The 113,941-nt window shown below is 55.5% G+C and carries 107 protein-coding genes and 2 pseudogenes (1 of these 109 cut by a window edge); 59 read left to right on the top strand and 50 right to left on the bottom strand.

Translation table 11 applies throughout. The features are described 5' to 3' along the window. Positions 1–20: 20 nt before the first annotated feature. The 4 genes from lolB (at position 21) to K5Y33_RS04110 (ending at position 3,985) form a co-directional block, all read left to right on the top strand. Entirely contained in the window at positions 21–644 is a 624-nt protein-coding gene (gene lolB / locus K5Y33_RS04125) for a lipoprotein insertase outer membrane protein LolB (protein WP_101764109.1), read from the top strand. Beyond that, positions 641–1,510, top strand: coding sequence for a 4-(cytidine 5'-diphospho)-2-C-methyl-D-erythritol kinase (gene ispE / locus K5Y33_RS04120; RefSeq protein ID WP_222233306.1), 870 nt, complete (start codon positions 641–643; stop codon positions 1,508–1,510). Before lolB ends, ispE begins: the two co-directional genes overlap by 4 nt. A 124-nt stretch (positions 1,511–1,634) precedes the next feature. Beyond that, positions 1,635–2,582 carry a ribose-phosphate diphosphokinase gene (prs, locus tag K5Y33_RS04115; protein WP_006118899.1) on the top strand — a complete coding sequence of 316 codons (948 nt, stop codon included), beginning with the start codon at positions 1,635–1,637 and terminating at the stop codon, positions 2,580–2,582. A gap of 227 nt (positions 2,583–2,809) precedes the next feature. Beyond that, positions 2,810–3,985, top strand: a complete 1,176-nt coding sequence (locus tag K5Y33_RS04110) for a GGDEF domain-containing protein (RefSeq protein WP_222233305.1) — start codon at positions 2,810–2,812, stop codon at positions 3,983–3,985. Here the strand turns inward: K5Y33_RS04110 and ychH are convergent. Next, positions 3,982–4,257, bottom strand: a complete 276-nt coding sequence (gene ychH, locus K5Y33_RS04105) for a stress-induced protein YchH (protein ID WP_061723496.1) — start codon at positions 4,255–4,257, stop codon at positions 3,982–3,984. The genes K5Y33_RS04110 and ychH overlap by 4 nt on opposite strands. Positions 4,258–4,514: 257 nt before the next feature. Between ychH and pth the strand changes: the two genes are divergently transcribed. Both pth and ychF read left to right on the top strand, forming a co-directional pair. Next, a complete protein-coding gene (gene pth, locus K5Y33_RS04100; RefSeq protein ID WP_008107639.1) occupies positions 4,515–5,102 on the top strand; it encodes an aminoacyl-tRNA hydrolase in 588 nt (195 codons plus the stop codon). 111 nt (positions 5,103–5,213) lie between these two features. After that, a complete protein-coding gene (gene ychF / locus K5Y33_RS04095; RefSeq protein WP_008107633.1) occupies positions 5,214–6,305 on the top strand; it encodes a redox-regulated ATPase YchF in 1,092 nt (363 codons plus the stop codon). A gap of 68 nt (positions 6,306–6,373) precedes the next feature. On the opposite strand, the gene K5Y33_RS04090 is transcribed toward ychF, so the two are convergent. Further along, the gene (locus tag K5Y33_RS04090; protein WP_110866351.1) at positions 6,374–7,609 is read right to left on the bottom strand and encodes an MFS transporter; all 1,236 of its coding nucleotides are present in this window, start codon (positions 7,607–7,609) and stop codon (positions 6,374–6,376) included. A 62-nt stretch (positions 7,610–7,671) separates the two neighbouring features. Continuing rightward, positions 7,672–8,625 carry a sugar phosphate isomerase/epimerase gene (locus tag K5Y33_RS04085; protein ID WP_101764104.1) on the bottom strand — a complete coding sequence of 318 codons (954 nt, stop codon included), beginning with the start codon at positions 8,623–8,625 and terminating at the stop codon, positions 7,672–7,674. 323 nt (positions 8,626–8,948) lie between these two features. Here K5Y33_RS04085 and K5Y33_RS04080 point away from each other — a divergent pair, with 323 nt between their 5' ends. Together K5Y33_RS04080 and K5Y33_RS04075 are read left to right on the top strand one after the other, a co-directional pair. Then, a complete protein-coding gene (locus K5Y33_RS04080) occupies positions 8,949–9,830 on the top strand; it encodes an SIS domain-containing protein (protein ID WP_137385979.1) in 882 nt (293 codons plus the stop codon). A gap of 11 nt (positions 9,831–9,841) precedes the next feature. Further along, a complete protein-coding gene (locus K5Y33_RS04075; RefSeq protein WP_222233852.1) occupies positions 9,842–10,774 on the top strand; it encodes a ribokinase in 933 nt (310 codons plus the stop codon). A gap of 76 nt (positions 10,775–10,850) precedes the next feature. Here the strand turns inward: K5Y33_RS04075 and K5Y33_RS04070 are convergent, their stop codons facing one another. Genes K5Y33_RS04070 through K5Y33_RS04060 form a run of 3 tightly spaced genes read right to left on the bottom strand, consistent with a single transcriptional unit; the run spans position 10,851 to position 14,217 of the window. Next, a complete protein-coding gene (locus tag K5Y33_RS04070) occupies positions 10,851–11,831 on the bottom strand; it encodes a LacI family DNA-binding transcriptional regulator (protein ID WP_101764101.1) in 981 nt (326 codons plus the stop codon). 57 nt (positions 11,832–11,888) lie between these two features. Then, positions 11,889–12,962, bottom strand: a complete 1,074-nt coding sequence (locus K5Y33_RS04065) for a sugar phosphate isomerase/epimerase (RefSeq protein ID WP_222233304.1) — start codon at positions 12,960–12,962, stop codon at positions 11,889–11,891. Between the two features lie 16 nt (positions 12,963–12,978). Then, entirely contained in the window at positions 12,979–14,217 is a 1,239-nt protein-coding gene (locus K5Y33_RS04060; protein WP_222233303.1) for an MFS transporter, read from the bottom strand. A gap of 215 nt (positions 14,218–14,432) precedes the next feature. Between K5Y33_RS04060 and K5Y33_RS04055 the strand changes: the two genes are divergently transcribed. Then, a complete protein-coding gene (locus K5Y33_RS04055) occupies positions 14,433–14,819 on the top strand; it encodes a cupin domain-containing protein (RefSeq protein WP_222233851.1) in 387 nt (128 codons plus the stop codon). On the opposite strand, the gene K5Y33_RS04050 is transcribed toward K5Y33_RS04055, so the two are convergent. Continuing rightward, positions 14,816–15,490: a GntR family transcriptional regulator gene (locus K5Y33_RS04050; RefSeq protein ID WP_137385984.1), complete on the bottom strand. Its 675-nt coding sequence runs from the start codon at positions 15,488–15,490 to the stop codon at positions 14,816–14,818. The two genes, K5Y33_RS04055 and K5Y33_RS04050, sit on opposite strands and share 4 nt — an antisense overlap. Positions 15,491–15,605: 115 nt before the next feature. Between K5Y33_RS04050 and K5Y33_RS04045 the strand changes: the two genes are divergently transcribed. Genes K5Y33_RS04045 through K5Y33_RS04030 form a run of 4 tightly spaced genes read left to right on the top strand, consistent with a single transcriptional unit; the run spans position 15,606 to position 19,582 of the window. Next, the gene (locus K5Y33_RS04045) at positions 15,606–16,286 is read left to right on the top strand and encodes a DUF2848 domain-containing protein (protein WP_222233302.1); all 681 of its coding nucleotides are present in this window, start codon (positions 15,606–15,608) and stop codon (positions 16,284–16,286) included. An 8-nt stretch (positions 16,287–16,294) separates the two neighbouring features. Then, complete coding sequence (locus tag K5Y33_RS04040; RefSeq protein ID WP_222233301.1) at positions 16,295–17,638, top strand: amidase; 1,344 nt, start codon at positions 16,295–16,297, stop codon at positions 17,636–17,638. A 2-nt stretch (positions 17,639–17,640) separates the two neighbouring features. Continuing rightward, positions 17,641–18,276 carry a DUF4286 family protein gene (locus K5Y33_RS04035; protein WP_192411654.1) on the top strand — a complete coding sequence of 212 codons (636 nt, stop codon included), beginning with the start codon at positions 17,641–17,643 and terminating at the stop codon, positions 18,274–18,276. After that, positions 18,269–19,582, top strand: coding sequence for an MFS transporter (locus K5Y33_RS04030; RefSeq protein WP_222233300.1), 1,314 nt, complete (start codon positions 18,269–18,271; stop codon positions 19,580–19,582). The genes K5Y33_RS04035 and K5Y33_RS04030 overlap by 8 nt, the downstream gene beginning before the upstream one ends. A gap of 74 nt (positions 19,583–19,656) precedes the next feature. Here K5Y33_RS04030 and K5Y33_RS04025 read toward each other — a convergent pair whose 3' ends face one another. Both K5Y33_RS04025 and K5Y33_RS04020 read right to left on the bottom strand, forming a co-directional pair. Beyond that, a complete protein-coding gene (locus tag K5Y33_RS04025; RefSeq protein ID WP_101764092.1) occupies positions 19,657–19,860 on the bottom strand; it encodes a hypothetical protein in 204 nt (67 codons plus the stop codon). A 61-nt stretch (positions 19,861–19,921) separates the two neighbouring features. Beyond that, the gene (locus K5Y33_RS04020) at positions 19,922–20,539 is read right to left on the bottom strand and encodes a TetR/AcrR family transcriptional regulator (RefSeq protein ID WP_137385989.1); all 618 of its coding nucleotides are present in this window, start codon (positions 20,537–20,539) and stop codon (positions 19,922–19,924) included. Between the two features lie 308 nt (positions 20,540–20,847). On the opposite strand from K5Y33_RS04020, the gene K5Y33_RS04015 reads away from it, so the two are divergent. Next, positions 20,848–21,057 carry a CsbD family protein gene (locus K5Y33_RS04015; RefSeq protein WP_007892931.1) on the top strand — a complete coding sequence of 70 codons (210 nt, stop codon included), beginning with the start codon at positions 20,848–20,850 and terminating at the stop codon, positions 21,055–21,057. A gap of 43 nt (positions 21,058–21,100) precedes the next feature. On the opposite strand, the gene K5Y33_RS04010 is transcribed toward K5Y33_RS04015, so the two are convergent. From K5Y33_RS04010 to K5Y33_RS03985, 6 genes are all read right to left on the bottom strand, one after another. Further along, a complete protein-coding gene (locus tag K5Y33_RS04010) occupies positions 21,101–21,379 on the bottom strand; it encodes a hypothetical protein (RefSeq protein ID WP_101764090.1) in 279 nt (92 codons plus the stop codon). Positions 21,380–21,704: 325 nt separating this feature from the next. Further along, positions 21,705–23,084: an NtaA/DmoA family FMN-dependent monooxygenase gene (locus tag K5Y33_RS04005; protein WP_222233299.1), complete on the bottom strand. Its 1,380-nt coding sequence runs from the start codon at positions 23,082–23,084 to the stop codon at positions 21,705–21,707. A gap of 19 nt (positions 23,085–23,103) precedes the next feature. Then, positions 23,104–24,726 (bottom strand): ABC transporter ATP-binding protein, encoded by a 1,623-nt coding sequence (locus tag K5Y33_RS04000; protein ID WP_222233298.1) that lies wholly within the window; start codon positions 24,724–24,726, stop codon positions 23,104–23,106. Then, the gene (locus K5Y33_RS03995) at positions 24,726–25,583 is read right to left on the bottom strand and encodes an ABC transporter permease (protein WP_222233297.1); all 858 of its coding nucleotides are present in this window, start codon (positions 25,581–25,583) and stop codon (positions 24,726–24,728) included. Before K5Y33_RS03995 ends, K5Y33_RS04000 begins: the two co-directional genes overlap by 1 nt. Then, on the bottom strand, positions 25,580–26,602 hold the full coding sequence (locus tag K5Y33_RS03990) for an ABC transporter permease (protein ID WP_222233296.1): 1,023 nt from the start codon (positions 26,600–26,602) through the stop codon (positions 25,580–25,582). The genes K5Y33_RS03995 and K5Y33_RS03990 overlap by 4 nt, the downstream gene beginning before the upstream one ends. Then, complete coding sequence (locus K5Y33_RS03985) at positions 26,599–28,209, bottom strand: ABC transporter substrate-binding protein (protein WP_222233295.1); 1,611 nt, start codon at positions 28,207–28,209, stop codon at positions 26,599–26,601. The genes K5Y33_RS03990 and K5Y33_RS03985 overlap by 4 nt, the downstream gene beginning before the upstream one ends. Positions 28,210–28,508: 299 nt before the next feature. Here K5Y33_RS03985 and K5Y33_RS03980 point away from each other — a divergent pair, with 299 nt between their 5' ends. From K5Y33_RS03980 to gap, 3 genes are all read left to right on the top strand, one after another. Beyond that, complete coding sequence (locus tag K5Y33_RS03980) at positions 28,509–29,744, top strand: acyl-CoA dehydrogenase family protein (protein ID WP_222233294.1); 1,236 nt, start codon at positions 28,509–28,511, stop codon at positions 29,742–29,744. 132 nt (positions 29,745–29,876) lie between these two features. Next, the gene (locus K5Y33_RS03975) at positions 29,877–30,857 is read left to right on the top strand and encodes a GlxA family transcriptional regulator (RefSeq protein ID WP_222233293.1); all 981 of its coding nucleotides are present in this window, start codon (positions 29,877–29,879) and stop codon (positions 30,855–30,857) included. Positions 30,858–30,935: 78 nt separating this feature from the next. After that, positions 30,936–31,946 (top strand): type I glyceraldehyde-3-phosphate dehydrogenase, encoded by a 1,011-nt coding sequence (gene gap / locus K5Y33_RS03970; protein ID WP_210080819.1) that lies wholly within the window; start codon positions 30,936–30,938, stop codon positions 31,944–31,946. Positions 31,947–32,001: 55 nt separating this feature from the next. Here gap and K5Y33_RS03965 read toward each other — a convergent pair. After that, positions 32,002–33,137: pseudogene (locus K5Y33_RS03965) on the bottom strand (IS3 family transposase). A 371-nt stretch (positions 33,138–33,508) separates the two neighbouring features. Between K5Y33_RS03965 and K5Y33_RS03960 the strand changes: the two are divergent. Next, entirely contained in the window at positions 33,509–33,760 is a 252-nt protein-coding gene (locus K5Y33_RS03960; RefSeq protein ID WP_101760749.1) for a hypothetical protein, read from the top strand. 5 nt (positions 33,761–33,765) lie between these two features. Here K5Y33_RS03960 and K5Y33_RS03955 read toward each other — a convergent pair whose 3' ends face one another. From K5Y33_RS03955 to K5Y33_RS03945, 3 genes are all read right to left on the bottom strand, one after another. Then, positions 33,766–35,325 carry a sensor domain-containing diguanylate cyclase gene (locus tag K5Y33_RS03955; protein ID WP_222233292.1) on the bottom strand — a complete coding sequence of 520 codons (1,560 nt, stop codon included), beginning with the start codon at positions 35,323–35,325 and terminating at the stop codon, positions 33,766–33,768. Between the two features lie 270 nt (positions 35,326–35,595). Continuing rightward, positions 35,596–37,860 (bottom strand): catalase HPII, encoded by a 2,265-nt coding sequence (gene katE / locus K5Y33_RS03950; RefSeq protein WP_222233291.1) that lies wholly within the window; start codon positions 37,858–37,860, stop codon positions 35,596–35,598. Positions 37,861–38,129: 269 nt separating this feature from the next. Further along, a complete protein-coding gene (locus tag K5Y33_RS03945) occupies positions 38,130–39,263 on the bottom strand; it encodes a glutathione-independent formaldehyde dehydrogenase (RefSeq protein ID WP_101760752.1) in 1,134 nt (377 codons plus the stop codon). A gap of 222 nt (positions 39,264–39,485) precedes the next feature. Between K5Y33_RS03945 and K5Y33_RS03940 the strand changes: the two genes are divergently transcribed. Continuing rightward, entirely contained in the window at positions 39,486–39,878 is a 393-nt protein-coding gene (locus tag K5Y33_RS03940) for a YgiW/YdeI family stress tolerance OB fold protein (protein WP_101760753.1), read from the top strand. Positions 39,879–40,068: 190 nt separating this feature from the next. Continuing rightward, on the top strand, positions 40,069–40,683 hold the full coding sequence (locus K5Y33_RS03935) for a response regulator transcription factor (RefSeq protein ID WP_222233290.1): 615 nt from the start codon (positions 40,069–40,071) through the stop codon (positions 40,681–40,683). Between the two features lie 66 nt (positions 40,684–40,749). On the opposite strand, the gene K5Y33_RS03930 is transcribed toward K5Y33_RS03935, so the two are convergent. The 5 genes from K5Y33_RS03930 to K5Y33_RS03910 are packed head-to-tail and all read right to left on the bottom strand — an operon-like array spanning position 40,750 to position 47,980. Then, entirely contained in the window at positions 40,750–46,311 is a 5,562-nt protein-coding gene (locus tag K5Y33_RS03930; protein WP_222233289.1) for an ATP-binding sensor histidine kinase, read from the bottom strand. Next, positions 46,308–46,694 (bottom strand): response regulator, encoded by a 387-nt coding sequence (locus K5Y33_RS03925; RefSeq protein ID WP_101760756.1) that lies wholly within the window; start codon positions 46,692–46,694, stop codon positions 46,308–46,310. Before K5Y33_RS03925 ends, K5Y33_RS03930 begins: the two co-directional genes overlap by 4 nt. Positions 46,695–46,735: 41 nt before the next feature. After that, complete coding sequence (locus K5Y33_RS03920) at positions 46,736–46,987, bottom strand: XapX domain-containing protein (RefSeq protein ID WP_217546879.1); 252 nt, start codon at positions 46,985–46,987, stop codon at positions 46,736–46,738. Positions 46,988–46,989: 2 nt separating this feature from the next. Next, complete coding sequence (locus K5Y33_RS03915; RefSeq protein ID WP_101760758.1) at positions 46,990–47,232, bottom strand: DUF1427 family protein; 243 nt, start codon at positions 47,230–47,232, stop codon at positions 46,990–46,992. A gap of 55 nt (positions 47,233–47,287) precedes the next feature. Further along, positions 47,288–47,980, bottom strand: a complete 693-nt coding sequence (locus K5Y33_RS03910) for a hydrolase (protein ID WP_101760759.1) — start codon at positions 47,978–47,980, stop codon at positions 47,288–47,290. A 196-nt stretch (positions 47,981–48,176) separates the two neighbouring features. Between K5Y33_RS03910 and K5Y33_RS03905 the strand changes: the two genes are divergently transcribed. Genes K5Y33_RS03905 through K5Y33_RS03890 form a run of 4 tightly spaced genes read left to right on the top strand, consistent with a single transcriptional unit; the run spans position 48,177 to position 52,947 of the window. After that, positions 48,177–50,054 (top strand): amidohydrolase, encoded by a 1,878-nt coding sequence (locus K5Y33_RS03905; protein ID WP_222233288.1) that lies wholly within the window; start codon positions 48,177–48,179, stop codon positions 50,052–50,054. Between the two features lie 3 nt (positions 50,055–50,057). After that, complete coding sequence (locus K5Y33_RS03900; protein WP_110865976.1) at positions 50,058–50,477, top strand: DoxX family protein; 420 nt, start codon at positions 50,058–50,060, stop codon at positions 50,475–50,477. Beyond that, on the top strand, positions 50,464–52,089 hold the full coding sequence (locus K5Y33_RS03895) for an MFS transporter (RefSeq protein WP_192234211.1): 1,626 nt from the start codon (positions 50,464–50,466) through the stop codon (positions 52,087–52,089). The genes K5Y33_RS03900 and K5Y33_RS03895 overlap by 14 nt, the downstream gene beginning before the upstream one ends. A gap of 36 nt (positions 52,090–52,125) precedes the next feature. Continuing rightward, positions 52,126–52,947 carry an alpha/beta fold hydrolase gene (locus K5Y33_RS03890; RefSeq protein WP_101760762.1) on the top strand — a complete coding sequence of 274 codons (822 nt, stop codon included), beginning with the start codon at positions 52,126–52,128 and terminating at the stop codon, positions 52,945–52,947. A 390-nt stretch (positions 52,948–53,337) separates the two neighbouring features. Here K5Y33_RS03890 and K5Y33_RS03885 read toward each other — a convergent pair whose 3' ends face one another. Then, a complete protein-coding gene (locus tag K5Y33_RS03885) occupies positions 53,338–53,826 on the bottom strand; it encodes a GNAT family N-acetyltransferase (RefSeq protein ID WP_192234213.1) in 489 nt (162 codons plus the stop codon). A gap of 95 nt (positions 53,827–53,921) precedes the next feature. Here K5Y33_RS03885 and K5Y33_RS03880 point away from each other — a divergent pair, with 95 nt between their 5' ends. Continuing rightward, the gene (locus tag K5Y33_RS03880; RefSeq protein ID WP_222233287.1) at positions 53,922–54,848 is read left to right on the top strand and encodes a LysR family transcriptional regulator; all 927 of its coding nucleotides are present in this window, start codon (positions 53,922–53,924) and stop codon (positions 54,846–54,848) included. A gap of 10 nt (positions 54,849–54,858) precedes the next feature. Here K5Y33_RS03880 and K5Y33_RS03875 read toward each other — a convergent pair whose 3' ends face one another. Both K5Y33_RS03875 and K5Y33_RS03870 read right to left on the bottom strand, forming a co-directional pair. Beyond that, positions 54,859–55,284 (bottom strand): thiol-disulfide oxidoreductase DCC family protein, encoded by a 426-nt coding sequence (locus K5Y33_RS03875; protein WP_222233850.1) that lies wholly within the window; start codon positions 55,282–55,284, stop codon positions 54,859–54,861. Between the two features lie 45 nt (positions 55,285–55,329). Further along, on the bottom strand, positions 55,330–56,388 hold the full coding sequence (locus tag K5Y33_RS03870; protein ID WP_222233849.1) for a nitronate monooxygenase family protein: 1,059 nt from the start codon (positions 56,386–56,388) through the stop codon (positions 55,330–55,332). Positions 56,389–56,497: 109 nt separating this feature from the next. Between K5Y33_RS03870 and K5Y33_RS03865 the strand changes: the two genes are divergently transcribed. The 4 genes from K5Y33_RS03865 (at position 56,498) to dcuR (ending at position 60,103) form a co-directional block, all read left to right on the top strand. Then, positions 56,498–57,052 carry a flavin reductase family protein gene (locus K5Y33_RS03865; RefSeq protein WP_210080481.1) on the top strand — a complete coding sequence of 185 codons (555 nt, stop codon included), beginning with the start codon at positions 56,498–56,500 and terminating at the stop codon, positions 57,050–57,052. A gap of 63 nt (positions 57,053–57,115) precedes the next feature. Beyond that, the gene (gene msrA / locus K5Y33_RS03860; RefSeq protein WP_192413587.1) at positions 57,116–57,652 is read left to right on the top strand and encodes a peptide-methionine (S)-S-oxide reductase MsrA; all 537 of its coding nucleotides are present in this window, start codon (positions 57,116–57,118) and stop codon (positions 57,650–57,652) included. 109 nt (positions 57,653–57,761) lie between these two features. After that, on the top strand, positions 57,762–59,387 hold the full coding sequence (locus K5Y33_RS03855; RefSeq protein WP_222233286.1) for a sensor histidine kinase: 1,626 nt from the start codon (positions 57,762–57,764) through the stop codon (positions 59,385–59,387). Beyond that, positions 59,384–60,103: a two-component system response regulator DcuR gene (gene dcuR, locus K5Y33_RS03850; protein ID WP_222233285.1), complete on the top strand. Its 720-nt coding sequence runs from the start codon at positions 59,384–59,386 to the stop codon at positions 60,101–60,103. The genes K5Y33_RS03855 and dcuR overlap by 4 nt, the downstream gene beginning before the upstream one ends. Here the strand turns inward: dcuR and K5Y33_RS03845 are convergent. Next, complete coding sequence (locus K5Y33_RS03845; RefSeq protein ID WP_192413594.1) at positions 60,097–61,056, bottom strand: FAD:protein FMN transferase; 960 nt, start codon at positions 61,054–61,056, stop codon at positions 60,097–60,099. The genes dcuR and K5Y33_RS03845 overlap by 7 nt on opposite strands. Before the next feature lie 51 nt (positions 61,057–61,107). Then, complete coding sequence (locus tag K5Y33_RS03840) at positions 61,108–63,888, bottom strand: flavocytochrome c (protein ID WP_137385597.1); 2,781 nt, start codon at positions 63,886–63,888, stop codon at positions 61,108–61,110. A 605-nt stretch (positions 63,889–64,493) separates the two neighbouring features. On the opposite strand from K5Y33_RS03840, the gene K5Y33_RS03835 reads away from it, so the two are divergent. Both K5Y33_RS03835 and fumA read left to right on the top strand, forming a co-directional pair. Continuing rightward, positions 64,494–66,008, top strand: a complete 1,515-nt coding sequence (locus K5Y33_RS03835) for an anion permease (protein WP_101760771.1) — start codon at positions 64,494–64,496, stop codon at positions 66,006–66,008. 164 nt (positions 66,009–66,172) lie between these two features. Then, positions 66,173–67,816: a class I fumarate hydratase FumA gene (gene fumA / locus K5Y33_RS03830; RefSeq protein WP_222233284.1), complete on the top strand. Its 1,644-nt coding sequence runs from the start codon at positions 66,173–66,175 to the stop codon at positions 67,814–67,816. 101 nt (positions 67,817–67,917) lie between these two features. Here fumA and K5Y33_RS03825 read toward each other — a convergent pair whose 3' ends face one another. Both K5Y33_RS03825 and K5Y33_RS03820 read right to left on the bottom strand, forming a co-directional pair. Next, complete coding sequence (locus K5Y33_RS03825) at positions 67,918–68,130, bottom strand: hypothetical protein (protein WP_110865967.1); 213 nt, start codon at positions 68,128–68,130, stop codon at positions 67,918–67,920. 173 nt (positions 68,131–68,303) lie between these two features. Then, a complete protein-coding gene (locus K5Y33_RS03820) occupies positions 68,304–69,824 on the bottom strand; it encodes an aldehyde dehydrogenase family protein (RefSeq protein ID WP_222233283.1) in 1,521 nt (506 codons plus the stop codon). A 238-nt stretch (positions 69,825–70,062) separates the two neighbouring features. Between K5Y33_RS03820 and K5Y33_RS03815 the strand changes: the two genes are divergently transcribed. Then, positions 70,063–70,626 carry a class I SAM-dependent methyltransferase gene (locus K5Y33_RS03815; protein WP_110865965.1) on the top strand — a complete coding sequence of 188 codons (564 nt, stop codon included), beginning with the start codon at positions 70,063–70,065 and terminating at the stop codon, positions 70,624–70,626. On the opposite strand, the gene K5Y33_RS03810 is transcribed toward K5Y33_RS03815, so the two are convergent. Next, on the bottom strand, positions 70,614–71,339 hold the full coding sequence (locus K5Y33_RS03810) for a glutamine amidotransferase (RefSeq protein ID WP_222233282.1): 726 nt from the start codon (positions 71,337–71,339) through the stop codon (positions 70,614–70,616). The genes K5Y33_RS03815 and K5Y33_RS03810 overlap by 13 nt on opposite strands. 190 nt (positions 71,340–71,529) lie before the next feature. On the opposite strand from K5Y33_RS03810, the gene K5Y33_RS03805 reads away from it, so the two are divergent. Beyond that, positions 71,530–72,414 (top strand): DMT family transporter, encoded by an 885-nt coding sequence (locus K5Y33_RS03805; RefSeq protein WP_101760776.1) that lies wholly within the window; start codon positions 71,530–71,532, stop codon positions 72,412–72,414. Positions 72,415–72,460: 46 nt separating this feature from the next. Then, complete coding sequence (locus K5Y33_RS03800; RefSeq protein ID WP_222233281.1) at positions 72,461–73,822, top strand: CoA transferase; 1,362 nt, start codon at positions 72,461–72,463, stop codon at positions 73,820–73,822. A 3-nt stretch (positions 73,823–73,825) separates the two neighbouring features. On the opposite strand, the gene K5Y33_RS03795 is transcribed toward K5Y33_RS03800, so the two are convergent. Genes K5Y33_RS03795 through ghrA form a run of 3 tightly spaced genes read right to left on the bottom strand, consistent with a single transcriptional unit; the run spans position 73,826 to position 76,114 of the window. Beyond that, positions 73,826–74,386 (bottom strand): molecular chaperone, encoded by a 561-nt coding sequence (locus tag K5Y33_RS03795; RefSeq protein WP_192234231.1) that lies wholly within the window; start codon positions 74,384–74,386, stop codon positions 73,826–73,828. A 27-nt stretch (positions 74,387–74,413) separates the two neighbouring features. Next, complete coding sequence (locus tag K5Y33_RS03790) at positions 74,414–75,151, bottom strand: phosphatase (protein ID WP_137385589.1); 738 nt, start codon at positions 75,149–75,151, stop codon at positions 74,414–74,416. Between the two features lie 24 nt (positions 75,152–75,175). Next, positions 75,176–76,114 (bottom strand): glyoxylate/hydroxypyruvate reductase GhrA, encoded by a 939-nt coding sequence (ghrA, locus tag K5Y33_RS03785; RefSeq protein ID WP_222233280.1) that lies wholly within the window; start codon positions 76,112–76,114, stop codon positions 75,176–75,178. A gap of 207 nt (positions 76,115–76,321) precedes the next feature. Between ghrA and treA the strand changes: the two genes are divergently transcribed. Next, positions 76,322–78,001 (top strand): alpha,alpha-trehalase TreA, encoded by a 1,680-nt coding sequence (gene treA / locus K5Y33_RS03780; RefSeq protein ID WP_101760781.1) that lies wholly within the window; start codon positions 76,322–76,324, stop codon positions 77,999–78,001. A 262-nt stretch (positions 78,002–78,263) separates the two neighbouring features. Further along, entirely contained in the window at positions 78,264–80,363 is a 2,100-nt protein-coding gene (locus tag K5Y33_RS03775) for a TonB-dependent siderophore receptor (RefSeq protein ID WP_222233279.1), read from the top strand. Between the two features lie 63 nt (positions 80,364–80,426). Here K5Y33_RS03775 and K5Y33_RS03770 read toward each other — a convergent pair whose 3' ends face one another. Further along, positions 80,427–80,675 carry a GlsB/YeaQ/YmgE family stress response membrane protein gene (locus K5Y33_RS03770; RefSeq protein ID WP_008102737.1) on the bottom strand — a complete coding sequence of 83 codons (249 nt, stop codon included), beginning with the start codon at positions 80,673–80,675 and terminating at the stop codon, positions 80,427–80,429. A 186-nt stretch (positions 80,676–80,861) separates the two neighbouring features. Between K5Y33_RS03770 and K5Y33_RS03765 the strand changes: the two genes are divergently transcribed. After that, on the top strand, positions 80,862–81,596 hold the full coding sequence (locus tag K5Y33_RS03765; protein ID WP_222233278.1) for a flagellar brake protein: 735 nt from the start codon (positions 80,862–80,864) through the stop codon (positions 81,594–81,596). A gap of 128 nt (positions 81,597–81,724) precedes the next feature. Here the strand turns inward: K5Y33_RS03765 and K5Y33_RS03760 are convergent, their stop codons facing one another. The 7 genes from K5Y33_RS03760 to K5Y33_RS03730 form a co-directional block, all read right to left on the bottom strand. Continuing rightward, positions 81,725–83,212, bottom strand: a complete 1,488-nt coding sequence (locus K5Y33_RS03760; protein WP_222233277.1) for an FGGY family carbohydrate kinase — start codon at positions 83,210–83,212, stop codon at positions 81,725–81,727. 2 nt (positions 83,213–83,214) lie between these two features. Further along, positions 83,215–84,159 (bottom strand): transketolase family protein, encoded by a 945-nt coding sequence (locus tag K5Y33_RS03755; RefSeq protein ID WP_101760785.1) that lies wholly within the window; start codon positions 84,157–84,159, stop codon positions 83,215–83,217. After that, a complete protein-coding gene (locus K5Y33_RS03750; RefSeq protein WP_222233276.1) occupies positions 84,152–84,985 on the bottom strand; it encodes a transketolase in 834 nt (277 codons plus the stop codon). Before K5Y33_RS03750 ends, K5Y33_RS03755 begins: the two co-directional genes overlap by 8 nt. A gap of 88 nt (positions 84,986–85,073) precedes the next feature. After that, entirely contained in the window at positions 85,074–86,180 is a 1,107-nt protein-coding gene (locus tag K5Y33_RS03745) for an ABC transporter permease (protein ID WP_101760787.1), read from the bottom strand. Between the two features lies 1 nt (position 86,181). Further along, entirely contained in the window at positions 86,182–87,696 is a 1,515-nt protein-coding gene (locus tag K5Y33_RS03740) for a sugar ABC transporter ATP-binding protein (protein ID WP_222233275.1), read from the bottom strand. Next, complete coding sequence (locus tag K5Y33_RS03735; RefSeq protein WP_101761033.1) at positions 87,696–88,307, bottom strand: DUF2291 family protein; 612 nt, start codon at positions 88,305–88,307, stop codon at positions 87,696–87,698. Before K5Y33_RS03735 ends, K5Y33_RS03740 begins: the two co-directional genes overlap by 1 nt. A 13-nt stretch (positions 88,308–88,320) precedes the next feature. Beyond that, positions 88,321–89,262: a D-ribose ABC transporter substrate-binding protein gene (locus K5Y33_RS03730; protein ID WP_101760789.1), complete on the bottom strand. Its 942-nt coding sequence runs from the start codon at positions 89,260–89,262 to the stop codon at positions 88,321–88,323. A gap of 183 nt (positions 89,263–89,445) precedes the next feature. Between K5Y33_RS03730 and K5Y33_RS03725 the strand changes: the two genes are divergently transcribed. Further along, complete coding sequence (locus K5Y33_RS03725) at positions 89,446–90,390, top strand: sugar-binding transcriptional regulator (protein ID WP_110865952.1); 945 nt, start codon at positions 89,446–89,448, stop codon at positions 90,388–90,390. Positions 90,391–90,442: 52 nt separating this feature from the next. Here the strand turns inward: K5Y33_RS03725 and emtA are convergent, their stop codons facing one another. After that, entirely contained in the window at positions 90,443–91,072 is a 630-nt protein-coding gene (emtA, locus tag K5Y33_RS03720) for a membrane-bound lytic murein transglycosylase EmtA (RefSeq protein WP_101760791.1), read from the bottom strand. Between the two features lie 163 nt (positions 91,073–91,235). Between emtA and ldcA the strand changes: the two genes are divergently transcribed. Both ldcA and K5Y33_RS03710 read left to right on the top strand, forming a co-directional pair. Beyond that, positions 91,236–92,159 (top strand): muramoyltetrapeptide carboxypeptidase, encoded by a 924-nt coding sequence (gene ldcA, locus K5Y33_RS03715; RefSeq protein ID WP_222233274.1) that lies wholly within the window; start codon positions 91,236–91,238, stop codon positions 92,157–92,159. 23 nt (positions 92,160–92,182) lie between these two features. After that, the gene (locus K5Y33_RS03710; protein ID WP_101760794.1) at positions 92,183–92,857 is read left to right on the top strand and encodes an MBL fold metallo-hydrolase; all 675 of its coding nucleotides are present in this window, start codon (positions 92,183–92,185) and stop codon (positions 92,855–92,857) included. Position 92,858: 1 nt separating this feature from the next. Here the strand turns inward: K5Y33_RS03710 and K5Y33_RS03705 are convergent, their stop codons facing one another. Together K5Y33_RS03705 and K5Y33_RS03700 are read right to left on the bottom strand one after the other, a co-directional pair. Then, positions 92,859–93,242: a hypothetical protein gene (locus K5Y33_RS03705; RefSeq protein ID WP_101760796.1), complete on the bottom strand. Its 384-nt coding sequence runs from the start codon at positions 93,240–93,242 to the stop codon at positions 92,859–92,861. 129 nt (positions 93,243–93,371) lie between these two features. Beyond that, on the bottom strand, positions 93,372–93,551 hold the full coding sequence (locus tag K5Y33_RS03700) for a hypothetical protein (RefSeq protein WP_008108187.1): 180 nt from the start codon (positions 93,549–93,551) through the stop codon (positions 93,372–93,374). Between the two features lie 199 nt (positions 93,552–93,750). On the opposite strand from K5Y33_RS03700, the gene K5Y33_RS03695 reads away from it, so the two are divergent. The 3 genes from K5Y33_RS03695 to K5Y33_RS03685 all read left to right on the top strand — a co-directional run bounded on the left by K5Y33_RS03695 (position 93,751) and on the right by K5Y33_RS03685 (position 95,092). Continuing rightward, on the top strand, positions 93,751–94,080 hold the full coding sequence (locus tag K5Y33_RS03695; RefSeq protein WP_101761034.1) for a hypothetical protein: 330 nt from the start codon (positions 93,751–93,753) through the stop codon (positions 94,078–94,080). 61 nt (positions 94,081–94,141) lie between these two features. Next, positions 94,142–94,693 (top strand): hypothetical protein, encoded by a 552-nt coding sequence (locus K5Y33_RS03690; protein WP_101761035.1) that lies wholly within the window; start codon positions 94,142–94,144, stop codon positions 94,691–94,693. Between the two features lie 150 nt (positions 94,694–94,843). Then, positions 94,844–95,092, top strand: a complete 249-nt coding sequence (locus tag K5Y33_RS03685; RefSeq protein ID WP_101760797.1) for a DUF883 family protein — start codon at positions 94,844–94,846, stop codon at positions 95,090–95,092. Positions 95,093–95,123: 31 nt separating this feature from the next. Here the strand turns inward: K5Y33_RS03685 and K5Y33_RS03680 are convergent, their stop codons facing one another. Both K5Y33_RS03680 and K5Y33_RS03675 read right to left on the bottom strand, forming a co-directional pair. Then, positions 95,124–95,318, bottom strand: a complete 195-nt coding sequence (locus tag K5Y33_RS03680; protein ID WP_222233273.1) for a hypothetical protein — start codon at positions 95,316–95,318, stop codon at positions 95,124–95,126. 101 nt (positions 95,319–95,419) lie between these two features. After that, on the bottom strand, positions 95,420–95,617 hold the full coding sequence (locus tag K5Y33_RS03675) for a DUF6404 family protein (protein ID WP_007891509.1): 198 nt from the start codon (positions 95,615–95,617) through the stop codon (positions 95,420–95,422). A 204-nt stretch (positions 95,618–95,821) separates the two neighbouring features. Here K5Y33_RS03675 and K5Y33_RS03670 point away from each other — a divergent pair, with 204 nt between their 5' ends. The 4 genes and pseudogenes from K5Y33_RS03670 (at position 95,822) to K5Y33_RS03655 (ending at position 99,929) form a co-directional block, all read left to right on the top strand. Further along, the gene (locus tag K5Y33_RS03670) at positions 95,822–97,078 is read left to right on the top strand and encodes a mechanosensitive ion channel family protein (RefSeq protein ID WP_222233272.1); all 1,257 of its coding nucleotides are present in this window, start codon (positions 95,822–95,824) and stop codon (positions 97,076–97,078) included. 176 nt (positions 97,079–97,254) lie between these two features. Further along, the gene (locus K5Y33_RS03665) at positions 97,255–97,614 is read left to right on the top strand and encodes a GtrA family protein (RefSeq protein ID WP_101760800.1); all 360 of its coding nucleotides are present in this window, start codon (positions 97,255–97,257) and stop codon (positions 97,612–97,614) included. Continuing rightward, positions 97,611–98,536 (top strand): annotated as a pseudogene (locus K5Y33_RS03660) (glycosyltransferase family 2 protein). The gene K5Y33_RS03665 and the pseudogene K5Y33_RS03660 overlap by 4 nt, the downstream one beginning before the upstream one ends. Next, complete coding sequence (locus tag K5Y33_RS03655) at positions 98,517–99,929, top strand: glucosyltransferase domain-containing protein (RefSeq protein ID WP_222233271.1); 1,413 nt, start codon at positions 98,517–98,519, stop codon at positions 99,927–99,929. Before K5Y33_RS03660 ends, K5Y33_RS03655 begins: the two are co-directional and overlap by 20 nt. A gap of 76 nt (positions 99,930–100,005) precedes the next feature. On the opposite strand, the gene icd is transcribed toward K5Y33_RS03655, so the two are convergent. Next, positions 100,006–101,256: an NADP-dependent isocitrate dehydrogenase gene (gene icd / locus K5Y33_RS03650; RefSeq protein WP_222233270.1), complete on the bottom strand. Its 1,251-nt coding sequence runs from the start codon at positions 101,254–101,256 to the stop codon at positions 100,006–100,008. Positions 101,257–101,387: 131 nt separating this feature from the next. Between icd and rluE the strand changes: the two genes are divergently transcribed. The 8 genes from rluE to K5Y33_RS03610 all read left to right on the top strand — a co-directional run bounded on the left by rluE (position 101,388) and on the right by K5Y33_RS03610 (position 109,192). Next, the gene (gene rluE / locus K5Y33_RS03645; protein ID WP_370581444.1) at positions 101,388–102,026 is read left to right on the top strand and encodes a 23S rRNA pseudouridine(2457) synthase RluE; all 639 of its coding nucleotides are present in this window, start codon (positions 101,388–101,390) and stop codon (positions 102,024–102,026) included. A gap of 30 nt (positions 102,027–102,056) precedes the next feature. Beyond that, complete coding sequence (locus K5Y33_RS03640; RefSeq protein ID WP_101760804.1) at positions 102,057–102,530, top strand: NUDIX domain-containing protein; 474 nt, start codon at positions 102,057–102,059, stop codon at positions 102,528–102,530. A 42-nt stretch (positions 102,531–102,572) separates the two neighbouring features. After that, positions 102,573–103,685 (top strand): tRNA 2-thiouridine(34) synthase MnmA, encoded by a 1,113-nt coding sequence (gene mnmA / locus K5Y33_RS03635; protein WP_110865945.1) that lies wholly within the window; start codon positions 102,573–102,575, stop codon positions 103,683–103,685. Between the two features lie 36 nt (positions 103,686–103,721). After that, positions 103,722–104,363: a high frequency lysogenization protein HflD gene (gene hflD / locus K5Y33_RS03630; protein WP_222233269.1), complete on the top strand. Its 642-nt coding sequence runs from the start codon at positions 103,722–103,724 to the stop codon at positions 104,361–104,363. Positions 104,364–104,407: 44 nt separating this feature from the next. After that, the gene (gene purB / locus K5Y33_RS03625) at positions 104,408–105,778 is read left to right on the top strand and encodes an adenylosuccinate lyase (protein WP_222233268.1); all 1,371 of its coding nucleotides are present in this window, start codon (positions 104,408–104,410) and stop codon (positions 105,776–105,778) included. Between the two features lie 102 nt (positions 105,779–105,880). Next, complete coding sequence (gene phoP / locus K5Y33_RS03620) at positions 105,881–106,549, top strand: two-component system response regulator PhoP (protein WP_101760808.1); 669 nt, start codon at positions 105,881–105,883, stop codon at positions 106,547–106,549. 3 nt (positions 106,550–106,552) lie between these two features. Next, positions 106,553–108,013: a two-component system sensor histidine kinase PhoQ gene (gene phoQ / locus K5Y33_RS03615; protein ID WP_101760810.1), complete on the top strand. Its 1,461-nt coding sequence runs from the start codon at positions 106,553–106,555 to the stop codon at positions 108,011–108,013. Between the two features lie 57 nt (positions 108,014–108,070). After that, complete coding sequence (locus tag K5Y33_RS03610) at positions 108,071–109,192, top strand: cupin domain-containing protein (RefSeq protein WP_210080504.1); 1,122 nt, start codon at positions 108,071–108,073, stop codon at positions 109,190–109,192. 187 nt (positions 109,193–109,379) lie between these two features. Here the strand turns inward: K5Y33_RS03610 and pepT are convergent, their stop codons facing one another. Continuing rightward, positions 109,380–110,609, bottom strand: a complete 1,230-nt coding sequence (gene pepT / locus K5Y33_RS03605) for a peptidase T (RefSeq protein ID WP_101760812.1) — start codon at positions 110,607–110,609, stop codon at positions 109,380–109,382. 299 nt (positions 110,610–110,908) lie between these two features. Between pepT and potA the strand changes: the two genes are divergently transcribed. The 4 genes in view from potA to potD are tightly spaced (at most 10 nt apart) and all read left to right on the top strand, a layout consistent with a single transcriptional unit that may run on beyond the window. Further along, positions 110,909–112,021, top strand: coding sequence for a spermidine/putrescine ABC transporter ATP-binding protein PotA (gene potA, locus K5Y33_RS03600; protein WP_101760813.1), 1,113 nt, complete (start codon positions 110,909–110,911; stop codon positions 112,019–112,021). Next, positions 112,005–112,865: a spermidine/putrescine ABC transporter permease PotB gene (gene potB, locus K5Y33_RS03595; protein WP_101760814.1), complete on the top strand. Its 861-nt coding sequence runs from the start codon at positions 112,005–112,007 to the stop codon at positions 112,863–112,865. Before potA ends, potB begins: the two co-directional genes overlap by 17 nt. Beyond that, positions 112,862–113,635, top strand: a complete 774-nt coding sequence (gene potC, locus K5Y33_RS03590; protein ID WP_061716930.1) for a spermidine/putrescine ABC transporter permease PotC — start codon at positions 112,862–112,864, stop codon at positions 113,633–113,635. The genes potB and potC overlap by 4 nt, the downstream gene beginning before the upstream one ends. 10 nt (positions 113,636–113,645) lie before the next feature. Beyond that, positions 113,646–113,941, top strand: partial view of a spermidine/putrescine ABC transporter substrate-binding protein PotD gene (potD, locus tag K5Y33_RS03585; protein WP_192413637.1) — the beginning only. 748 nt of this gene lie beyond the right edge of the window; the window shows 296 of its 1,044 coding nt (coding positions 1–296); its start codon is at positions 113,646–113,648; the stop codon falls past the right edge of the window.

The raw sequence follows: 113,941 nt of genomic DNA, 5'->3' as shown, positions 1-113,941 counted from the left end.
TCTGAGGAGATGACCACGTGATGCATTTGCCCCCGCGCAAGTTACTGCGCCTTTTACCCCTTGCCAGCGTGTTACTGGCTGCATGTACCATTAACAAACCACAAGGTCCGGGCCCAAGCACCACATCACCGCAATGGCAGCAGCATCAGCAAGCCGTGGCGAAAATCAGCCAGTATCAGACGCGCGGTGCGTTCGCTTACCTGTCGGATAAGCAAAAAGTGTATGCACGCTTTAACTGGCAGCAAACCGCTGCGGATCGCTATCGCCTGCTGCTGACCAATCCGCTCGGCAGCACCGAATTGCAGTTGGATGCGCAAGGTTCCGTGGTGCAGATCGTGGATAACAAAGGCAAGCGCTACGTGAGTAACGATGCCGAGAAGATGATTTCACAGCTTACCGGCATGGATATCCCGCTCGCCAATCTGCGTCAGTGGATGATGGGCTTGCCGGGCGATGCCAGCGATTATCAGCTGAATAACAATTACCAGCTGCAAAGCCTTAACTACAGCCGCAACGGTCAGCAGTGGAAAGTGAACATTTCTGATTACGACAGCAAAGTGAATCCGCCGCTGCCAGCGAATCTGGAGCTGTCTGAAGGCGGTCAGCGCATCAAATTACGCATGGATAGCTGGACCACTCAATGATCACCACGTGGCCCGCGCCAGCAAAACTGAATCTGTTCCTGTATATCACTGGCCGTCGTGCTGACGGCTACCACAATCTGCAAACGCTGTTTCAGTTCCTCGATTACGGTGACACGCTGGAAATCACACCGGACAGCAGCGGCAAGATAACGCTGCTGACGCCGCTGACTGGCGTGCCGGATGACGAGAACCTGATTGTGCGTGCTGCGCAGGCGTTAAAAACCGTTGCCGCTGCGCGTGGCACCTTGCCCGCGCAGGCCGGTGCCAGCATCGCGCTGGAGAAGGTTTTGCCGATGGGCGGCGGGCTTGGCGGCGGTTCTTCAGATGCGGCAACGGTGTTAGTAGCGCTGAATCATCTGTGGCAAACCGGGTTAAGCGTTACTGAGCTGGCGACGATTGGCATCAAACTGGGCGCGGATGTGCCAGTATTTATTGGAGGTCACGCGGCCTTTGCAGAAGGCGTGGGCGAACTGTTGCAGCCGGCTGAACCGGCAGAAAAATGGTATCTGGTGGCGCATCCAGGCGTGAGCATCGCGACGCCAGATCTGTTCCGCGATCCCGAACTGACGCGCGATTCACCAATCCGCACATTAGATGAACTGTTACAGCGTCCTTTTCACAATGATTGTGAGGCTGTGGCAAGAAAACGTTTTCGTAAGGTTGATGAGCTGCTTTCCTGGCTGCTAGAATACGCGCCGTCGCGCCTGACTGGGACCGGAGCTTGTGTGTTTGCTGAATTTGACACCGAATCCGACGCACGTCAGGTGCTGGAGCTTGCCCCGAAATGGATTTGCGGATTTGTGGCGCGCGGGCTTAACCTCTCGCCGTTGCAGCGCACACTTTCTGGGCTAAAAGCGTCTACGTGACAGTGTCACCCGTTCCAGACACTGCATGTTGCGCATTAACACACCCGTATGAACATGCTCTTTGGTATTCGCCGGTTACTCTAGAGCCGTTCATTCTCTGGACGCCAAGCCTGAGGTTCTTCTCGTGCCTGATATGAAGCTATTTGCTGGTAACGCCACCCCGGAACTAGCACAACGTATTGCCAACCGCCTTTACACTAGCCTCGGAGACGCCGCTGTTGGCCGTTTCAGTGATGGTGAAGTAAGTGTACAGATTAACGAAAATGTACGCGGTGGTGATATTTTCATCATCCAGTCCACCTGTGCCCCCACCAACGATAATCTGATGGAGCTGGTTGTGATGGTCGACGCCTTGCGTCGGGCTTCTGCTGGTCGTATTACTGCTGTCATTCCTTACTTTGGCTATGCGCGTCAGGACCGCCGTGTGCGTTCTGCTCGTGTACCGATCACTGCCAAAGTGGTTGCCGATTTCCTTTCTAGCGTGGGCGTTGACCGTGTTCTCACCGTTGACCTGCATGCTGAACAGATTCAGGGCTTCTTTGATGTCCCGGTGGATAACGTCTTCGGCAGCCCAATCCTGCTGGAAGATATGCTGCAAATTGGCCTGGAAAATCCCATTGTAGTTTCCCCAGACATCGGTGGCGTAGTGCGTGCCCGCGCCATCGCCAAACTGCTCAACGATACCGATATGGCTATCATCGACAAACGCCGCCCGCGCGCGAACGTTTCGCAGGTGATGCACATTATTGGTGACGTTGCGGGTCGTGACTGTGTACTGGTCGACGATATGATCGACACCGGCGGTACGCTGTGCAAAGCGGCTGAAGCGTTGAAAGAGCGCGGCGCGAAACGTGTTTTCGCTTACGCTACTCACCCAATCTTCTCCGGCAATGCGGTGGAAAACCTGCGTAAGTCGGTGATTGACCAGGTGATTGTCTGCGATACCATTCCGCTGTCTGAAGAGATGAAATCTCTGCCAAACGTGCGTACTCTGACGCTGTCTGGCATGTTGGCCGAAGCGATTCGTCGTATCAGCAACGAAGAATCAATCTCCGCGATGTTTGAGCATTAATTCATCGCGTGAAACCGGGCCTCGTGCCCGGTTTTTCTTTGCACCCTGCCCTCAATCTGACTCACCGATTAAGCCACTTTCCCCATTGATATTTGCGCGATAAATTTCGTTAAATCTCGCTATTCTCGCTGCCATCCACTCTTTTCCATCAACTCGCATTGCCGCCCTTTAGCGCTCCAATAATTAATGGTATTTTCTTCCCCACTTTTTTAAGAGCTCCGACCACTATGACTCTCGACCTCTACACACTGTTTGTTTGCGAGCTCTTTGTGCTGGGGTTTTTGAGTATCATTTTGATTTTTGCCTGGGTCGGTGCGCAGTACGATCGCGTATTGGGCTGCACCACGCTGGCGCTGGTTTTAACCCTGGCGGCGGTGTTCCTTAGCAGCTTACGCAGTGCGGGATTCCATTTTTTACCGGTCGCGGTCGGCAACGTCATGCTGTTGCTGGCTTATGGCAATCTGCTCAATGCCTTCCGCATCTTCTGCGGTAACGCGATTGGCCTCAGCTGGTTAGGCGGCGGTTTGTTGTGGGCGATTCTGTGTCTGTTCCCCCAGTTTTATCACAGCCAGCCGAAGCGCGTGCTGGTGGTTTGCCTGCTGTGCATCATCTATACCGGCGCGCTAATCCGCTTGCTGTGGCGCGTGCGCGCGTCGTTGACCGTCACCTTCTGGCCGGCGCAAATCCTGCTATGGATCCATTTGCTGTTTCACGTGGCGCGTATCTTTCTGGACGATGCGGTGGCGACGCCGGTGCGCGGTGCGATTGGCGGTTCCAGCTTCTCGGTGTATGTGATTCTTGAATCGATCCTGTTTGTTATTGGCCTGAGTTTCACCATTCTGGCGATGGTCAACGAACGCACGCAAATCGCCCATAAACTGGCATCAATGCACGATCCGCTCACCAGCGTGTGGAATCGCCGCGCGCTGTTCGAGCAGGCCGATAAAATGATATTGCGCAGCGCGCGACAGTCACAACACTTTGTCTATAGCGCGGTGCTGTTCGATCTGGACCATTTTAAAAGCATCAATGACCGTTTCGGCCATCAGCAAGGCGATCAAGTGTTAATCGATTTTTGTCAGGTGGTGCAGGCGTTGATGCCAGAGAGTGGACATTTTGCCCGTTTGGGTGGCGAGGAGTTTGCTGCGATCATTCCCGGCGATGCCGAGCAGGCGCAGCGGGTATGTGAACGTATCCGTTTGGCGACACAGCTGTCGCAACCCAACGACGTGCGTTATACCGTCAGCATCGGTTATGCCACCGCGCTGCAGCCTGGCGAACCCTTCCCGCTGTTGCTGGCGCTGGCCGATGAAGCGTTGTACCGCGCAAAAGCCAGCGGCCGTAACCGCATCGAACGTTATCTCGCGCAGTTACAGCCGCTGCAGCAAACCGTACTCACTTAATGTGATGAGTGATTGCGACGGCAACGCTTATCGCCGTAATGACGTAACCAGTAATAACGATCTTCCACGCGCTCACGTCCGCTGACGCGCGCGCCCACCAGCCACAGTAAAGCGCCAACGAAGATGCTGAACATCGCACCGTGCGCGAGGAATTGCGGCAGGTTGAGTGAAGGAAGCTGGTTGATAATGGAATAGCCGACGCCTAATACCATCGTCAGTAAACCCAAACACATCAAACCGTTACCTACAAAGCGGCAATTTTGACGTTTCATGATCCACCTCCATCCTTTTAAAAGCAAAACAGCACGTATGGTTAATTAGCCATAAGCTTAGGCAATACCTGCCGCTTAAGTTGCGTACAGGATCACATATCCTTCACAACCTTTGACAAATCTTTACCGCCAGCGCCTTGATTTCGATAGAAAATGATTAGTCACGTAGAGACATTATCTGTGGCGCGTGGCCTTTGTCATCCGTGCCGCCAGGCAGTAAACTATCGCCCTTTCCGCAGCAAGACAGGATAAACATCGTGAGCAGCATTAAACTGATTGTGGGGCTGGCCAATCCCGGCGCTGAATACGCCGCAACCCGCCATAACGCTGGCGCCTGGTATGTCGATTTACTGGCGAGCCGCAACAATCAGTCCTTAAAAGACGAGCCAAAGTTTTATGGCTATACCGCGCGCCTGTCGCTGGCGGGAGAAGATGTGCGCCTGCTGGTGCCCACCACTTTTATGAATCTCAGCGGCAAAGCGGTGGCGGCGATGGCGACTTTTTATCGCATTGCGCCAGAAGAGATTTTGGTAGCGCACGATGAGCTGGATTTACCGCCGGGCGTGGCGAAATTCAAGCAAGGTGGCGGCCACGGCGGCCATAACGGCCTGAAAGACATCATCAGCAAGCTGGGCAACAACAATAATTTTCACCGTTTACGCGTGGGTATTGGTCATCCTGGCGACCGCAATAAAGTGACCGGTTTCGTGCTGGGTAAGCCGCCAGCCAGCGAACAAAAGCTGATTGATGATGCCGTAGACGAAGCGGTGCGCTGCACCGAACTGTGGCTGAAAGAAGACAAGATTAAGGCGATGAACCGCCTGCACGCGTTCAAGGCGGGCTAAGGCCAATTCCCGCGCCGCAGAAGGCAATTCTGTGTATAATGCGCGAAATTTTTTGAATCTGTCGGCGCTATTGAACAGCGCTGCGCACTCAGTGAGAAAGGTAATCAGACCATGGGATTTAAATGCGGTATTGTGGGCCTGCCGAACGTCGGTAAATCCACCCTGTTCAACGCGCTGACTAAAGCGGGTATCGAAGCAGCCAACTTTCCGTTCTGCACCATCGAGCCAAACACCGGTGTGGTGCCAATGCCCGATCTGCGCCTCGATCAGCTGAGCGAGATTGTTAAGCCACAGCGCGTCGTGCCCACCACCATGGAATTCGTCGATATCGCCGGTCTGGTGAAAGGCGCGTCCAAGGGTGAAGGCTTGGGCAACCAGTTCCTGACTAACATCCGTGAAACCGAAGCCATCGGTCACGTGGTGCGCTGCTTTGAAAACGACAACATCATCCACGTTGCCGGTAAAGTTAACCCGGCGGAAGATATTGACGTCATCAACACCGAGCTGGCGCTGTCGGATCTCGACACCTGCGAACGTGCGATTCAGCGTTGCCAGAAGAAAGCAAAAGGCGGCGACAAAGATGCCAAAGCCGAGCTGGCTGCGCTGGAGAAGTGCCTGCCGCATCTGTCAGAAGCGGGCATGCTGCGCGCACTGAATCTGGATGCTGACGAGAAAGCGGCCATCCGCTACCTCAGTTTCCTGACGCTGAAGCCAACCATGTACATCGCTAACGTCAACGAAGACGGTTTCGAAAACAATCCGTACCTCGATCAGGTGCGTGCGATTGCCGAAGCCGAAGGTTCGGTGGTGGTGCCAGTGTGTGCTGCCGTTGAGTCTGATATCGCTGAGCTGGAAGATGACGAACGCGACGAGTTCATGGCTGAACTGGGTCTGGAAGAGCCGGGCCTGAACCGCGTGATCCGCGCCGGTTATGCGCTGCTCAACCTGCAAACCTACTTCACCGCAGGCGTGAAAGAAGTGCGTGCATGGACCATTCCTGTTGGAGCCACCGCGCCACAGGCGGCGGGTAAAATCCATACCGACTTCGAGAAAGGCTTTATCCGCGCTCAGACCATCGCGTTTGAAGATTTCGTTGCCTTCAAAGGCGAACAAGGCGCGAAAGAAGCCGGTAAAATGCGCTCAGAAGGTAAAGAGTACATTGTAAAAGATGGCGATGTGATGAACTTCTTGTTCAACGTCTAATCTCTTAATCGCAATAAAAAGCCCAGTTAATTAACTGGGCTTTTTTTATAACCAAAATCTCACGTCTTTCAGGCCGCTTTGTCCGTCATCGCCACTCGCGCATCCAGCTCTTCAGGCGTTTTCAGGAATGGCGTCAATACACCGCTCAGAACATAAAGCCCGGCATAAATTCCCAGCACCCCGCCCGCACCCAGCGATGAGTAGAACAGCGCGGTGATGGCAGGTGCGATAAATGCGCCCAAACCTGCGCCCAGATTCAGCACCGACATGGCCGCGCCTTTGCTGTCCGGGGCCAGCAGTGGGAACAGCGCCGAAAGCGGCACATAACCGGCCATGGTAATACCGCACAGGCACAGCACCAATGCCATCACATAGAAGTTGTGACCCAGCAGCTGCGGCACGGCCCAGACCAAAATCAGCACCGCGGCATAACCAAAGCCACCAACCCACATGATGGTGGTTCGCCAGCCAAACTTATCGCCGAAAAAGCCAAAGAACAGGTTGGCGAAAATCGCCACCAGGAACACCGCCGACCACATATGCAGCCATTCGGTTTTACTGTAGCCGAAACTGATCAGATAGAGCGGCAGGAAGGTCGCCAGGCCATATTGGGCGATGCCGTTTACCGATTTCACCACCAATCCCATCGCAATCACCGGACGCTGCAGAATGGTGATGCCTTTAATTAACTCCGCCGCGCTGAAAGGATGAATTTCAGATGCCGGTACCACGTCGCGGTTCACCCAAATGCCTAACACGGAGCCGACGACCACAAATACCATGCCGACCCACAGCACATGAATTTCGCCCATCACCGGCAATGCCAGCGAGGAGAAGAACGGACCGATGACGCTCAAACCCAGCGAGAAGGTAAACCAGAACCAACCCACTGCGGTAGAACGGCGCTCCACCGGCGTGCTGTAGTTAATCCAGATGAGAAACGAGTAGGCAAACAGTGGATAACCGATGCCGCGAATGGCATAAAACGGCAGCATCCAGGCCATGTGCATGGTCTTGAGGCCAACGCCGATAAACCCGATACTGCCGATAACAAAGGTGATCAACCCATACAGCATCACTTTGCGCGGGCCGAGGGTTTGCACCAGTACGCCGGTCACCCAGGCCGCCAGCGTCACGGTGACACCATATGCGGTGATCAGATAAGAGGCTTGCGCGACAGACAGCCCTTTATCCACCAGCCAGATGGCAATCCACGCTTGTTCTACACCATCGCCGATCATGAATATCGCGAGGCCGATATAGCCCCAAAGCAAGTTTTTAGGCAAACCTATTTTGTCGAACATAGTTTCCCCCGTGTCAGACACTGACTGGTGGTAGTTAATAGAGGTAAGTTTTGATTTTGTTTTTATTCAGCGATGATTTTCATCAGCATGCCCTGCACTTTCAGCGCATCCTGGCTTTTAATCAGCTGATCGATTTCATCAATGCTCAGACGATCAATAAAGCTGGAGAGCGCTTTATACATGCGAATGTTTTGCGCGCATTCGGCAACCGGATCTTCACGGCTTGGAAAGGTATCGAAATAGATCAGGCCGCTGAAGTTAACGCGTTTTGCGTAATAGATGTATTCCAGCGTCTGCATCAGATGCACAGAACCCAGCATCAATCCATCATCAAAATGGCCATAACCATCATTCAGGTGGAAGCCCACCAGACGGTTTTTGCGTGCCGACTGGAACAGTGAGAAAGCGGGATTCTCTTTCTTCATGATCATGTGACAGAAATCAAGGGTAATACCGAGATTGTCGGAGCCTACATCATCAATCAGCATCAGCGTTGAAGAGACATCACCAATAAAGGAGAAGGTGCGCGGTTCATACGGCTTATATTCAAAACTGAATTGCATATCCGCGTGTGCCTGAGTCACGGTCTGCAGTGCGCTGACCAGCCACTCATAGGCGCGGAAGTAATCCTGCTGGAATGGATAATCGTAACCATCATAGCCAAACCACAGCGTGACGGTATTGCCGCCGAGGTATTTGCACATCTCTGCGGCTTCGAGGGTAATTTCGATGGCTTTTTTACGCAGTGCGGCATCAGGATTGGTGAATTCACCCTCGATGAACTCTTTGTTATAACGCAGAGCGATGCCGCCCACCTGCAAATTGTTATCAGCGATGGTCTGTTTAATCAGCGCTTTATCCTGACCAATAAAGTGCTCCGGATAATTCAGCTCAATATGCGTCAAGCCCGCAACGCTACCCATACGCGTAATAAGATCGCAAGTATCCATATTGTTCTTCGCCGCAAACAGATCGGCTCTGGAGCGAAATGAATTTATACGTGATGAGAATTTCATTTTTTAAATTACCTTTAATGGGATTTCCATGTTCTTATAAATGAGAATATTCATCAGGTAAATGCGATCAGCTAAATACTACCGCTAATAAAATAAACGGTAGATTTATAATAGTAAAAATTTTACTGCGAGTAAAATCATTGCAATACAATAAGTTAAATAGCTATTTTACTGTTAATGAAATAACAATCGCAATAACGATGCTTTTATTTTACTGTCAGTAAAATGCATCAGTAAAACGTTTTACAGCGTGTGATCCAGTTAACACTTTTCCCCTAACTGCCATGCTAGCTTAGCGGCAATGTTTTTAATGAGCGCGCAAAATGCATAATCGACTTAAAGGCAATGAGATATTCCTGCTGGCTCGCACCCTTGCGCCTGAGCTGGGAAAAAAGGAGCGTTCAATTGCACGTTTTATTGACGACAATCCGCAGTCTTTATCTAAAATGTGCATCACTGATATTGCGAATTATCTGAATGTTAGCGTGTCGAGCATTACTAAAGTATCGAAGAAACTGGGTTTTACCGGTTTTCACGATCTGAAAATCAATATTGCCCGGCAAGTCAGCACGCAGGAAGATATCATCGATATTCCGGTAATCCCGGATTCAGAAAAATATGTCGAGCAGGTGATTGAAAGCACCTTTTTAAATTCGGTGCTGGCACTGCAGGATTCCCTGAGCGTGATTAACAGTGCCGTGATAAAAGCAGTGGCGTATCTGTTTATTAATAAACCAGAAAGCGCACGCATAGTTATTGCCGGGTGCGGTGGCTCAGGTTCTATCTGTGATGACTTCAATCATAAGCTGCTGAAGATCGGCATCTTCTCGTCGGTGTTCAGTGACAGCCACAAGCAGCTGATGACCGCCTCATTGATGCAACCCGGCGATATCCTGCTGGCGATTTCTCACTCCGGCCAAACCACGGACATTATTCAGATGGTAAAAGCGGCGAATGAGAACGGCGCAGAAACCATCTGCCTGACCAATTATCCCAACAGCCCACTGAGTTTAATTGCCCGGCACTCGATTATCTCGTCGGTTAAAAACAATCCGATTACCGGAGAGAACGCCACCACGCGCATTGTGCATCTGAATATTCTGGATGCCATCTTTACCCTTATCGCCAGCAAGACCAGCGAAAAAAGTCAGACCAGTTTACACAACACCAGAAATGCGGTTGCGTCCAAGCGCACCGCCAATTAAGGGCCGAAATGATGAAACATAATATTGTTGTTATTGGCAGTCTTAACTACGACATTCTTGTCCAGCAGGATCGCCTGCCGGAAATTGGGGAGACGTTTACCGGCAACGAATTAATGTTGATGCCGGGCGGTAAAGGGGCAAACCAGGCGGTTCAGTGCGCCAAGCTGGGACTGAACGTCAATATGGTGGGCTGTGTGGGCAATGATATTTATGGCAGCGAACTCATAAAATCACTGAATGAAAATGGGGTATCGGTAGATAACATTAGCCAGCGCGGAAAAACCTCGGGCATTGGCATCGTGCAGATTCTGGAATCCGGTGATTACTGCAGCACCATTATTAAGGGCGCAAACTACCTGATTAGCGAACCCGATATTCACGATGGGTTTTTTAGCGATCGGCCTCTGTTAATCCTGCAGTCGGAAATTCCCGATCGTGTGGTTGAACGTGCCATCAGCGTGGCCCGCCGTCACGATTGCCAGATTTTGCTGAACAACGCGCCAGCACGCGAAATCTCTCCGCAGGCGCTGAGTCAGGTCGATTTACTGGTGGTGAATGAGACCGAAGCCAGCTTTATGAGCAATACCGCTGTCACGTCGGTTAAGGAAGCGATGACCTGTGCGGCAGCGCTACAGCAGAAGGTGAATGGCCGGGTGATTATTACGCTGGGCGAGAAAGGCGCGGTGTTATCCGGTGATGCCGGTGCCAGACATTATCCCGCCGTGTTCTGTCCGGATGTAGTGGATACCACCGGCGCAGGGGATTCCTTTATTGGCGGCATCGCCTATTGCCTGGTGAACAACATCGCTCTGGAAGAAGCGATTCCTTTCGCGGCTGAAATCAGTTCCTGCTCAATCCAGAAATATGGCGGTCAGAGTTCTTTCCCGATGCTGCCTGATGTGGCGCACGCGCTGACGCAAAACCGCCAGCGCCTGTTTGGTTGAAAAATACGGACCTGAAGCTCTAAGCGTCACCTTAACATCATCAAACCATCAACTTCGCAGCGTTCGTAAACGCCGATTAAGTACTGGCGCGCACCACAAAGTGCCAGTCCATCATAATGCGTTGAGCCGGCGAATCAGGTTGATCGATCTTATTCAGCAGCAAGGTAAACGCCTTGCGTCCCATAGCGCGCGACGGCTGCGCCAGCGTGCTCAGCGGCGGCGTGACCATTTCGGCGAGGTCGGATCCATCAAACCCCGTCACCGCTATATCCTGCGGCACGCGCAGCCCGGCGGCATGAATGGCTGACAGCGCGCCCGCCGCTAAGGTATCCGACACGGCAAACACGGCATCTGGACGCTCGGGCGCTCTCAGCAAGGCTTCCATCGCCTTTTTACCTGCATTAAAACTCAGCTCGGTGGCGTACGTGATGGCCTGCCAGCTGCGTGCTTCATGGATAAGTTGCTGCTGATAACCCGCCTGCCGCAGCTGCGCATATTTATAGCTGAGATCGTGGTTGATTAAGGCAATACGCTGTCGTCCCCTGCCCGCCAGAAACGCCACGACGTGCTTTGATGCCTGCACATCATCAATGCCCACGCAGGAAACATCACCGGCATCGGCGTATTCCGCGCATTGCACCCACGGCGTTTCGCCAATCAGCTGCGCCAGTTCTGGCAACTTACTGAACGCATCCATGGTGATAATGCCATCCACCATTTTCCCGGCCAGCAATTGCAAACTGGAGCGGGAGCGCTCGATGTCTGAGCCAGAATTGCACAACAGAATGCGATAACTGTTTTTCTCCGCCTGCTCCTCAATGCCTTTTACCAACTCGGCACAAAAGGGATTGGAGATATCCGACACCATCACGAGAATCATTGAGCTACGTGCAGTTCGCAACTGACGCGCTAATAAATTTGGCTGGTAATTACTTGCTTTAATAGCGTGCAGGACTTTCTCACGATTCAGCGCTTTTACCGTATCGCTGTTATTCAGTACCCGTGAAACTGTTGCCACAGAAACGCCCGCTAAGCGGGCGATTTTTTGGATGGACATGCTTGCAACTCTTGCTCAGTCAGATACTACGGAGGCTAGCATAATTTCGCGCCCGCCTTAATCATGCGAATCTGCCGCACTCAGCCCCAACTGCGCGCGGATGCTGGCTGCCTGCTGCGGTTGTGCGGCAAAGTCATCAAATGCCCGTTCGGCCACCGGAATGATGTGGCGACGAATGAAGTCGGCGCCCTCGCGCGCGCCGGTTTCCGCCTCTTTCAGGCAACACTCCCACTCCAGCACCGCCCACCCGGCATAATCGTACTGCGCCAGCTTGCTGAAAATGGCCGGGAAATCGATCTGTCCGTCACCGGGTGAGCGGAAGCGACCAGCACGATCTATCCAGCGCTGATAACCGCCATACACTCCGCTGCGTCCGTTCGGCAGATATTCGGCATCTTTAACGTGAAACGCCTTAATGCGCTGATGGTAGATATCGATGAACTGCAGATAATCGATATGCTGCAAGTGCAAGTGGCTGGGATCGAACAAGATGTTGCAGCGCGCATGATTGTTCACTAACGCCAGGAAGCGTTCAAACGTCACGCCATCATGCAAATCCTCACCGGGATGGATCTCGTAGCAGACATCAATGCCGTAGCGGTCAAACTCGTCCAGCACCGGCAGCCAGCGCCGCGCCAGCTCTGAGAAAGCTTCACTCAATAGCTGAGGATTGTGTGGCGGCCACGGATAGAGATATGGCCAGGCCAGCGAACCGGAGAACGTCGCGTGGGCCTGCAATCCCAGGTTGGCTGACGCGGCCGCTGCCAGCTTCACCGTCTGAATCGCCCACGCGGTGCGCTTTTCTTTGTCGCCGTGCAAGGCGGCGGGTGCAAAGCCGTCGAAGGCGCGATCGTGCGCCGGATGGACGGCAATCAGCTGGCCCTCCAGGTGCGTCGATAATTCACTGATCTGCAAGCCGTAGTTGGCCAGCAAACCCGTCACTTCATCGCAATAGGTTTGACTGGTTGCGGCGCGCGGCAGATCAAAAATTAGCGGGTGATTACAAGGCATCTGTAGCGCCTTATAACCGAGCGCAGAGGCCCATTGCGCCAACCCTGCCAGCGAATTAAACGGTGGCTGCTGCCCAATAAACTGCGCGAGAAAAATTCCCGGTCCTTTTAACGTTTTCACTTACACCTCCCGTCAATCAAACCGCTTCATCCCGGTATTTAAAGGTGAAGAGGAAAAGAACGGCGATCACCGCTGCGGCAATTGCGGGGATCCACCAGAATGTTGCCCAGTTTTGTGCCGTGCCCTGTCCGGCAATCAGGCGGTTATACAGCGCGCCCGAGATCTGCGAACCCAGCAGCATGCCAATACCGTAGGTGAACATCACCACCATGCTCTGCGCCTGCCCTTTCACTTTCTCGCCGGCGATGCGGTCGGTGTAGATAAAGCCCACCACAAAGAAGAAGTCATAACAGACACCGTGCAGCAGAATGCCCATGTAGATCAGTGCGCGGCTTTCATCGTTCATGCCCATGGCAAACAGCGCGTAGCGCACAAACCACGCCACCATGCCGACCAGCAACATGTATTTGACGCCAAGGCGGCGGAACAGCAGCGGGATCACCAGCATGAAGACGATTTCCGACATCTGACCAAATGACATCGCGGTACTGACGTTACTCACGCCCGCATCCGCCAGCCAGGACGCGGTGTAGGCGTAATAGGTGCCGAGCGGGATGGAGATCAAGGTGGCGCAGAGAGCAAACACGAAGAAGTGACGGATTTTCAGCAGCGCAAAGGCATCCGCGCAGAACAGATCGCGCACTTTTAGCGGCATGCCTTTCGCCGGTGCAGGCGTATGCGGCAGCGTCAGACTGTAAATTGCCAACGCCAACGAGCAGATTGCGGCCAGGGTGAAAATCGCGGTACTGGAGGCGATGCCGGTAACACCAATAAAGATGCCCGCCACAATCCAGCCAATGGTGCCGAACACCCGCACCACCGGAAAACTTTTGTCACTGCTGGCCAGGCTGTGAAAGGCAATGTTGTTAGAGAGCGCCAGCGTCGGCATAAAACACAACGTATAACCAAACAGCAAGCCAATCAGCAGCGCGCCGTTTTCGGCCACCAGCGCGCCCGGGACAAACCATAAAATCACCGCGCCCGCCAGGTTCATCACCGCCATGACTTTCTGCGAAGGAAAGAAGCGGTCAACCAACATGCCCAGCACAAACGGCGACAGAATTGAGGCGATCGGCCCTGCTGAGAAAGCATCACCAATCAGCAATGACATGTTGTGCTGCGTCATCACCAGCCCGAGCGTAACGGACCAGCTTCCCCAAATGAAAAACTGCATGAACATCATTAATGACAAGCGGGGAATCAGCAGACGCTGCTGCCTCGCCGCGATCTCAGAACCTGTAGTTGTCGAAACCATGCTGACCTCGCGCCAAAAAGAAATCGATTACATTCCACAGTGAGAAACAAAGTAATCGATTACTTTAAACAGTTCCTGGTGACCGATCACAATTCTTTTACATGCGACCCGAGCATCACCGAACGGCTTAGGCTTACAGTGATTGCACGCGCAGCCTTGCTGATTTGCACTATCCTGTGCGGGAGAGATTGTTAATGACGATTCAGGGGAATGAGATGAGCGCCGATAACGAACATGAAAACAGTGCAGAAACGCTACTGCAAAGCGGGCAAGCCTGGAATGGCCAGCATATTGAACACTATCCAGCCGGTAAGCCCGAGATCACGGTGATAAAGATGACCCTTCCTGCACATTCCGAGCTGCCGTGGCATACGCATCCGATGCCGAATACCGCGTATATTTTATCGGGATCGCTGACTATCGAAGACAAAGCCAGCGGCGAGACTAAAACGTTTAACGCTGGCGAAGCCTTTAATGAATCCATCGATATTGCCCATCGTGGTTTCACCACGGATCAGCGTGCCGAGCTGATTATTTTCTACGCCGGGGTTGAGGGCATGGAACTCTCTATTCCGCTGCCGGGTGAAGAAGCCGAATATTAATTATTCAGCAGCGCCTGTTTAAACGAATAGATATGCACCCGCGCCGCCTCTTCCGCTAGCTCGGCATTTCCCTGCTCCAGCGCCGCAATGATCGCTTCGTGTTCGGCGATCACTTCGTTCATGTGCGCAGCGCTGGAAAGCGTGGTGGCCCAGAAGCGCTGCGCCTGCGCGTGGATAATGCTGAGAATATCGGCCAGCCGACCGTTGGCGGCGATGTCCGCCAGTACCTGATGAAATTCGCGGTCCAGCAGCATCATCTGTTCGCGATCGCGTGAGGCACTGGCATTGGCAATGCGCTGATTCATCTCCCGCAGATAGACGATCTGCGCCGCATTGACCCGCTGCGAAGCCAGCCGCAAGCAAAGCGCCTCATTCACCAGACGCACCTCAATTAACTCCAGCGCATCATCAATTGACAGCGGCGACACCATCACGCCCTTGCGCGGGATAATCTGCAACAGCCCTTCCGTCTCCAGTCGATGCACCGCCTGATTCACCGGCGTTCTGCCCATCTCCAGGTCATCCATCACCTGCGCGATATTGAGATAGTCGCCCGGTTTGTAGCGCAGCGTGATCAGCCGGTGCTTGAACGCCAGATAGGCGCGCTCGTTAAGCGAAATGCTCTTCGGGGTCGTCGGCGAGCTCACATTTTCAGCCATCACATTACTCATCACGCAAATCCTTATTAGGTAACTGAGACATATTACACAAAAACCTGGCATGAAAATGGCTAGATTGAAATCACAGTGAAATTTCACACGCATTTCTCACCTGGAGATCGATCCCATGCAATTACGGTTTACAACAGATTACGCCGATGCGGCAGTACTGGATGTTGAGATTAATCAACTTGTTATCGCGGGCTGGGTAGGACGCGACCAGGAAGCGGTGCTGCACCATATCAGGGAGCTGGAAGCGCTGGGCGTGCCCGCTCCTGGTGCAGTGCCGCTGTTTTATCGCGTCGCAACCCATCAATTAACTCAGGAAACGCAGCTGGAGGTGGTCGGCGATCAGACGTCCGGTGAAGCTGAACCCTTTGTGTTTTTCCATCGCGGCGAATATTGGGTTTCGCTGATTTCCGATCATACCGATCGTCATCTGGAAACGTTCAGCGTGGCGCTATCGAAACAGGCGTGCATCAAACCGGTGGCCGGTCACGCGTGGCGCATGGCGGACGTCAAAGCGCACTGGGATCAGCTTGAACTGCGCGCCTGGATCAACGTCAACGGCGACTGGGTGACTTATCAGCAAGGCGCCCTCGCCTCATTGCTGACGCCGCTCGATCTGTTGAGCCGCTACTTTGCTGCGGGCCAGGTTGAGGAAGGTTTCGCCATGTCGTGCGGCACGCTCAGCGCCATCGGCGGGATCCGTCCTGCCAGTGAATTCCGTATGGCGCTGCACGATCCGGTGCTGAACCGCACGCTGGAACACACTTACATCACGGGCTCGCTGCCGGTTATCGCCTGAGGTTCTCTATGACAACGTTATGGCAAGCGAGCCAGCAGCTGCTCGCAGGGCAAATCAGCCCTGAAACCCCGACCCAGCATGCACTGAGTGCCATTGCGGCGGAAAGCGGAGAAGGCAAACGCGTCTACACCAAGGTATATACCGCTGCTGCGCAGCAGCAGGCCGCACAAGCCGGCGCGCGCTGGCAGCAGCAACAGCCGCGCAGCGCGATTGATGGTCTGCCCATCAGCATTAAAGATCTGTTTGATGTCGCCGGAGAAGTCACCACCGCCGGCTCCCGCTTGCTCAGTAGCGCCAGCCCAGCCGCGGCGAACGCCAGCATGGTGGATCGGCTGCAGCAGGCTGGTGCCGCCATCGTTGGCAAAACCAATATGAGCGAGTTCGCCTTCACCGGCCTCGGCGTCAATCCGCATTACGGCACACCCGCCAATCCGTGGCAGCGCGCGCAGCAGCGCATTCCGGGCGGTTCCTCTTCCGGTGCGGCAGTCGCGGTGAGCGACGGCATGTGTCTGGCGGCGGTTGGCACCGATACCGGCGGTTCGGTGCGCATTCCGGCGGCGCTGTGCGGCATAACCGGCTTCAAACCGAGCGCCAGCCGCATCGATCAACGCGGAACGCTGCCGCTGGCGGCATCGCTCGACAGCATCGGTGTGATCGCTCACGACGTGCGCAGCTGCTGGTTGCTCGATAGCGTGATCGCCGATCGGCCCCTCACAATCGATGAGCGGAATCTTTCAGAAGCGCATTTCGTCATCCCGCAGACGCGCGTGCTGGCTGACCTTGACGAACACGTCAGCGCCGCCTGGCTGCATGCGCTTGATGTGCTGCGCGCGCAGGGCGTGAAAATCACCGAGCTGCCGCTGCAAGAGCTGGTAGAACTGGACTCCATTAACGCGCGTGGCGGCATTACCGCGTGGGAAGCCTGGCAATGGCATCAGCATTACGCCCAATCCCAGCCAGAAGCCTACGATCCGCAGGTTCTGACGCGCATTAATCGCGGCAGCTTACTGAACGAAGAGGATGCCGCCGAACTTTACCAACTGCGCGCCGACTGGAAACAACGCGTCGAGCAGGCGGTTGCGCCCTTCGACGGCATCCTGATGCCGACGGTGCCGTTGATCGCGCCGACGCTGACTGAGCTCGACGATCCCGCGCGCTACATGCAGGTCAACCTGCTGATGCTGCGCAACACCAGCGTGATCAACATGCTGGATGGCTGTTCGATTTCTCTGCCTTGTCATCAGCCCGGCGCTGCGCCGGTTGGCCTGATGCTCTCTTCCACCCATGGCAACGATGCTGCATTACTCAGCTGGGCTGCCGCGATTGAAACCACCCTGAAACGGAGTAGCTGATCATGACTCAACCCCACGGCATGCTGTTTGTCGCCACCCATATCGATGCTGCAGATGAAGCGGATTTCAACCAATGGTACGACCACGAACACGTTGAAGAGCGCGTGGCCATCAGCGGCTTTCTTAGCGGCACGCGTTATCAGGCGGTGGATGCCGAACGCAAATACCTCGGCCTGTATGAAACCGTATCGCTGGAAGCCTTTACCAGCGCGGATTATCACGCCGCCTTCACGCGCCAGACCGAATGGTCGGTGAAGAACCTCAGCAAAATGGTCAATCCGATGCGCCGCGTCTGCGCCATATCGCATCAGCATGGACAAGGCACCGGTAGCCATCTGGCGGTGCTGACCTTAAAAGCGGGTACAGATGTTGCATCACTGGGCAGCTGGCAAAGCAGCGTGCAGCAAACGCCCGGCTATATCGCCTCACGTTTGCTGACGCCTGACACCACGCTGAGCTCGCCGCTGCCACGGGAAACCAGCGCAACGCGACCAATGCATCCGATGCTGCTGCTGACCTGCCGCGACGCCCAAGTGTGTAAAACCCTCGCCGCCGATGCCGCGCAGGCACTCAACGCGGACGTACAGCTCTACTCCCTCAGCTGGCAGTTAACCCAACAGGAGATGGCTCATGGCTAATACCGATTCAACGTTGCCGCACGCGTCAGGCGCGCGCGCCAGCCACAGCAAAACCGGTCGCCTCGCGGCGGCCAGCTCCATCGGTACCGCGCTGGAGTGGTATGACTTCACGGTCTACAACATCATGGCGGCGCTGGTGTTTAACCACGTCTTTTTCCCCAGCTTTGATCCGCTGGTCGGTACCATTCTGGCGTTCTCCACCTATGCAGTCGGCTACATTTCCCGTCCGGTAGGCGGCTTTATCTTTGGTCATCTCGGCGATGTCGCCGGGCGTAAAGCAGTATTGATCACCACCCTGGTGATTATGGGCGTTACCACCGCACTGATGGGCCTGCTGCCTGGCTATGCGGTGTGGGGCATCTGGAGTCCGGTGCTGTTGGTGGCCTTGCGCTTTATTCAGGGTATTGCATTAGGCGGCGAATGGGCCGGTGCAGTGTTGCTGTCGATGGAGCATGGCGATGCCAACAAGCGTGGCCGTAACGCCTCGTTTGCGCAGGTAGGTCCCTCGTGCGGTACCTTGATTGGTACCGGATTTATCACGCTGGTAACGGTTGCGTTGAGCGGCGAGCAGTTTCAGGAGTGGGGATGGCGCATTCCGTTCCTGCTGAGTCTGCTGCTGGTGATGTTTGGCTTATGGCTGCGTCGCGGCGTAGAAGAGACGCCAACCTTTGTCGCGATGCAGCAGGCGGAGAAAACCACGCATACGCCACTGAAAGAGGTGTTTGTTCGCTATCCGCGTGAGCTACTGATCGCTGGCGGTTCACGTATCGGCTCCGACGTGTTGTACGCGTTGGTGGTGGTGTTCACTCTTACCTACGTCACCACCGTGCTGCAACTGCCGCGTCCGCTGGCGTTAATGGCCACCATGCTCGGCGCGATTGGCAATGCGATTACGGTGCCGATGTTTGGTGCGCTCTCCGACAAGCTCGGCCGTCGTCCGGTCTACATTGCCGGTGCGCTGCTGGCAATCGTCTGGTCGTTTGTGTTCTTTGTGCTGCTGGATAGCTCACAGCCGGTGCTGATTGTGCTGGCGGTCATTGGCGGCTTGCTGATTCATGCGGTGATGTACGGACCGCAGGCGGCGTTTGTCACCGAACAGTTCCCCAGCCACGTGCGCTACGCCGGATCGTCACTGGCTTACACGCTGGCGGGTATCATTGGCGGTGGCTTTGCGCCCCTGATCATCACGACCTTGTATAAAGAGATGGGCAGCACGCTGTGGGTATCGCTGTATGTCAGCCTGGCGTTGCTGATCACGCTGTTTGCGCTGTGGAAGGCAAAAGAGACCGCGCATCGCCCGCTTTAATCAGAGAGGTGTTTGGCGAGGGATTGCCAGACTTCAGCAGAGGAGAACAACAAGGCGCGGCACGCGCGACCCTATTAGTGCAGTTTTTTCGCCAGGATACGAATGGCTTTCTCGCAGGCGACTTTGGTTTTGCTGTCGGTGGAGCGCAAACTTAGGCGATACAACGCGCCTATGAGTTCCTGAACGGTAAGCGCTTCATCAGGACGCAGAATACGTGTCACTACCCTGCCCACCAATGCGCGAATCTCTTCCGTAATATCTGAATCTTCGTCTTTCACTTGCCCTCCGTCTTTACGCTTCGCTTATTTAGGAAGTATCCGACTCCTAATTAGACAAATTTTAGTCCAGCAGCTTCATAACTAACTTGATGGTCTCTGGTTCATCTTTTACATCGGTGATCTTGCCCACAACGCGCATGCCAAAGGCGATGCAGAGGATCAATCCCGCGGCGGTGTCCACATCCAGATTGGGCGTGACCGAGCCATCTTCCTGGCCCAGTTTGAGCAGCGAGGCGAGGAAGTTTTTATTACGAATGACCGCTTCACTCACCAGTTGCGAAAGATCGTCATCCAGCACCTGCAGCTCTACCGCGCTGCCCACCACTAAACAGCCGGTGCGACCTTCCACCGCCCGCGCGGAATCAAGGTAAAACTGCAGCAGCTCGCCGAGCTTCTCGCGGCCGCTGGTGAACTGTGCCAGACGCTGGCGCAGATCGGCATTACGCACCGAAAGATAGCGTTCAAACACCAGCAGAAACAAGCTGCGTTTATCTTTAAAAGCCTTGTAGATGCTGCCCGCTGTCAACCCCATCGCTTCGCCCAGATCGTTAAGTGAAGCCGCATGAAACCCTTTCTGACGAAAAACAATCATGGCTTTGTCCAGAGCCTGTTCGATATCGAACTCTCTGGGGCGGCCACGTTCTCTGCTTTTCATGTCGGTGGGTTGCGTTTTACTCATACGGATGGCATCAGGGAATGCGGGTTTCCAAAAGTTGACGGAAATGTCTTATCGGCGATTACTATATCGCAACCCACCCTTGCCTGTATAGCCGGGCAAACATAATGCCTTATAGAGCAAAGAGTTAGTGAATAACTTTTTGCTATTAACGGTTTTTTTTCTCCACGCTGGCTCACACAATCGCAAATTTATGAGTCAGCTCACAGCTCAGGCAAGCAAAGCGCAAATCCTGTGCCAGGATTAATTCACCCGCTGGCATCAGGCCAGCGAAGGGCAGCACACAGTCACCACGAAATAGGGAGATCAACATGAACGAAGATCGTATTAGCGGCAACTGGAAGCAGTTCAAAGGGAAAGTGAAGGAAAAATGGGGCGACCTGACCGATGATGACATGACCGTGGTTGAAGGAAAACGCGATCAGCTGGTCGGCAAAATCCAGGAACGCTACGGTTATGAAAAAGACCGTGCGGAAAAAGAAGTTAAAGAGTGGGAAGATTCGAATAAGTACCGCTGGTAACGCCGCGCCGTTATGCCGGACAACTTTGTCCGGCATACAGCGATCAGTGCTGCGTTGAGTCATCCGCCGAAACGTTTTTCGCCCTAAAGCTCATCACGTTCTCTTCCGATTGCTCAACCTTGTCGGCTGTGCTGCTGTTCGTCACCAGCTCTAAAGCCAGTCTGGCGATCCGTACCTCTTCCGCCGTCACACCCGCATGTATCATCTTCTCTAATTGCGCGAGCAGCGTGGTACGCGAAACCGGCGCATCCTGGTTAAATAATTCCATCACCGCATCACCAATCGCGATGTCGCATAACTGTTTGTCATTACTGTTTTTCATGGGCTCTCTGTAATCGTCTCAACCAACCCTGGCCGGGGGATCCTGACGTGGCTGAGCATACCCACTGAGAAAAAAACGTCAAATACAAAAAAATGTCGATGCAATCGAAAATGCTTCGACATTACAGGCTATACGTTAAACGTCGAGTTTGCGGCCTGGCAGCCACTCAGGGATCGCGGTGTTAGCGGAAGGAATTGTGAAGATAATGGCCTGAAATAGCATTGGGTCTATGAAGGATATTCATTAATACTTATTGCGCGATAAATCACGCCGCTACCAATACGTGCACTGATTCCGTAGCGACGCAATTTATTCCGCGACCGCATTAACTCAGCGTCAACGTCCGTTGCGGATGCGTCGCCGGCAGCTTGCTCTCCTTGCCGAAAATCTTCTCGCGCAGCGTGCCTGGCTTGTACGCCGTTTGCGCCAGGCCGCGTTTTTGCAGCACCGGCACCACGTGTTCAACCCACTCATCCCACCAGCCGAGCGTGGTGACCGGCACCACGTTAAAACCATCAACGCCAGCATCAGCAAACTGCTGCACCCGGTCGGCGATCTGTTCTGGCGTACCGGCGAAACGGCCTGGTAGCAGCGCATGTTGAATCAGGTATTCGCGCCATGTCAGCACACGGCCTTGCCCATAATCGGCATCGACCGCGATACGGAATTTCGAGCGCATGTGCTGGCTGAACTCCTCGCGGCGGCTCAGTTCGGTCAGCGGCGTATCGGGATCGATATTCGCCAGATCGATGCCCGAACCGCCGCTGTAGAAGCCCTGCAATGCATTGATATCAATATTGTCGAACAGATATTGCTGCTTACGCTTCGCCTCTTCCTCGGTCGATCCAATCACGGTGGAAAGCATCACCAGCTTCTTCAAATCCTCCGGCTGGCGACCGTAATCCACCACATCCTGATTGAGGATGGCGATATCTTTGCGCGCGGTGTCTGGCGTTTGCGATGGCAGGAACGTCACTTCGGCATTGCGCGCGGCAAAGCGGCGTCCGGCATCCGAGTTGCCGGCCTGGAAGAACACCGGGCTGCGCTGCGGTGACGGCTCAACAATGTGCGGGCCTTCCACCCGATAGCGCTTACCGACGTGGTTGATTTTGTGGATCTTGTCAGCATCGAAAAAGCGGTTAGTAGCGGGATCGTGCAGCACTGCGCCCTCTTCCCACGACAGTTCCCACAGCTTATATGCCACATCGAGATACTCCTGCGCCCATTCGTAGCGCTCATCGTGCGGCACAATGTCCTGATAACCGTAGTTGCGGAAGCCGTTGGAGAGATACGAAGTCACGATATTCCAGCCGATGCGACCGCGGGTAAATTCATCCAGCGAGGAGATTTGGCGCGCAAACGAGAACGGATGAGTCTGAATCACGTTGCTGGTCACCACCAGACCGAGATTTTCAGTCGCTAAACCCAGCGCCGAAAGAATGGTGATCGGATCCGGCTCGGGGAACTGGGTGCCGGCGCGCATGGTGGTTTTGCCGTCGCCATATTCGATGTCATACACGCCCACTACATCGGCGATGAACAAGGTATCAAACAGCCCTTTTTCCAGGGTTTTCACCGTCTGCACATAGGCATCAAGCTGGTTGTAGTTGTACTGCACCTGACCTTCCGGCGTGCGCCAGTAACCGTGGCTGTGATGATTCGGTGTGAGATGCAAAAATCCGTTATAAATCAGTTCGCGTGACATGTTCGCTCCAGTAGCAAAGTTAGGCAGTTTCCAGCGCGGCCAGGCGTGGCAGCGAGGCAAGTAACGTCTGGGTGTAAGGATGGCGCGGGCGGTAGAACACCTCATCGGCGGCGCCCTGCTCGACCGCCTGGCCGTTCTGCATCACCAGCACGCGATCGCTCATGTGATGGATCACGCCAAGATCGTGCGAGATAAACAGATAGCTGACGCCGAGCTGCGCCTGCAGATCGCTGAGCAGATCGAGAATCTGCGCCTGAATGGTGACGTCCAGCGCCGAGACCGCTTCGTCGAGCACAATCACTTTGGGATGGGTCGCAATCGCGCGGGCAATCGCCACACGCTGCCGCTGGCCGCCCGACATGCGCGCCGGCCATTGGTTGAGATGCTCCGCGCCGAGCCCAACCGCTTGCAGCAGGCTAATAGCCCGCTCGCGCGGCGCCTGCGTCGGCGCCTGCCGATCGAGCGCAATCGCATCCAGCAGGATGTCGGCCACGCGCCAGCGCGGATCGAACGAAGAGAGCGGATCCTGATATACCACCGCAATCTGGCGACGAATGGCACGCTGATCGGCGGCGGACGCATGGCTCCACGGCTGGCCGGCAAACAGCACCTCGCCGCTGTCCGGTGATTCCAGCGCCAGCGCGATGCGCGACAAGGTGGTTTTACCGGAACCCGACTCGCCGACAATTCCCAGCGTCTCGCCGCGCTTCAGGGTAAAGGAAACGTCATCGACGGCGCGGTGCCCGCGAAAACGCTTCATGATATGCTGCGCTTCCAGCAGCACTTCATCCGAGGGCGTTACAGTTGGGATTGGCACGCTGGGTGCGCTGCCGGAAAGGCGTTGTCCTTTGGTGTGTTCGCTGGGAATCGCGTTTATCAAACCTTGGGTATACGCATGCTGCGGCTGTTGCAGCACCTGCTGCGCTGAGCCGGCCTCCACAATCGATCCGCCCTGCATCACCAGAATTTGATCGGCGATTTTTGCCACCACCGCCAGATCGTGGCTAATCAGAATCACGCTGGTGCCGCGATCCAGCATCTGCCGCAGCACTTCCAGCACCTGCGCCTGCACCGTGACATCCAGCGCGGTGGTGGGCTCATCGGCGATCAGCACATCCGGATGCAGCGCAATCGCCGAGGCGATCAATGCGCGCTGGCGCAAACCGCCCGACAGCTCTCCCGGCCGCTGGCTGGCGCGATAAGCCGCCTGCGGCACGCCGACCTCTTCCAGCAAGGCCTGCACTTTCTGCTGGCGGCTGGCGGCGTTGCCCCAACCATGCAGCGCCAGCGCTTCGGCGATCTCTTTGCCCACCGGGCGCAGCGGATCCAGCGACACCAGCGCGTCCTGCAAAATGAAACCCACTTTGCTGCCGCGCACCTTGCGCCACCAACTGTCGCTCCGCTGCTGCAGCGTCTCACCGTGCAGCCTCAGCGTGTCAGCCTGCACGTGTAATCCGTCACCGGCTAATCCCACCAGCGAACGGGCGGTGACGCTTTTTCCCGATCCCGATTCACCCACTAGCGCCAGACATTGCCCGCGTTGCAGCGCGAAGCTGACGTTCTTCACAATATGGCGCGGTTGCCCGCTTTCGCTGCTGGCCCAGATATTCAGGCCGCGCACATCAATCACAGTATTGCTCATTAGCGCGTCTCTCCTTCCGCTCGCTGCTGGATGTAGCGGCCAATCTGCGTAAACGACAGCGCCACCAGCACAATGGCAATGCCCGGCAAGACTTCCAGCCACCAGGCGACGGTGACGTTAATTTTTCCGGCTTCAAGCAGCGCGCCCCACTCCGGCGACGGCGGCACCACGCCTAATCCAAGAAACGACAGACCGGATGCCCACACCACCGATTGCCCGATGCCTAACGCCACCAGCGAGAACAGCGGCCGGAACACGTTTGGCGCGATGTGTTGGGTAAACAGCCGTGGCCACGGATGTCCGAGCGCACGCGCCGCTTCGACATAACCGGATTGTTTGACCTGCAATGCCTGGGCCCGCACCAAACGCGCGTAACCCGGCGCGGTGCCAATGCCGACCGAGATCAGCAAACTGCTGGCGGAGGGACCCAGCAGCGCGACAAACAGCAGCGCCAGCAGCAAGGTGGGAAACGCCAGCAGGATCTCCAGCAGACGATTAACCGGCTCCGCCAGCCAGCGCGGTCCCAGCGCGGCGCTAAAGCCGAGCACCACCGCACCCAACAGCGCAATCACCATCGCGCCGATGCCAATCAGCAGCGACTGACGCGTGCCCCAGATAATGCGGCTATAGAGATCGCGGCCAATGTCATCGGTGCCGAGCCAATTGGCCCACGAAGGCGCTTGCAGCGCGCGATAGAGATTGGTGCTGAAGGGATCGTGCGTCGCCAGCACGCCAGGCGCGATGGCCGCGACAATAAAGAACAGCGCCACAATGGCGGAAAGCAGCACCGAAAGCGGCAATTGCCAGCTGACACGCGCGGTGCGCGGTCCGGCGTAATCCGTGAGATGAGTTGTCATGCGCGACCTCGCAGGCGGGGATCGACGATCAGGTAAATCAGGTCAACCACCAGGTTAATGACGATGTAGAGGAAACTGATGAGAATCACGATGCCGGAGACCAGCGCAAAATCCTTGTTGCTCACCGCATTGACCAGCACATTGCCGAGGCCCGGCCGGGCAAACACCGCTTCCACCAGCACCGCGCCAGAGAGCAAATTGCCAATTGCCCAGCCGCTGAGCGTGATGGCCGGAATCAGGGCGTGGCGTAATACATGGCGCAGCCGCACGCCCGCCAGACTCATGCCGCGCGCCCGCGCCGACAGCACAAACGGCTGCTGCATGCTGCGTTCAAATTCGCCGCGAATGGCGTGACCCATAAAGCCCGCCAGCGGAATCGCCAGCGTGATGGCGGGCAGCACGGTGCCGAGCAGGCTGGTGCCGCCGACCACCGGGAACCAGCGCAGACCGATGGCGAAAACAATCAGCAGCAGAATACCAATCCAGTACTGCGGCAATCCGGCCATGATGGTTTCCACCGCTGAACCGAATGCCGCCAGCCGACGGTTACGTCCGGCGGTGAGCAGCGTCCATGGAATGGCGATGATCCACGCCAGCAGCAGCGCGGCAATCGCCAGAGTAAAGGTCGGCAACAGCTGCTCGGCGATGATGTGCACCACCGGCCGCTGCAACTCAAAGGAGAAACCAAAATCGGCGTGCAGCAGCCGCCAGAAATAGTGCAGATACTGCTCGACAATCGGCTTATCGAAACCGTACTGCGCATTGATCGGTGCCAGCTCCGCCGGCGTGCGTTCAATCACCTGCCCGGAAGTGATATTCAGCAGGATGGTGGCGCGATCGCCCGGCAGCACCGACAGCACCAAAAACGTCACGGTGATGGTGCCCCACAGCACGAACAGCGCGGAGGCGATGCGCAGTGAAATTCGCCGCAACAGCGACGCCGTGCTGCTGCGTGGTGCGGCAACGCTGGCCACATCGGCGCTGCTGTTTTGCGGCGACGATGACGTTAATTCACTCATGGCTGCTCCTGCACGAAGTAAGCATCGTTAAAGTTCAGCAATCCATTGCCCTGATCCTGCCAAAGCCCGCGAATGTTGTTGGCGATGGCCACGTTGTAGGTGAAGTTGTAGCCGCCGATGGCAATCGCCTGATCGTCAAACCACTTTTGCAGCAGGTCGAATTTTTGCTGACGCCGTTGCGCATCGGGATCGCGCTGTGCATCAAGGATTTGCGCTTCCACTTCGGGATTATTGAAAAAGCTGGTGTTATTGCCGTTGAACGCGCCGTTAAGCGCATGGTTGTAGACGATGTCGAGGATGTTGGGCGACGGCCAAACCCAGTAACCAAAGCTGATTTCTTTATCTGCCGGACGCGAACGTGCGCCGGCAAAGCCTTCGGTTTGCGTTAGCGGGATCAGATCCAGCTTGATGCCAACGCGTTTGACCTGATCCTGCACCGCCTGCAGCATCAGCGCGCCCTCCTGGTCGATAATCGCCTGAATAAACGGCAAGCGCGCATCCAGCGTTTTGCCGTCTTTGGTGCGATAGCCGGCGGCATCGCGCCCGGTCCAGCCGGCGGCGTCCAGCAGCTGATTAGCTTTGGCGATATTGAGTGAATAGCGATCGTCGACATTGAGATAGAGCGGCGTGCTTTTACTCAGCGAGCCGTTGCCCTCATACGGTACCGCACCTTTGAACACGGTTTTGACGATCTGCTTGCGGTCCAGCGCGTAAGCAAACGCCTGGCGCACCCGCTGATCGGTAAACGGACCGCGCTGCACATTAAAGGAGAACGCCTGCGGCCGTCCGGTGGCGACGTAGGAGAGCGTTTGATAATGATGCTGCAGCGCCTGCCACTGCGCGGATGGCGGCTGATAAATGACATCCGCGCCGCCGCTCACCAGTGCGCCCCAGCGCGTGGTGGCATCCGGCACGAACTTCCACTCCAGATGCTTGAGATATGCCGGGCCGTTGTGGTGCGCGTTTGGCGGTGCCCAGCGATAGTCGTCATTGCGCACAAAACTGATGCCATCGCCGCGCACCCAGCGCGCCACTTTCCACGGTCCGGTGCCGACCGGTCGTAAGCACTTCTGCTCGCTGCTGTTATGCGCCAGTGAATTGGGTGATTGAAATCCGTAATGACCATTTGCCAGCACGTTATAGATTTCAGGATTCGGCTCAGATAAATGTAGCGCCACGGTATAATCATCGACCTTGGTAAATCCGGTCATATAAGTAAAACCGTGCCAGCCTATGCCTTTTTGCCACGCCGGATAATTCGCAATAACTGCATCGGCATTAAACAGATCACCATCGGTAAATTTAACGTCGTGGCGTAGATGAAAAGTAATGGTTTTACGATCGACGGATTCACTCCAGCTGGCAGCCAGCCACGGACGAATCTGTCCGTTGTCATAACTCACCAGATAATCAAAAACCTGACGCGATAAATAAGCTTGCTGCACCCAGCCGCCCCACAAGCATGGCGGCTCCTGCTCATGCAGATAGACCAGCGTGCCGTCGCTATAATGGGGCGGCACGGTCTGCGCGCTAACGCTTAAGGGCAACGCACCACTTATCGTCGCCCATATCGGTATGAATAAGCGCTGAAGAACCTGATATTTCATTTCTCACTATTTCCCGGTCAAACGCTAATAACAGATTTCGCGTGGATCTATTCCGCTTGAAATTATATTTTCTGGAAATTAATGGGTAATTTTCGGAGTCGCGTTTGAATAGAACACAGATATAAAGCGCGGCAAATAACAATAGTGGCAGTCAATATGCAGAAATGAATCATTTGTTCCATATAGTGAAATAAGCTGAGTTTAGTTATTTGGCGAAATAGCTTACGCAGAAAAAGCATTAAATCGCGCCCGATGGCGATGACATAGTAATGAAAATTTCTATGCTGGAGAGAAGCGTCATGTCGCACATCGAATCAGGTTGGGGAGCTGGCCCGTCATCTCGTTATGAACAGCTGGCGGAGCGTTTCCGTCCTGTGTTCAGGAACATACGCGCGGGCGCGATTGAGCGAGAGCTGCAGCGTCAACTGCCGCTGGAGCAAATTGCCTGGTTGAAACAGAGCGGTTTCACCGCACTGCGCGTGCCGGAGAGCCATGGCGGACTCGGCGCGACGCTGCCTGAGCTGTTCGCGCTGCTGATTGAGCTCGGCGAGGCGGATTCTAATCTGGTGCAATCGATTCGCGGTCATCTCGGCTTTGTGGAGAACGTGCTGAACAGCGGCAGCAGCCCGTTTCAGGATAAGTGGCTAACGCGCCTTGGACGCGGTGAAATCGTTGGGCCAGCGTGGAGCGAAACCGGCGATGCGCGTCAGTCTGAATTCTCCACGCGCATTGCACGCAGCGGCGAATCCTGGCGGCTCAATGGCCGCAAGTTTTACACTACCGGCTCGCTCTATTCTGACTGGATTGATATCGGCATCACCGATGAAAACGGCAAAGGCATATCGGTGACGGTATCCCGCACCGCCGAGGGCGTGACGGTGCTCGACGACTGGAACGGTTTCGGCCAAACCCTGACCGCCAGCGGCACGGCGATTTTTGCCAACGTGAAGATCGCCGCCGATGACATCAACGAAGAGATTCATTTCAGGTATTCACCGGCGTTTTATCAGCTGATTCATCTGGCGACGCTGGCTGGCATTGGCCGCGCGCAGAGCGGTGAAGTGGCGCAGCAGGTGGCGTCGCGTACCCGCACTTACAGCAACGGCAATGCGCCGCGTGCCGCGCAGGATGCGCAGATTTTGCAAGTGGTTGGACGCCTGCGCGGCGCAGCCTACAGCAGCGGCGCGATTGTGCTGCACGCCGCCAGCGCGGTGCAGCGTGCGTATGACGCGCACTTCAGCGGCGATCAGGCGTTAGAGAACCATGCGGTGGCGATCGCCGAGCTGGAAGTGTCGCAGTCGCTGAATGTGGTGAGCGATCTGCTGCTCAATGCCAGCTCGACGCTGTTTGATGCGCTGGGCGCGTCAGCCACGCTGAAACCGCTGGGGCTGGACCGCTTCTGGCGCAACGTGCGCACCCTTTCCTCGCACAATCCACGCATTTACAAGGATCGCATCGTCGGTGATTTCGCGGTGAACGGCACGTTGCCACCCGAGCAGTGGCGCATCGGCGTAGCGAATAAATCATCTGTGTAATCAATATGGATGATTGCACCCTCCCGTAACGGCGCAATTTATTGCGCATTAAATTGCGCCGCTACGGATTGTGCATAATATTGCCGCCATGAGACACTCTGGCTTATTCCGTCAAAATATCTATTTCACGCCATGAAAACCTTTCTGATTATTGTGCCCGACGGCGGCATGCTGTTTGAAGCGGCGGGTATCGCCGATATCCTGATGCGCGCCAATCAGCATCTGCCGGTTGGCGTCGATCAGCAACGCTATCGCGTTAGCCTCGCCACCACCCAATCGCATCAGGTGATCCACGGCCAATCCGGCCTCAATCTATTAGCCGACCTCAAACTGGCCGATCTCGATCCGCGCACTGCGTGGGACACCATCATGATCACCGGGCGCGGCGACAGCGCGGAAGAAGGCAATATGGTGGTCGATTTCATCAAGCTGGCGGCTCCGCAGGCGCGCCGCGTGGTGTCGGTATGTGGCGGCGCGATGCTGCTGGCGGAATCCGGCTTGCTGGCAGGTCGCCGCGCCACCACACACTGGCGCTTGCTCGATACCTTGCAATCGCGCTATCCAGAGATTCAGGTGGAAGGCGGTCCGCTGTTTATTCAGGACGGACCGATCTGGACCTCCGGCGGCGTCAGCTCGGGCTTTGACCTGACATTAGCGCTGGTGGAAGAGGATTTCGGCTTTAGCGTGGCGCGTGATATTGCGCAGGACATGGTGATGTATCTGCGCCGTCCCGGCGGACAGATGCAGTTCAGCCGTTTTCATCTGCAAACGCCGAGCGGCATTGGCCCGATCGGTGAACTGCAGCACTGGATCCGCGCCAACCTCGCCGAAGATCTCTCTGTCGAGAAACTGGCGGAGCGCGTCGCCATGAGCCCGCGCAACTTTACCCGCGTGTTCACCCGTGAAACCGGCGCGCCGCCCGCGCGCTATGTGGCCGAAGCGCGTCTCGCCGCAGCGCGTGAACAGCTGGAGCAAAGCAACGACACGCTGGATCGCATCGCGCAACATACCGGCTTTGGTAGCAGCATCAATTTACGCCGCAGCTTTGAGCGTCAACTGCATCTCACGCCGGGTGAATATCGCCAGCGCTTCCACTGCCGGAAATTGGCGTAAAGTGATCCTTTTTTGGCGTTTACGCCATCACACCATCGGCTTAGAGTGACTCCAGCATCTTCGGAAAAGGAGTCAATCATGACTAAGATCGGCATTAACGGCTTTGGCCGTATCGGACGTAACGTTTTTCGTGCAGCGCTGGGTAGCGATGATATTGAAATCGTCGCCATCAACGACCTCACCGACAGTAAAACCCTCGCGCATCTGTTGAAACACGACTCCCTGCTCGGCAGGCTACCGGCGGAAGTGGAAGCCGGTGAAGGCGAATTGCGCATTGATGGCAAAGCGGTGCGCGTGTTTAGCGAGCGCGATCCGGCGAATATTCGCTGGCGCGATGTCGGCGTGGATATCGTGATTGAAGCCACCGGCTTCTTCACCGAACGCGACAAAGCCGCAGTGCACATCACCAGCGGTGGCGCGAAACGCGTGATTATCTCCGCGCCGGGCAAGAACGATGACCTGACAATTGTGCTGGGCGTGAACGATCAACGTTACGATCCGCAGCAGCACTTTGTGGTGAGTAACGGCAGCTGCACCACCAACGGCCTAGCGCCAGCGGCGGCGGTGCTGCATCAGGCGTTTGGTATTGAGCACGGTTTAATGAACACCACGCATGCTTATACCAACAGCCAGGTGCTGCACGATCAGCCTGAGAAAGATCTGCGCGGTGCGCGGGCGGCGGCGTTGTCGATTGTGCCTTACTCAAGCGGGGCGGCGAAGGCGCTCGGTCGGGTGATTCCGGAGCTGGAGGGTCGATTGACCGGCTATTCCCTGCGCGTGCCGGTGCCGGTGGTGTCGATTGTGGATTTGACCGTGACGCTGAAACGCGACGTGACCGCAGAAGAGGTGAATGACGCGTTTAAAGCCGCGGCGGCAGAAGGTCCGCTGAAGGGGATTCTTGGATACAGCGACGAGCCGCTGGTATCAAGCGATTATCAGGGCGATGCTCGTTCATCGATTATTGATGGGCTTTCGACGCTGGTGATTGGCGGCAATCTGGTGAAGATTCTTGCCTGGTACGATAACGAATGGGGCTTCTCCAATCGTCTGGTGGATTTAGCGCGGTTGATGGCAAAACGCGGATTGTAAGGTATAACGGTCGCCGTTAATGGAGTGACCCCGTTCCCGTAGACATTCACTGTCCTCACGACGAGGCTTTTTCGAAGGCCTCTGGACTGACACCTCCCAGGTGGCTGTGGCGTCGGGTCCGGTTGTAGAACACTTCGATATAATCAAAGATATCAGCCCGGGCCATGTCCCGGGTTTTATAGATCCGCTTTCTGATGCGCTCTTTTTTTAGCGAACTGAAGAAGGATTCTGCCACTGCATTATCCCAGCAGTTGCCGCGCCGGCTCATGCTGGGTGACAGGTTATTAGCCTGGCAGAACCGTCGCCAGTCATCGCTGCCATACTGGCTGCCCTGGTCGCTGTGTACGATAACGGTTTCCTCAGGCCTTCGTCGCCAGACGGCCATCAGGAGAGCATCCAGCGCCAGTTCGCGCGACAGTGAGGGTTTCATTGACCAGCCCACCACATTGCGGGCAAACAGGTCTATCACCACGGCCAGATACAGCCAGCCCTGCCAAGTCCGTATGTAGGTAATATCCGTTACCCAGACCTGGTTCGGTTTAACGACTGTGAACTCCCGCTATACCCGGTTAGGAGCAATGACTGACGGACGTCCCCGTGCTCCTCTCGGGATTTTACAGCCATATACGGCCTTGATTCTGTTCTGCCGCATCATTTTCGCTACCCTGTTTTTACTGCATACCTCTCCGATTTCTCGCAGGTCACTGTGGACACGCCGGTACTCATAGACGCCGCCACTCAGGGTATAAGAGTCGCGGATAAGCGTCAGCAGCCGCTGATTATCCTGCTCTCCAGCTGATAACGGGCAGTGGAGCCAGACGTAAAAACCGGAACGGGCAACCTTCAGAACCCGACACATCAGTGCGACCGACCAGACCTGACGGTGATCGTTAATGAAGCGGTACTTTAGTCGGGCTCCCTTGCAAAGTACCGCACCGCCTTTTTCAGGATATCCCGCTCCTCCTCAGTTCGCTTGAGCTGCGCTTTCAACCGGAGGATCTCCGTCCGGGCATCCAGCAGATCCTGCGCCTGGTCCCCGGTGTCATCAGGTTTTATGGAGCGGACCCATTTATAAAGGCTGTGCTGCGAGACGCCCAGGCGTTCAGAAACGTCGGCGATGGAATAGCCCCGCTCGGTGATCTGGCGGACAGCTTCTTCTTTAAACTCAGGGGTAAATCGTGGTGTGCCCATAGACTCCTCCTATGCTCAAAATATAGGGCAGATTTGTCTATGGTCCCGGGGTCACTCCAGGCGAAGCCGAATGCGTTCCGCGTCCTGCGCCTGGACGCCGCTGCTATCATCTTCCTCAAACAACTTTGTAATCCTTTATGCTTCCAGCTTTTAATCACGTCACGCCTCCGCGTTTCCTGCTGAGAACAGCATATAATATGTTTCTCGACAGGAAACAGGTCTTGCTTTTTATTTTTCGCAGCGCGTCACAGACTCAAGCCCTGAGCGGATCTGCCGGTGGCGAAGTAACCGCTTCACGCTTGAATTACACGCATGCGAATGCGATATTCAGCCCCTGATACGGTCACAGCTTAATAACATCCGGAGAACCTATGTCGAATGAAGAACGCGTAAACGAGCTGGAAGCAACGGTAAACCAGCTGCAGATTGAAGTCGCTGCCTTGCGCGAGTTAATGATTAAGCAGGTGGCGGTAAATAACATCACCTTCAAAGGGAAATATGATGAGGTGATTATTCAACTGGCGAAAGAATATGAAGAGCGCGGCTTAGAGGACGAAAGGAATAGCCAGATGCACGAGGCGCTGCGTCAATATATTAAATACCAGCTGCCCGCCGTGGAATAAGCCAATTACGCTTGAGATTCATCTATATTAATCCCTTTCACATCATCACGCCCTTCACGCTTTGCCCGGTACAAGGCGTGATCGGCGTACTCCAGCAGTTTTACCGCACTGAGGGTGGCAGACGTCGCAGTGGTGGCGCAGCCGGCACTGATCGTCACCTGCCCTTTGGGCGAAGAAACATGCGCAAGCTGCCTGATCCGCACCGCCTCAACCACCCGATGCGCAATCGTCATGCCCTCATCGAATGGGGTATCAGGCAGGATCAGCGCAAACTCCTCGCCGCCATAGCGCGCGGCGATATCGGAGCGCCGCGCCACCACGGAAGCGAGCACCTCAGCGATCGCTTTCAGGCACTTATCCCCGGCGATATGGCCGTAAGTGTCGTTGTAGTGCTTGAAGAAATCGATATCCATCATGATCAGCGTGAGCGGTTTACCGCTGGCGGCGGCGTGGGCCAGCGCTTGATGCAGGAAACGATCAAACTCCCTTCGATTCGCCAGACCGGTTAAACCATCAACGTGCGCGAGTTGATTCAGGGCGAGGTTGGCGCTGTGCAGTTCGTCGCGCAGCTGAGTCAATTCCTGCTGATAGCGCAACACGCTACGCGCCTGACGCAGCTGGAAGACGCCGAGCAGCAAGATGGTCAGCAGCAGGATAATGCTGAGCAGAATATCCTGCGCCCGACGGTTAACCCACACATGGAACAGATCGTCACTGTTGTAACCGGCGGCGACGATAATCGGATAGCGATCGGAACGCGCAAAACCAAAGATCCGCGCCTGGCCATCCAGCACCGATTTCCACTGCCCGCTGCCGCGATCCATTTTCGCCAGCATCTCCTGAAACAGCGGACTGGCTGAGAGATTTTTGCCGATGTAACTGTCAGGCATCGGACGCGCGTACAGCACCGTGCTGTCAGCCAGCATCAACACCAGCACATCGCGCGCACCGAGCTCGTAATAGCTGTAGAAGCGACGGAAAAAATCGACCTTGATGGTGGCCAGCAGCACGCCCTTAAAGCCACCGCTGGCATCACTGACACGCAGGGAAACGGGGATCACCAAATCACCGGTGCTGCGGCTGTTGATCACCGGGCCGATATGCACGCTGTTGCGCCGGTTATGGCGCTGAAAAGTGAAGTATTCACGATCGGAATTATTGATATTGTTGGGTGCGCGTTGGGCGGAGGTGGCGATCCACTTGCCATCTTGATCGTAGTAGAACAAGCCGTGTAACTGCGGTAAGCGGCGCTGTAATTCGCGCATGGTATTACTCAGGTCAGCGCCCTGAATGCGCGTTGCCAGCTGTAGCTGCAGATCACGCTGTACCTGGCGTAGCGAAAGCTCGGTCTGCAGGAAGGTGTCTTCCGCCTGACGCGATTGTGATAACGCCAGATTCATCGCGGATTCCTGGGTCTGACGCACGGTCGCCAGCCAGTCTTCACGCAAGGTCCAGATACTCATACTGGCTACGGTGATCAACAGCAGCAGTCCAGAGAGCACAATGCTTTTCAGTAAACCGCCGTCAGAAGAAACCGGCTTATCCATTTTTCTTTTAAACTGCATGTTGTCCTCTGTCTTCCCCACCAACAGAGTTAAGCAGGTAAACCACGCATCAGTGGACGAATGCGGTTATTTTTCGGGCCATCGATAACTCCTATGACCAGTTGCGAAATATTACTGTAATCTGGTCTCACCACATTGAGTGGCAGCAACACACAGTACGCGTTTACACGATCACTTCGGTATGCATATCGACCAGCCCGCAACGAGCGGGCTTTTTTTTGCCTAAGATGCAGGGAAAACGGGGCGGAGCAATCAACTCCGCCCCGCGCATTAGGCTGCGACGGTCAGCGCTTTTTTGCTGCGCGACCAGACGCGATGGGATGCCATGACAGAGAGGAAATCCGCCATAAAGGTGCCCTCGGCTTTCACATCTTCCACCAGCCCTTCCTCGACCTCATTGTCCTGCACGTTAAACTGCGCCTTAAACCGGCGTGCATCACCGCTCAGACCGATGGCTTTGAGATGCTTGTAGGCTTCCAGCAGGAAGTAGCGCGCATCACCGCTCAGCAGCAACGCATCGATATTGCCATCCGGCACAATCACCGCATCAAAGGTCAGCGAAGGAAGACCGGTAAAGGTGGCATCAACCGGCAGCACCGAGCCATCATCCGCCAGCACTTGTCCCATGTGCGCTGCCAGAATTTTGGCATGCACGCCCTGCGCTTTCAGCGCCTGCAGAATCGCCAGCACGTCGGCGGCTTTCACACCGTCGCTCAGCAGTAACGCCACCTGACGGCCTTTAATGTCGCCGCTCGGTTGCGCATACAGACTCAGGCTGTCATCTTTTTTCAGGCCGTTGACATCTTTCGGCGGAACGGTGTTGAGCTGCTCATCACTCAGCTTCAGCCCCAGATTGGTGGCCACAGCCTGCGCCAGCGTGACGTCAATCTGCAGCAGATGATCGACCACGCGTTCGCGGATGTAAGGACGCGCTACCTTGCTGAGCTCAAACGAATAAGCGCCGATGATATGCTGCTGCTCTTCCGCGGTCTGGCTCAGCCAAAACAGCCGTGGCTGCGAGTAATATTCGCCAAACGATGGGCTACGCTCGCGCACCTTGCTGCCTTCCACCCGCTCCTGATAGCTCTCGAATCCGCCCTCTTTTGCCGCTGGCGGCACTTCACGTGGCCAGTTGTTGTTGATGGAGTTCGGTTCGTAGTTGGCCGGATTGGTATCGATTTCCGTGCGATGCATGCCCTGACGCTGGAAATTGTGATACGGGCAAACCGGACGGTTGATCGGGATCTCATGGAAGTTCGGCCCACCCAAACGGCTGATTTGCGTATCGGTGTAGGAGAACAAACGGCCCTGCAACAGCGGATCGTTGGTGAAGTCCAGCCCTGGCACAATGTGGCCCGGATGGAACGCCACCTGTTCGGTCTCGGCAAAGAAGTTGTCCGGATTACGGTTGAGCACCATTTTGCCGACCAGTTCGACCGGCACCAGCTCTTCGGGGATCAGTTTGGTGGCATCGAGAATGTCGAAATCGAATTTGAACTCATCCTCTTCCGGGATCAGCTGCAGGCCGAGCTCATATTCCGGGAAATCGCCGGCTTCAATCGCTTCCCACAGATCGCGACGGTGGAAATCGGGATCGCGGCCGGTCAGCTTCTGTGCTTCATCCCACAGCAGCGAGGCTTTGCCCGCCACCGGTTTCCAGTGGAAACGCACGAAGGTGGCTTTACCCTCGGCGTTAATCAGGCGGAAAGTATGGATGCCAAAGCCTTCCATGGTGCGATAGCTGCGCGGAATGCCGCGATCCGACATCGCCCAGATGACGTTATGCAGCGTTTCAGGTTGCAGCGACACATAATCCCAGAAGGTGTCGTGCGCGCTCTGCCCCTGCGGAATTTCGTTGTGCGGCTCGGGTTTCACCGCATGGACGAAGTCCGGGAATTTATGCGCATCCTGGATGAAAAATACTGGCGTGTTGTTGCCGACTAAATCAAAAACGCCCTCATCGGTATAGAACTTGGTGGCGAATCCACGGATATCGCGCACGGTGTCAGCCGATCCTGCGCCACCCTGCACGGTGGAGAAACGCACGAAGACGGGTGTGATTTTTTCGGCATCGCTGAGGAAACCTGCTTTGGTCAGTTTTTCCAGCGAGCGGTAAGGCTGGAAATAGCCATGCGCCGCCGAACCGCGCGCATGCACGATACGCTCAGGAATGCGTTCGTGGTCAAAATGCGTGATTTTTTCACGCATGATGAAGTCTTCAAGCAGCGTAGGCCCGCGCGAACCGGCACGCAGCGAGTTCTGATCGTTGGCGATACGGGTGCCCTGGTTGGTGGTCAGGTCAGCGTTTTCGCCATTTTTGCGGTACTCATCGAGCTGCTCAAGCTTGCTGTTTTGCGTGGCGGGCGCTTTCAGGCTGCCGGGCGCGGTAGGCTGCTTGCCCGGCGGCGTCGGTTCAGCGGCAGGTCTATGTCCACCGCCTTGCGGTGCTAAATCACCTAATCCTGGCTCAGAGGTTTCTGGCCCTTTATGCGGCGCGGTGTGGGTTAAATTCTGTTCTTTTTTATCTTTCGACATGTGACATGCTCCTCCAGTTAAGACCCTATTAACTGTAGAGCATAAAAACATTTATATTTCGTCTGGTTTAGAAATGATGTTTAAAGAGATTAATGAGGAGAATGTAAAGCGAGGATATTTTAACCGAAAGGTAGCTTTAATGGTTTATTAATAAGATTAATCCTGATCAATACCGTTGCGCTTTATTTCAATTATTTTCGCACCCTCCACAGGGTCGCCATTAATGGCGACCAAAAATATCATGCGGCATAACAGGCGCTATGAATGCGTTAAGGTTTCAAAATCACCTTGGTCCAGCCCGCATCACGATCGTCGAAATGGCGGTACGCTTCGGGTCCTTCGGCCAGCGACAGTCGATGAGAAATAATGCTCGCCGGATGCGCTTTGTCGGTGGCAATCAATCGCGCGAGCTGGCGGTTATAGGCTTTGACGTTGGCCTGGCCGGTACGGATCGACTGCCCTTTAAACCAGAAGCTGCCGAAATCGAACGGCATTTTACCCACTTTGGCTAACTCGCTGGCCGCGCCGGGATCCTGCGGGATAAACACGCCCACCACGCCAATGCCGCCGGTGGCTTTGGTGGAGGCGACCAGGCTGTTCATGGTGGCGCTGTTATCTTCGTGTCCATGCTGATTACAACATTGATAACCCACGCATTCACAACCGCAATCCGTGCCGCGTCCATCCGTCAGATCAAGGATTTGCTGCACCGCTGCGTCGCCCACGGCATTGATGCCCGTTGCGCCCATCTGCTCCGCCAGCGCCAGGCGATCGGGGTGCGTATCCACCACAAACACCTGCGACGCGCCTTTGATGATCGCCGAATGCGCGGCCATCAAGCCTACCGGGCCCGCACCGTAGATGGCGACGCTATCGCCCGGTCGCAGGCCTGCCAACTCGGTTGCATGCCAGCCGGTGGGGAAAATGTCTGACAGCATCACATAATCTTCCTCTTTCTCCACCGCATCCGGTGGCAGCAGTAAACAGTTAAAATCGGCAAACGGCACGCGCAGCAGCTCGGCCTGACCGCCTTCCCACTCACCCATTTCAGCAAAGCCGTAGGCCGCACCTGCGGTGCCGGGGTTGGCGGTCAGACAGAAACCGGTTAACCCTCTCTCACAATTTTCACAGAAACCACAGCCGACGTTGAACGGCATACATACGTAATCGCCAACCTTAAGTCGCTCGACGCCACTCCCCACCTCCACCACTTCGCCAAGGTTTTCATGACCAAAGATGCGCCCCTGTTCAAAGCTGGTGCGCCCCTCGTACATATGTAAATCGGAACCGCAAATATTGGTGGTGGTAATACGAATAAGCGCATCGGTAGGACGCACAATTTTTGCATCAGGAACATTTTTAACCGAGACATCAAAAGGCCCGTTATAGACGATAGCTTTCATGATTTATTTTCCTGAGTGGCTAGCACTCTTAATTCGAATGAGCAGATAAGCACGGCGCTAATTTAACGTCGCGCTTAGCCAAAGAAATAAAAACCGCGTCTACATACCCTGGCATAAATAAGTCAGTTGTGCTTTTTTCAATTACCGCTGCGTTTGTCGTGCAGTCGCGCATATTTGTGCCAGACTTAACACCGTGTCAGCAGGAAAATCTATGGAGAGCGTATGAAACAGGTTGTTTTAGCTTCAGTAATCATGATGTTCAGCGTTGGCGTGAGCGCAGCGGAAGGCGGATACCAATCAGGTGAAACAGCACCGCCGCAGAAGAATCAGGATGCCGGTTATAAAGGATCGGAAGACACCGCACAAACCCCGATTTCACGTATTCGTGATTTCCGTCAGGGCGGCTATGTCACGCTCGAAGGCCATATTATTGAAAAGCTGAAAGGTGATAGCTACAAATTCCGCGATGATACCGGCACGATTATCATTAATGCTGAGAAGCCGGCCTTCAAAGAGAAAACCTATTCAGCCAGTGATAAAGTTCGCGTCAGTGGAAAAGTGTATGGGCGTGGCGAACAAACCACCTTGAGGGTATCGCGAATTGAAGAACCTTAAGGTTACGCATTTATTACCTTAAGAATAGCGGGTGAGTGCATGGCTTTTCATCCTCACCCTTTTTAGGCCTGACAGCGCAGTAGATAATCACATTCACATATCCGTTTTTCGCCATTCCTACAGCACTATTTTGCGGGTATATTAGCGCGCATGTAGTGAATAGAACTCGTAAGAGTCTGAATGAGTTTTTATGGATAGAACGATTTATATTGTTGACGATGACCACGCTGTCATCAACGCGCTGCAAAATCTTCTGAGCTCAGAAGGCTACCTGATTTCGACCTTTACCTCCCCCGCTGAATTTTTACATCAGCCGCATTACCGCACCCCGAGCTGTTTAATTGTCGATATGAATATGCCGGGCCGCGACGGCTTTGATGTCTCGCAGGATCTCACCGCACGCGGATACACCATTCCCACCATTTTCCTCACCGGCTTTGGCACCATTCCTCTGACGGTCCGCGCGATGAAGGCCGGTGCCTTTGAGTTTCTCACCAAGCCGGTGATGCCGGATGACCTGATACAAGTGGTATCCGCTGCCATGGCGCTGGCCGAAAAAAGCGCAGCACTTGCACAGGAAAGAGTTGTACTCACCGGGCGTTATCACTCTTTAACGCCACGGGAAATGGAATTGATGCTGCTTGTCATTCGCGGTTTATTAAATAAGCAGATTGCCGCCGAAATGGGCATCAGTGAAATTACGGCAAAAGTGCATAAACGCCGCGTAATGGAAAAAATGGCGGTGCGTTCAGTATCAGAATTAGTCAGAACCGCTGAGAAACTTCATTTACTGCAAGATGAATAACGCGCGCGTTATAATGATAACGGTCCGATTTTCCTCCCGTGAAATAGCGCGGGAGGATCAGATAAACTATTTCCCCAGATTTAATGGCAGGGTAAAACTGAATACGCTGCCACCCTGTGGGCGGTTTTCCGCACTCAGCACACCACCATGACGTTTGATGATTTCGTTACTGATGGTCAGGCCCATTCCCATTCCTTCCGCTTTGGTGGTGTAGAAAGAGTCGAATATCTTGCCGATAACCTCTGCCGATAATCCGCTGCCGTTATCGGCAACCTCTATACGAATATGATTCGCGTCAGGATTGGAGGATGAGAGCCGCAGAATACGCGCTCCGCCATTATCCGCCATCGCCTCAATGGCATTAATCACCAGATTCAGCAGCACCTGCTGAATCTGTACGCGCTCGCAAAACACCTCATCCCATGGCGCTTGAATATCCAGTTCAAGTGCCACCGAGCGGCGCTCAAGTTCCAGACGCGACAAGGTTAAAATATCGCGCGCCAGCAGATGCAGCCTGGCCGATGCATACTCCGCAACATTATTGCGCGTCAGTGACTGCAGGCCGCGAATAATTTCGCCAGCGCGCCGCCCTTCGTTAATGATCTCCTCAATGCTTTCACTGGCTTTCTCCAGCTGAGCCGGATCGCGTTTCAACCAGCGCAGGCTGGCGCCAGCATTGGCCACAATCGACATCAGCGGCTGATTGATTTCATGGGCGATCGATGAGGTCAGCTGTCCTACCGTGGTGGCGCGCGCCACGCGAGCCAGCTCGGCCTGGGCAATTCTGGCGGCATCTTCGGACTGACGCTGCGCGGTGATATCCGTCAGCGTGCCGAAATATTCGGCGACATCCGGCCAGTTCTCCACCGGCTCACCTATGCCTTTGATATAACGGCATTCGCCATCATCACGGATGATGCGAAATTCAGCCTGCATGCTCACGCCATGCGCCACGCTGGATTCAATTAGCGCTTTCAGGCACTGAAGATCGTCTGGATGCACCCGCCGCTGAAACTCGGCCATCGAGGTGCTCACCTGCCCGGCGGGCAGCCCCATGATGCGTTTATATTCGTCCGATATCAGCTGGATATCCGGCTCAAGATGCCAGTGCCAGGTACCGGTATTACTGATTTTTTCACCCAGCATCAGGGATGTCTGGCTGGCACGCAGCTGTTTTTCAATTTTCCGCCGCTGGATGTTCTCCTCCACCAGCTCGGCATACAGCCGCGCCGTTTCCAGAGAAACCGCAGCCTGCGCACCTAACATCGAGACAATGCGCGAGTGCTCCGCGGTGAAAACATCCGGCATCAGCCGGTTTTCCAGATAGAGCACGCCCACCATTTGCGCCTGGCGAAACATCGGCACACACATCACTGCCGCGCCAGAGGCAACCAGATAGTTATCCTGACTAAACGGGCTAAACACTTCCGGCCGACCGGTACGGATTTCCTGTCCGGTGCGGATCACCGCCGAGAGAATCGACAGCGGCAAATCGGTCGCCACCGGCAGTTCATTAACGATTTTGACTCTGACGCCTTCCACCGTGGAGGAGGCGCGCGCCTGAATTTCCGGCACATTGCCGTCGATGAGGCGGATCAAAATACAGTGCTGCGCGCCGGCGCGCTCCACCAACATCATCATCAAAATATGGATCAGCCGATCAAGATTGATCTCTTCGGTCAACGCGCGCATCGCCGTGACCAGGCTTTGCAGGTCGCTGATCACCGCACTCTGCTCAAAGGTCACGGTGTTTAACGCGCTCTGCGGCGGGTGCGCCACCAGATGCGGATAGTGCATTTCAAGCTGACGCACCTTGGCGCCCGCGCCCCAGCGATCCCAGGCGGCAAGCGCGCCTTTGATGTAGCCCTCGGCGGCGAACGCCATGCCGCGCGCATTGGCGCAGCGCGCGGCCAGTTCGCATGCCAGACCGTTGATCGGATGAAACTGCCCTTTGCGCGACAGCTCAATGGCTTTTTCAAACTGATCCAGCGCCGCGCCGCTGTTATCCTCCAGCCTGAGCAGTTCGGCGCGCAGTAGCGCCTCTTTGTCGGCGAAGGTGCCGGGGTTCTCCGTTGCCCAGGTGATGATTCTTTCAAGATGGCGCTGCAGTTGCTGCCGCTGCGTGGCATCAAGCTCATTCGGTTGCAGCGGTATGCTGAGTGAAAGCGCGCTGTAGAGATGGAAATCCAGCATATGCACATGGCCGGGAATCATGTCAGTGAGCGGTGCGGCGTCGCTGAACTGGCGCTGGGCGGCGGCATACTCACCGGCAAAGAAGTGCGCCATGCCTTTATACAGCCGCGTCCAGAACTGCATCAAAAACAGCGGTTCAATGGCGTATTCGGGTTGCACCACATTTAGCGCGGGCGCATGAAAATCATCGCCGGACAAGGTCTCACCGGCTGGCTTACGCAGGAACATCACGTAATCCAGCTGCATGCCGAGAATCACTTCCACATCGTGATACTGCGCTTTGCGCACATAGACCATGCCGCGCATGATCGAAGTATGCACGCCATCAAGATGGTCACCGCGCGCCAGGCAATTCATGGTGAGATGACGCAGCGCCAGACACGCCGACGTGCGATCGCCAATATCAACCGCTACATCAAAGGTCGCTTTAGCGCACTCGATGGCGTAACTGAGCGGCATGGTCCAGACGCTCACCTGATCCAGCGGCATCAGCGTGCGCGCTTTGTAGCTAACGAAGTCGTGCTTATACACCAGCTCGCGGGCCAGCAGCGCGCTGGCAAATCCTCGGCTATATTCGTTGAACTGATCGCCACACACCACGCCATACCAGGCAAGCGCCAGCGTTGAGGCACCGCTAATGCCCTTCTCCATCGTCAGATGCAGAAGTTTGCACAGGATGATGAACTGCAGCCGTGGGCTGATAAAGGCGGCGAAGGTGCTGGCGCTGGCCATCAAATTCATCACCGCTTCGGTTTTATGGCAGGTCACTCGCGCCAGGGAACGGAAGCGCGTATAGGGATTTTTGCCAACCTCTTTTTTCAACCGTTGCCTGGCGACATCGCACTCGGCTTTATCCGGATAGCGCTGCAGATGAATGTCAAACACCGCCAGCCAGGCCAGCGCGGTTTCCAGCGCCAGTTGGCTGTCGGACTGACGCATATGAATTTCAGCAATTAGCGTCGCCGCTTCGGCTTTATCGGTGACCGCACCGGGCGTGGCGAGAATCTCAGAGCTCAACGCCAGCGCGCCCGATAAGTTGCCGTTTAAAAACTCACACTCCGCTTGCTCAAACAAAAACGGGCCGCTCTCCTCCGCGCCTGACGCTGCGTTGAGCGCTCGGGCAGCGTGTAAGAAACGCAGCGCGGAAGCGTAATCGCCCATAATTTTCGCGCGTCGGGTGGCGTTTAATAACAGCAGACTAAACGCAGCGGCATCAGGCGCTAAAAGTGCGCGGTTTTGCAACGTGATGGTGTGATGCGCGGCACTGAACAGCAGCGCATGCGCGTTATCCTGGCGCGCGGCCTGCATGTAATAGCGCGCAGCGGCAAAGTGAAAATCATCTTTTGCCGCCGACGAAAGCAACTTCAGCGCGGCCTCATGCATGCTGTCATGCATAAAGGTGTAGCTGTCATCGGTCAGCGAGATCAGCCGGGCCTCAGCCGCAGGGCGCAGCGTGGCGTGAAGGGCGCCAAGCGCCGTATCGAGGATGCCGGCCAACACTGGCAGATCGCCGCTACTGCCGATGCAGGCCAATCGGCCCAGCAGCTGGCGCAGCGGCAGCGCGAGCAACTGCAGCTGTTGCAGCACGCTGGCGGCAACGTTCGCGGTGTAATGGCAGTTTCTCAGCGCGTGCGGATTGTAGGTCCATTTATGGGATGCAGCGTGTGTGATGTGGTGATCGCGCACCGCCTGGCGGTAAAACTCACGCGTGGCGAGCGGATTCCCGGCGGTTTTTTCATGGATGATCTGCGCCAGCTCGGTGGTCTCCGCGCTGCGCGTGTGAAAAATGCCGGCCAGCCAGCTGGCGATATTTTTCACCGACAGCGGCTCGGGTGTGATATCCACAATGCGCGTGGCCGCCGCACGAATGCGCTCCAGGCTGGCGACCACCGTCGGACAGGGCAACGAGGCGCGATCGCGATGAGAAATCACCAGCAATAAGGGAATATCGTCGCTGGAGCGCAGCAAATTCTGTAGCAGCTGCAAGGTCGCCTGATCGGCCCAGTGCACGTCATCAATCAGCAGGATCAGCGGCCGCCCCGGCACCGTAAAGGCTTTCACCAGGCTGCAGGCCACCAGATTCAGGCGATTGCGTGCATCTAACGAGCGTGCATCCGCCTGCACACTGGCTTTGTGGTTGAGCAAGATGCCCAGTTCGGGCACCAGATTAACGGCCAGCCCAACATAATTCCCCAGTTGGCGCGCAATGTGTGTTTTCCAGCGCGCCAGCTCTTCGGCGGGCAACCCGAGCAGATGCAGCGTCAGCGATCGAAACGCCGAGGTAAATACCGCGTAGGGCAAAATGGGCGAGTGCTGGTCGGCTTTGGTCACCGTCAGCAGCGCGTTTTTTTCCCGCAGGATTTTAAGCGCCGAGGCCATCAGCGCCGATTTTCCGGCACCGGACGCGCCGCTAATCGCCACCATGCAGTGTTTCCCGCTGCTGCACACCTCATCAAACGCCGCCAGCATCTCGCTGGCCTGAGCATGGTCGCTGTACAGCACATCGGATAACAGCGTTGTGGTTGGCACATCCTGTAAGCCCAGCGCGAAGGATTCAACTACGCCGTCAGGCATCAGGTTGGATTCACAGCGGCGCAGATCGGCCAGCACGCCTTCGACGGTTTGATAACGCTGCTCCGGCGATTTGGTTAGCAGGCGTAAAATGAGGGATGAGAGTACCAGCGGCACATCTTTGCGCAGCCGGTGCGGCGGCAGCGCTTCGGAGGCAATATGATGGTGCACCCATTCAGCCGCGCCACCTTCAGCGCTGCCATAGGGAAGCTTGCCGGTGAGTAATTCGTAAAGCACGATGCCCAGACTGTAGAGATCGCTGACCCGGCTGACCGCGTGCGCGGTGCGCGAGGTATGCTCGGGCGACATGTAGGCCAGCGTGCCGCCGGTCACTGAGGCGCGCAGCGGCTGCTGTGAGTCCGCTTCGATAAACGCCAGGCCAAAGCCGCCCAGCACCACGTCGCCTTGATCGGTAAAGAAGAAATTGGCCGGTTTGATGTCGCCGTGCACCAAACCTTGCTGATGCAGCTTGCTGAGCGCATTACACAGCAGCACGGCGCAGCTGATGAACTTCTGAATTTTACCCGCTGGCAGGCGCAGATAATCCGCCAGGGTTTGGTAGCGAAACGCGGGATAAATCAGGGCGTAGCGCCCCTGATATAACGTGTGGCGCAGCGGTTTTAGCGCCCAGCTTTCTGCTAATAAGGCGCGCAGCGCATACTCATTTTTCAGCAGTTGCGTTACCGGAAACTCCGCCTCTTCGGCCGCCGCCGTGGCCAGCACGAAGCGTTCATCGGAGATCGGGTGACGGCATTCGATCCACTCAACCTGCCCTTCCTGCGCCAGCGGGGTGAAAACGATGTCATCCGCCAGCACCAGCGCCGCGTCATCCGCGATATTTAACGACAGGAAAAGCGTGCTCATTGGCGCGCTGCCTGGGAAGAAAACGCCAAACGGATATGTTCAAACAGCAGGTCGATATCAATGGGCTTTCGCATAAAGGTGATCGCGCCTAGATGGATGGCATACCAGAGCATATTCTCATCGCCATTGCCGGAGATGATAATTCCGGGTGGGTTCTCGCGACGCTGTACCAGCGCACGGAACAACTCAAAGCCCGACATGCCTTTGAGCTCAACATCAATAATAAACAGCGCAGCGTCATTTAGCGCCGTCTCGTCCGCTAATAGCGCTTCAGCCGACTCAAATGCCTGCGTTGCGTATCCTTCCGACTGAAGCAGATTGCTCAAACCACTGCGAACCGATCGTTCATCATCAACAACGACAATGCGCTGCGACAGCTGCATGCTGTGTTCCTTAATTATTATTCACTGCCTGCGGCGCGTTCTCAGGAGGTTTTGTCACTCGATGGCGGCGTGCCGCTGATTTTAGGCACACACTCTTGACGAAACCAGGCCAGCGTGACCGGTTGACGGTTTATCAGGCGCTTACACAGCGGGATAATCTGTTCGCCGACCAGCATACCAAACAGACCAAGCAGCGCAATCACGGGCGGCGCTGGGGAATTGACGTCGATAACGGCATAAATGATGCCGACTAAAATACCGACCGAGAGCGATATCGCATAGGTTTTCAGCATGTTCAACCCGCCTGTTTTGCGGTGAGCGTGGCGGGAGGTAGCGGCCTGTCAGCGGCCATCGCGCGTGAGGTTTTATCGACGGGCGCTACGGGATGCGTCAATTTTCCACCCAGCGAACTGCCCACAATCATGCCCAGCAAGCCCACCAGCGCCACGGCGGGCGGCGCCGGCGATCGCACGTTGAGCAAGGCGTAAATCAGGCCGATAAACACACCCGCCGCCAGAGAAATCAGTAAAGGACTCACCGGTCCTCCTTGAAAAAAGAAAGGCGAGCCCGTAAGCGCTCGCCTGGGTGACGATTTAGCGAACGGGCGCAGCAACCGGTGCCAGCGTGCGATGCTCGCTCTTCTGACGCGATGGCGCTTTGTGCACCATGGTGTAAGCGTAATCAACGCCGATGCCGTAAGCACCGGAGTGCTCTTTCGCGATATCCATCACCGCGTTGTAGGTCTCTTTGTGTGCCCAGTCGCGCTGCCACTCCAGCATCACCTGCTGCCAGGTCACCGGGATCACACCCGCCTGAATCATGCGCTGCATGGCATAGTCGTGCGCTTCTTTGGTGGTGCCGCCGGAGGCGTCAGCCACCATGTAGATCTCATAATCACCTTCCAGCATGGCGCACAGCGCGAAGGTGTTGTTACACACTTCGGTCCACAGACCGGAAACCACAATTTTCTTCTTACCGTTGGCCGCCAGCGCATCACGCACTTTCTGGTCATCCCACGAGTTCATCGAGGTACGCTCAAGAATGTCCTGGCCGGGGAACACATCCAGCAGCTCCGGGAAGGTGTTACCTGAGAAGCTCTCGGTCTCCACCGTGGTCAGTACGGTAGGAATGTTGAACACCTTCGCCGCTTTTGCCAACGCGACCACGTTATTTTTCAATACCTGACGGTCGATGGACTGCACGCCAAACGCCATTTGCGGCTGCTGGTCAATGAAGATGATCTGGCAGTTGTGCGGCGTCAGTACTTCTAATTTACTGGTTGTCATTTTTGTATGCCCATTGAGGTGAATGTCTGGGCGCAGTGTAAGAACCTTTGGGCACACGAACCATTATCTATAGGTATAACTATACGAAGGTATACCTATCCTTTTGTATAACTAGACGCTTTCCGCACCGCCTGAACATAATCCCACCCAGTATTTCACCTGCGAAATTGGCAGGACCTCTTATTCAGGAGCTTTTATGGTTACGTTAGGCAAAGCAGACATCATTTTGACCAATGGGCGATTTCATACTGTCGATCGCGGCAACCCAATTGCCGAGGCCGTGGCGATGCGCGATGGCAAATTTCTCGAAGTGGGCAGCCTGGCCGACGTGATGCAGCATCACTGCGATGGCACCAAAGTGATTGACCTCAAAGGCCATACCGCCATTCCCGGCCTGAATGATTCCCACCTGCACCTGATCCGCGGGGGCCTGAATTACAACCTCGAACTGCGCTGGGAAGGCGTGCCCTCGATCGCCGATGCGTTGCGGATGCTGAGAGAACAGGCGCTGCGCACGCCGTCACCCCAGTGGGTGCGCGTGGTAGGCGGCTGGACCGAGTTTCAGTTTGCCGAGCGTCGCATGCCGACGCTGGATGAGATCAACGAAGCCGCGCCCGATACGCCGGTGTTTATCCTGCATCTGTACGATCGCGCCCTGCTCAACCGCGCCGCGTTGAAGGTCGTCGGCTACACCAAAGACACGCCCAATCCGCCGGGCGGCGAGATCCAGCGTGACAGCAATGGCAACCCGACCGGCATGCTGATTGCGCGCCCGAACGCCATGATCCTTTACGCCACGCTGGCGAAAGGGCCAAAACTGCCGCTGGAGCAGCAGGTCAATTCCACCCGCCAGTTTATGCGCGAGTTGAACCGTCTGGGCCTGACCAGCGCGATTGACGCAGGCGGCGGTTTCCAGAACTATCCCGAAGATTACGAAGTCATTGCCGAGCTGCATGAGAAAAAGCAGATGACGCTGCGAATCGCCTACAACCTGTTTACCCAACGTCCGGGCCACGAGCTGGAAGATTTCGAGAAGTGGACCGACATGCTGACGCCGGGCCAGGGCAGCGACTATTTCCGTCACAACGGTGCCGGTGAAATGCTGGTGTTTTCCGCCGCCGATTTTGAAGATTTCCTCGAACCGCGTCCGGATCTGGCGCCCGGCATGGAAGATGAGCTGGAGCGTGTGGTGCGTCATCTGGTGGAACATCGCTGGCCGTTCCGCCTGCACGCCACTTACGATGAATCGATCAGCCGCATGCTGGATGTGTTTGAAAAAGTGAACCGCGACATTCCGTTCAACGGCCTGCACTGGTTCTTCGATCACGCCGAAACCGTGACGCAGCGTAACCTTGACCGCATCAAAGAGCTGGGCGGCGGCATTGCCGTACAGCATCGCATGGCGTTCCAGGGCGAGTACTTTGCCGAGCGTTACGGCATTGAGGCCACTCGCCATACACCGCCGGTGGCGCGCATGCTGGAGACCGGCGTGCCGGTGGGTTTAGGAACCGATGCGACGCGCGTGGCCAGTTATAACCCGTGGACCGCGCTTTACTGGCTGGTATCGGGACGCACTGTGGGCGGCATGCAGATGTACGACGTCAACGCGCGCCTCGATCGTGATACGGCGCTGATGTTGTGGACGCAGGGCAGCGCCTGGTTCTCCAGCGAGCAAGGTAAAAAAGGTCAGATTAAAAGCGGTCAGCTGGCCGATATGGTGGTGCTGAGCAAAGACTACTTCAGCGTGCCTGAAGAGGAGATCAAAGGCATTGAGTCGGTGCTGACGGTGGTGGACGGAAATATCGTTTATGCCGCCGGCGCTTTCAGCTCGGAAGCGCCGCCCCTCATTCCGGTGCTGCCGGAATGGTCGCCGGTGGTCAAGGTTCCCGGCCACCATCGCAGTGCGCCGCCAACCGCCACCACACGCGTGGGCATGATGCAGCAAGCGCATCACTGCAGCGGCCCGTGCGGCGTGCATACGCATTCTCATGAGATTGCGCGCGGCGCCAACCTGCCGGTTTCGGAAGAGAACGCCTTCTGGGGCGCGCTCGGCTGCAGCTGCTTCGCCTTCTAAACCATGAAACATTCACTCTCACAGCCGCCTCGCATTGATGCGGGGCTGTTCTTCCTGCGCCTTACCGGCTGCCTGCTGTTGTTGCACGTGCACGGCTTGCCGAAGGTGTTCCATTTCAGTGAAGAACTGACGCGTATCGAGGATCCCTTTGGCTTGGGTGCCTACTTCAGCCTGCTGGCGGCGATCGTTGCTGAAGTGGTCTGCCCGCTGTTTATCCTGCTCGGCGTGTTTACCCGCCTCGCCTGCCTGCCGATTATCGGCGTGCTGCTGGTGGCGATGCTGTTCGTCCATCCCAACTGGAGCATAGCGGAAGGACAGTTTGGCTGGCTGCTGCTGATCATTTTCACCACGCTGGCGCTGACCGGCCCCGGTCGCTGGCGCGTGTTTGGCGGCGTTTCGGAGGTTGTTCATGGCGCAGGTTAATGACATTCATGACATCCCCGAGGCGGATCTGCCGCCCGTTTCGCAGTCGGTTTCACCATGGCAGCCGCTGCGCCAGCGCGTGTTCCGCATGCTGTGGATTGCTACCGTGGTATCCAATGTCGGTTCATGGATGAACGACGTAGGCGTTAACTGGACCATGCTGACACTGAGCGCCGATCCGCTCTCGGTGGCGCTGGTGCAGGCCGCCAGCAGCTTACCGATGTTTCTGTTTGCACTGCCGTCTGGCGTGATGGCGGATATCGTTGACCGGCGTAAATACCTGCTGTTCTCGCAAATCTGGGTGTTTATTGCCGCCGCGAGCCTGACATTCCTTTCCTGGGCAGACCTGGTCACACCGATGGTGCTGCTGATTGCGGCGTTCCTGCTGAGTACCGGCGCGGCCATGAGTTCTCCGCCCTTCCAGGCCATCGTGCCGGATTTGGTCAGTAAGGAGGAGCTCGGCCCGGCGATTGCGCTTAACTCGCTCGGCATTAACATCAGTCGCGCTATCGGCCCGGCGCTCGGCGGCCTGATTCTGTCGTTCGCCGGTCCGTGGATGGTGTTTCTGCTGAATGCGCTTTCGGTACTCGGCGTGTTTCTGGTGCTGTATGTGTGGCAAGCACAGCCCAGCGTGCAGCGTTTGCCGCCGGAGCACTTCTTCCCGGCGGTGCGTGCCGGCGTGCGCTATGTGCATGCTGCGCCGGTACTGCGCAATGTGCTGGTGCGCACCATCGCTTTCTTTGTGTTTGGCAGTGCCGGTTGGGCGCTGTTACCGCTGGTGGCTCGACGCGAACTGGGCCTTGGGCCCGGCGGCTACGGCATTATGCTGGGTTGCATCGGCATCGGCGCGATTTGCGGCGCGCTGCTGTTGCCGCGTATGCGCAAACGCTTTAATCCCGATCAGCTGATGGTGCTGGCGAGCCTGATGTTTGCCATCACTCTGCTGGCGCTGGCGTTTATTCGTCACCTCTGGTTGCTGAATGCGTTCGAGTTCTTTACCGGCTTTGCGTGGATTGCCGTGCTTTCCACCCTCAATCTTGGCGCGCAGCGCAGTGCCGCCAAATGGGTGAAAGCCCGGGCGCTGGCGGTCTATCTGACGGTGTTTTTTGGCTCGATGACGTTAGGCAGCGCCATTTGGGGACAGCTGGCATCGACATTCAGCATTCCATTGTCACTGACTGTCGCCACTGTCGGCATGCTGCTGGCGAGCCTGACGGTGCTGCGCTGGCGGCTGGATCAGGATCCGGATCTGAACCTCGACCTCAGCACGGTCAGCGATCCCTTGCCCGAGCTGGAGATTCGTCACGATCGCGGGCCGGTGATGGTCAGCTATCATTATCAGATCAACCGCAGTGATGCGCATGCCTTTGCGGTGTGCATGCAGGATATGCGTCGCGTCAGACGGCGTGGCGGCGCGCTGAACTGGTCTCTGTATGAGGACATGCTGCAACCCGACATGTTTGTCGAGACCTTTGTGGTTGGCTCATGGATGGAGCATCTGCGTCAGCGCGAGCGCTACACCATGAACGATCAAAAGATTCAGAACCGCGTGTTGGGATTTCATCAAGGCACTGCAGCTCCGGAAGTTCGTTATCTCGTGGCGCCTGAATAAGGCGCTTTCATTCATCGACATTAATAAGGCCGAAACATGAGCACATTTAAGACGCAGGATGGTACGCAGATCTATTTCAAAGATTGGGGTACCGGCAAGCCGGTGCTATTCAGTCACGGCTGGCCGCTCGACGGGGATATGTGGGACAGCCAGTTGAATTTTTTGGCGGAGAAAGGCTACCGCGTTATCGCTTTTGATCGCCGCGGCTTTGGCCGTTCCGATCAACCGTGGGAAGGCTACAACTACGATACTTTTGCATCGGATATTAACGACCTGATTAGCCATCTGGATCTGCAAAACGTGACGCTGGTGGGCTTCTCAATGGGTGGCGGCGATGTGGCGCGCTACATCAACAATTACGGCACAGCGCGCGTGGATAGCTTAGTGCTGTTGGGCGCGGTGACACCGATCTTCGGCAAGGCCGATGATTATCCAGCAGGCGTCGATTTGTCGGTGTTTGAAGGCATTCGTCAGGGCTTACGTAAAGATCGCGCGCAGTTCATCAGTGATTTTGCGACACCGTTTTACGGCACCAACGCCGGTCAAACGGTTTCAGAAGGCGCGCTGACGCAGACGTTGAATATTGCGCTGCTGGCGTCACTGAAAGGGACGATTGATTGTGTTACCGCGTTCTCGGAAACCGACTTCCGTCCTGATATGGCAAAAATCGACGTGCCGACGCTGGTGATTCACGGCAGCAACGACCAGGTCGTGCCGTTCGAAACCACCGGGAAAGTCGCCGCCGAAATGATCGCCGGCGCGCAGCTGAAAGTGTATGACAACGCACCGCACGGCTTTGCGGTGACGCATACCGATCAGCTCAACGCCGATCTGCTGACGTTCCTGCAATCGCTTTAACGGGAATAACATTAATCGGCCGGTTTGGCCTAATACTTGTCAGTTATGAAAGAGTTTGGCTTAAGGGCTGCGTTAATCGTGCGGGCTCTGACACATCTGCTGCGTCACGCACTGAAGCGTCGAAGCGGGCCGGGGGCAATTTTGGGCCGGCAATTCGCAGCGCTGAACGAAGCGAGGAAGCCAGGAGAGCCCGCAGGACGCGGGCGAAAGGCGAAGCCGGGACAGGGAAGTCCCGTCTTCGCCGGTCCGTCAGGCAAACGAGCGAAGTGAAGGAACCGCGTTAGCGGCGCGAGGACAGCCGGCCCAAAAGTGCCACCGGCCTGCACACTCGTCGTTGGCCTGGCTGACATGAGCATTAGGCCATTTTGGCGGGCCTTTTGTGGCAGAGAACTATTGCGGCGTGGCGGCAGCAAATTTCTCTAATGCCGCCCCGTCGAGCCGATAACGCACCCACTCATTTAACGGCAGCGCATCAATACTGAGATAGAACTCTCTGGCCGACTGATCCCAATCTAACGCACTCCACTCAATGCGGTTGCACTGATGATTGACCGCGTGCTGCGCGACATACTGCAGCAGCGCTTTGCCTGCACCGAGGCCGCGAAAATTGGGCGAGAAGTACAAGTCTTCCATATAGAGTCCGCGCCGCCCCAGCCACGCCGAGTAGCTGCGGGTAATCACTGCGTACCCGGCGGTTATGCCATCAATCTCGCACATCAACGCTTCGCTATGGCTTTCGGGATTGAATAGCGTCGATCTGATCTCTTCAACGGTAGTTGATGACGGCTGTAATCCATGTTCATAAACCGACAACTCAGCAATCATGTCGTAAATGGCGTCCGCGTCATCAGGATTGGCTGGCCGAATAGTCATCTTCATGCATTATTTTCTTATTTAATCAGATTGATGCTGCCCAGCATAATGGGTATTGTTTGATGAAATAAGTGCAATAAAATCAATGATAGGTGAATTTCATGCATCATGTGCTGCGTCGACTGGACTTGAATCTCCTCCCCGTTTTCGACGCAGTTTTCAGACATCGTTCGGTCAGGCTGGCGGCAATTGAACTCAGTTTGAGTACTTCCGCGTTAAGCCACGCGCTGTCCCGATTACGTGAGTTTTTTAAAGATCCGCTGTTCTACCGCGAAGGCCACAAAATGTGTCCCAGCGTTTATGCCTGCCAGCTGGCGCCCTATATTGCCGAAACGCTAACCGGATTAAATCGGCATCTCAGCCCGCTGCAGCCTTTTGATCCGCTGACCAGTGATGACTGTTTTAGAATTGCGGTAACGGATTACACCGCTTTTTGTGTCTTTCCGCGGCTGATGCATGCGCTGACTGATACGGCACCCAACCTGAGTTTTGAACTCTGCCATTTGCCGCATAATCCGGCGCTGATTGAATTACTGGCGGGTGAAATCGATATGGCGCTGAGTTTTAGCGAGCCGGATGGCATGCATCATCCCGATCTCGAAGAGACCGATTTATTCAGTGATGAATTTATGGTGATTGCCAATGCGCGACGCAGCAGTCTGAATCTTGACGACTATCTTGCCGCCGGGCATCTGGTGGTTACGCCGTGGAATGAAAAACAGGGATTGCTGGATTCCCATCTTGCGCGCATTGGCCTTAAACGCCGCATCGCCATCAGAACGCCATCGATGCTGAGTGCGCCCTTTATTATCGCGGAAAGTGAATTGCTGATGGCGATCCCGTCTTTCGTTGCCAGTAAAATTAAACAGGCCGCCGATGTGACCTCATTCAGATTGCCGTTTCCCGCGCCAAGGTTCACCGTGAAAATCTATTCACACAAACGCAGCGGTAAACGGGAACCTACGGAATGGATTAAATCGATGATGGCTAAAACCATTTCGCAGCAAGCGTTCCGTTTCGAGGATTAACGGACGATTTTTACTGGTCTAAAAATCGTCCGTTATAATCGGATTTAATGGGGTAATGCTCGTTGTAGCGACCAAAAAGCCGATAGCGATTTAGCGCAATGCGGTCGTAACAATAATTGCTGATAACGTCAGGCATAAACCTCACGACAGACAAAACGCGCCACGGCCACGGCATATAGTGCATGATGCGGAAAATTGCCTGCGCACGGAGCCAATGATTTTGCCCATCAATCAAAACGATGGTGCGAATATCTTCATCTGGCAGACCGACAAAACGTAATAGCGCTTTCCCCTGCTCACTCTGAACCGCCGCAAAACGTACATGGCGTGGAATGCGGTGACGCAGGAGAAACATCACCCACGCGTTGCACAGTTTGCATACGCCGTCGTATAAAACGACCTGTTCTCCGGGATTTATCCCGGCTGGGTTTGTCATCATCGTCTCCTCAACCCTAGAGATGGTCGCAGCAGAAAAGCTGCGTTACGCCGCCTGCCACTCCGCCACCAGCGTGTTAATTAATTCTGCCGCCGGCATTTCCCGCGCCAGCGCGGCGCCCTGCCCGGCCCACTGCGCGCCAAAGCCGTGCGCGCCTTTAGCGGCGGCGGCGGCAGCGAGCGCTTTGCCCAGCGCGTAGGTGAGTGGATAAGGGGGAATGGCATCCTGCGCGAACTCGCGCGCCAGCTGGCAAAAATCGTTGGTGAGACATCTTGCCGATCGGCCAGAAATGGCGGCAATCATCTCGGTGCTGTTGGCCTGCGCGCTTTTCAGCGCCTGACGATATGCCGCGTTGGCGGCGGATTCCGGGCACAGGATAAACGCGGTACCCAGCTGTACACCCGCCGCGCCCAGCTTGAGCATGGCAGCCATGCCCGCGCCATCCATCACGCCGCCGGCGGCAATCACCGGCAGCCGCGACGCCCGGCGAATCGCCTGCACCAGCGTAAAGGTGCTGAGCTGCTGATCGTCTTTTTCTGGATGGAATATCCCGCGATGCCCTCCCGCCTCAATACCCTGCGCCACAATAAAATCGATGTCAGCGGCTTCGATGGCACCTGCTTCAGCAACGCTGGTGGCGCTCGCCAGCGTGATAATGCCGCGACTTTTCAAGCGCTGCACAACAGCGGCGGACGGCAAGCCAAAGTGGAAACTCACTGCGGCGGGCGCGGTGTCCAGCAGGACCTCCAGCATCGCGTGGTTATCCACAAACGTTTGATAAATTTCTGACAGCGCATCGGGCGGTGTCGCTTCATAGCGAGCAAACACCGGCTTGAAACGTGCGATCCACGCCTGTTCTTGCTGAGGATTGCGCTGCACCGGCGCGTGGCAGAAGACGTTGACGTTGATGGGCGCGGCTGTCAGGGCGAGCGTTTTGCGGATCATGCTATCCGCCTGTTGCGGCGTTGAAGCGCCCACGCTGATCGAACCCAGCGCCCCGCTGGTGCTCACCGCCGCCGCCAGTTCCGGCGTCGAGACGCCCGCCATCGGCGCCTGAATGATCGGATAGCGAAGGTTAAGGGTCTGACACAGGATGTTGTTCATATTATTGGCCTGTTGGTAAGAGGTAGCCGATAACATGCCGCGATTTTTCGGCTCGGTAAAGGCTGGCATCTACACTTAATGTGTCTGTACCTACAACAGGAGAATCCCGATGCATAAAATCGACTTTCCGGTAAGCAAAGCGCGGAAGTATCTGGAGCCGGGTCCGGTGGTGCTGCTGAGTTCTCAGTTTGAGGATCATCGCGACATCATGACGCTCGGCTGGCACACCATTCTGGAGTTCTCGCCGTCGCTGGTTGGCTGCATGATTGCCGGCGGCAATTACAGCCATGAACTGATTCGCCAGAGCGGCCAGTGCGTGATTAACGTGCCGTCGGCCAATCTGGTGGACAGCGTGGTGGCGATCGGTAACAGCCACGGCGATCGTCTCGATAAGTTTGATGCCTTCAATCTGACACCCGAACCGGCAAGCGTGGTCAATGCGCCGTTAATCGGCGAGTGCTTTGCCAGCTTTGAGTGCCAGCTGTATGACGATTCAATGGTTGATAACTACAACTTCTTTATCTTTGAGATCGTTAAAGCGCATGTAGCTGAAACGCCGGAGTTTCCGCCGACGCTGCACTACACCGGCGAAGGACGCTTCAGCGTGATGAGCAATTTGCGGCTCGACAAGCGCGGCGACTTTAAGCCTGAAATGTTAATTTAACTGCTTGAATTGATATGGGCTTGCCCCCACTTTGATTCTTTCGCCCTGACAGGAGTAGATATAATGGCAACCGAATATGCGGTGATCGCAGGTGGCTGTTTCTGGTGTACTGAAGCAGTGTTTAAAGATGTGATTGGCGTGGAGTCAGTCGAGAGTGGATATACCGGCGGCGCACGCCCGAATCCAACCTACGAGCAGGTGTGCAGCGGTGCGACCGGCCACGCAGAAGCGATTCGCATCGGTTTCGATCCAGAGCAGGTGAAGTACGGCGATCTGCTGGATATCAGCTTTGCCACCCACGATCCCACTACGCTGAACCGCCAGGGCAACGATGTTGGCACCCAATATCGCTCTGCGATTTTCCCGGCGAATGCTGAGCAGGAAGCCGAAGCGATTGCCGCGATTGCGCGCGCGCAGGAGAACCTGAGCGATCCGGTGGTGACCACCATCGAGCCGCTGAAAGAGTGGTATGCGGCAGAAGGTTATCATCAGGATTATTGGGAAGGCGCAGGTCAGCGCAACGGCTACTGCATGGCGGTAATCCCACCGAAACTGCAAAAGCTGCGTAAGAGCTTTGCGAATCGCGTTAAATCGAGTTAATTCAGTACCGCCGATGTTGAGGCCGCCACGAATGGCGGCCTTACATGGTGCGCGACCTTCTTCTGTTTATCCGTCATAATACGTGCCCTCTTCTCTTCCGAGAGCGATCATGTCTTCTTCACAGCAAGGAACCGCGGCGCGCAAGCAGCCGATGAAGCTTAATACGCTGGTCACCCTAATGCTCAGCGCAGTGATTGTGCTGGTGCTGCTCAGCGTGCATATGTTCTATTTCTTCCAGATTGGCGCAGCGACCCGCGCGCAGCTGGAGGACAAAGCCATGGCGGTGGCGCGCACGCTGGCCGACTCACCGGAAATCCAGCGTGCATTGGCGTTCCCGCCGGATGGCACGCGCATCCAGCCGATCGCCAAAGCGGTGGAAGAGACCAATAATTTGCTGTTCATTACTGTCACCAACATGGACGGCATCCGCTATTCGCATCGCAATCCTGAACTGATTGGCAAACACTTTATCGGTGACGATCTGGAGCCCGCGCTGCGCGGCCATGAAAACGTCTCGGTGAATAAAGGTTCGCTGGCGAAAGCGCTGCGCGTGTTTACGCCGGTGTACAACAATCAGCATCAGCAGATTGGCGTGGTGGCGATTGGCATCTCGCTGGATGCCGTTTCGGTGCAGATCAACGAGAGCCGCTGGAGCATCCTGTGGACCATCTTTATTGGCACGCTGGCCGGCGCCATCGGTACTTTTGTACTGGTTCGTGTGTTGAAGCGCATCCTGTTTGGCCTCGAACCCTACGAAATTTCTACCCTGTTTGAACAGCGTCAGGCGATTCTCAACTCGCTAAAAGAAGGCGTGGTGGCGATGGATGATCAGGCGCAGGTGACGCTGGTGAATCAGGCGGCGCGATCGCTGCTGAACGATTCGATGGGCACCATCAGCGGCGACCGCATCTACGATGCCTCAGTGATTGACGATCATCTGCGGGATGTGCTGCACAGCGGGCGGGCGCGGCGTGATGAAGAGTTGAATGTGAATGGCCGCGTGTTGCTAAGCAACACCGTACCGGTGCGCACGCAGGGACGGATTATCGGCGCGGTCTGCACCTTCAGGGACAAGACGGAAATCAGTCAACTGATGCAGCGTCTGACGGGCATGGTAAACTACGTCGATGCGCTGCGTGAGCGCTCGCACGAATTTATGAACAAGCTGCATGTGATCCTCGGCCTGCTGCACATGAAAAACTACACGCAGGTGGAAAGCTACATTCTCAAAACCGCCAATAATTACCAGACGGAGATCGGTTTCCTGCTCGATAAGATTAAGTCGCCGGTGATTGCTGGTTTCTTGCTGAGCAAAATCAACCGCGCGTCGGATTGCGGCCATCGCCTGACCATCAGCGATGCCAGCTTCCTGCCCGACAGCGGCAATGAGCAGCAGATGGCGGCGCTGATTACGGTGATCGGCAATCTGATTGAGAACGCGCTGGATGCAATGAGCGAGCAGGTAGAAGGCGAGATTCACGTGATGCTGCACTACCAAAACGGTTGGCTGACCTGTGAAGTGAGTGATGATGGTCCGGGCATTGAAGCCGATCATCTCAGCACCATTTTCGAAAAAGGCTTCTCCACCAAAGGTGAAAACCGCGGTGTCGGGCTGTTTCTGCTGCAGCAGCAAACCGAAAATATCGGTGGCAGCGTGAGTGTGGAGTCAGAACCCGGCGTGTTTACCCAATTTTTAGTCCAACTTCCCTGGGATGGAGGAAACCAATCCGCATGATCAATGTGTTAGTGGTCGATGATGACGCCATGGTCGCCGAGCTTAATCGCGCGTATATCGGCCAAATTCAGGGCTTTCACTGTTGTGGCACCGCCTCAACCTTGAAGCAGGCGAAAGAGATCCTGTTCAATAGCGATACTGCGGTCGATCTGGTGCTGCTGGATATCTATATGCAGCAGGAGAATGGCCTCGATCTGTTGCCGGAGCTGCGCACGGCGCAGAGCGCGGTGGAAGTGATCATCATTTCGTCGGCGGCCGATGCGGAGAATATCAAAACCTCGCTGCACTACGGCGTGGTGGATTACCTGATCAAACCGTTCCAGTTCCCACGTTTTGAAGAGGCGCTGACCGGCTGGCGGCAGAAGAAATCGCTGATGGACAATCAGCATTATTATCAGCAAGCGGATGTGGATCTGCTGATTCACGGCGGCCCGGCGACGCAGCACGACAATAAGCGCCTGCCAAAAGGCTTAACGCCGCAAACGCTGCGCACGCTGTGTCAGTGGATTGATGCGCATCCGGGGCATGAATTCTCGACCGACGAACTGGCGGCTGAAGTGAATATTTCGCGCGTGTCGTGTCGTAAATACCTGATTTGGCTGGCACAGATTAATATTCTGTTCACCAGCATTCACTATGGCGCGACCGGTCGTCCGGTGTACCGCTATCGCCTGCAGCCGGAATACCATTCGCTGCTGCAGCAATATTGTCAGTAACGTAGCTGCCAGTCGACATCGAGCTGCTGGAAGTGAAAGTGCTGCGGCGAGGAGCAGATGATCTGCCGATCGCGCGTGACAAACACCGCGTCGATGTCGGGCTGGTCAGCGAGATAAGCCAGCCCTTGCTCCACGCCCATGCCAAAGAGCAGCGTGGTGTAGATATCGCCATCAATCGAGCGATCGGAAATCACCGTCACGCTCAGCAGTTCGTTATCAAGCGGATAGCCGGTTTGCGGATCAAAAATATGATGCCAGCAGCGGCCGTCCAGTTCGAAGTAGCGCTCATAAATCCCCGACGTCACCACCGATTTGCCCTGCACCTGCAGCACGCCTAGCAGCTCATCATCACGACCAAACGGCTTCTTCAGACCAATGCCCCAACCCTGCGGCTCGTGCGGCGGCGAACCCAGCGTTTGCACATTGCCGCCCAGATTGATCAGCGCCTGCTGCACGCCCTGCTGGCGTAAAAACGCCTGCACGCGATCGGCGATGTAGCCTTTGGCGATGGCGCCAAGATCGATCTCCATGCCTGGCTGTTGCAAAAACACTGAGCGATCGGCGGGATTGAGCACCACCTGATGCGGATCGGTCAGCTTCAGCAGGGATGCGATTTCTGGCGCAGGCGGCACCGCACGTCCCTGAAAACCAATTTTCCAGCGCTTCACAATCGGCCCAATGGTGAAATTGAAGGCGCTGTCCGGCAGTAAACTCACGGCGTGTGCCACGCTAATTAACGCAAACACCGCTTCGCTGACGATCACCGGATGGTGGCCTGCGGCGTGGTTGACCGACATCACTTCGGATTCAGCGCGGTTAACGGTGAACAGGTTTTCCTGCTGTTTAATCAGTTGAAATACGTGGCGGGCAAGCGTGGGATTGTCATCAAACAATTTGAGCAGAATGGGCGAACCCATCAGAACGGCAGAGTAAGAAAAGACGCCAGCGGTCATTGCATGCCTCTAAAGAAAACGATGCCCGCACAAGGCGGGCATCTTTACAGCTTAGTGTCCTAACGCCAGTTTAGCCGCGTTGTGACCGGCTTTGATACCGAAGATAATGATATCGGCCACCGCGTTGCCGCCGATGCGGTTGGCGCCGTGGATGCCGCCGACCACTTCACCGGCCGCCCATGCGCCTGGAATCACCTCTTTCTGCGCATCCAGCACCGCGGTATCGGTGTTGATGGTCACGCCGCCCATGGTGTGATGCACGCCCGGTGCGATACGAATCGCAAAGTACGGACCTTTATTCAGCGGGTGACGCAGCGCGGTTTTACGACCAAAGTCTTCGTCATCCTGCTTCGCCACGAACTCGTTGTAACGACCGAGCGTGGTTTGCAGCGCTTCCTGATCCATGTTGAGTTTCACCGCCAGCTCGTGTGGCGTTGGCGCGCTGATGACAAAGCCTTTAGCGATGTATTCGTCAGCCGCTTTGTTATTGGCGCGTACCTGCTCGTCAAACACAATCCACGCACTCTTCTCAGGCAGCGCGATGATCTCAGCGGACACTTTGTCACGGGTTTCCATTTCATTGTAGAAACGCTTGCCTGCCTGGCTCACCAGAATCGCCCCGCCGCCGCGCATTGCTTCGGAAATCAGGTACGACGTGGTTTGCTCAACCGTTGGGTGAATCTGGATTTCACCCATATCCACGGTATCCGCACCGATGTGTTGCAGCATGGCGATGCCGCTGCCGGTGGCGCCTTTATGGTTGGTGGTGACGAAACCGTCCAGCTCAGGGCGATATTTCACCACCATTTCGCGGTTGGCACTGAAGCCGCCGGTCGCCACAATCACGCTTTTGGCGTTAATAATGCGGCTGTCATTGTACTCATCCACCACTTTCACGCCGGTGACCGCACCGTTTTCCACTAAAATTTCGGCCACTGAGGTTTCCAGCAACACTTCGATATTGCGCAGATTAACGTTTTTCACCAGCCCGCTGATCAGGAAGCCGCCGACTGCCGAACGATCTTCCGGACGGTGAGTACGATCGATGCTCATGCCGCCGGTGATGGTGATGTCGCACAGCTCGATGTCTTTGGCGGCCAGCCACTCAATCGCTTCGGGCGCCTGCTCAACAAATTCGCGCAGCAGCACCGGATTGTTTTTGAATTTGCCGCCTTTCAGCGTCTCTTCATAGAACAGCTCTTTGCTGTCTTCGATGCCTTTCAACTTCTGATAACGGGTTTCCGCCGCGTTCATCCCGACCGAGGCTTTGATGGTGTTACCGCCGATGGTAGGCATCTTCTCGATGATCACCACGCGTGCGCCATCGTCATGCGCCTGAATCGCCGCCGCCAGACCGGCACCGCCGGTGCCCACTACCACCACATCGTAATTCACCGGTGCGTTCGGGTTACCGCCCTCTTCAATCACATACTCTTTGCTTGAGGTGGTCATGGCACGTGATACCGCTTTTTTCAGCGCTTCACTTTGCGTGGTGGCGCCAGTGATGGCGTCAACGTGCGGGCTGTTCGCCACCAGAATGCGTTCACGCAGACTTTCGAAGGTGCTGGTGAAGTCGACGTCGAGGCTCGGATCCGGCACCAGCGAGATGTCGGTAATACGGTCGGTGTCGAGGGTAACGTTGATTTTCAGCTTCAGCGCTTCGGCTTCGACTTTCGCCTGATAAACGCCCGCTTTGTATTTACGGCCGGTATCGCTGACGTCGCGGATCATCGCATCCACCAGTGAGAAGCGCCACAGCGGTTCCGGGATAGTCAACTCTTCGCGCTTGGTGCTGTCGATATACAGCTCCATGTGCTGATTCTTGATGACGCGATCGGTCCAGTCCGGATAGGCGATACAGGCTTTGCCCACCGCCACCAAGTCGAAACCGTGCTCCAGCGCATTCTCGGCATCTTCTTTATTGACGACGCCGCCGACGCCGATTACCGGCACTTTCGCCAGGTTAGGCGAGCGCTGTGCCAGATATTTGGTGATCAGTGGCGTTGGGTCCTGAGTATCAACAATCGATGGACGCAGCAGCTGACCAACCGAGAAGTGCACGTAATCGAGACCGCGTTCTGCCAGTTTCTCCAGCAGATAGAGCGTGTCATCCCAGCGGATGCCCGGCACTTCCAGTTCTTCCGGTGAGAAGCGATAGCCGATGATGAAGTCTGCCGCAGCGAAGCGGTCAGCCATTTTGTGGGTGATTTCCAGCACTTCCAGTGGGAAACGCGCGCGATTATCGCGACTGCCGCCCCATTTGTCGTCGCGCTGGTTGGAGTTTGGCGAGTAGAACTGCTGGATAAGATAGGTGTTGGCGCCGTGAATCTCCACGCCGTCGAAGCCGGCTTTGATCGCGCGGTTCACCGCATCACCAAACTTGGTGATCATCACATCCACTTCTTCTGCAGTCAGCGCCTGAGGTTGAGTGGCACCGTCACGCGGTGCAGCGATGGCGCTCGGCGCGACCGGGGTTTTACCGCCGATCAGCGCCGGTTCAACCATACGGCCGCCGTGATAAATCTGCAGAATCGCTTTGGAGCCTTGCGACTTGATGGCGTGGGCGATTTTCGCAAGGCCTGGGATTTTGTTGTCGCTGTCGATACCGAGCGCGCCTGGAAACGCAGGGCCACGGTTATCAATAAAGCAGCACTCGACAATCACAGTACCGATGCTGCCGGCGCGCACGCGATAATATTCGACAAGGTCACTGGTAACACCGCCATCGTAATAACCGGTACATGTGGTCATCGGTGCCATAACCAGTCGGTTTTTAAGCACCGCACCTTTCGGTAACGTAAGCGGATTAAGAATCGGGGTGAGCGTATTCATGATGAGCAACTCCAGAATTAAGAAACTTGGTATTCAATTCTTTGGCGGTTCGGAGAATTTTATAATTATTTGAGTGGTCCGATTTCATGGCGTAAATATAGCATTTTATTTACTTACATAACCTTATTCGTTAGTTATATAAGTTTTACGCATGAAAATAATATTTGAGGCTTATTGCTAAAAGCTGCGCTCCGCTAAGTTTTAACCAAGACTTGACAAAAATCAACTTTTTCCTTACATTTAAAACAAATCTAGTCTTATCATAAAGATAAATCGTCTCCTTTCTCTGTTTTTTGCTTGATTTGTGCCGTTTTATTCATCTCACACAGTTAATTTTCACCTAATGGTTCGTTAATTAAGGCGCACAGGTTTAAAGCAAAAAAATCACCAATAAATTTTATTGATCTAGATCAAAATAGATATTTTAATTAATCGCATCATAAGCGCATCCATTAGATAATTCGCGCATCGAATTTTGTAAATGACGATTTATTAAGACTCAGTTTTAAATGTCACGACTAATCTGTTAAAAGGGTTTTGTAACTAAAAAAACCAGCTTGGTTCGGGGCGTATATCCGCATTCTCCATAACTTGCAGACAAAACTATGAACACACAAACAACCCAGAGTGAATCCCTCACCGCGCCTCCCGCGGCACCAGGGAAAAAAAAGAACCGCCTGATAATGTTGTGCCTGCCAATTATTGTGGCTGTGCTGTTGCTGCTGGTACCGACTCCTGCGGGGTTGGAACCTTACGCCTGGCACTTCTTCGCCATTTTTGTCGGGGTTATTGTGGGACTGATTTTCGAGCCGCTGCCGGGTGCCGTTATCGGGTTAACCGGCGTGGTGGTGATTGCGCTGTTCAGCCAGTGGGTGCTGTTTAGCCCGGCAGAACTGGCGGATCCCAAGTTCAAAACCGCGGCGCAGTCGTTCAAATGGGCGGTGAGTGGCTTCGGCAACTCCACGGTCTGGCTGATCTTCGGTGCCTTCATGTTCGCCGCAGGCTACGATAAAACCCAGTTCGGTCGCCGCCTGGCGCTGATTCTGGTGAAATATCTGGGCCGTCGTAGCCTGACGCTGGGTTACGCCATTACCTTCGCTGACCTGCTGCTGGCGCCGTTTACGCCATCCAACACCGCGCGTAGCGGCGGTACCATCTATCCCATCATTGCTAACCTGCCGCCGCTCTATGGTTCAAAGCCGAACGATCCTAGCGCACGTAAGATTGGTTCCTACCTGATGTGGGTGGCGATCACCGCCGCTTGTATCACCAGTTCAATGTTCCTTTCTGCGCTGGCACCAAACCTGCTGGCGCTGGCGCTGGTAAAAAGCGTGGTGGGCTTTGATATCTCATGGGGCATGTGGTTCCTCGCCTTCCTGCCGCTGGGCGTGCTGCTGATTCTCACCATGCCGCTGCTGGCTTACTGGCTCTATCCGCCAGAAGTGAAAGTGAACGATGAAGTACCGCGCTGGGCCACCGCTGAGCTGGCTAAACTCGGTAAACTGAAACGTAACGAAATCCTGCTGCTGGGCTTCGTGGTTGCGGCGCTGATGATGTGGATCTTCGCCACCGCCTGGATTGAGCCCGCAATGGCCGCACTGTTAGTCATCGTGCTGATGCTGTGGACCGGCGTACTCAACTGGAATGACATCACCAGCAATAAAGCCGCCTGGAACACCTTCGCCTGGTTCGCCACGCTGGTCGCGCTGGCGGATGGTTTAGCGCGCGTTGGCTTCATCGCGTGGCTGGGTAAAGAAGGCGCAATGCTGTTGCAAGGCTATGACCCGCAGATTTCTGCCGTCGTCCTTCTGGTCGCCTTCTACCTGCTGCATTACCTGTTCGCCAGTACCACCGCGCACACCACCGCGCTGCTGCCCGCGATGCTGACCATCGCCGCATCCATTCCGGGCATCAACATGCCGGTGTTCTGCCTGATGATGTGTGTTTCTCTGGGTGTGATGGGCATTATCACCCCGTACGGCACCGGCCCAAGCCCGATTTATTACGGTAGCGGCTATCTGCCAACTAAAGATTACTGGCGCCTGGGCACCATCTTCGGCGCGCTGTTCCTGGTTCTTCTGATGGTTGTCGCCTATCCATGGATGGTGATGATGTTCTGATGATGTTGCTTCGATGTTAAAAACGGAGCCGCGCATTACCGTGAAAATGTTATGATACTCGCCAGTCAGCCCCTGCGGAGGGCTGGCGAGAGAAAATCGAATAACAAACTGCCTAATTTGTCGCCCGTCATGCTGGCGGGCCACACGAAGCTAAGTGAGCCAACATGTCGAACAAACCCTTCTATTATCAGGATCCCTTTCCTCTCGCCAAAGATGATACCGAATACTATCTGCTGAGCCGCGATTACGTCTCGGTGGCCAACTTCGATGGCGAAGAAGTCCTGAAAGTCGATCCCAAAGCGCTGACGCTGCTGGCGAAGCAGGCATTCCACGATGCTTCCTTCATGCTGCGCGCCTCGCATCAGGCGCAGGTCGCGTCCATTCTTGCCGACGATGAAGCGAGCAAGAACGACAAATACGTCGCCCTGCAGTTCCTGCGCAACTCCGAAATTGCCGCCAAAGGCGTGCTGCCAACCTGTCAGGATACTGGCACCGCCATCATCATGGGCAAAAAAGGCCAGCGTGTCTGGACCGGTGGCGGCGATGAAGCCGCGCTGTCGCAAGGCGTTTACAACACCTTTATTGAAGATAATCTGCGCTATTCACAGAATGCCGCGCTGGATATGTATAAAGAGGTGAATACCGGCACCAACCTGCCGGCGCAGATCGACCTCTACAGCGTTGATGGCGACGAATACAAATTCCTGTGCATCGCTAAAGGTGGCGGTTCCGCCAACAAAACCTATCTGTATCAGGAAACCAAAGCGCTGATTACGCCCGCCAAATTGAAGAACTACCTGATCGATAAAATGATGTCGCTGGGTACCGCGGCCTGTCCGCCGTACCATATCGCGTTTGTGATTGGCGGGACTTCAGCCGAAGCCACGCTGAAAACCGTCAAGCTGGCCTCAACCCACTATTACGATTCGCTGCCGACTGAAGGCAACGAGCATGGTCAGGCGTTCCGCGACCTTCAGCTGGAAGAAGAACTGCTGAAAGCCTCGCAGGAGCTGGGCCTCGGCGCGCAGTTCGGCGGTAAATATTTTGCGCATGATATCCGCGTGGTGCGTCTGCCGCGTCACGGCGCATCCTGCCCGGTGGGTATGGGCGTGTCATGTTCCGCAGACCGAAATATCAAGGCCAAGATCAACCGTGAAGGCATCTGGATTGAGAAGTTGGAAGACAATCCAGGCCGCTATATTCCGGAAGCGCTGCGTCAGCAGGGTGAAGGCGAAGTGGTGCATGTCGATCTCAACCAGCCGATGAGCGAAATTCTGGCGCTGCTGTCGGCTTATCCGGTCTCAACCCGCTTGTCGCTTAACGGCACCATTATCGTGGCGCGCGACATTGCGCACGCCAAGCTGAAAGAGCGCATCGATAACGGCGAAGGACTGCCGCAGTACATCAAGGACCATCCGGTCTATTACGCGGGTCCAGCGAAGACGCCAGAAGGTTATGCCTCCGGTTCACTCGGCCCAACCACTGCAGGTCGTATGGATTCCTACGTTGATCTGCTGCAGGCCAATGGCGGCAGCATGGTGATGCTGGCGAAGGGCAACCGTAGCAAACAGGTTACCGATGCGTGTCAAAAACACGGCGGCTTCTATCTGGGCAGCATCGGCGGCCCGGCTGCGGTGCTGGCACAGCAGAGTATTAAGAGTCTGGAATGCGTGGAGTATGCCGAACTCGGCATGGAAGCGATCTGGAAGATTGAAGTGGAAAACTTCCCGGCATTCATTTTAGTGGATGACAAAGGAAACGACTTCTTCCAGCAGATTCACAATAACTGTGCCGCCTGCGTGAAGTAATCTGCGCATCGCACCACAAAAAAGCCGTTATCTTGTGATAGCGGCTTTTTTATTGCGATATTTCTGACGAATTGATCATCGAATGAGGCAAAACAGAAAAGTTAAAAACGGAATTGGCTCTCCAGTTGACGCAATGTTTCCATACGTTGTGCCGTGGCGATTTCACGCGCTTTTACTTCCAGCAGCAGGTCAGCATCGTTCTGACCAATCACATACACCGCCTGACGCCCAGGCAGGTTAACGGTAATAATATTTTGCTCCACACCGTCCAGCATCTCATCATGCTGTTCCAGGTAGTTATACAACGTGTTCATGAAATCTCCTTGAAAATAGGTGGGCTATTCTGCCCAATCGCCTCCTTTAAACACACAAGACCTGGCTTAAAGATGCCACCTTGATCAGAAAATTCTGGCGAAGTGAATATCCTGCAGCGGCAAGATGACGAAGAGATGAAAAGGCAGCGAGATTGCCCCGCCGCCATATTCAATCAGAAGAAACCCAGCGGTTGCGTGCTGTAGCTCACCAGCAGGTTTTTCGTTTGCTGATAATGATCGAGCATCATTTTGTGGGTTTCGCGACCAATACCCGATTTCTTATAGCCGCCAAACGCCGCGTGCGCCGGATAGAGGTGATAACAGTTAGTCCACACGCGACCGGCTTTGATGGCCCGGCCCATGCGATAGGCGCGATTGATGTCGCGCGTCCAGACGCCCGCGCCCAGTCCGTAAATCGAATCATTGGCGATTGCCAGCGCTTCCGCTTCATCTTTAAAGGTCAGCACACCAACCACCGGGCCAAATATCTCCTCCTGGAACACGCGCATGCTGTTATCGCCTTTCAACAGCGTCGGCTGAATGTAGTAGCCGCTGGCAAACTCTTCGCCCACTTTCTCTACGCCGCCGCCGTGCAGCACCTGCGCGCCCTCTTGCTGCGCAATTTCCAGATAAGAGAGGATTTTGTCGAACTGCTGCTGCGACGCCTGCGCGCCAATCATGGTTTCGGTATCCAGCGGATCGCCTCGTTTAATGGTTTTGATGCGCTTCATCACCGCCGCCATAAACGGCTCAAAGATCGATTCCTGCACCAGCGCGCGCGACGGACAGGTACAAACTTCACCCTGATTAAGGAAGCCCAGCACCACGCCTTCTGCCGCTTTCTCAATGAAACTCTCTTCAGCATCCATGATGTCTTCGAAGAAGATGTTCGGCGACTTGCCGCCCAGTTCAACGGTGGACGGGATCAGGCTTTTCGCCGCCAGCTCCAGAATATGGCCGCCAGTGGCAGTGGATCCGGTGAAGGCGATTTTGGCGATGCCCGGATGGGATGCCAGCGCTTCGCCTGCCTCTTTACCGTAGCCGTGTACCACGTTGATCACACCCGGCGGCAGCAGATCTTTGATCACGTCCATAAACAGCGTAATCGACAGCGGCGTTTGCTCGGCCGGTTTCAACACCACGCAGTTACCTGCGCCGAGCGCCGGCGCCAGTTTCCATGCCGCCATCAGCAGCGGGAAGTTCCACGGAATGATTTGCCCGACCACGCCCAGCGGTTCGTGGAAGTGATAGGCGGCGGTGAACTCATCGATTTCAGCGGCGGTGCCTTCCTGCGCACGCACGCAGCCAGCGAAATAGCGGAAGTGATCGACCGCCAGCGGCAGATCCGCCGCCAGCGTTTCGCGTACCGGCTTACCGTTATCCCAGGTTTCGTTGACCGCGATATATTCCAGATTCTCTTCCAGCCGATCGGCAATTTTCAGCAGCATCAGCGAGCGTGCCTGCGGCGAGGTTTTGCCCCACGCATCGGCAGCGGCCTGGGCGGCAGCCACGGCGTTATCGATATCGGCGCGGTCCGAACGGGGAAATTCGCCAATGGTAGAAGCATTGATCGGTGAAGTGTTGACGAAGTAGTTACCGTTCACCGGCGCAACAAATTCGCCGTTGATAAAGTTGCCATAACGCGATTGCAGAGTAATGAGAGAACCTTGTTCTCCCGGAGCAGCATAACGCATGGTGTTTCTCCTTGCGGGACAGAGTGGCGATTAACAACTATGAAACCTGTTATTAACATTGGGCGATCCACGCCAGCCTGTCAGATCGTAAAAGGGGAAACTGTGACCGCACCGAAGGAAATGTGGCGTGCGTAGGCCGCTACAGATAATTCCGAGTTTACCCGCTTATGCCGTAAAAAGCGGAACATGGGCGAAATATGTGGTCAATATGAAGCAGGATACTAACCAGGAGAAACAGATGTTGGCTTCAGCCCTGACGTTAATGCGTGCCAAAGCGAACTTTGTTCAGCAATTTATCCGCAACCCGCGCAAAATGGGCAGCATCACGCCCTCTTCAGCCGCGCTATGCCGCACCATGTGCGATGCGGTGAACTGGGATAACAGCCTGCGTATCGCCGAACTGGGTGCCGGTGATGGCGTGCTCACGCGTCACGTGCTGGCGCGCATGTCACCGCAAGCACAGCTTGATGTGTTTGAAATCAGCCCGGAACTGGTGAAAAGCCTGCGTGGATTGCCTGATGCGCGCATGCAGGTACGCGCCTGTTCGGCGGAATATCTCGCCGGGGAATATGATGTGATTTTTTCTGGCCTGCCGCTGCTGTCATTACCGCCCGCCACGCGCGATAACATCCTCAGTGCGGTGCATGATGCGCTGGGTCCACGCGGCGTATTCGTGCAGTTTCAATACACCTCGTTCACCCAGCCAAATTTGTCACGCTACTTCACCTGGGAACGCCAGCGGGTGCTGAAAAATATGCCACCCGCGTGGGTTTATCGCTGCACGCGCAACTACGCGCCCTGAGCCTGCGCGCGCGGCTGCGGCCGCGTTTGTAGCCAGAAGCTGCGCAACAGTTCGCGCGACCAATCTTCGCCTGAAAGAACCGTGTCATCGTCACTGACGCCCGCCGATAAACAGGCGGTCATAATCTCGCGGGTAAATTCCGGATGGAACTGCACCGACAGCGCCTGCGGTGAATAACGCAAAATCTGACAACCATCCTGCGCCGAGCTCGCCAGCACCTGCGCATGCTGCGGCGGCGTTAACACCGATTGCCGATGTGACAACCACGCCTGAAACTCGCCCGGTAGATCGGCCAGCCAGGGATCGTTGTGCCCCTGCGCATTGCGCGTCAGCGGTTTCAGTCCACGCTCCCAGCCCTGCGGGTTATCACCCACTTTGCCACCCAGCGCATACGCCATCAGTTGATGCCCGTAACAGACGCCCAGCAGCGGCAGCTGCGCCTCCAGCGCGCCACGAATCCAGGCGGCGGTGCGTTCGCTCCAGTCAGCGTGATCGGTGACCATCGCCCAGGAACCGCTGAGGATCGCGCCACTGACGCAGTCAAAGGCCGGTAAATCATCGCCCAGATGCGGACGCACAATCACATAGTCATCGGGCTGCAGTTGCAGCGCGTCGATAAACCAGCGGGGTTGTTCACCAATTTGCGCCACAACCTGCGGCGGCGGGACTTCGAGTTGAATCAGAGCAAGAGGTAAAGCGCGGGTGTGTGTCATGCCGAATACGGTCCTCGTTATGGTCGCCTTTCGGACATCCACTTTGACAGTAAATCAGCGACATGTCTTATTTTTTTCCTGCATAAGCTAATGCTTAAGCGAAAAAAATTTCGCCAGACATGCCCGAAGTGCGCACCTTCATGCCATCATTAGCCGGTGATCATCTTTGTACAGCGTGAAGGAAGACCTCGTGGCAGTGCGGCATTTTTTAATGGTTCTGATGGTGGTTTCCATTTGGGCTTTCAACAACGTGGCGGTGAAGTGGGGATTACTGGAACTTCCGCCGCTGTTTCTCACCTGGATGCGCTTTGTGGTGGTAGCGATTGTGCTAGTGCCATTCTGCCGCATTACGCGCGCGCAACTGCCGTGGCTGCTGACGCTGGCGTTCACCTTCGGTTTTATGCACTTCTCGCTGCTGTTTGTCGGCATGCGCTACACCGATGCCGGCACCGGCGCCATCGTGGTTCAGCTCGGTACGCCGATTGCCATGCTGCTGGCGATGGTGATTCTCAAGGAGAAATTGCGGCTGGTGCAGCTGTTTGGTATCGCCATTTCGCTGAGCGGCGTGGCGGTGCTGTCGGGCAGCCCGACCATTCCGGCCTGGTGGGTGCTCTGTATTCTGTTGTGCAGCGCGTTTGGCTGGGCGATCAGCAATATGATTGTGAAAAAATCGCCGCCGATACAACCGCTGACGCTCACCGGCTGGATCTCCTTCCTTGCGGTGCCGATTGTCGGTGCCGCTTCGTGGCTGACCGAATCCCATCAGTTTTACGCGCTGAGCCACGCGGGCTGGCGCGGCTGGTTTGGCATTCTGTATAGCGCACTCGCCTCGTCGATTGTCGCCTATACGCTGTGGTACGCGCTGCTGAAGAAATACAACGTCAACCTGATCATGCCCTATTCGCTGCTGACGCCGGTGCTGGCGGTGTTGATGGGCGTTTTCGTCTTGGGTGACAGCATGAACAGCTTTAAGATCCTCGGTGCGTCACTGGTGGTGCTGGGCACCGCGATTGCGGTAATCAACCTGCGTAACCTGCGGATGCACGCGCGTTTCCCGCGCTTGCGCCGCCGTTAATGCGCTCTGCTATGCTTGAGTCTCGCGCGTTTTCCGGAGACTCAACATGGATTCTCAACGTGCTGCCGCACTGTGGCAGCAAATGTGGCAGGGATTGCGAGGCGCAGACCCGCTTCCCTCACCGACTTTTCTCCAGCCCGACACTTTTTCCTCTGCCTTTGCCGTCAGCGAATTAGCGGCCACCAGCATCGGCCTCGCCAGCCAGGCGCTAAGCGATCTGCTCGGCCAATCCGCGCCGGTCAGCGTTAATGTCCGTCTCGCCTCGCGCTGGTTTCAGCACAGCCTGATCCCGCTCAATCGACCGCCTGCTGCGCTGTGGGATGAATTCGCCGGTGATTACGCCAGCGCCGACGGCTGGATCCGCCTGCACACCAACGCGGCTCATCATCGTGCGGCGATGGAGCGCGTGCTCGGCCAGCATGCCGATCGTGCCGCGCTGGCCGATGCGGTGGCCCTCTGGCCCGCCGCCACGCTGGAGCAGGCGGTGATTGATGCCGGCGGCTGCGCCGCGCAGATGCGCAGCGAAGCGCAATGGCTGCAGCATCCGCAAGGCAGCGCCGTGCAGCAGGAAGCGCTGATTGCCCAACAGGCCACCGACGCCGCCCCGCCGCCCGCCTGGTCACTGTCGCCCGCGCGGCCGCTGCTCGGCGTGCGTGTACTGGATCTCACACGCATCATTGCCGGACCGGTGGCGACACGTTATCTCGCCAGCCTCGGCGCGCAGGTGCTGCGCATCGATCCGCCCGACTGGCACGAACCCACGCTGGAAGAGGAGATCACCTGCGGCAAACGCTGTGCGCGGCTTGATATCAAATCCCGCGCCGGGCGCGAGCAGCTGCGCCAGCTGTTGCAGCACAGCGATGTGCTGGTACACGGTTATCGCGCTGATGCGCTGGAAAAACTCGGGCTGGATGCCGATACGCGCCGCCAACTCGCGCCGGGCCTGGTGGATGTCAGCCTCAATGCGTGGGGCTGGAGCGGGCCGTGGCGCAACCGGCGCGGCTTCGACAGTCTGGTACAGATGGGCTGCGGCATCGCCGAACAAGGCATGCGCTGGAGCGGCAATAATCAACCGACGCCGCTGCCGGTGCAGGCGCTCGATCACGCCACCGGTTATCTGATGGCCGCCGCGGTGCTGGAAGGTTTGCGTCAGCGCTTGACCAACGGCGTTGGCTGGCAGGCGCGCTTATCGCTGGCACGCACCGCGCGGCTGTTGCAGCAGTTCGGTGCCGCGCCGCAGAATGCGCAAAACGGTATACACGCGCAGCACGATGACGCGCTGAGCGCGATAGAGATCAATCAGTGGGGAATTGCAGAGAGATTGCGTGCCGCAGCGTATTTGCCCGGCACGCCAATGATCTGCGCAACGCCAGGCGTGAAGCTCGGCAGCAGCGCAGCAAGCTGGTAACGCTTACGCCTCGTCGCCCTGCTCTTCGTTCAGTTCGTCGTACATCGCCTGCATCGCCTCACGGCTCAGCACCGCCAGCGTGCGGTAAAATGCCGTGGTGGCATGCGCTTCCACTTTGCCGAGGAACGCGCCGCACCACGGCAGCAGATACTCATCAAACAGCGCCAGCTGCGCGGCAGATTCATCCTCTGCCGACTGATCTTCCAGCCAGGATGCCGCCAGCAGCAGCACGCCAAAGTGATCGGCAGGCGCTTCGCTCAGCGGCATGCCGCGCGCGCTGAGAAACGCACGCACGTCTGCTTCAGCAACACCGTTTGGCCACTGTGATGCGTACGGCGGCACGCTGCACTCGCTGCCGACAAACAGCGCATTGTAGTCAGCGGCCAGCGCCTGCGGATCGCTATTCTGCTGCAGGCGCGTCAACAGTTCGTCCTGCTCCAGCGGCCACTGCTGTTGCAGTTTACCTTCACGCAGCAGAGTGAACAGCGGCACCAGCAGCGGATCCTGCGGCTGGCGATTAAACAGCGAGCCGATGACGCGGCAGAGTATGGAAAACTCATTCATGCAACAGAATTCCTTGAGGTAAAAAAGTTAAAAATCAGCAAATTCGGGAATCGTTTTGCCGGTTCGCAACGCGAGAAAGTCGAGCAGGCGACGCGGCGTGACATTTAACACGCGATCTTCGGGAAAATCCACTTCGCTGGTGATGCGCAGGCAGTGTTCGAAATTGCCCAGCGTAAACGCGGTATGCGAATCGGAGCCAAACGCCAGACGTCCACCGGCATCGCGCACCGCTTCGGCAATGGCGCGACAGTTCGGTTCGCTACCCGGACGCGAATGGGTAAAGGAGGAGTTGTTGATCTCCAGCGCCACATCGTAATGCGCGGCGGCTTCGGCAATTGCGCGAATATCCACCGGGAACTTCGGGTTGCCCGGATGCGAAATGATATGCACCAAACCGCCCGCCATCGCCGCAATCATCGCTTCAGTGTGATGTGCTTTATCACGCGGCGCATAAACCGGTTCGTGGAAGCCCGCGACGATCAGGTCCAGCGCATCCAGCATCGGGCCGCTGCAATCGATCTCGCCCTGCTGATTTTTGATGTTGGCTTCGATACCGCGCAGCACGCCAACGCCATCAATCACGCGCGGCCAAATGCGCATGTTGACGAAATGCCAATAGTGCGGCGCATCGGCCATATCCGGGCCGTGATCGGTAATCGCGAACAGCTTCAGGCCGTTCTGTTTCGCCTGCGCCACATAATCATGCAGCGTGCTGTAAGCGTGCGTGCTGGCAACGGTGTGCATATGTAAATCAACGGGATACATCTTCATCTCCTGACCCAATGGGAATTAATAACCGCGCTGGCGATCGACCAAACCACCCGGCTGTTGACCTTGCTCCAGAGCAAGTATGGCATCCGCAATGTAATCCATCGCCTCTCCTGGCAAGGTAATCGCCGCAGTATGTGGCGTGATTGTGACATGCGGATGAGACCACAACGGATGATCCTGCGGCAGCGGCTCGCGCTGGAACACATCCAGCGCGGCGGCGGCCAGCTGACCGCTGTTGAGCGCCGCCAGCAGATCGGCTTCTACCACATGCGCACCGCGCGCCAGGTTGAGGAAGCAGGCGCCGTGCGGCAATGCGTTAAGCAGTTGGCTATCAATCAGGTTGGTGGTTTCCGGCGTGGTCGGCAGCAGATCGATCAGCACCTGCGTGCCCGCCAGGAAAGCATTGAGCTGTTCGCGGCCATGGAAGCTTTGCACACCGTCGATCTGCTTCGGCGAACGGCTCCAGCTGCGTAACGGAAAGCCCCACTGACGCAAACTCTCCAGCACGCTACGGCCTAATACGCCCGCGCCGAGCACGCCAATGGTGAAGTTTTCGCGATCGAAACCGTCCAGCTCCTGCCAGCAAGCCTGCTGCTGCAGTTGACGATAGTCGGCAAAACGGCGGAACCAGCCCAGCACACACCAGTTGGCGTACTCCTGCATCTGGCGCGCCATGCCGGTATCTTCCAGGCGGAATAACGGCACGGTGTCGGCCAGCATCTGTGGATTGTCACGCAGCTGTTTGAGGATTTCGTCGACGCCCGCGCCCATGGCAAATACGCCTTTCAGCTGACGCCCCGCCAGCATCTCGACCGGCGGAGAACGCACCACCGCATAATCGGCCGGCGCGTTGTCGCCCGGCTGCCAGTCACGCACGGGCGCCTCCGGTAAACGCTGACGCAAACCTTCCAGCCAGCCTTGCGGCGCCAGCGACGGGTGATACCAGATTATCTCCATACGACTCTCCTTTTTTTGCTTCAGCCTCAGGCAAATAGCCGTACAGGGCAAGCAAAAACCTTAGCCTTGAGGCAATTTCTCACGTGATTAATTCCGGGCGCTTCACATTTCCACCGCTGTGCGAGGCTAAGCGGCGCGATTACGACTAAAGTTGTTCGGGTGGTCAATGCGTTAGCACACCACCTTTTCGGACAAGGAGAAAAACCGATGATAAAAAATGCCGTATTCACGCCCGCGCGTCTGACCTTTTTACTTAGCGCCGCGTTGCTGGCCGGTGCCAGCGCCGCACACGCCGACGATCAAAGCCGCATGCTCAGCAACCAACCGCAGCCACCGGATGTGCGCCTGGGACCGTTGTTCAATGCGGTACAGCAGGCTAAATTTTATCCGGATCAGAAAACCTTCGCCGATGCGGTGCCGAAATCCAATCCCTCGTCGATTCTGGCCGACTGGCAGATGCAAAAAAACCAGCGCAACTTCGATCTCAAGCATTTTGTCGACAGCAACTTCACGCTGCCTAAAGAGGGTGACAAATATGTGCCGCCCGCCGGGCAAAGCCTGCGTGAGCACATCAACGGTTTATGGCCGGTGCTGACGCGTACCGCGCAAAGTGCCAGTCAGTACGATTCGCTGCTGCCGCTGCCCAAACCTTACGTGGTGCCTGGCGGACGCTTCCGCGAAGTGTATTACTGGGACAGCTACTTCACCATGCTTGGCCTGGCGGAGAGCGGGCACTGGGATCGCGTGCAGGATATGGTGGATAACTTCGCCACCGAGCTGGACAAATATGGCCATATTCCCAACGGCAACCGCAGCTACTATCTCAGCCGCTCGCAGCCGCCGTTCTTCAGCTTGATGGTTGACCTGCTGGCAACGCACAAAGGCGACGACGTCTATCGCCAATACCTGCCGCAGCTGCAGAAAGAGTACGATTACTGGATGGCGGACAGCGACAAAGTGGCGGCTGGCCAGGCCAGCAAACGTGTGATCAAACTCAGCGACGGCACGCTGCTTAACCGTTACTGGGACGATCGCGATGCGCCGCGTACCGAATCCTGGCTGGATGACGTCAACACCGCGAATAAAGCGCCGGAGCGCAATAAGCAGCAGGTCTATCGCGATCTGCGTGCGGGCGCGGCTTCGGGCTGGGATTTCAGTTCGCGCTGGTTCACCGATGCGCACAATCTGGCGTCCATCCGTACCACGCAGCTGGCACCGGTTGATCTTAACAGCCTGATTTTCCACCTCGAACAGACATTGTCTAAAGCCGCCAAACTGGATAAGCAGGATGACAAAGCCAAACAGTTCGCGGCGGATGCTGAGAAACGTCAGGCGGCGATCAATCGCTACCTTTGGGATGACAAAAAAGGCTGGTACGCCGATTACGATTTCCAGAAGAAGCAGGTGCATTCACAGCTGACCGCTGCGACGCTATTCCCGCTCTATATGCAGCTCGCGAGCGATAAGCAAGCTGAACGCACCGCTTCCGCAGTTGAAAAACAGCTGCTGAAACCCGGCGGACTGGTGACCACCACGGTGAATAACGGCCAGCAATGGGATGCGCCAAACGGCTGGGCGCCGCTGCAATGGGTGGCGGTAGAAGGTCTGGAGCACTACAAGCAGCCGAAGTTGGCGCAGCAAATTGGTCAGCGCTTCCTGCAGAACGTGCAGGCGACCTACGACAAGGAACATAAGCTGGTCGAGAAATACGTGGTTGAAGGCGCGCAGCTGGGCGGCGGTGGCGGCGGTGAATATCCGCTGCAGGACGGCTTCGGCTGGACCAATGGCGTGACGCTGAAGCTGCTGGATAAGTACTGCCCGAAAGACAAAACCTGTAATAACGCTGGCGATATCCCGAATATGCCGGTTTTAAGTAGCGCGAAGTAATTACCTCTATTCTGCCGGGCGAAGTAGCCCGGCAACCGCACATTACTGTAGCGGCGCAATTTATTGCGCGACCCGAACCTGAGTATGGTTTCGCCAGTGCAATGCGCGATAAATCGCGCCGCTACGGCTCGTGCCTGTCATCTGTGCATTTTCCTCACATTCCTCTAGCAACAAACTCACATCTTGAAACATCCGCGACAAAAGATAATAATTCTCAATCTGATATCGATAGCTATTCCCATTAAAATAACAGGAACCTCTCATGACCTCGTTGTTTACCCTTAAACGTGGCTGCGTACTGTGCGCGCTTGCGCTGGCTTTACCCGCGGCAAGCTTCGCTGAAGAGTCGATTGTCGTGACAGCGCAACCGCAAGAGAGCGCCACCTCGCCGACGCAGGGCTATCTCGCCACGCGCAGCAGCGGTGCCAGCAAAAGCGATCAGCCGCTGATTACTACCCCGCAGTCGATCTCGGTAGTCACGCGTCAGCAGATGGAAGATCAGGGCGCGCAGGATCTCAATCAGGCGCTGGGTTACACGCCGGGCGTCTTCACCAACTTTGGCGGCGCGGCCACGCGTTATGACACCATCGCGCTGCGTGGTTTCCACGGCGGCGATGTCGATAACACCTTCCTCGATGGCCTGCGCGTGATGAGTGACGGCGGCAGCTTCAACATCCTGCAGGTGGATAACTGGTTCCTCGACCGCATCGATGTGATTAAAGGTCCCTCCTCGGCGCTCTACGGCCAAACGGTGCCGGGCGGATTGGTGAATATGGTGAGCAAGCGCCCGCAGTTTGCTGAAGAGGGCCACTTCCGCCTGGCGACCGGCACCAACGCCACCAATAACGCCGCCTTTGATTACACCAACGCCATCAACGATCAGTGGGCATTTCGCGTAACCGGCATTACGCGCAACAGCGATACCCAATACGATCACACCCGCGAAGAGAAATATGCGATTTCGCCACAGCTGATGTGGCAGCCAAGTGAAGATACCAACTTAGTGCTGCGCGCCTACCTGCAGAAAGATCCGTCCGGCGGCTATCACGGCTCGGTACCGGCGGAAGGCACGCTCTACAGCCATAATGGCCGCAAATTGAGTGACAGTTTCTATGAAGGTGACACTGCGCTCGATCAGTTCAAACGTCGCGAACAGATTTACAGCTATGACTTCTCGCATCGCTTCAACGATGTGTGGTCGGTGTACTCCACCGGCAGCTACAGCCACTCCAATACCGAGCTCGATCAGGTTTATCAGATTGGCTGGAACGCAACGAATCCAGACCTGCTGAACCGCTACTACTCCGGTGAGCGTTCATCGCTGAGCGCGTGGGCCAACGACAACCGCTTGCAGGCTGATTTCGCTACCGGCGCGGTTCAGCATCGCGTGACGCTGGGCGCGGAATACCATCGCTATAAAAACGACATCACCGAAGCCAGCGGTGCCGCCAGCGCGCTGAATGCGTGGAACGGCGAAGAAGTGGGCATCATGCCGGACTTCGACTGGACATCGCAGACACGCCGCTACTATCAAACCGGTTTGTATCTGCAGGATGAGTTGCAGCTCGATCGCTGGCATCTGGATTTGTCGGGACGCTACGATCGCATCGTGTCGGAAAACGGCACCAGCCGTCGTCAGGACGATCACATCAGCGGCCGCGCTGCGCTGCTATATGCCTTCGAGAACGGCATCTCGCCTTATGTCAGCTGGAGCCAGGCAATAACGCCGGCTTCGTTAACCGATCCTTTCGGCAATCAGCTAAAACCGACTACGTCAGAGCAGTATGAAGCGGGCGTGAAATATCAGCGGCTGGGCACGCGCGATATGTACTCAATCGCGGTGTACGATTTGACCCAGGACGATGTCGCCAACCGTAACGTGCTGGACGGAACTTACACGCCGTCGGGCAAAGTGCATTCGCAGGGCATTGAACTTGAGGCGCGTAATCAGCTGACGTCGCGTTTTAGCACCATCGCCGGCTACACGCTAAATCATCTGCGCTTTAAAGATTCGGTGGACGGTAACGATGGCCATACGCCGTATGTCACGCCGAACAGCATGGCATCGTTGTGGGGACATTATCAGTTTGACTACGGCTTGAGCGCCGGTGCGGGTGTACGCTATATCGGTAAACAGTGGGCGGATAACGAGAACACCACGCGTCTGCCATCGGTAACGCTGTTTGATGCGTCGGTTCGCGCCGATCTTGGCGCATGGAACTCACAGCTGAAAGGCGCCTGGCTGCAGGTGAATGCCAACAACCTGACCGATAAGACGTATCTGGCCGCCTGTTACGGCACCGGTTATTGCTATCGCGGTGCCGAGCGCACGGTCATGGCCACGGTGGGCTACGACTTTTAATCAGGCATAAAAAAAATCCGCCACCCTTTGCGGGATGGCGGATTTCATCAAATCCTCGCGCGATTAACTTCGCACTTTACGGTAGATCCACAGCACCACAATGGCACCAATCACTGCCACCACGAAGCTGCCAAAGTTGAAACCGTCAACTTTACCGAAACCAAACAGGGTACTGATCCAGCCACCGACAACCGCACCCACCACACCCAGAACCACGGTGATGATAAAGCCGCCGCCATCTTTACCCGGCATAATCCACTTAGCGATAATCCCGGCAATCAGACCAAAAATAATCCATGAAAGAATACCCATGTACTGCTCCTTACGTTATTAATCAATGTGTTCACCGCCTCTAGTATAGACGGGATTTTATGATCTGCATCCCAACTTGCCGCAGTAAATAGCCGTTAGCTGACTAAAGGTTAGCGCAGCGACGCCGATAACTGACGAACAGCATTGTCAGTCGTGAAAATAACAATCGGATAAGTGGAGCAGGACGTGGGAGAAGCCGATAAAGAACAATACCTCAAGCGAGGCACGTTAGCGGTTTTGGGCGTGATGAAGGACCTGTTGCGTTTTCAAACCCTGTTGATGGTGAATTTTTCGCGCGGTCAGTTTATCAGTCGCTTGCTGTCAGCCGATGAAGATCAGGTGATCTTTGACCTCGGCAGCAACGCGCTGGATAACGATTTAGCGCTGCAAGGTGGCGAAGTGAATATTGCCGCCGAAACGCACGGTGCCAAAGTCGAATTTGGCTTAACCGGTTTACAGCGGGTTGAATTCGAAGGCTTACCCGCTTTTGCTGCGTCGCTGCCGGAACTGGTGTGGCAGATTCAACGTCGTGAATTCTTTCGCGTCAATGCGCCGCTGGAACCGGTTTTTTATTGCCACAGCCAGTGGCCTGATGGGCGTACCGCGCGTTTCCGCCTGCAGGATCTGTCACTGGGCGGCGTCGGCGTGCTGCTGGACGAAGCGTTACCGGAAGGCCTCAATCGCGGCGATACCTTTAAAAATCTGCGCGTGGATTTAGCTGAGTATGGTCACTTTGAGGTGACAGCACAGCTGCTGCACGTTGGTGAACGCACCGTAGTGACCAGCAAGAATGAAACCCGCGCCACACCGCGCCTCAGCTTCCGCTTTACCGCCATCGAACCGATTCAGGAACGCCAGCTACAGCAGGTGATTTTTGCGCTGGAACGTCTGGCGCGTGATAAAGCCAACCGTTTCCAGTAGCGCTGGACGTTTATCACCGTACAACATCGTAGCGGCACAATTTATTGCGCTATTTGGCATGAGATACACGTCTAAAAAGCGCGATAAATCGCGCCGCTACGAAGCGTGCGCGATTTATATAACGATAATCAATGCGGCTGATAACGGCAACGCGCCACCGCATCCAGCCAGCCGTGATAATTCTCCTGCATGCTTTTCGCCTGATCCTCACGCGGCGTAATCACGCTACCGCCCTGTAACGCCTGCATCTCACTGCCCTGCTGCCACCAGCCTAAGGTGCGACCCGCTAATAGCGCGGCGCCCAGCGCAGAAACTTCTGCCGTCGGCACGCGTTTCAGTGGCCGCTGCAATACATCGGCCTGCATCTGCATCAACCAGCTATTTTCCGTGGCGCTGCCATCCACGCACAGCGCAGGAAGTTGCACGCCACTGGCCTGCTCCATGGCAAAAAACACATCGGCGATCTGGAAGGTGATCGACTCCAGCGCCACGCGCGCCAGCACCTCCGGCGTAGCCGCATCGGTCAAGCCACATACCATGCCGCGCGCTTTCAAATCCCACCAGGGCGCGCCAAGACCGGAAAGCGCCGGCACAAAATAGATGCCCTGATTGTGTTCGCTGCGCTGCGCCAGCGCAGTGAGTTCTCGCGGATCATGAATGCCAAGCATGCGGCCCAGCCACGCCGCGCCGGAACCGGTGTGGGTAATGTTGCCTTCAAAGGCATAGCGCAGCGTGCCGTCGTGCCACGCCACCGTGGTGCTGAGGCCATTTTCCGTCAGCAACGGCGTCGCCATCGACATCATCAGTGATGAACCGGTGCCGTAAGTGGCTTTCACCACCTCTTCGCTGCCGTTGCGCTGCGCTTGCAGCGCAGCGTGCGAATCGCCGATGCGTGACAAAATCGGCGTGCCGGGCGCTAAACCGGGAATATCGTTGCGTGTCACCACGCCTTGCGCGCTGGCCGAGGGCACAATCTGCGGCAGCGCCGCGCGGGGACTATGGAACAGCGCCAGCAATTCATCATCCCAGTCGCCGCTGTGCAGGTTGTAGAGTTGGGTGCGTGCCGCATTGGCATGATCGGTGACGAAGCTTTCGCCGCCGCTCAGCTGCCAGCTCAGCCAGCTATCCACGGTGCCGATACAGAGTTCACCGGCCTGCGCGCGCGCGAATCCATTCGGCAACGCAGCAAGCATGCCGGTAAGTTTACCGGCCGGGAACATCGGATCGACCGCCAACCCGGTGAGTCCGGTGATGCGCGGGGCTTTACCCGCCACGCGCAGATCGCGGCAAAACGCCTCCGAGCGGCGATCCTGCCAGCTGACGAGCGGCGTCAGCGGCTGACCGTTATGTCGCTGCCAGATCAGCACCGATTCGCGCTGGTTACTGATCGCCACCGCCGCAACCTGCGCCCCCGCACACTGCGCCAGACAAGCGCTCACCGCCTGTTTCACCGCCTGCCATATCGCCAGCGGATCCTGCTCCGCCAGACCCGGCTGCGGATGTTCCAGCGTCAGCGGCTGACTGCCGCGCGCCACCACATTGCCGGCACGATCGACCGCAATCGCTTTCGCGTTGGTGGTGCCTTCATCAATTGCCAGTATCAACGAACCTGCCATCTTTACGCTCCTGCACAGATGCGCGCTGCACTCTTCACTACGCTGGCGGCATCAATGCCATGTCGGGCACGGGTTGAGGCGCGATCGCCGGCAATCGCGTATTCGCCGTCGGGGATGCCCAAACGCAGCAGCGGGATGCCACAGCCGCCTTCCGCCAGCACTTCCGCCACCAGGCTGCCGACGCCGCCGTTGACGTTGTGTTCTTCCACGGTAATGACCGCTGGATAGTGATTTAACAGCTCGCGCAGCTGTTGGGTATCACAAGGTCGAATCGATGGAATGCTGATCACACCTGCTGTAATGCCTTGCTCATGCAGTTGCTCGGCGGCGTGAACCACCTCGTGAACCGTCGAGCCCATCGCCACCAGCACAATGTCATGACCTTCACGTAACACGTCGATTTGGCCAGGCCGGAATTGGTAATTTTCATCGTGCAACTGCGGCAGATCTTTACCGTCCAGACGGATGTACACCGGCCCGACATGCGCCAGCGCATACTCAATAATCTGGCGGCACTCCAGCGGGCAGGATGGCGCATAAATTTCGATGTTGCCGAAGCCGCGCATCACTGCAATGTCGTCGATGCTGTGATGGGTGCTGGCCAGCGGGCCGTAGCTGGCACCGGCATTCAGGCCAAACAGTTTAACGTTGGTGTTGTTGTAGCAGACGTCGACTTTAACCTGCTCATTGGCGCGGGAAACCAGGAACGGCGCGGCGTTGCAGGTTACGGCCACTTTGCCGCCAATCGCCAGACCGGCGGCGGTGCCCACCAGCGTTTGCTCCGCGATACCCACGTTGATCAGGCGATCGGGAAATGCTTTGATAAAGGGCGCAATTTTGGCGGTTGAGGTGGAATCGGCCACCACCGGCACTAAATCGACACCGCGATTAACCGCATCAATAAATGCCTCAACCATTACCGTCGCCAGGTGTTTTGCATTACTCATCTTTTAATTCCTCCAGTGCCAACGCAATCTCTTCCCCTTTCGGCACACGGTGATGCCACTCCGGTTTGCCCTGAATAAAGGAGATGCCGAAGCCTTTTTCGGTATGCGCCACAATCACCTGCGGCTTGCCGCTGTTGCGTGGCAGGTTTTCGATGGCGTCCACTACCGCCGCCATGTCATTGCCGTTGCACTCGCTCACATCCAGACCAAAGGCGCGCCATTTTTCCGGCAGCGGATCGGTATTCATGATGTCGCGCGTATGCCCCGCCAGCTGCAGCTTGTTCTTGTCATTGATTATCACCAGGTTATCGAGGCCGTAATGCGCCGCCACCAGCGCCGCTTCCCAGTTGCTGCCTTCCGCCAGCTCACCGTCCCCGGTGACGACAAAAATGCGTCGGTCACTGTTATCTTTCTTCGCCGCCAGCGCAATGCCGACCGCCACCGGTAAACCGTGACCCAGCGCGCCGGTGTTCAGCTCAACGCCCGGCGTTTTTTGACGCACCGGATGGCCCGGCAGATGCGAATCGGAATGCTGATAAGTCGGCAGCCATTCGGTGGGGAAATAACCGGCTTCTGCCAGCACGCAGTAATAACCGCCCACCGCATGGCCTTTTGACTGAATATAGATGTCGCGCTGCGGATCGTTGGTGCGATCTGGCGCGCAGTTCAGGATGCGTAAATAGAGCGCGGTAAGGATCTCAACCTGTGAGAGATCGGCACCGGTGTGACCGCCCGCCGGGCTGCCCGCATTAAGCTGGATGATGCGGCGGCGCACAGCGCGCGCTTTCGCTGCCAGATCCGCTACCGAGTATTTGAAAGGATTCATAGACACCTCTGAATTTTAAAGCATGGATGAATATTTATTCGTGATGAAGAAAAAAAGGTGCAGACAATCAGCGCCTGCACCCAACCGATTAACTTTTTGCCGGGCTACCGCCCTCCTCAATCAGCGCTTTCTGCGCCACCACCGCCGCTTTCTGCTGCATGCGGCTCTGCATTTGGTCGATGATCACCGCCACGATAATCACGATGCCTTTGATCACCATTTGCCAGAACTCGCTCACACCCATCATGATTAAACCGTCGGCGAGGAAGCCGATCACAAAGGCACCAATCAGCGTGCCAAGAATGGTGCCGCGTCCACCCGCCAGCGAGGTACCGCCCAGCACCACTGCGGCAATCGCGTTCATTTCAAAGGAGGTTCCGTTCGCCGGATGGCTGGCCACCAACTGCGACGAGACCACGATGCCAGCAATTGCCGCGCAGAAACCGGAGATGGCATAGACCCAGATTTTCACCGACTTCACTTTCACGCCCGAGAGTTCAGCGGCGCGTTCGTTATCGCCAATCGCGTAAACCTGACGGCCAAACGGCAGGCGGCGCGCCACGTAGGCAATCACCAGCGCCAGCAGCACCATCATCCAGATGGCCCACGGCAAACCAAGGAAATAGCCAGCGCCAATCTTGTCGAATCCGGTATTCCCCAGCATTTCATTGCCCTGCAAACCGGGGAAGGTTTCGCCGCCCGAGGTGAGCATCGCCGTGCCGCGCAGGATGTACATGGTGCCGAGCGTGCAGATGAACGGAGCCACGTTATAGCGGGTAATGATCCAGCCATTGACCGCGCCAATCAGCCCGCCAATCAGCAATACAATCGGCACGATTAGCCATACGCTGGGGAAGATAGCGATGCCAAACATCGGCAACACAATGCCTTTGGTAATCAGCCAGCCGGCGATCATGCCGCACAGGCCGAGCGTAGCGCCGATAGAGAGATCGATGCCCGCCGTGATAATGACAAACGTGATGCCGAGCGCGAGAAAGGCGTTAATGGCGATGTGTTTCACCATGATCACCATGCTGCCCACCGCGAGGAAATCGGGCACCGTGATAGCGAAGAAGCCGACAATGAGAAACAGCGCAATAAAGGTGCGCAGTTTGAGCAGCAGCAAAATCAGGCTTTCGCGTGAGTTGAATGCTTTGACAGGCGATGCGAGCGCGAGCGCGCCATTGTTTTTCATATCAGAACCCTTGTGCGCTTGCTTTAACCAGCGCCGCCTCTTCCGCTTCAGCGCGCGGCAGGTCAGCAGTCAATTTGCCGCCGGACATCACAATGATGCGATCGGCTACGGCCATGATCTCTTTCAAATCAGAGGTGGAGAACAGCACCGCAATGCCCTGCTCCGACAGCTTCACCATCATGCGGAACACTTCGCCTTTGGCACCGACGTCGATGCCGCGACTCGGTTCATCCAGCAGCAGCAAGCGCGGATTGGTCAGCAGCGATCGGCCAATCACCACCTTTTGCTGATTGCCGCCGCTCAGTGCGCTAATGGCGACATCCGGCGAGGAGATTTTGATTGCCAGATTGCCGACGGTGCTGGTCACCACTTCGCGTTCCGCCTGCTCTGAAATCACGGTGCGATGCGACAGACGCCGCCACAGGCTGGCGATGGTGAGATTACTCGCCACCGATGAGATGGGAAAAATGCCCGAGCGTTTGCGATCCTCCGGCACCAGACTCATGCCCATACGAATGCGTTCAGCGGTCGGCAGACGCGTCGGCAGCGGTTTGCTGTCGAGCCACAGCTTGCCGAGATAGTTACGCTGCGTGCCAAGCAAACACTCAAACAGTTCGGTGCGCCCCGCGCCCATCAACCCGTAAATGCCGACGATCTCTCCGGAACGCACCTGAAAACTGACATCATCCACCAGCGTGTTGCCGTTCGGGCTGACGCAGGTGATGTGTTCGGCTTCCAGCACCGGCGCACCGAACTGGCGATCCGGCGGCAGGAAAGTGCCGACCGGTTCACTGCCCAGCATTTCGCGCACGATCCACGGCACGTCGATATCGCTGACCTGCGCTTCGGCCTGAAAACGCCCGTCGCGAAGAATGGTGATCACATCACCAATCGCCATCAGCTCCTCGAGCCGATGCGAGATATAGATGATTGAGACGCCCTGACGCGTCAGTTCGCGGATCACCCGAAACAGGATCTCCACTTCAGTTTTGCTCAGCGCCGAGGTCGGTTCGTCGAGGATCAAAATGTCAGCGTCCTCCGCCAGCGCTTTGGCGATCTCCACCAATTGCTGCTGGCCAACCTTCAGGCTGCCGACCTTCTCATCCGGTGAAATTGGCTGATCGAGGCGCTGCATCAGCGCGGCGGTGCGGCGTTTCTGCTCGGCTTCATTGATGGGCCGAATGCCGCTTTGGATTTCCCGGCCAAGGAAAATGTTCTCCGCTACGCTGAGGTTCTCAAACAGATTGAGTTCCTGATGCACCATGCCGATGCCGTGACGCGCGGCGTCTCGCGTGCTGTGAAACGCCACTTTGTTATCGTTCAGGAACATCTCACCGCTGGTCGGTTGCTGCACGCCGGCGAGAATCTTCATCAGCGTCGATTTTCCCGCGCCGTTTTCGCCGATGATGACGTTGACTTTGCCGCGCCACACGCGGTAATCCACGCGATCCAGCGCTAAGGTGCCAGGAAACAGCATCGACATCTGATTGGCTTGCAGAATGATCTCGTCGCTCATTATGGATTCCCCTGCTGCAGCCGCACCGCCACCACATCTTCCACTGTGCCCGCGCCCATGCTGACGGCCAGCAGCGCCTGCGCCGGTTTGCCCACCCAGCTGGCATCCACCGCGGGCAGCTGTTTCACCGCGTGGCGATTGAGTGCTTTGGTGAGCTGCGCGTACTGCACCTGATTGGTGAACTCTTCGAAGCGGAAACCGGCCGCATCGCGAATGGCGTTGCCGCGCAGCACCGGACCAATCAACACTTTCACCGGCTTGCCGTTGATGGTCATGGTGAGGCTGCGTTCCCGCTCGTTGCTGTTATCAAACGCCGTCACCGTGCCCGCAGCGCGCACAAACACGCTTTCGCTGCCGCCCGCTTTGACGGTGTGGCTTTTGGTTTCCATATCCGCCCAGCTCAGCGCCTGCTTCTCAGCCGGCTGCTGCACGCGGCTGGCCCAGCTTGACTCCGCAATCTGCTGCGGCGTTTGATCGCTGTAGCCCGGTTTGGCGTTGGGATCTTTCGGCATGATGGGTTTGCCGTTGGCATCGAGATCCACCACGGTGCAGGCGGCTAACATCAGCGTCAGCAGCGCCACCAGCATGCCGCTTAGCGCTTTCCCCTTCATGCCGGCCTCCATGTTATGGCGCCAGCTTAAAGGTTTTCAGCTTCGCGGCGTTGCTGTCGTCAATCAGCACGCAATCCATCAGCTGCTTCTCCTCTTTCTGCGCTTTGCCATTCTTCAGGTAGTAATCCACTTGCTCGACGGCCATCTGCGCCTGATCCCAGCCCGGCTGCAGCACCGTCGCTTTGATGTTGCCTTTATTGAGGATGGAGTCGCGGGTGTAATCGCTGCCGTCGAAGCCGACCACAATCACATTGGTTTTGCCCGCCGCTTTCAGCGCCGCTTCCGCACCGAGCGCCATGGTGTCGTTACCGGAGATCACGCCAACGATATTCGGGTTCTTCTGCAGGATGGTTTCCATGCGGCTGAAGGCTTCAGTCTGGCTCCAGTTGGCACTCTGCTGCGCCACCATCTTCAGATCGGGATAATCATCCAGCACATCGTGATATCCCTGCGAACGTACACCCGCATTGGTATCTGACTCTTTGCCCAGCAGCTCGACATAATCCCCTTTGCCGTTCAGCAGTTTGGCGAACTTCTCGGCGCCGAGCTGTGCGCCCTGATAGTTGTTGGAGACGATTTGCGCCACGGCGATGCCGGTTTTATTGATTTCGCGGTCAATCAGGAAGGTAGGAATGCCGGCATCTTTGGCTTTTTGCACCGGGCCAACGGTGGCATCCGCACCGGCGTTATCAAGGATGATGGCTTTGGCTTTGCGCGCGATGGCGGTTTCAATCAGCTGATTTTGTTTATTCACGTCATCATCGTGTGAGGCCACCAGCGTGGTGTAACCGAGGGCTTTGGCTTTCTCCTGCGCGCCGTCGGCTTCGGCCTTAAAGAACGGGTTGTCATGTGATGGCGTAATAATAGCCAGCAACCCCTTATCCGCCGCCAGCGACGCCGCCGAGATCATCATGATTGAAGCAAGTAGAGAGACTTTGAGGACAGAGGCTTTCATTTGTTATCTCCGATTGAATATATATTCAATTGCGATTTTATATGCATAATGACTATGCGCTGGCTTTCTGAGCACGTCCATTGCCCGATCCTCAAAAAGCGAAAACGATCACAAAATGTTCTGCGTTGTTATTTATGACAGGCTGATTAACAATACCAGGCAGGTTAAGAGAGAGAAAAAACCATGGCAAAACAGGATGAACAGCGGCTGATGGTGAAAATCGCCACGCTTTATTATGTGGAAGGCAGGAAGCAGTCCGACATTGCGCAGCTGTTGAAGCTGTCGCAATCTTTTGTGTCGCGCATCCTTAATCGCAGCGTGAAAGAAGGTGTGGTGAAGATCAGCGTGGTGCCGCCGGCCAATGTGTTCCCTGAGCTGGAAAAAGCCATTGAGCAGCTGTATCAACTGCCGCAGGTGATTGTGGTGGATGTGCCGGATCAGGCTTCCGCATTGCAGATCAAACAGGCGATCGGTTCCGCCGCCGCGCACTATCTGGAAACGCGGGTGCGTGCCGATGAGCTGATTGGCATTTCCTCCTGGAGCGGCACCATTCGCGCCATGGTCGATGCGCTGCATCCGCTCAGCGCGCCGTGCAAAGGCGTCATTCAGCTGCTGGGCGGCGTGGGCGCTAACGGCAATGTGCAGGCCACGATTCTGACGCAGAATCTCGCGGCGCTGCTGGGTTGTCCGGCGTGGCTGCTGCCGTCGCAATCAATCGAACACTCGGTAAAGGATCGCCAGCGTTTATCGGTTAATCCCGATGTCGCGGTGGTACTGGAAAAGTTTGATCAGGTGGACCTGGCGATTGTCGGCATCGGCGATCTCGAGCCGTCCGCCCTGCTGCGTAATTCCGGCAACTATTACGACGGTGAGATGCTGCAAACGCTGGCCGAACGCGGCGCGGTGGGCGATATCTGCCTGCACTATTTCGACGCCGACGGTCAACCGGTGCTGAGCGCAGAGGAAGATCCGGTAATTGGTATGGAGTTGGCGCAGGTAAAACGCTGTCCGCAGGTGGTGGCGTTAGCGGGCGGCAAAGAGAAAGCGCAGGCGATTCGCGGGGCGTTGCGCGGCGGTTATGTGCAGGTGTTGATTGTGGATTATCCGACGGCGCGATTGTTGGTGTAGCGGCGCAATTCATTGCGTCATAAATCGCGCCGCAACAGATAGGTGTACAGCATCAACCGATGGTACGGTAGGCGGTGGTGACTTTCCATAAATAACGCGGGGCCTGCGCCGCCGGATGCTTATTCTGTACGTGCTGGTAAAACTCGTCCGGCGTCATGGAATTGATCATCGCAATAGCACGCTCGCGGTCACGCGAGAAAGTACGCAGCAAGGCACCGGCACCGTTGGCGTAGGAGACAATGGTGGCGTAACGCAGGGTCAGCGGATCGCGAATTCCGGCTAAGGCGGAATCCTGCAGAATTTTCAGGTAGGCCGCGCCAATATCGATGTTCTTCGCCGGATCGCGCAGCTCGGACGAGGATGGCTGACCATGACGGCCCTGGGTGCGATAGACTTCGCGGCCCGCGGTCGAGGCCTTAATTTGCATCAGACCAACCGCATTGGAACGGCTCACCACGGTGGGATTGCCTCCGGATTCGACACTAATAATGGCGCTGATTAACTTCTCATCAACGCCATAATGACTGGCGGCATCTTCGGTAAACATTGACCATGCATCATTTACTTTCGACGGCGGTGCCTGAGTTAACGGCGTATTCTTCTCGGGCAGTGCCGGTTTTTCCGGCTCGCTGGAACAGCCAGCAAGCAGCAGTGCAGAAAGCATAAGTAGGCGAATTTTCACTGATTTTTGGTTCCGCAATAGGGTTGGCGCAAGCTATCATACCTGGCGCAGCGCGATGCAAAATTACCGTTTATCCTAAATCGGTAAAAAACCTTATGCTACCGTGACTTCGATAACGCATTTCGTCATCATCAGCAGGCCACTCTACAGCAGGATGGAAGTTATGGTTACTCCCCGCACGCTACGTCTCATCGCCCCTTCCGGTTATTGCCACAATCAGGACGCCGCCCAGCGCGCGGTGAGTCGTTTACAGGCTGCTGGCCATCATCTTGACAATCTATCGGCGATCACCCGCCGCTTTCAACGCTTTGCCGGCGATGATGCGCAGCGGCTGAATGATATCAATGCGCTGGCCACGCTAGAGGCGCTGCCCGATATCGTGCTGGCGGTGCGTGGCGGCTACGGCGCTTCACGTTTGCTGGATAAGATCGATTACGTTGGCCTGCAGCGTCGATTGCTCAATCAACCGGTGGCGCTGTGCGGCCACAGCGATTTCACCGCGCTACAACTGGCGTTACTGGCACAAATCGGGCTGATCACCTTTAGCGGGCCGATGTTGGCCGGTAACTTCGGCGCCGAGGCATTATCTGATTTTACCGAATCGCACTTTTGGCAAACGCTGACATCACCTACAGTCAATCTAAGCTGGCGCAGCACCAGCCCGGATCACGGCCGCTGGCAAGGCACTTTATGGGGCGGCAATTTAGCGATGATTTGCTCGCTGATTAGTACGCCGTGGATGCCGCAAATTGAAGGCGGCATTCTGGTGATCGAAGATGTGAACGAACATCCGTTCCGTATCGAGCGCATGCTGATTCAGCTGCAGCAGAGTGGCATTTTGTCGCGCCAGCAAGCGATTATTACCGGCAGCTTTACCAGCACATCGCTGTCGGCGTATGACAACGGTTTTGATTTTGCCACCGTGTGGCAGCGCATTCGTGACGAGTTTCAGATTCCCGTGATTAGCGATCTGGCTTTTGGACACGATGCCGATACCGTGACGCTGCCGCTGGGCGCTAGCGCCACGTTGCAGATTGAGAATGGAGAAGCACAGTTCGCCTTCACCGGCCACCCGACATTGCGCTAACGTGTTGCCGCAGGAGACCGACAATGAAGCCACTGTACGACGATTTGTGGATCTCCACGCCAGAATTCCCCGCCGAAGAGACGGCGAGTGACTTAATGATGCATGGCTTTATGCTGTGCCACCCACGCGGCAATTTATTGATTGGCCGCGTGGAGCATCCGCTCGATCATGAGTTCCTTAACGATGCCGGCGGCGTCATTCGCCACTATTTGACTCACTGGCACGAAGCCGCGCCGGGGGCGATCGCCATTCAGCAGCGCTTTAATAGCGCGCTCTATTGCCACAGTCGTTCGCTCGGGCCGGTCAGTTTGGTGATTGAGCCCGACGAAACCTTTACACAGCAAGAGACGCACTTCGGCGATTTTCACCTGCTGCCGACGCCCGGACACACGCCCGGCAGCAGCAGCTATCTCTATCACTCGCCGCTCGGCCACACTTATCTGTTTGTCGGCGATACGCTGACCCGCGATTACAACCGCTGGATCAGCGTGCTGATGCCTGAAAGCAATCCCACCGAACTGCAGCAGTCGCTGGAGTTGTATCGCTCGTTACGCCCGGATGTCGTGCTGATGAGCACCACGCGCGGACATCTTTCGTGGGCTAAGGTGAATTTGCAGAGCTGGCTGGCAGCCATTGATGAGGCGGAACAGTCGCCGCTGGATTTGCGCCAGCGGCAACTCATCAAACCGGGTTATTAACTCACGAGTTTGGACGCGCGCTGTCGTCGTAGCGTTCCAGCGATAGAATCTGCGCATCGCGCTTATCGGTGCGGCTGCAGGGCAACAACTTGTTGCTGTTGGCGTAGACGAAGAAAGTTTCATCGTTCTTTTTGTTCACGATTAACTGATCGCCATTACGAAAACGGGTGATGGCAACCTTGTCACCCCCTTTCAGGCTGGTGCGCTGCTGCCCGGCAGCAATCTGGAAGTGGCGCGTTGGCCACATTAACGTACTCAAACCATACTCGGCACGCGATACCGTCATAGTCGGACGGCCGGGACAGGTGATTTGGTATTCGGTTTCGCTCCAGGCGGGCGCTATCTGACATGCCAGCACGCCAACGGCCATGACTAGTGCCTTCATTGGGTTCTCCGCTGAGGTTAAATGATGATTTCGTGGCGTGATTGGCCTTGCTGCTGCATTCCATAAACTTCATCCAACAACAGCAAAGCCTGGTACATCAAGCGCAATGAGATTCTGCGGGAGCAGGCACTATTCAGCGGCCACTTGCGCCGCGACCAACATCAATGCCAGTCCGGCTTCTTCGGCTTCAAAACGCTGCATCACTTCCTGAATGGCCGCTACGCAGTTCATTACCTGCTTCTTTTTGTCGGCTTCTAATTTGTCGATCGCGTGCTGAAGAATCATTAAACTCGCTTCTTCTTCTTTCATTAATTTACCCTTGTTTTGCTTACCTGGTGCGCAACGCTGGCAAGAATACCGTTTCTCTGCTAGTAAAGTCACCCCTTTACATTCCTTCCGCTTAACGATTATACAAATGACAAATGGGAAGCAGCGTCAGACCTGCTATGATCCACTTATCAGTACGCATAGGCGTGCCATGGCAAACCAGGGAATGAAGCAGGTGCTCATGTGGCGAATCACGGTTGTACTCACCCTTTTAATGTTAGCTGGCTGCAGTTCCGCACCGAAAGGTGTCGACTGTCCGGGCGAAGTGTCGACGATTTATGGACAATCGATGGGCAACACGCAGGCGCGGATCTTTGATTTGGTGAGCGCCTTCGCCGTATCGCGCGATGGCGTGAAGGTGCAAAGCGGTACGCTGCACTCCACCGATCGCTTTCAGTACGTGCCATCGGCCATCACCGCGGAGGGCTTTTACGCGCAACGCCTGTCTGATAAACAGTTCCGCCTGATCAATCCTTATCAGAACACCATGATTACCTGGACGTGCCCATAAGCCGTGCGTCGCAGCGTGAGATGGTTTATTGTCTGCCCATCGCACGCGGCGGACCTGCATGATGGAAAAGAGTCTGGATAACAACGGCTATATCGATTTCCCCTTTCCGGCCAGCACCAACGCGGATGGCTCGGTGAACCCCTGTGGATTTGACCTCACGCTGGAAACCGATCGTATTGATGAGATCACCGCCGGTAAACACTCCGAAAATATGCGGCGCCTGCTGGAAGAAGTGAATCTGCAGGATGGCTTATTTATGACGCTGGCCTGCGACTGGCAGCAACGTGACGATGGCGTGTGCGGATTTATCGATGTGGCATTTCGTCCGACGGTGGCAGGCTTCAATACGGAAGAGACGCAAAGCCTCGATCAGGCGTTTGAAATCTACCTCAGCCGTCAGGAGAAGCAGCACAACATGCAGAGTGGCACGCTAATCAACTACGCGCGTGCGGTGCTTGATTGGAGCTGGTCTCCCCTGCAGCAGCGCCACATGCGCTACGAAAAAGTGACCTTACGCTATTACTGCCAGCAGGCCGACGATGCCGAATGGTGTTTTGACCACCTGCGTCACTTTCTGGTGAGCTGGTATCCGGCTTATCGCGGTCAGCGCTAACTTCAGGTTTTCGCTTTCCCACTCCGCTGGCATGCGCAGAATTTTTGCGTACTGCAAACTGCTGTTACAACCTTTACCGCTGCGTCATTTGCTGCCTGTAGTTTCTCTGACTACGCTTTACAGGACATTCACCACGATCAGGGAGTCATTATGAGCGACAAAGCGGAAGCAAAATTGAATGAAGCGGCGGGTGCCGTCCAGGAAAAATTTGGTCAATTCACCGGTTCACGCCGTCATGAAGCCAAAGGCGCGGCGCGTCGTTATCCGGCTCAGGCCAGCTATGCGGTTCAGGATGCAGCGGATTGTGTGGTGAAATCGGTACGCGATAACCCCGCGACCGGCCTGGCAGTTGCAGCCAGCATTGGTGTGATTGTCGGTTTTCTGCTCGGACGTAAGTAATCCGTTAAAACGGGGCCTCATGGCCCCGATTTTAATGGTGCTGACCCACCTCATATATTCCTTCTTTGATGTGTTCATCCGGCGTTTCAGCCACATCTGCGGTGCTGTTTTCCATCTTCAAATGACGATCGTGCTGCAGGGTTAACGTTATTAAGCTTGAAGGCTGTGCGCAAGCGACCACAGACAGCAGCAGAAAAAACCACGCAGCGACAACTTTCTTTACCATCGTTCTTTTTCCAGCAAGCTGAGATATGTCGGCTCAGATTGCCCGAGTAAATGAAAATGAGCGTCAATGTGCCGCAAAGCTCTGTAGTCAGTTGTGTACAACTACACCTGCGCGCGCCGTGCTTTGTATCGCGCAACCATGGTCATCAGCGCCTGGTAAATTAATCCCGCATACAAGCTCATCACGATCACCATGCCGATCTCTTTGCCCTGCGCCTGCCACGAAACAAACCACATAAAGATGCCCCACAACAGCGAAAACAGCAGCCAGCCTTTAACGAACTTGATTACACCTTGCATACCACCTCCTGAATCGTAAGCGCTGAAGATAACGGTTTAGTCTTTAATGCACACTGCCATCAGCACGTAAATGTTAACTGTTTCAAAGTTCTGCGAAAGGGAATGTAAACCCACGATGGTGTAGACTAATGCGCACGCGTCGCATATCGCCATTGACGCGATTATGTTTGAATTCCCGCCAACACTGTCCGGCATGTGGTTGAAATGAATTATTTAAGCAAGATACAAAGTTTTATTGAGGGTAACACGGTGCTGTCGGCCGCTTTCAGCCTGATGTTATTGATGTTTGCCGGCATGATCGCCCATCTGATCTGTAAATTCTTTATTGTTAAGGTGGTCAGAAAGGTGTTCTTCAGCACGCATAAAAATCAGGTGCCGCTGGATAAGGACGTCAGGCTGTCGGAGAAGCTCTCTAACTTTATCCCGGTGATCACGGTCTATTATTTGCTGCAGTTTATGCCAGATTTACCCGAGCATCTGTTGATCGCGATAAAGACCATCTGCGGCATTCTGTTCTTCGTCTATTTATCGCTGTTCTTTACCGAAGTGCTGGAGATCGTTAATAACTCCTATTCGAAAAAAGCCAAGCGCAAAAATCACTCGATCAAGGGTTATATCCAGGTCGGCAAGATTCTGGTGCACATTATTTCGGCGATTATGATTCTGGCGATTATGTCGAATAAATCGCCGGTGATTATTATCTCCAGTTTGGGTGCCGTAGCGGCGGTATTGATGTTGGTGTTCCAGCATACGCTGATGTCGCTGGTGGCCAATATTCAGGTGTCATCGAACGATGTGCTGCAACTCGGCGACTGGATTGAGATGCCGGATAACGGCATCAGCGGCGAAGTGATCGATATCGCGCTGCATACCATCACCATTCGCAACTGGGACAATACGCTGTCGCGTATCCCCACCAAAAACTTCCTCACCGAAACCTACACCAACTGGCAGGCGATGTTCTCCTCCGGCGCGCGCCGCATTATGCGCAGTTTCCATCTTGATCAGATGTCGATACGCTTTCTCGATCACGAGATGGTGCAGCAGATGAGCCAAATCCGCGGCGTCAGTGAGCAACTTTCAGCACTGATGGATGGCCGCGATAGCAATGCGGTGGGCGAACGCTGGTTTGCAGAAAACGGCATTACCAATCTGACGGTGTTTCGTAAATACCTGACGGCGTGGCTGTCGCAGCGCGACGATATCAAAAAGGATATGTATATCGTGGTACGCGCCATGAAGCCTTCGCCCGAGGGCTTGCCGGTGGAGGTTTATTGCTTCACCTCGTCAGTATTGTGGGTAGATTACGAGGATTCTCAGTCGGCCATTTTTGAGTATATCTATGCAATTGTCGGTCACTTCTCGCTGCGGATGTATCAGCAACCGGGCGGCAGCGATTTCTGGCGGCTGTCGCAGGAGCGTGCCCAAATCACCAAAACCAATGAGCAGCAAGTCGATTAATGCATAAAAAAAACGGAAGCGATTAACTTCCGTTTTTTTCTGACGATGAGTGAATAGCCTGCGCTTATGGCATACCGGTGAAGACGCTGATTTTTCAACTTTATTTATTGTACCCCTGCATGTAAAATTCGCATCTATTTTGCAAATAATGATGTCGTCATGGCTAATATTTCACTATGTTGAAATTATTCTCACGTTTCTTATCAGTTGGCATCATTAACACCCTGATTCATTGGATGGTGTTTGCAGCCCTGTATGCTCTTAATACCCGCCAATGGCTGGCTAATCTGTTGGCTTTCATTGTCGCGGTAACTTTTTCATTTTTTGCCAATGCACGCTGGACGTTTAAAGCCGAAGCGACAACTTTTCGCTATGTCATCTTCGTGGCCTTTATGGGCATGATGGCCGCAGGCATTGGCAGTTTCGCCGATCATACGCATATTAATCCGATTATTACGCTTATTTCATTCTCAATAATAAGCCTGGTATTCGGCTTCATCTATTCAAACTTTATTGTTTTTAAGGTGAAAAAGTGAAAATTTCCCTGGTCGTTCCCGTCTTCAATGAAGAAGACGCAATACCGATATTCTACCGTACCGTCAAAGAAAACTCTCTTCTTACCCTCTCGAAATTGTCTTCATTAATGATGGCAGTACCGATAAAACCGAGCAGATTATTAAGTCGCTGCGGGATGATGATGAATCTGTATTAGTCATTAACTTTATTCGTAACTTTGGTAAAGAAACCGCGCTGCTTGCCGGACTTGAACATGCTACTGGTGATGCAGTCATTCCGGTTGACGTTGATCTTCAGGATCCCATCGAAGTGATTCCCTTGCTCATAAGCAAATGGCAAGAGGGATGGCCGATTGTGCTGGCAAAACGCAATGACCGCAGTAGCGATAGTCATTTTAAGCGTAAAACTGCTGCATGGTTTTATAAACTGCATAATAAGATCAGCTCACCAAAGCTTGAAGAAAATGTTGGAGACTTTCGTTTACTTTCGCGCGCGACTGTCGAAAACATAAAGCAATTGCAGGAACGCAATCTATTTATGAAAGGCATCCTGAGTTGGGTGGAGGGTGATGCTGCCATCGTGGAATATAGCCGTTCAGCGCGCGTTGCGGGAGAGGCAAAGTTTAACGGATGGCGACTTTGGAATTTAGCGCTTGAAGGGCTGACCAGTTTCTCAACCTTTCCGCTCAGAGTGTGGACCTATATTGGTTTTTTTGTCGCATTCCTGTCGTTCGTTTATGGCGCGTGGATGATCATTGATAAAATAATATGGGGTAACCCGGTAGCAGGTTATCCATCACTACTGGTATCAATACTGTTTTTGGGTGGAATTCAATTAATTGGAATAGGTGTGCTAGGTGAATATATTGGCAGGATATATATTGAAACCAAGCATAGACCTCGATATATTAAAAAGGAAGCAGATGACAAACATAGCTTGTAATAACTTTAAAGTTTATCTTTTTTTAGCTGCGGCATTATTGGTTTGCTATAGCCCTGTCTTTCTTTCAAGCTATGCCTTTTCGGATGATTGGTACTATCTGTTCAGCGCCCAAACTGATCCTGCCAGCATTTTCAAGTGGGACGTCCTTTCTGGAAGGCCGGCCTATGGCGCTTTGCGCTATGGTTTCTCTTTCCTGATATCCAGCGTGGACTCTTTGATACTGATAAGAGTGCTATCCGTTGTCTCTCTTATTTTACTAAGCTTTTACTTTTACAAATTTATCTCTGAGAGAGGTATCCTTAAAAATCCACTGCAGAGAGTTATATTCTCTTTAGTGATCTGTTTACTGCCCTCTTTTCAGGTATTCAACGCCTGGTCAGTATGTTTTCCTTTTGTGACGTCTATTCTGCTTGCAGGATGGAGTTACTCAGCGTTAACCCGATTGCGCGGTATCAAGGGAGTCATCTTGTCAGCCTTGCTGATTACGCTCTCTTTCGCTATTTACCAGCCCACGGCCATGTGTTTTCTTTTTTTTGCGTTTATGGACACTTGCCTGACTTCACGTAAAGTCGATAAAAAGGAACTCATTCGTACATTGTTAATGATTTTCTTTGGCATGTTGATGGCATTAATATTAGCCAAAGCCATCCCGCTCCTGTTATTCGGCGAGACACTTTCAAGAAGTAATATCACCATCGATCTCATGGGAAAGATAAAATGGTTCTTTGTAGAGCCATTAAAAAATGCCATCTGTAACTTTGACACTGGCAGAAAAGCACTCTCGGTTATCATATCTCTGTTATTCATCTTTATTGGATTGAAAAACATTAATGAGAATGGCAAAGAGAAAGTGTTTTTATCTTTCCTGTTCGCTGTTGCAGCAGTGACACCAAACTTGCTGGTGACGGAGAGTTGGGCGGCTTACCGTACTATCAGTGCGCTCTCGCTGATTACCACTTCTTGCTTCCTTATCGGGCTATTCTTGGTTATCGATAAGACAAAATACTCACGATTCATATATATATTGCTGCCTGTCGCTGCCGGATGGCTTGCAGCCAGTAATATTAAAGAGGGTTTTTCTTCACCTCAGCAAAAAGAGTATGCACTTTTAAAAGCCGAAATAACTAAAATGGTCGCAAAAGATTTCGATGGCGCCCTTTACTACCGCTTAAATAGTGAGAATTTGCCAAAAATTGCAAAATCATCGAAATATGATGAGTTTGGTTCTTTATCTTTAGGCATGTCGTGGACGTTTGCCGGTATGGCATTCACCGTAAAAAAAGAAGCGGGTATGAATTACACTCTAACCAAATCGCCAGTGATCACCGGCAATGAGAGCTGCACAGGAAAATGCATGATTATCGATGCTCAGTCGGTGCTGTCAAGGCAATAAACCGAGATTATCCGCGAACTTTAGACAAAAAAAGGGAGCCATTGGCTCCCGTTATGCTTTCTGCCTGAGTGGCAAATTACATGTTGCTGATGATCGCGTCACCAAACTCTGAACATTTCAGCAGTTTAGCGCCTTCCATCAGACGTTCGAAATCGTAGGTCACGGTTTTGTTAGCGATTGCGCCTTCAACACCTTTAACGATTAAGTCAGCCGCTTCGAACCACTCCAGATGACGCAGCATCATTTCAGCTGACAGGATCACTGAACCTGGGTTCACTTTATCCTGACCTGCATACTTCGGTGCTGTACCGTGCGTCGCTTCGAACAGGGCACATTCGTCACCGATGTTGGCGCCTGGTGCGATACCGATACCGCCAACCTGTGCCGCCAGGGCATCAGAGATGTAATCACCGTTCAGGTTCATACAGGCGATCACGTCGTATTCCGCCGGACGCAGCAGGATCTGCTGCAGGAAGGCATCGGCGATCACGTCTTTAACGATGATCTCTTTACCGCTGTTCGGGTTCTTGAACTTCATCCACGGGCCGCCATCGATCAGCTCGCCGCCGAACTCTTCTTTCACTAACTGGTAACCCCAGTCTTTGAAAGAACCTTCGGTGAACTTCATGATGTTGCCTTTGTGAACCAGGGTCAGAGAATCACGATCGTTGGTGATGGTGTATTCAACTGCTGCGCGCACCAGACGTTTAGTGCCCTCTTCCGAGCATGGCTTAACGCCGATACCACACTGCTCAGGGAAGCGAATTTTCTTCACGCCCATCTCTTCGCGCAGGAACTTGATCACTTTATCCGCTTCTGGCGTGCCCGCTTTCCACTCGATACCGGCATAGATATCTTCTGAGTTTTCACGGAAGATCACCATGTCGGTCTCTTCTGGACGCTTAACCGGGCTTGGCGTGCCTTTGTAGTAGCGAACCGGACGCAGACAAACGTACAGATCCAGCTCCTGACGCAGCGCAACGTTCAGAGAACGAATACCGCCACCAACTGGAGTAGTCAGCGGGCCTTTGATGGCAACGCGATATTCTTTGATTAAATCGAGGGTTTCCTGCGGCAGCCAGACGTCCTGGCCGTAGAGTTCTACTGATTTTTCGCCGGTATAAATTTCCATCCAGGAAATTTTTCGCTCGCCGTTGTAGGCTTTCTTCACAGCGGCATCAACCACTTTCAACATTACCGGGGAAACATCAACGCCGATACCGTCACCTTCAATGTAAGGAATAATCGGGTTATTCGGAACATTCAGTTTTCCCTGATCCAGGGTGATTTTTTGACCTTCCGCCGGAACAACTACTTTGCTTTCCATCAACCTCTCCTTCGAGCGATTTTTTGTTAATGATTTGTAAGATGCGGGTCAATACTACTTGATTATTTCCGCTACGCCAATCACCGTAGTTTCGCGCTATAATGCGCCGAATGTTTCCGACTGCAAAGCCCATGCGAAAAACTTCTCAACGAATTCACCAGGATAAGCGCGCAAGCGCCCCGGCACGTAAGCCCGTGCGCCGCGATACCCGTCCGAAAGGCCCAAGACGCGTCATACTCTTTAACAAACCATTCGATGTTTTGCCGCAATTCAGTGACGAAGCCGGACGCCGCACGCTGAAGGATTTTGTGCCGGTGAGCGACGTCTACGCCGCTGGCAGACTCGATCGCGACAGCGAAGGATTGATGATTTTGACCAACGATGGCGCGCTGCAGGCCGCGCTGACGCAGCCCGGCAAGCGCACCGGAAAGGTCTATTTTGTGCAGGTGGAAGGTGCGCCGCAGGAATCAGATTTATCCCTGTTACGCAGCGGCGTGACGCTGAACGATGGCCCCACTTTGCCGGCAGGGATTGAGTTAGTGGGCGAGCCAGAGTGGCTATGGCCGCGCCAGCCGCCGATTCGTGAACGCAAAGCGATTCCCACCAGCTGGCTGAAAATCACCTTGTTTGAGGGACGAAATCGCCAGGTGCGCCGCATGACGGCACACATCGGCTTTCCGACATTGCGCCTGATTCGCTTTGCGATGGGCGAACATCAGTTAGGCGATTTGCCCCCGGGTGAATGGCGCGATATCAGTGCAGCCATTTAATAACTTTTAGTTAACAATTTCGGAGGAAGGATGTTTAAACCTCATGTAACGGTCGCCTGTATTGTGCAGGCACAGGGACATTTGCTGGTGGTTGAAGAGCGCGTGCACGGTCGTATTACCTGGAACCAGCCCGCCGGGCATCTTGAGGCCAATGAAACTCTTCTCGAAGCCGCCCAGCGTGAACTGTTTGAAGAGACCGGCATTGAAGCCAAACCTGAATATTTCCTCGGCGTGCAGCAGTGGATTGCGCCGGACGATACACCTTTTGTGCGTTTCCTGTTTGGCCTCGATCTGGCCGAAAAAGTCGATACCTCGCCGCACGATCGCGACATCGACTGCTGCTGGTGGCTGCCGCCAGAGCAGATTCTGACGGCCAATCGCCTGCGTTCGCCGTTAGTGGCAGAGAGCGTGCGACTGTGGCAACAAGGCGAGCGTTATCCGCTGCATCTGGTCGCGCCGTTCCAGTGGCCGTTTCATGAGGGTGCGCGCCCCGCTTCTGCATGATAGAATGCGCCGCCTGTTTTTATCGTAATTTAAGAGTGCGTCATGTCTGACAACAGCCAGAAAAAAGTGATCGTCGGAATGTCCGGCGGCGTCGATTCTTCCGTTTCCGCCTGGTTACTGCAGCAGCAGGGCTACCAGGTTGAAGGCCTGTTCATGAAGAACTGGGAGGAAGACGATGGCGAGGAGTATTGCACCGCCGCCGATGATCTGGCTGACGCACAAGCCGTATGTGACAAACTCGGCATCAAACTGCACAAAATCAACTTCGCCGCTGAGTACTGGGATAACGTGTTCGAGCACTTCCTGGAAGAGTACAAAGCCGGCCGCACGCCGAATCCTGACATCCTGTGCAACAAAGAGATCAAGTTCAAAGCCTTCCTCGAATTCGCGGCGGACGATCTCGGCGCAGACTTCATCGCCACCGGCCACTACGTGCGCCGTCAGGATGTGGATGGCCAAAGCCGCTTGCTGCGCGGCCTCGATGGCAACAAAGATCAGAGCTATTTCCTCTACACGCTCAGCCACCAGCAGATCGCGCAAAGCCTGTTCCCGGTTGGCGAACTGGATAAGCCGGAAGTGCGCCGCATCGCTGAGCAGCTGGATCTGATCACCGCGAAGAAGAAAGATTCGACCGGCATTTGCTTTATCGGTGAGCGCAAGTTCCGCGACTTCCTTGGTCGCTATCTGCCTGCGCAGCCGGGCGAAATCGAAACCGTTGACGGCGAAATCGTCGGTGAACATCAGGGCTTGATGTACCACACGCTCGGGCAGCGTAAAGGTCTGGGCATCGGCGGCCGTAAAGAGAGCAACGACGATCCCTGGTATGTGGTCGACAAAGATGTGGCGCGCAATCGCCTGATCGTGGCGCAAGGCGGCGAGCATCCGCGCCTGATGTCCGTGGGGTTGATTGCCCAACAGCTGCACTGGGTTGATCGCCAGCCAATGACCGCGCCGCTGCGCTGCACGGTGAAAACCCGCTATCGCCAGACCGACATTCCGTGTGAAATTATTCCGCACGGCGATGACCGTATTGAAGTCCGTTTTGACGAGCCGGTTGCGGCCGTCACGCCAGGCCAATCCGCCGTGTTCTATCTCGGTGAAGTGTGCCTCGGCGGCGGCATTATCGAACAACGCCTGCCTCTGGCAGAAGCCTAAGGTCGGCGCTGCCCGACGCGACGACAGGAGTTAAGCGTGGCTAAGAACTATTATGAGATTACGCTGGCGCTGGCGGGCGTATGCCAGGCCGCCCATGTGGTGCAACAGCTCGCGCAGCAGGGAAATTGCAATAACGCGGCAATGAATGTGTCGCTGCGCAGCCTGATCGATCTCAATCCCGGTTCGACGCTGGCAGTGTTTGGCAACGACGAAGCCAATTTAAAGGTTGGATTAGAGACCTTGATGGCGGTGCTCAACAGCAGCAATCGTCAGGGTGCCAGCGCTGAACTGACCCGTTATACCTTAAGCATGATGGTGCTGGAGCGTAAGCTGCATGGCAACAAAACCGCGATGAACACGCTGGCACAACGCATCGGCCAGCTTGACCGCCAGCTGGCGCATTACGAGCTGGAATCGGACACCATCATCAGCGCAATGGCCGGCATTTATGTGGATGTGATTAGCCCGCTGGGCCCGCGCATTCAGGTGACAGGTTCACCGCAGGTGCTACAGAATTCACAAGTGCAGAGTAAAGTGCGCGCCGCCCTGCTGGCCGGCATTCGCTCTGCGGTGTTATGGCAGCAGGTTGGCGGTGGCCGTCTGCAGCTGATGTTCTCGCGCCAGCGCTTGCTGAGCGAAGCTAAAACCATTTTATCCCGCCTGGGCCCGGCGTATTAAGCGCCGCCCCGGCATAATTGTTAAACGATTCAGGAGTTGCACTGATGGAATTATCCTCTCTGACCGCCGTTTCACCTGTCGATGGTCGTTACGGCGAAAAAGTCAGCCCACTGCGCGCCATTTTCAGCGAGTTCGGTTTGCTGAAATTCCGCGTTGAGGTTGAGGTTCGCTGGTTACAAAAATTGGCCACGACTGTCGAGATCAAGGAAGTTCCTGCATTTGATGCCGACGCAAACGCTTTCCTTGATGCCATTGTCGCCAATTTCAGCGAAGAAGACGCGGCACGCATCAAAACCATCGAGCGCACCACCAACCACGACGTCAAAGCCGTGGAGTATTTCCTGAAAGAGAAAGTGGCCGATGTACCCGCGCTGCATGCGGTGTCTGAATTCATTCACTTCGCCTGTACCTCCGAAGATATCAACAACCTGTCGCATGCGCTGATGCTGGAAACCGCTCGTCGTGATGTGATCGTGCCGTTCTGGAACCAACTGATCGATGCTGTTAAAGGTCTGGCACACGAATACCGTGACATTCCGCTGCTGTCGCGCACCCATGGCCAGCCGGCAACGCCGTCAACCATGGGTAAAGAGATGGCGAACGTGGCATACCGTCTCGAGCGCCAGTTGCGTCAGCTGAGCAAAATTGACGTGCTGGGTAAAATCAACGGTGCGGTCGGTAACTATAACGCCCACATCTCCGCCTACCCGGAAGTGGATTGGCACCAGCTGAGCGAGCAGTTTGTTACCTCCTTAGGTCTCACCTGGAACCCGTACACCACGCAGATCGAGCCGCACGATTACATCGCAGAACTGTTTGATTGCATCGCGCGCTTCAACACCATTCTGATCGACTTTGATCGTGATATCTGGGGCTACGTGGCGCTCAATCACTTCAAGCAGAAAACCATCGCCGGTGAAATCGGTTCGTCCACCATGCCGCACAAAGTGAACCCGATTGACTTCGAAAACTCCGAAGGCAACCTCGGCCTGGCTAACGCCATGATGCAGCATCTGGCCAGCAAACTGCCGGTGTCACGCTGGCAGCGCGACCTGACCGACTCCACCGTGCTGCGTAACCTTGGCGTGGGCATCGGTTATGCGCTGATCGCTTATCAAGCCACGCTGAAAGGCATCTCTAAACTGGAAGTGAACCGCGATCGTCTGCTGGACGAGCTGGATCACAACTGGGAAGTACTGGCTGAGCCGATCCAAACCGTGATGCGTCGTTACGGTATCGAAAAACCGTACGAGAAGCTGAAAGAGCTGACGCGCGGTAAACGCGTTGATGCTGCCGGTATGCAAACCTTTATCGATAGCCTCGAACTGCCGGAAGAGGAAAAAGTGCGTCTGAAGCAGATGACGCCAGCCAACTACCTCGGCCGTGCGATTCAGATGGTTGATGATTTGAAGTAATGCGGTGGCCAGGCGCGTTTCGCGCGCCTGGTTGTTCTCTGGTTTAGCTGGCTTTGCGTATACTCTCCTCATCATCACTACGTTCGAAGCTAAGGAAATACTATGCGTGTTCTGGTTGTGGAAGATAATGCGCTGCTACGCCATCACCTCGCCGTGCAATTGCGTGAAATGGGCCATCAGGTCGACGCCGCAGAAGATGCCAAAGAAGCGGATTATTTCCTGCAAGAACATGTCCCCGACATCGCGCTGGTCGATCTCGGTTTGCCCGATGAAGATGGCATGTCGCTGATTCGCCGCTGGCGCACCGATGCGGTACGTCAACCTATTCTGGTCTTAACCGCGCGCGAAGGCTGGCAGGCCAAGGTGGAAGCGCTGGAAGCGGGTGCCGACGACTATGTCACCAAGCCGTTCCACATTGAAGAAGTGGCTGCACGCTTGCAGGCGTTGATGCGTCGCAACAGCGGACACGCGTCGCAAATTATCTCTATGCCGCCGTTCCAGGTCGATCTCTCTCGCCGCGAACTGACGGTGCAAGATGAACCGGTAAAATTGACCGCTTTCGAATACACCATCGTCGAAACCCTGATTCGCAACGCGGGTAAAGTGGTGAGCAAAGATTCGCTGATGCTGCAGCTCTATCCGGATGCCGAACTGCGCGAAAGTCACACCATCGACGTGTTGATGGGCCGTCTGCGTAAAAAAATTCTCTCACTCTATCCAACCGAAGTGATCAACACCGTACGCGGCCAGGGCTATCGCTTTGATCTCTGATTTATGACGTGGTTCCGGCGTTTACGCCCCTTCTCTCTCCGCGCTCGTTTTCTGCTGGCGACCGCGGCGATCGTGTTGTTTTTGTCACTCTCCTACGGCATGGTCGCGGTGGTTGGCTATGTCGTCAGTTTCGATAAAAATACCTATCGCGTGATGCGCGGCGAGAGCAATCTGTTCTTTACGCTGGCGCAGTGGCACGACAATCAGCTCACCATCGGCCAGCCGGAGCGCATGACGCTCAATTTCCCCACGCTGGTCTTTATCTACGATGAACGCGGCAAACTGCTGTGGCAACAGCGCGATGTGCCCGAAATCCGCAAAAAGATCCATCGTGAATGGCTGCTCAAGCCCGATTTCTACGAAATCGATACCAGCAACCGCACCAGCATGGCGGCGATGGGCAACAACCCGCAGGCGAAAGAGCGGCTGCACGCGCTGGATAGCGACAGCAGTGACACCTTCACCCACTCGGTCGCGGTCAATCGCTACGATGCCACCACCAACTTACCGGCGCTGACCATTGTGGTGGTCGACTCAATTCCGCAAGAGTTGCAGCATTCCGATGTGGTGTGGTCGTGGTTTAGCTATGTGCTGGCGGCCAATCTGCTGCTGGTGATCCCGCTGCTGTGGCTGGCGGCGCACTGGAGTTTGCGGCCGATTGGCGATCTCACTTCGCAGGTGCGCGAGCTGGAAACCGGTCAGCGCGAGAATCTTGATGACAATCCGCCGCAAGAGTTACGCAGTCTGGTGCGCAATCTTAACCTGCTGCTGACCAACGAACGTCAACGCTACACGCGCTATCGCACCACCTTGTCGGATGTCACCCACAGCCTGAAAACCCCGCTGGCAGTGCTGCAAAGTACGCTGCGATCGTTACGCAATGGTAAAGAGTTAACCATTGAACAGGCCGAACCGGTGATGCTGGAGCAGATCAGCCGCATCTCGCAGCAGATTGGTTATTACCTGCATCGCGCCAGCATGCAGGCCGATCACAATCCTCTGCAGCGCGATTTGCATTCGGTTTCGGCGCTGCTCGATAGCCTGTGCTCGGCACTGAATAAAGTCTATCAACGCAAGGGCGTGGCGATCACGTTGGATATCTCGCCGGAGCTGACCTTTATCGGCGATAAGAATGACTTTATGGAAGTGCTTGGCAACGTGCTGGATAACGCCTGCAAATATTGCCTCGAATTTATTGAAGTCACCGCACGACAAACCGACAACACCTTGCATCTGTTTATTGATGATGACGGCCCCGGCATTCCGGAAAGCAAACGCGATCTGATCTTCGTGCGCGGTCAGCGTGCCGACACCTTGCGTCCCGGCCAGGGATTAGGTTTAGCCGTGGTGCGCGACATCCTCGAACAGTACGCCGGCCAGGTGATCGCCACCACCAGCCCGCTCGGCGGCGCGCGCATGGAAGTGATTTTCCAGCGCCAGGAAGTCGAGCATCACCGCGAGTAGAAAGGGACGCGGGCTGTTATACTTGCCATCATTCTTTGCAGCAAACGGACTCCTCATATGGACTATCAGCTCGATATCAACTGGCCCGACTTTATTCAACGCTACTGGCAGAAACGCCCGGTGGTGCTTAAACGTGGATTTAAAAACTTCGTCGATCCTATTTCTCCTGACGAGCTGGCCGGTTTGGCGATGGAAAATGAGGTGGATAGCCGCCTTGTCAGCCATAACGAGGGCAAATGGCAAGTCAGCCACGGCCCGTTTGAAAGCTACGATCATCTCGGTGAGAGCAACTGGTCGCTGCTGGTTCAGGCGGTCAACCATTGGCATGAACCTTCTGCCGCACTGATGCGTCCGTTCCGTTTTCTGCCCGACTGGCGTGTTGATGACCTGATGATCTCGTTTGCCGTGCCGGGCGGCGGCGTCGGTCCGCATTTCGATCAGTACGATGTGTTTATCATTCAGGGCACTGGCCGCCGTCGCTGGCGCGTGGGTGAAAAAGTGCCGTTGAAACAGCACTGCCCGCATCCGGACCTGCTGCAGGTTGAGCCTTTCGACGCCATCATCGATGAAGAGATGGAGCCCGGCGATATTCTCTATATTCCGCCAGGATTCCCGCACGAAGGCTATTCGCTGGAAAACGCCATCAACTATTCGGTCGGCTTCCGCGCACCGAACGGTCGCGAGCTGATCAGCGGTTTTGCCGATCACATGCTGGCCAACGAATTGGGCAGCTACCGCTACAGCGATCCCGATGTGCCATCGCGCGATTGCCCATCGCAAATTCTGCCGTCAGAACTGGAAGGCATCCGCAAAGTCATGATGGATGTGATTAACCAGCCGGAGCAGTTTAATCAGTGGTTTGGCGAGTTTATTTCTCAGTCGCGTCATGAGCTGGACGTCGCACCGCCAGAGCCGCCGTATCAACCGGACGAAATCTACGATGCATTGCAGCAAGGCGATGCGCTGACGCGGCTCGGCGGCCTGCGCGTATTGACCATTGGCGATGTGGTGTTTGTGAACGGTGAATCGATCACCAGCAGCCATCCGCATGTGCTGGCAGCATTGGCGCACAATCACGTGCTGACGCTGGAAGATTTCGGCGATGCGCTGGATGACCCTTCACTGCTGGCGCAGCTGGCGGCGTTGGTGAATAGCGGTTATTGGTTCTTCGGCGAGTAAGTTTCAATCTGTCTCGGGGTTTCTAAACCTCGGACAGTGCTCGCTGTCCCCCTCCTCGGTCCTCCCCCATAAATGGGGGAGGAAGATGCTGCAATATGTGAGTAGGGAGTTGCATGTGGCAGCGTCTCCTTCCCCCATTTATGGGGGAAGGCCGGGATGGGGGACAACCCGCACTATGCAATCACCATCACCCCTTCTTCTGCCCCGCCAGCTCAGCCAAACGCACAATCACATCCACCGACTGCGCCATCACATTGAGTGAGGCGAACTCGTGCTTGCCGTGATAGTTGTAGCCGCCGGTGAACAGGTTCGGGCATGGCAATCCTTTCCACGACAGCGCAGAGCCGTCGGTGCCGCCGCGAATCGGTTTGACGTTCGGTTCGATGCCGCAATCGCGCATCGCCTGCAGCGCCAACTCAATAATGTGCGGATGCGGTTCGACTTTCTCGCGCATGTTGCGATAGCTGTCGCTGATCTCCACTTTCACCGAACATTCGCTTTGCAGCCCTTTGCTGACGCGCTGACCAATCTCTTCCAGCAGCTGTTTACGCTGTTCATAGCTGTCGGCATCAAAATCTCTGATCAAATACATCAGCTCGGCGTGCTCAACCGTGCCTTTGATGGTGTGCAGATGGAAGAAGCCTTCATAGCCGTCGGTATACTGCGGCTTCTCTTTGGCTGGCAGTTCCGCGTGGAAGCGCATCGCCAGATCCAACGCATTGACCATCACATTTTTAGCGCTGCCTGGATGCACGTTGTTGCCGGTGATTTTAACCATCGCGGTAGCGGCATTGAAGTTCTCGAACTCGAACTCGCCGAGATCGCTGCCATCAACGGTATACGCCCAATCGGCGGCAAAGCCTTCGACGTCGAAGTGCGACGCGCCGCGACCAATCTCTTCATCGGGTGTAAAGGCCACGCGAATCGCACCGTGTGGCGTATCCCCTTTTGCCAGACGCGCCATCGCGGTCATGATCTCGGCGATACCGGCTTTATCATCCGCGCCGAGCAGCGTTTTGCCATCGGTGGTGATCAGCGTATGACCGATCAGCTTATGCAGTACCGGGAACATCACCGGTGACAGAATTTCATCACCGTTACCGAGCGCGATATCGCCACCGCGATAGTTTTCAATAATCTGCGGATTGACGTTTTTGGCGGTAAAATCCGGCGAGGTGTCCATATGCGAAATAAAGCCGATTACCGGCGTGGCCCAATCAACGTTAGCCGGTAAGGTGCCCATCACACAGCAGTGATCGCTCAGAGAGACATCAACAAAGCCCAGCGCGATAAGTTCTTCCTGTAATTGACGCGCCAGCGTCCACTGCCCTTCGCTGCTTGGCACTTGTCGTGCCTGAGGTTTTGACTGAGTTTCTACTGCAACATAACTGAGAAAACGCTCAAGTAATTGATCCATCTGTCATCCCTCTAAAGAACCTGCGTCATTATCATGGTGGCCAAATGGCACCATGTTGCGTCAAATCATTATCCTTCAGGTTAGCTCTCTCAACGTGACTTGCGTTGAAAATTCGCTCACTCGCGCCTGTCCGACTTATCCGTTACGCATACTCCGGCATTTTTCAGAGTTTTCAAGGTAAATCCGTGGCAAAACATGGCATTGACACATTTTTGCGGTATCATCGCGCCCTTCATCACAGCAAGCGGCCACCAGCGGCTATGCTGTAACCTGATTCACCATCAGACTGAGTGACTAAAATGACGCAAACACGCGCGCCTGCGCTGGTTACGCTTTCTGGCATCAGTAAAGCTTTTGATGGCAAAACCATCATCTCTGACTTTGACCTGACCATCCGTCACGGCGAGTTCATCACGCTGCTTGGCCCTTCCGGCTGCGGAAAAACCACCATTTTACGCCTGATTGCCGGGCTGGAAGCGGCCGATCGCGGTCATATCATTCTTGATGACAATGACATCACCGATCTGCCCGCCGAGCATCGCCACATTAACACCGTGTTTCAGAGCTACGCGCTGTTCCCGCACATGTCGGTGTTTGAGAACGTCGCCTTTGGCCTGCGCATGCAGAAAACCCCGGCGGCGGAGATCACCACGCGCGTTAACGATGCGCTGGCGATGGTGCAGCTGGAGAGTTTTGCCGATCGCCGTCCGCATCAGCTTTCGGGCGGTCAGCAGCAGCGCGTGGCGATTGCGCGCGCGGTGGTCAATCGCCCGAAAGTGCTGCTGCTGGACGAGTCGCTGTCGGCGCTGGATTACAAGCTGCGGCGCCAGATGCAAAACGAGCTCAAAGCGCTACAGCGTAAGCTTGGCATCACCTTTGTGTTTGTGACGCACGATCAGGAAGAGGCGCTGACCATGTCCGATCGTATCGTGGTAATGCGCGATGGCCGCATCGAACAGGACGGCACGCCACGCGAGATTTACGAAGAGCCCGCCAACCTGTTTGTGGCGCGCTTTATTGGCGAGATTAACGTGTTCGATGCCGAGGTGCTGAACAGCGATCATGCGCCTACAATCCGCGCGCGTGTGGAAGGCCTTGAATGCATGCTGCAATGTGATTTCCCGGTCAGCGTCGGCGATAAACTGCACGTGCTGCTGCGCCCGGAAGATTTGCGCGTTGAAGAGATCGACCACGACAGCCGCAGCGATAATCTGATCGGCTTCGTGCGCGAGCGCAACTATAAAGGCATGACGCTGGAGTCTACTGTTGAGCTGGAGAACGGCAAGCTGCTGACGGTGAGCGAGTTCTTTAACGAAGACGATCCCGATTTTGATCACTCGCTGAACCAGAAAATGGCCGTCAGCTGGGTCGCCAACTGGGAGGTGGTGTTGCCGTATGAAGTTGATGCGTAACCGCCTGCAGAAAGTCATTGTTGCCCTGATCGTCAGCTGGCTCACGCTGTTTGTGCTGCTGCCTAACCTGATGATTTTCGCCACCAGCTTCCTGACGCGCGATGATGCGCATTTTGTCAGTATGGCCTTCACCCTAAATAACTACACGCGGCTGCTCGATCCGCTCTACGCTGATGTGCTGCTGCACTCGCTGAATATGGCGTTGATCGCCACGCTGTGCTGCCTGCTGCTCGGTTATCCGTTTGCCTGGTGTCTGACGAAACTGCCGGCGCGCCTGCGTCCGCTGATGCTGTTCCTGCTGATTGTGCCGTTCTGGACCAACTCGCTGATCCGTATCTACGGTCTGAAAATCTTCCTCAGCACGCGCGGCTGGCTGAATGAATTTTTGCTGTGGCTTGGGGTGATCGATAAACCGTTTCGCATCATGTACACCTCGGAAGCGGTGATTCTGGGGCTGATCTACATTCTGCTGCCGTTTATGGTGCTGCCGCTCTACTCCAGCCTGGAAAAGCTGGATAAATCCTGCCTCGAAGCGGCGCGCGATCTTGGCGCGAACAAAGTAAAAACCTTTTTACGCATCATTCTGCCACTTACCATGCCGGGCATTGTCGCCGGTTGCCTGCTGGTGTTTATCCCGGCGATGGGCTTGTTCTTTGTAGCGGATTTGCTGGGCGGCGCGAAAAACCTGTTAATTGGCAACGTGATTAAGAGCCAGTTTCTGAATATCCGTGACTGGCCGTTCGGTGCTGCCACCAGCATTGTGATGACGCTGCTGATGGGGCTGATGCTGCTGGCTTACTGGCGCGCAGCGCGTATGCTGAACAGCAAGGTGGAACTGCAATGATGGCGCGCTGGTTACGTGGCGGCTTCATGGCCGTGATTTATGCCTGGTTTTATATCCCGATCATCATTCTGATCGTCAACTCCTTCAACCGTTCGCGTTTCGGCATTAACTGGCAGGGCTTCAGCACGCAGTGGTATCGCCTGCTGATGAATAACGACAGCCTGATTCAGGCGGCACAACATTCATTGCTGATGGGCGTGCTCTCTGCCAGCTGCGCCACGATTATCGGCTCGCTGACCGCCGTCGCGCTCTATCGCTATCGCTTCCGTGGTAAACCGTTCGTCAGCGGCATGCTGTTTGTGGTGATGATGTCGCCGGATATCGTGATGGCGATTTCGCTGCTGGTGCTGTTTATGCTGCTGGGCATTTCGCTGGGCTTCTGGTCGCTGCTGTTCTCGCATATCACCTTCTGCCTGCCGTTTGTGGTGATCACCGTCTATTCGCGCCTGAAAGGGTTTGATGTGCGCATGCTGGAAGCCGCCAAAGATCTTGGTGCCAGCGAAGTCACCATTTTGCGCAAAATTCTGCTGCCGCTGGCGCTGCCGGCGGTCGCAGCGGGTTGGCTGCTGAGCTTTACGCTGTCGATGGACGATGTCGTGGTATCGTCGTTCGTCACCGGCCCGAGCTTCGAAATTTTGCCGTTAAAAATTTATTCGATGGTGAAAGTTGGCGTGTCACCGGAAGTGAACGCGCTGGCGACAATTTTGCTGCTGCTGTCGCTGCTGTTGGTGGCGCTCAGTCAGCTGTTGCTCCGTGATAAAACCAAATAGAGGATAATCGATGAAAAAGTGGTCTCATTGGCTGGCGGCTGGGGCGCTGGCATTGGGCATGCAGAGCGCGCAGGCGGACGCCGGCAAAACGCTCTACTTCTATAACTGGACCGAATACGTGCCGCCGGGACTGCTGGAGCAGTTCACCAAAGAGACCGGCATCAAGGTGATTTACTCCACCTACGAATCCAATGAAAGCATGTATGCCAAGCTGAAGACCTGGAAAGATGGCGCCTACGATTTGGTGGTGCCTTCAACCTACTTCGTCGCCAAAATGCGTAATGAAGGCATGCTGCAAAAGATCGA

Origin of the sequence: Pantoea sp. DY-17 (assembly GCF_019795975.1) — a bacterium.
In the GTDB taxonomy this organism is placed as follows: Bacteria; Pseudomonadota; Gammaproteobacteria; order Enterobacterales; family Enterobacteriaceae; genus Pantoea; species Pantoea leporis.
The sequence above is the reverse complement of the archived record's forward strand: the minus strand, read 5'-3'. Positions and strand labels throughout refer to the sequence as shown.

Excerpts from the sequence above, each read along its gene's own strand:
- K5Y33_RS03705 (WP_101760796.1), bottom strand. The coding sequence starts at position 93,242 with ATGAAGGCACTAGTCATGGCCGTTGGCGTGCTGGCATGTCAGATAGCG.
- K5Y33_RS04045 (WP_222233302.1), top strand. The coding sequence starts at position 15,606 with ATGCAATTACGGTTTACAACAGATTACGCCGATGCGGCAGTACTGGAT.
- K5Y33_RS03855 (WP_222233286.1), top strand. The coding sequence starts at position 57,762 with ATGTCTTCTTCACAGCAAGGAACCGCGGCGCGCAAGCAGCCGATGAAG.
- K5Y33_RS04060 (WP_222233303.1), bottom strand. The coding sequence starts at position 14,217 with ATGGTTTCGACAACTACAGGTTCTGAGATCGCGGCGAGGCAGCAGCGT.
- K5Y33_RS03810 (WP_222233282.1), bottom strand. The coding sequence starts at position 71,339 with ATGACACACACCCGCGCTTTACCTCTTGCTCTGATTCAACTCGAAGTC.
- K5Y33_RS03885 (WP_192234213.1), bottom strand. The coding sequence starts at position 53,826 with ATGAAGATGACTATTCGGCCAGCCAATCCTGATGACGCGGACGCCATT.
- K5Y33_RS03935 (WP_222233290.1), top strand. The coding sequence starts at position 40,069 with ATGGATAGAACGATTTATATTGTTGACGATGACCACGCTGTCATCAAC.
- potA (WP_101760813.1), top strand. The coding sequence starts at position 110,909 with ATGACGCAAACACGCGCGCCTGCGCTGGTTACGCTTTCTGGCATCAGT.
- K5Y33_RS03790 (WP_137385589.1), bottom strand. The coding sequence starts at position 75,151 with ATGTATCCCGTTGATTTACATATGCACACCGTTGCCAGCACGCACGCT.
- K5Y33_RS03840 (WP_137385597.1), bottom strand. The coding sequence starts at position 63,888 with ATGAATACGCTCACCCCGATTCTTAATCCGCTTACGTTACCGAAAGGT.
- K5Y33_RS03955 (WP_222233292.1), bottom strand. The coding sequence starts at position 35,325 with ATGCAGTTTAAAAGAAAAATGGATAAGCCGGTTTCTTCTGACGGCGGT.
- K5Y33_RS03890 (WP_101760762.1), top strand. The coding sequence starts at position 52,126 with ATGAGCACATTTAAGACGCAGGATGGTACGCAGATCTATTTCAAAGAT.
- ldcA (WP_222233274.1), top strand. The coding sequence starts at position 91,236 with ATGGTTACTCCCCGCACGCTACGTCTCATCGCCCCTTCCGGTTATTGC.
- pepT (WP_101760812.1), bottom strand. The coding sequence starts at position 110,609 with ATGGATCAATTACTTGAGCGTTTTCTCAGTTATGTTGCAGTAGAAACT.
- K5Y33_RS03690 (WP_101761035.1), top strand. The coding sequence starts at position 94,142 with ATGGAAAAGAGTCTGGATAACAACGGCTATATCGATTTCCCCTTTCCG.
- phoP (WP_101760808.1), top strand. The coding sequence starts at position 105,881 with ATGCGTGTTCTGGTTGTGGAAGATAATGCGCTGCTACGCCATCACCTC.
- K5Y33_RS03655 (WP_222233271.1), top strand. The coding sequence starts at position 98,517 with ATGACAAACATAGCTTGTAATAACTTTAAAGTTTATCTTTTTTTAGCT.
- K5Y33_RS03670 (WP_222233272.1), top strand. The coding sequence starts at position 95,822 with ATGAATTATTTAAGCAAGATACAAAGTTTTATTGAGGGTAACACGGTG.
- K5Y33_RS03740 (WP_222233275.1), bottom strand. The coding sequence starts at position 87,696 with ATGAGCGACGAGATCATTCTGCAAGCCAATCAGATGTCGATGCTGTTT.
- K5Y33_RS03900 (WP_110865976.1), top strand. The coding sequence starts at position 50,058 with ATGAAACATTCACTCTCACAGCCGCCTCGCATTGATGCGGGGCTGTTC.
- K5Y33_RS03685 (WP_101760797.1), top strand. The coding sequence starts at position 94,844 with ATGAGCGACAAAGCGGAAGCAAAATTGAATGAAGCGGCGGGTGCCGTC.
- K5Y33_RS04050 (WP_137385984.1), bottom strand. The coding sequence starts at position 15,490 with ATGAGTAATGTGATGGCTGAAAATGTGAGCTCGCCGACGACCCCGAAG.
- K5Y33_RS03980 (WP_222233294.1), top strand. The coding sequence starts at position 28,509 with ATGTCGCACATCGAATCAGGTTGGGGAGCTGGCCCGTCATCTCGTTAT.
- ychH (WP_061723496.1), bottom strand. The coding sequence starts at position 4,257 with ATGAAACGTCAAAATTGCCGCTTTGTAGGTAACGGTTTGATGTGTTTG.
- dcuR (WP_222233285.1), top strand. The coding sequence starts at position 59,384 with ATGATCAATGTGTTAGTGGTCGATGATGACGCCATGGTCGCCGAGCTT.
- K5Y33_RS03845 (WP_192413594.1), bottom strand. The coding sequence starts at position 61,056 with ATGACCGCTGGCGTCTTTTCTTACTCTGCCGTTCTGATGGGTTCGCCC.
- K5Y33_RS04070 (WP_101764101.1), bottom strand. The coding sequence starts at position 11,831 with ATGTCCATCCAAAAAATCGCCCGCTTAGCGGGCGTTTCTGTGGCAACA.
- K5Y33_RS04110 (WP_222233305.1), top strand. The coding sequence starts at position 2,810 with ATGACTCTCGACCTCTACACACTGTTTGTTTGCGAGCTCTTTGTGCTG.
- K5Y33_RS03940 (WP_101760753.1), top strand. The coding sequence starts at position 39,486 with ATGAAACAGGTTGTTTTAGCTTCAGTAATCATGATGTTCAGCGTTGGC.
- treA (WP_101760781.1), top strand. The coding sequence starts at position 76,322 with ATGATAAAAAATGCCGTATTCACGCCCGCGCGTCTGACCTTTTTACTT.
- K5Y33_RS03825 (WP_110865967.1), bottom strand. The coding sequence starts at position 68,130 with ATGAACACGTTGTATAACTACCTGGAACAGCATGATGAGATGCTGGAC.
- K5Y33_RS03730 (WP_101760789.1), bottom strand. The coding sequence starts at position 89,262 with ATGAAAGCCTCTGTCCTCAAAGTCTCTCTACTTGCTTCAATCATGATG.
- K5Y33_RS03750 (WP_222233276.1), bottom strand. The coding sequence starts at position 84,985 with ATGAATCCTTTCAAATACTCGGTAGCGGATCTGGCAGCGAAAGCGCGC.
- K5Y33_RS03700 (WP_008108187.1), bottom strand. The coding sequence starts at position 93,551 with ATGAAAGAAGAAGAAGCGAGTTTAATGATTCTTCAGCACGCGATCGAC.
- potB (WP_101760814.1), top strand. The coding sequence starts at position 112,005 with ATGAAGTTGATGCGTAACCGCCTGCAGAAAGTCATTGTTGCCCTGATC.
- K5Y33_RS03725 (WP_110865952.1), top strand. The coding sequence starts at position 89,446 with ATGGCAAAACAGGATGAACAGCGGCTGATGGTGAAAATCGCCACGCTT.
- K5Y33_RS03985 (WP_222233295.1), bottom strand. The coding sequence starts at position 28,209 with ATGAAATATCAGGTTCTTCAGCGCTTATTCATACCGATATGGGCGACG.
- K5Y33_RS04000 (WP_222233298.1), bottom strand. The coding sequence starts at position 24,726 with ATGAGCAATACTGTGATTGATGTGCGCGGCCTGAATATCTGGGCCAGC.
- K5Y33_RS03925 (WP_101760756.1), bottom strand. The coding sequence starts at position 46,694 with ATGCAGCTGTCGCAGCGCATTGTCGTTGTTGATGATGAACGATCGGTT.
- ychF (WP_008107633.1), top strand. The coding sequence starts at position 5,214 with ATGGGATTTAAATGCGGTATTGTGGGCCTGCCGAACGTCGGTAAATCC.
- K5Y33_RS03680 (WP_222233273.1), bottom strand. The coding sequence starts at position 95,318 with ATGGTAAAGAAAGTTGTCGCTGCGTGGTTTTTTCTGCTGCTGTCTGTG.
- K5Y33_RS04020 (WP_137385989.1), bottom strand. The coding sequence starts at position 20,539 with ATGAGTAAAACGCAACCCACCGACATGAAAAGCAGAGAACGTGGCCGC.
- K5Y33_RS04085 (WP_101764104.1), bottom strand. The coding sequence starts at position 8,625 with ATGAAATTCTCATCACGTATAAATTCATTTCGCTCCAGAGCCGATCTG.
- K5Y33_RS03895 (WP_192234211.1), top strand. The coding sequence starts at position 50,464 with ATGGCGCAGGTTAATGACATTCATGACATCCCCGAGGCGGATCTGCCG.
- K5Y33_RS03800 (WP_222233281.1), top strand. The coding sequence starts at position 72,461 with ATGGATTCTCAACGTGCTGCCGCACTGTGGCAGCAAATGTGGCAGGGA.
- K5Y33_RS03640 (WP_101760804.1), top strand. The coding sequence starts at position 102,057 with ATGTTTAAACCTCATGTAACGGTCGCCTGTATTGTGCAGGCACAGGGA.
- K5Y33_RS04035 (WP_192411654.1), top strand. The coding sequence starts at position 17,641 with ATGACTCAACCCCACGGCATGCTGTTTGTCGCCACCCATATCGATGCT.
- K5Y33_RS04075 (WP_222233852.1), top strand. The coding sequence starts at position 9,842 with ATGAAACATAATATTGTTGTTATTGGCAGTCTTAACTACGACATTCTT.
- K5Y33_RS04055 (WP_222233851.1), top strand. The coding sequence starts at position 14,433 with ATGAGCGCCGATAACGAACATGAAAACAGTGCAGAAACGCTACTGCAA.
- K5Y33_RS04090 (WP_110866351.1), bottom strand. The coding sequence starts at position 7,609 with ATGTTCGACAAAATAGGTTTGCCTAAAAACTTGCTTTGGGGCTATATC.
- K5Y33_RS03960 (WP_101760749.1), top strand. The coding sequence starts at position 33,509 with ATGTCGAATGAAGAACGCGTAAACGAGCTGGAAGCAACGGTAAACCAG.
- K5Y33_RS03735 (WP_101761033.1), bottom strand. The coding sequence starts at position 88,307 with ATGAAGGGGAAAGCGCTAAGCGGCATGCTGGTGGCGCTGCTGACGCTG.
- K5Y33_RS03745 (WP_101760787.1), bottom strand. The coding sequence starts at position 86,180 with ATGAAAAACAATGGCGCGCTCGCGCTCGCATCGCCTGTCAAAGCATTC.
- K5Y33_RS03675 (WP_007891509.1), bottom strand. The coding sequence starts at position 95,617 with ATGCAAGGTGTAATCAAGTTCGTTAAAGGCTGGCTGCTGTTTTCGCTG.
- K5Y33_RS03775 (WP_222233279.1), top strand. The coding sequence starts at position 78,264 with ATGACCTCGTTGTTTACCCTTAAACGTGGCTGCGTACTGTGCGCGCTT.
- gap (WP_210080819.1), top strand. The coding sequence starts at position 30,936 with ATGACTAAGATCGGCATTAACGGCTTTGGCCGTATCGGACGTAACGTT.
- K5Y33_RS03815 (WP_110865965.1), top strand. The coding sequence starts at position 70,063 with ATGTTGGCTTCAGCCCTGACGTTAATGCGTGCCAAAGCGAACTTTGTT.
- K5Y33_RS03760 (WP_222233277.1), bottom strand. The coding sequence starts at position 83,212 with ATGGCAGGTTCGTTGATACTGGCAATTGATGAAGGCACCACCAACGCG.
- K5Y33_RS04015 (WP_007892931.1), top strand. The coding sequence starts at position 20,848 with ATGAACGAAGATCGTATTAGCGGCAACTGGAAGCAGTTCAAAGGGAAA.
- lolB (WP_101764109.1), top strand. The coding sequence starts at position 21 with ATGCATTTGCCCCCGCGCAAGTTACTGCGCCTTTTACCCCTTGCCAGC.
- purB (WP_222233268.1), top strand. The coding sequence starts at position 104,408 with ATGGAATTATCCTCTCTGACCGCCGTTTCACCTGTCGATGGTCGTTAC.
- K5Y33_RS03975 (WP_222233293.1), top strand. The coding sequence starts at position 29,877 with ATGAAAACCTTTCTGATTATTGTGCCCGACGGCGGCATGCTGTTTGAA.
- K5Y33_RS03875 (WP_222233850.1), bottom strand. The coding sequence starts at position 55,284 with ATGACAAACCCAGCCGGGATAAATCCCGGAGAACAGGTCGTTTTATAC.
- K5Y33_RS03755 (WP_101760785.1), bottom strand. The coding sequence starts at position 84,159 with ATGAGTAATGCAAAACACCTGGCGACGGTAATGGTTGAGGCATTTATT.
- K5Y33_RS03920 (WP_217546879.1), bottom strand. The coding sequence starts at position 46,987 with ATGCTGAAAACCTATGCGATATCGCTCTCGGTCGGTATTTTAGTCGGC.
- K5Y33_RS03795 (WP_192234231.1), bottom strand. The coding sequence starts at position 74,386 with ATGAATGAGTTTTCCATACTCTGCCGCGTCATCGGCTCGCTGTTTAAT.
- ispE (WP_222233306.1), top strand. The coding sequence starts at position 641 with ATGATCACCACGTGGCCCGCGCCAGCAAAACTGAATCTGTTCCTGTAT.
- K5Y33_RS03905 (WP_222233288.1), top strand. The coding sequence starts at position 48,177 with ATGGTTACGTTAGGCAAAGCAGACATCATTTTGACCAATGGGCGATTT.
- K5Y33_RS03665 (WP_101760800.1), top strand. The coding sequence starts at position 97,255 with ATGTTGAAATTATTCTCACGTTTCTTATCAGTTGGCATCATTAACACC.
- phoQ (WP_101760810.1), top strand. The coding sequence starts at position 106,553 with ATGACGTGGTTCCGGCGTTTACGCCCCTTCTCTCTCCGCGCTCGTTTT.
- K5Y33_RS03710 (WP_101760794.1), top strand. The coding sequence starts at position 92,183 with ATGAAGCCACTGTACGACGATTTGTGGATCTCCACGCCAGAATTCCCC.
- K5Y33_RS04005 (WP_222233299.1), bottom strand. The coding sequence starts at position 23,084 with ATGTCACGCGAACTGATTTATAACGGATTTTTGCATCTCACACCGAAT.
- K5Y33_RS03945 (WP_101760752.1), bottom strand. The coding sequence starts at position 39,263 with ATGAAAGCTATCGTCTATAACGGGCCTTTTGATGTCTCGGTTAAAAAT.
- K5Y33_RS03930 (WP_222233289.1), bottom strand. The coding sequence starts at position 46,311 with ATGAGCACGCTTTTCCTGTCGTTAAATATCGCGGATGACGCGGCGCTG.
- K5Y33_RS03610 (WP_210080504.1), top strand. The coding sequence starts at position 108,071 with ATGGACTATCAGCTCGATATCAACTGGCCCGACTTTATTCAACGCTAC.
- mnmA (WP_110865945.1), top strand. The coding sequence starts at position 102,573 with ATGTCTGACAACAGCCAGAAAAAAGTGATCGTCGGAATGTCCGGCGGC.
- K5Y33_RS03880 (WP_222233287.1), top strand. The coding sequence starts at position 53,922 with ATGCATCATGTGCTGCGTCGACTGGACTTGAATCTCCTCCCCGTTTTC.
- K5Y33_RS03835 (WP_101760771.1), top strand. The coding sequence starts at position 64,494 with ATGAACACACAAACAACCCAGAGTGAATCCCTCACCGCGCCTCCCGCG.
- icd (WP_222233270.1), bottom strand. The coding sequence starts at position 101,256 with ATGGAAAGCAAAGTAGTTGTTCCGGCGGAAGGTCAAAAAATCACCCTG.
- K5Y33_RS04040 (WP_222233301.1), top strand. The coding sequence starts at position 16,295 with ATGACAACGTTATGGCAAGCGAGCCAGCAGCTGCTCGCAGGGCAAATC.
- msrA (WP_192413587.1), top strand. The coding sequence starts at position 57,116 with ATGGCAACCGAATATGCGGTGATCGCAGGTGGCTGTTTCTGGTGTACT.
- K5Y33_RS03770 (WP_008102737.1), bottom strand. The coding sequence starts at position 80,675 with ATGGGTATTCTTTCATGGATTATTTTTGGTCTGATTGCCGGGATTATC.
- K5Y33_RS04030 (WP_222233300.1), top strand. The coding sequence starts at position 18,269 with ATGGCTAATACCGATTCAACGTTGCCGCACGCGTCAGGCGCGCGCGCC.
- K5Y33_RS04010 (WP_101764090.1), bottom strand. The coding sequence starts at position 21,379 with ATGAAAAACAGTAATGACAAACAGTTATGCGACATCGCGATTGGTGAT.
- K5Y33_RS03865 (WP_210080481.1), top strand. The coding sequence starts at position 56,498 with ATGCATAAAATCGACTTTCCGGTAAGCAAAGCGCGGAAGTATCTGGAG.
- K5Y33_RS03990 (WP_222233296.1), bottom strand. The coding sequence starts at position 26,602 with ATGAGTGAATTAACGTCATCGTCGCCGCAAAACAGCAGCGCCGATGTG.
- rluE (WP_370581444.1), top strand. The coding sequence starts at position 101,388 with ATGCGAAAAACTTCTCAACGAATTCACCAGGATAAGCGCGCAAGCGCC.
- K5Y33_RS03820 (WP_222233283.1), bottom strand. The coding sequence starts at position 69,824 with ATGCGTTATGCTGCTCCGGGAGAACAAGGTTCTCTCATTACTCTGCAA.
- ghrA (WP_222233280.1), bottom strand. The coding sequence starts at position 76,114 with ATGGAGATAATCTGGTATCACCCGTCGCTGGCGCCGCAAGGCTGGCTG.
- katE (WP_222233291.1), bottom strand. The coding sequence starts at position 37,860 with ATGTCGAAAGATAAAAAAGAACAGAATTTAACCCACACCGCGCCGCAT.
- K5Y33_RS03910 (WP_101760759.1), bottom strand. The coding sequence starts at position 47,980 with ATGACAACCAGTAAATTAGAAGTACTGACGCCGCACAACTGCCAGATC.
- K5Y33_RS03995 (WP_222233297.1), bottom strand. The coding sequence starts at position 25,583 with ATGACAACTCATCTCACGGATTACGCCGGACCGCGCACCGCGCGTGTC.
- potC (WP_061716930.1), top strand. The coding sequence starts at position 112,862 with ATGATGGCGCGCTGGTTACGTGGCGGCTTCATGGCCGTGATTTATGCC.
- K5Y33_RS04080 (WP_137385979.1), top strand. The coding sequence starts at position 8,949 with ATGCATAATCGACTTAAAGGCAATGAGATATTCCTGCTGGCTCGCACC.
- K5Y33_RS03870 (WP_222233849.1), bottom strand. The coding sequence starts at position 56,388 with ATGAACAACATCCTGTGTCAGACCCTTAACCTTCGCTATCCGATCATT.
- fumA (WP_222233284.1), top strand. The coding sequence starts at position 66,173 with ATGTCGAACAAACCCTTCTATTATCAGGATCCCTTTCCTCTCGCCAAA.
- K5Y33_RS03695 (WP_101761034.1), top strand. The coding sequence starts at position 93,751 with ATGTGGCGAATCACGGTTGTACTCACCCTTTTAATGTTAGCTGGCTGC.